The following is a 115,343-nucleotide window of genomic DNA, read 5'->3' on the forward strand; positions in this document are numbered from 1 at the left end:
GGGGACACCCCATCCAGGAATGCAAGCGTATCCACATTTCCGTTGGTTATGTCCGAATCATAGATGGTATCAATCCCATAACCTCTTCCAAACCGGTAAGTATCATTTCCGCTCCCTCCATAAAGCTTATCATTCCCGGTTCCTCCGTCCAGAACATCATTTCCCTTTCCATATCCATTTTCTCCATAAAGGATATCATCTCCGGTCCCACCTTCCAGATAGTCATCTCCCTCTCCTCCTGCTAAGGTATCCGTTCCATCTCCTCCATACAGCCGGTTGTCTCCTCCACCAGAGGAGATACTATCATTTCCTTCATATCCCCAAATTGCTTCACTTTGATTTGTTCCTATAAGGGTATCATTTCCGCCTGTTCCAAGTATCTCAACCTTACCAGCACATTCCAGGATACGTAGGTAATCCTCCCCTTTCGTTTCAAATGTTTTATAAAATGTACTATAATCAGCTATATCAATAAGCTTCAATTGATTTAAGCTATTAACAACTTCTCTTAATTTTTTCTTACCAGATTCCTCGTCATAAGAAATCTGTACAAGAATCTCAGATGCTATATTGGAAAGATCTAACTTTACAGCATTGGATTTTTCATCCCAGACCAACGTCATCTTACTAAACAACTCTTTCATTTCAGTTTGTGCCAACAACTGAGAGTATATGAAGTTTGAAAGCTTGTCAAACGCTTCCAATAATAGAGGCGCTGCTTGTCCATGTGGATTAGGATCTTTCTCATTCCAACACCAAACACCTAAATATTTTTCTCCAAAGAGCACTTCAAGCGCTTCTAACTTTCTGGCATCCCCAATTGCATTTCCATATATTTGACTTGTCGCACGGCTGTTTGGATCAATATTTTCCACACCCGTCCATGCATAGATTATATTAGTTATCAATTGCTTCTTCTTACCTGGATCTGTTTCCCCTATAAACTGCTCTACAAGAGCCTGTAAATGCTTGCTGCTGTCATGCAGCATTGCCTGATGAAGACTGTATGCATTACCAAAACCCATTAGATCAGGTAACTTGGCGATTTCCGTAGTCTCCTCCAACTTATCTCTTGCGGCTGTGAACATAGCATCCACTTTAAACCACACATCCTCAATTGCAGCAGTTGTCCCATCTGACTTTGTATAAGTACTAATCTGCCTGTGTTCATTTCCTTGGGCATCCACCATCGTAGATGTAGCGTATTTTGTTGAAATGGAAGAGATCTGAGCATCCGAAAGCGTCATAAGCTCTCCCTTATCTGTCACACCGTTTCCGTTGCTATCCTTCCAAATACGCAATTCACCAAAAGCAGCATCCTTTATGTCAATCACTCCATCCTTATTGCTATCCAGCTCTGCAAGGGCATCAAACCCGTTAGCCGCCTTTGTACCATTTGTCAGTAAGGTACTGTCGCCAAAAAGTTCTTTCCCACCGTCAATAACACTGTCTCCGTTAATATCACGTACCAGCAGACCATCATCTTTACCTACCCATGATGTCTTTTCAGAAAAGCCGTTATCATTCTGATCAAAATGAATACCATCTTTGAGTAATGTCGTTTCAACACCGTCACCATCAAGATCCAAGACAATTGGAGATTTTGTGACTTCAGCTGTGTAGAATATAGCTCTTATTTCAGTCAAGAGCTCATTAAAGGCTTTCTCACTGCCACTGTTTAGAATTCCTCCGGCTATATTGCTTCCCAATTCCCCATCCATACCAAGCTTAATACCGGTATCGTTTATACTGTGGTATAAGCTTTGTACCTCTGATATGGAGGAATTATACTGGCTTAACAGGCCTTGGTATTCTGCCTTTTCACCTGCCAGCTCCGTGTTCCCAACCTCCATATTAAAAAGCCATGCGTAGTCAGATGCAAACTGGTTATAGGCATCTAATGCTTTTTGGTATTCCAATTGTCCGCTTCTTACCGTACTGCTTGCCAGAGCATCAACTTCTGCCTTACTATAATTGATTTCTTCTCCTGATAATACAGAATCTAAAATATCATCATATACTTTTAACTGTGCAACATATTGGTCCACAATTTTTAATCCTGTTGTAAGTAACTGGCTCCCAATGTTTAACTCCATAGACACAATGCCGCAAATAGAGCCTGAACCTGTACCAATAATCGTAGATGCTATATTAAAAATTTCAGGTGCTATCTGAGCTATTTTTTGCCGGTATTCATAACTGTCTCTATTCAATCCCTTTGCCGAATCCATGATTTCCTTTATATCAGCCACATCGGAAAATAAGCTTTTCATCAGACCGGTGACACTGCTTACTTTATCGTATAGCTGCAGGCTTTTGGCATATGGATTATTTTTTAATTCATACTCATACTTGCTTATCAATATGTCCGGAGGCAGGCTCTCCAAATCCTTGCAATTCTTTGCAAAAGCGGCAAATTGGCCGCTGCCCGCCTGCTCTGCCTGTTCTGAGAATACACTCGCAATAAGATATTTTTTTGGATCCGGTACCATCCCCGAGAGCTCTCCCTGTATCAGATCATCCAGGAACTTCATATAGTCATCAAAGACAATTTGCTCCGGGTTAGTGCTGTTGTTTACATTTTCATTTTCCATTCAATCTTCTCTCCTCTATTATACTAATTTAGAAAACATAAAAATAATAATGCTGTACTATCCCTTTCAAAATTAAGAATCAGGCACCAATGGTTATATTTCTTATAAATGCGGCCAAAAAAAATTGCATTCCAAAAACAGCTTTCGCTCTTTTCAAAAATGCAACTCAACCATCCTAAGCAAGAGATTCGTATTTTACCTTTTTCCTGCCCTTAGACTTGTAGCTTTGTGCCCTCATTTTTCAATGAGTTTACCTCTGTATTTTCCTTTTTTTTCATACCGCTTTCTATATACTACATTTTTTGGTTTTATCTGTCAATATTATTTTCCCAATTTTTACACTAATCGATATAATCCAACATTACCCGGATAAATTTTGATTACATAAAAATACAAGCCTGTTAAAAAACAACAGGCTTGTTCAGAATCTTCTAATCCAAATCAAAATATGGTTTCGTAATCAGAGTCAATTTCGTGACACTGTTTTGCTCGATTACATTATTGTCTTCATCCTTTCCGATGGAAGTCAAATCCATTTCAATCAGCAGCTTTCCTTCCCCATTAAAATACTTTAAGGGAACATCAATGGCAAATTCATTGTCTGAATTTAATTTCGTACCTTTTCCGGGTACTACCATACAAATTCCATCGGTATCAACGTTCTTTGTAGGAAGGACGCTTGTGGAGCTGCTGTTTGCCTGGGGATTCAACTGTACACGAATTGTTCTCGTGCTGTCAGCCGGATCTGGTAAAACGGCATAATAGGAAACATAGTAATCCCTGTCACTGGTATTGACCACACTCTCTTCTTCCACCCGGAACTTAACTGTCTTCACCTGGCTGGTGTCCGTTGTTGTAATGGTATCCGTATCCGAATTAATAAACAGGTACTGTTCATCGGAATCTACCGTATAGACATCATCATTGGTAACTACAAGCTTAGGTTTTGCCGTTCCCGCACGATAAGAACTGATCATGGTGTTGATGAATAATTTAATTTCATCATCGGTCAGATTAACCGTATGTCCCAAGCCGGTATAGGTTATATTTCCTTTATTATAGATGTAATAGTTATTTCGTGAATCATTTTCTCTGGAGGAGTAAAAGCCGTTATTGTTTCCCCCGTTCAATTTGCTTTTGCTGTCTGAGAGATTGTACCATACTACCATGTCATCCTCTTCTAAGTCCAACTGATAATATTGGGTGTGAGTAGTAGAAATTGATATGGTATCATTGATCTTAAAGGGATATTGAGTAATCTGCCCTCTATTGGCAATGGATATCCTGGTAGTTTCCATGAAGGAAAGATTTCCCCAGCTTTTACTGCTTGTAGTATCGTTCCGGTCATAATTATAACCGTTACCGCTCCTCCAATACAGCTTATTACTGTTATCCGTATAGAATTTCCAGTATTTATCTGTTCCGCTTGCTAAATTTGCTCCGCTGTCGTATATTCTAATTGGATTTGATATGAGATTATTGGTTGTATCATTGTAATAAATCGGCTGGCTGTTCCCACTGATTCCCGTTGTAAAGTGAAAGCGGTCCTGGGACATAATCTTTCTTAGCATATCATTATATAGGCGCTCTTGTCCTGCATCTTTATCCCAGATGACATCGTGGCTGAAAATTACACTCTTTCCCTGTTTAATGAAATCCTGTATATTCTGGTTCGCATATTTATTGTGGGTATAGCTGCAGCAGTCCCTAAAGCCCAGAATCAGCATGTCATAATCTGTCAGGAAATCATACTTTCCTGACACCGCATCTCCGGTGCAATTCCTATACAATCTCAAAAATGTCGAGTTACTCATAAATGTTATATCCACTTTGTATTCCGCAACAGAATTCAAATATTTTTGAAATCTCGTATCAGTCTGCATATTAAGGTTGGTCGACTGGTCTCCGGTTCCGGCGTCAATAACCACTTGCAATACCTTCAGCTTTACTTTGTTTGCTTCACTGGTTTGCTTGATTACTGTATAATTAATCTCGCTGGCCCGTATGGAATTATTACCAACCGCATTTACTTCCAGCTTCCAGGGAATAATCCCCTGATAGGAAGCATCCAAATGCCTGATTACCGTATACCAGGTATCCGGCTTTAAGGAATTGACATTAACATTCCTGTTCCCTTCATCCTTGACTGTCAGGCTGCTGATTACCTCCTGTTTGGCATCGGTAGGTGTGTCAAGGGAACCGTTGTATTTTCCGTCACCGTTATTATCGATATACAGCTTTACTGCATATTTATCCGCCGAGCCCTTTATTTTAAACTTATATTTTAATGTATTGCTGCTGTTATACTGCACTGTAGATATACTTCCGTCTGCCTTGGTTGTATAATTATAGGCTACCGGATACATGGAAGAATCACTTTTATCGGCAAACTCCAGGCTGCAGGAACAATCCGTTAATTTTCTTTCCAGAATGTAACTGTTGAAGTTATCTTCATAAAATATTCTGTCTTTATACTGGGCCCTGTAATCTCTCTGGGCCTGGATCTTGTTCTGGTCCGTATATACTCTTAGTCCCGGCTGTTCAATGACATCGGCGAGATTATATACATAAGAAGCTTTGTCCACATATGCCGATACTTTGCTTCTCGTAGTGTCCGTATAAAAACCACTGGTAAGCATAACCGGTTTACCGGATTGCATAAAACTTTTTAACTGGTCTAATTTCCTCTTCGTCAGGTCATTGCCGGAATAACGGATACTGCTGTCCGCATTTACCATGTCTCCTATCGATAAATAAATCTTGCCTTTTAGATTTTGGTCATTGTATTTTGTAATATCCTTATATCCAGTATTCAAGCCAAGGATAATCATATCATATTTTGAATTGATGTCTTCAATCTTACCGATATAATCATAGGTTGTCATCGTAGTAACATGAATGTCCTCTGTCCCGCCCATAAAATACGGGAAGAATTTACGGTATCTGGCTTCCCATCCGGCAGAGCCATAGACAAAGCTATCATAAGGCTCTATCTCTAATATATTTAATTCTTTCTTGTCCGCCCAGTCAAATTTCTGATGCAGCAGGAAAAAGATTGCTTCTGCCGGTGTAAGAGACGCCCTTCTTGCACTGTTCGGATCAGCATTTTCTTTCTCATATTTATCCCAGTATTCATAAAAGTCAAAAGCATCTTTCGTTACCGTTATCTCATTGATGTTCTTTGAATTGAGATTTTCCAGTAAGCTCATATCTCCATTATAAGTATAAACACCCTCGCCGACAGTGGTATTACTTGCTGTCATATAGGGATTCTTTAATACCAGATCGCCGTACTTTGTCTTTGCCCCATTATCCGGGAAGGTATTTTGATCCCACTTGGTAATTATCTCATTCCCGTTCTTTCCAACGTAATAACCTGTAACTTTTCCACTTACCGTCGTAGTTTTTATTTTACCCGTAGTCACCAGGAGACGGTCAAAATTAGCCGGTCCCATCTGGAGCAGCATAATACAGAGCTTATGGGCATTATTATCAGATTCCCCCGAAAGATAAACCGTGGTCAGGTCCAACACGACCGATGCTCTGTTTTTGGATACCATCCGGTTAAAAATAGCCATCACAGCATCCCAGGTCAAATCATTATCTCCCTTAAAATCAGCCGGAGGATTGTTAAGAGTTATTCCTTCTTTGTTAAACTTATTCCATATACTGACCATTCCATCATTAATATCATGGTTTTTACCGTTAATATATATGATGTCCGCCTTATTGATTAATTCAAGGTTTGCCGAATTAGCCAAATCCGTCGGGTCAACGGTTATTACTACCGTTTTATAATTGCCAAGTTTATCTGCCGGAACCCTGATAGCTTCTTTTAAAAATGTATTTTTATGTACAAACAGCATTTTAGTTCTGGAATAACGCTTGACACTTAGCCAGACTTTATCGGCCGTATGATCCGTTGGAGCACTATAATTATTATCCGCTACCCAAACATACTGTCCCTGTCCCTCGCCCACATAAGTATAGGTATAATTGGAACCATTCTTTTCCTGCTTAATCGTTCCGGTTCCGTCTGATACCTTCTGGAAATAGCCTCTTATATCATCCGGACTGTCCCAGTTCCCCGCACCGGAAGCCAGTTCCTCTGCATCAATCTCAAACTCATATTTATACTCAGTGGCAGCGGTACAATCAGCAAACTGTCTGGATTTATAAGTATATGCCAGGCTGTCGATTGAAAGCTTATCCATATCCACCGGCTCACACCCGGGAATCCAATATCCGATTTCTGAAAAGCTTTTATTGGGAACTATCTCTAAAATAAATAAAGGATTATTTTCGGTCCCAAGCTCACTTACTCCATCCTTGGCAGGGGGTGGGATAGTTTCTCCGGCATTTGCAGTTTCCGCTGATACCAGCCCATAAACTCCGGCGAGAACACAGCCGATTACCAGAAATACTAATGCAGCAATGAATATTGGGTTACCTTTTAAAAATGATTTTCTTTTCACAGCTTCTCCTCCATTGCACTTTCCTGCCTATGTGCAGGATATCGGACCGGTTCAGGGAATATTAACGATTCTGTTTCTTAACTTCATATCTTCCGCCAGCTTATATTCTCTGCCGTTATATTTCATCCTAAGACTGACCGTAAGGGTCGTACCGGATGCACCGGTTCTGTCATCAATAAGCTTCCCCGATACCTCAAACCCCTCCACATATTCTCCCATCAGGTTATCCTCAGTCACTGTCCCGCTTTGTACAGCCGCCATCACAGAAGTCTTCCCTCCGGCTGTAGTGTGGTAGAGATACATGTTATGGTCACTGCCGTTAAACCATATGATTTCCATTGCATCCGTTGTAGTTGCTGCATTCCCGTCACTATGGTAAATGGTAAGTGCAGCGTTTCCACTGTCATATTCTATGTTATTTCCCTCCAGAACATATTCCCGTATCTGGTTCATTATCGTCTGTGCTTCCGTCTGCAGGGATATTTCACTTTGGGCTGCCTGATATCCGCGGCTTCCGGCTGACATAAATAAAATAATTGCGGCAATTATAATCGAAGAGATTGCCATGCCTATAATTAGCTCAATAAGAGAGATTCCCCGGTTGTTTGACTTTTTCATATGTCCATCACCTGCCTGTTTTCATGTAAAAGCGCATCCCTATTTCACAAAATGTTTCCCGGATGCCTGGATTAACCGGATGGTATACCGGATAGTTCCGTCCTGGTCCTTTATAAGTATATTTTTATAATAATCCGTTCCGTTGCTGCTTAATTCTCCTGTGCTTTTTTCAAAGCTGACTTTCATATAATTTCCGGAAGTAAAATCGCCTACTTCCTGCTCTGCCGCTGGATCTGCACTGGTCTGATAGAAAATGCCAAGCTGCCTGTTTCCAATCAAAACACCGGAATTATCAAGGAGGCCGGCCGATGGACCGGAAGTACTTTCTTTCATGTAATAGGAATCCCCATGGAGGTAAATATACAAATAAGACTTTTCTGCCTTACTCATATCCTCTATCCGGATTTTGTCCAGGGCAGCATTTAACTCATAGGCACATCTTTTTGCATTTCCATATTTGATATAGTTTAAACCGCCAAAAGTCATCACAGTAAGGACGGAGAGGATTGCTATTACAATAATGATTTCGATTAATGTGATGCCCCGGTTGCGCTTCATTTCCGTACTCCTTCCCGAACTAAGTGCCGTACTCCTATTTAATTCTTCTTCCAATTTTCATAGGTAATATATTCTGATATCTTTATCTGGTCGATACTTCTCCCATTGTCATAGCTGTTACCAGCATAATCGGTAAAGTAATGGGTAAATTGCATGGATGCATTATTAAGCCACCCTCCGGGAGCTTCCTCCTTTTCCTTTTCAAGAGCAAAGGAAAGGATATTCTGGACCATATCCGGCCCGGACGTGATTTGAATCCCGCTGTTTTGCAAAAGAATCTTTCCGCCGGATATTATCATTCCTTCATAATTTGTTCTTACCGTTAAATTGCCGGTGGTAATAATAATTCCATTGCCAATCTCACCGCCGGTGGCTCTCCTGATATCGTCAGTGGTAATATCGCTGTCATTACGGATAATGTAAACTGAATACTCCGCAAAGCCCTCTCCCCCTATATCAATGGATATCTTCTTATAATAATTACCATTGTCCTTTACAAATCCATTGGATAAGGCTGTAATATCATCCGAAGTCTCCTTCTCAATAACAGACTGGCTGCCATCCTGGCTGATAATGGTTTTAAATAAAGGACTGGTAGTTTTATCCAGCCTGAAATCTCCGGTATTTCCTCCGGAAGAAGCAGCTACCAGACATAGCTGTCTGGATTTATACTCCCTGGCTGTCCGGACTGCATCACTTAATAGAGAAGCATCCGGAGAATCGGGATTGGAAAGGACTCCTCCGGTTAATGCCAGATTTCCGTCGCCGGCTGTCATAAGGCCATTGGCCGCCAGAAGAAGTGCTCCGCTTAATTTGATACCATTTCCATAGAGAAAAGTCTTTGAGTTAATATCCAGTTTTGCTTTATTATCTGAATTATTATAATATTCCTTGAAATACCGGTTAGCAGCGGCCTGGTCTTTAAATTCCAGGTAGTAATAAACCATAGGGACAGTCCCTCCCATGAGATAATGGTACTCCACGTACTGCCTGCTTGTCAGCAAATCCGCTAATGCTCCGGCAGGAACGAATACTTTCTTTTGCCCTTCCGGCAATTTACTAAGCTCTGATCCCATCACCGGATTATGTCCCCACCAGATATATTCATCCGGAACCAGATACGCCAGCTGGTTACTCTTTACGGAAATGGACTCCCCGGTCATAATATCATCTGCCACGGTAGTCCCTGCCTGATTCTTTCTGGACACAAATGCTCTTCCGGCAACCGTAAGGCTTGTCAGCCCGGACATATCCAGCGAAGAATGCGTTCCGTTAATTAAAACCGCACTGCTGTAATTAGAGTTTACAATGCTATGTATTTCACTGTCTTCCACTCTCTGATTGGTCTTATTATAATTGTAGCCATAGTAACTGCCGCCTATGGTCACATCACTTTTTTGTGCACCAAGCATAAGATCGTCTGCCACCTTACAATTACCGTAAATATTGAGGTAGGAAGCTTCACTACTGCCCTCATTACCGGTGGTAGCAATATTCTCTGCCCACACATTCATTTTCCTGCCGGCAGCCTTATCTCCGATAAATAGCTTTGCAAAATTATCGACTACGATATCCCCTCTGGTAATCAGGGTATCTCCGTTGATTTTCAGATTATATCCATTAGAAGCATTCTGGTTTGGAACTGTAACATTCGTGGCACTTACCTTCAATCCTTCCTCACCTGCATACAAATTGCCTTCTATGCTTATTCCCATTCCGCCGTCCACCAGTAATTGCCGGTCTGCTATCAGGGCATATTTTGTAAATTCCGGATAGATATTGGCTGAACTAAAATTCAGATTAGGGGCTGTCAGACAGATGTCAGTTGTAATTTGGGTTTCATAGCCCTGACTGTTTTCAAACTTTACTTTAACCGCCTGCAATACGACAGAATTTATCTGATCCGGATTAACAGTATCCAGATTAATCTTCAATATATTCGTGGAAGTCTCCGTATTCCCATAGAGGATATTGTCATCCGGGTTTCTGGAGGAATTAAGAAAGCTCTTTAGCACCTCCGGCTTATAGTAATAAGTTGTCCCTGCCGCCGGATCATAGGTCTGCCCGCAAAGTGCCGCTACCAGCTTACCGATATAATGGCTGTCAAATTCATTCTTGACGGAACTATCCGTATCCTGTGTAATGTCCGAATAATGAAGCAGAACATAATCATAAGCCTGATACATGCTGTTGGATGAAAGCTCTTCCAGTCCGGCACGCAGTTCATCCATTACCGCTTCCGTTTCATAGAAATTTTCTTTCGCCTGATAATCGATATGCTTCATCTGAATATTGGTCATAGTAAGAGACAGAACCAGTGAACCCAGTATTGCAATAAAGCAGATTGCAATAATAACAAGTAATAACGCAGAACCTCTGTTATTTTTCCTTATTGTTCTCATAATCTGCTCCTCTCTGCCCTCCGGCTGCTTATCGTTTCATAACACCATTTATTCTCCCTTGGTAGAATTCATGGATGCATATAAAAAATCAGGGTTCAAAAGTTTTCCCGCCTTGTAAACGTCAACCTTTATGTCCATCATCCGAAGGACGGCCTTATTTGAAATATAGCTTCCCTCTTTTACATCGCTGCCGTCATTACTTTTGGAAACTTTACCGGCATTGGAATATACCTTATCCACTTTCAAATAGGACGTACCGACAGGGTTGATGCTGGCATCAAAAGCCGGTGCAAGATCACTCGCCTCATCCGCAGCCTGGCACAGCAGGTAAAGATTGATATTTCTTCTAAAGGATGCCGCAACTGCCGGGTCAATATCCAGTGAGATCTGCTCTATTCCTTTATTTCTTTGAAAGAATACATAGATATTTTTCATATCCTCCAGTGAAACCGTCTCCTGATATAAAGGGGGATCCATTTCCAGAGCACTGCTCTGATCCTGCGGACATCCCTCTATTCCCGGAGAATAGTATTTGTAATAAATCTTCACCCTTGTCTGGCTGGTGCTGATTACAGAAGGTCTGACCTCGTAAGGCTCTATCTCAATAAAGATATTCCTGCATAATGCAGCCTGAATTGCTGTCTCACCAACGGGAACCTTATGGCTCCAGCCGCTTACCCCCGCATGGGCGGCATTTTCCTGCTCACAATAGCTTCTGTTTAAATCACTCATAGAAATAACAGCCCGGGGTTCCTGGGCAGTTTCCACTCCTATAATATTCTGCGGGGTCTGTATTGCCTTTATCTGATACAGGGGCTTATTTACATTCGTATCATAATAGGTCTTCCCGGAAGTGATGTTCGTATCAATGGTTATAAGGGCATCATAAGCCCTGCCGTCATCCTGGATATTCTCAATAGCATAGTACAGCAAACCATTATCGGAATTCTTAAAAATACCATTCGCAATATCGTAGCTCCCGCCTGTCAATGCAGTACCGTTTGAAGCCACTTCTTTAATGCGGCTTTGATCTCTTCCAATCTTATCAACAGGTACCAAATCAAATTCTGCCAAAAATTCTGCATTCCCTGCGTGAAAGCTTCTGGCAATATCCTCGATTGATTTATCTTTACAATTTTCAATGATGCTCTGGGATAAGGCTACCGCATCCTGGGATGTCTTCGCTTTTGTATTATACGCAGAGGAGGATACGAAGTAACTAAGAAGGGGAACTGTTATAATAGCAAGTATTACAATGCTGACAAGAAGCTCAACCAAAGAAAATCCATTATTATTTTCCTTCTTTCTCTGTTGTTTCAATACAGCTCCTCCTTTCCCTCTTTGCTGGTTCACCTTATAGTAAATGTACTACTTCAAGGTTCCAAAAATATTATCCCGTCCCGTCTTTATATCGTCCATATTAGGGGGCTCATAGGTTTTTTGAACACCGGAACCGGCTAACATATACATATTAATTGTCATGCTTCCCGTCAGATTACCCGTGGCAGTGTCATAAGTCGTACTTAATTCTCCAATGGTCATTCTGTCAGAATTCTTATTGATATAATCAATGGCTTTTTTTAAGCCTTCATAGGTTGTTTTAAAAGAGATGGACACCGTCGACTTCATACCGGTAAATTTATTGGCCTGTACGGCATTTCCGGTATCCGTTCCGCTGGTGTCAGCAGCATTATCTGTAGTTTGTGAATCTGATGCTGTCCCTTCACCCGAAGCAGTATTCGGGTAAAATATCTGGTGTTCGGTAAAAGTAGAGGAAGATATCTCCATTCCTGCTTCAAACTCCATCCCATCCAGCAGTAAAATAATATCTGCGGTGCTTAAATATACCGGAAACCTGGCTTTCATATCCTCCATTTCCGAACGAAGTTTTTCTGTCTCTGCCTTTTTATCCTCTGCCTGTGCCTGCATCTGTGTTAATTCCTGTACTTTTGATTTCAACGCTTCATTGGAAGTTCTGATTTCCTGTGCCGCACTTACGTTCCTTTGATAAATAAGAAAATAAGAAACTGCAAATAGGACCAGAGATACCACTATAAGAAGAAGTTTTTTATCTCTTTGCGTTAGCTTTAACTCTAATTTCATGTTACCTCCTTTTCTACTTCCCATTATCCGAATTTTCTTCCGGCACATTTGCTTCTTCCGTTTTGCTGCTGTATTGGCAGTTCACAGCGAAAGTAACCATTTTTATCCCGTTATCATCTTCCGATTCTGCTATAGAAGCAATGGAAATGTCACTTAAGTCCTCTATATGGCTTAACTGCAGATAGAGCTTTGCTGCACTTATCTTATTGTTTGTTGTAATATTCATACTAAGTCCGGTTTCACTTACCGCCAATGCTGACACCACCGCAGAGGAAGGAAGTTTCTCTTCCAGTTCGTTAATCAGCCCATTTAACTTCTCATTTTTGGAAGTCGTAAGAGCATACATATTCGCAATATTCTGATAATCATTCAGCGCTGCCGTGTATTCTGAAAAAACCGCTTCAACGGGAGTCAGAGTCTTTATCTGTGCTTCCAGTTCTCTTTTCTCCGATTTTGCCCCTTGCAGACTTATAGTGGAAACAGCTATTAATACAACTGAAATAGAAAGGGAGCCTATCACTGTCAGCAGCAGAATGCTTCGGCCGCTTTTTTTAGCTTCCTTTTCTATAATATCCTTGGATACAAAGCCGATAGGTTTCAGTACCGCACCGATTGCGGACATATAGGCCGTTTGATCAATATCATCCAGGTTCATGCCTTTATGAAATACAACCGCCAGGAACCTGTCTAAAATCTTGACCTCATAACCAATTTCATTCTGGAACAATTGGACAATGCCCTTTATTTTGCTTCCCTGACCTGTGATATGGATTTTGTCTATTCTTTTTTCGGGAAATTTGGAATTATAATAGTCCAATACCCTGGTAACGTTATTAACCAGATACCGCAAAGAATCCGTAATCACTCCTGCATTCCTGAAGAGACTGTCAGGGTTCTGATCAGCCAGGGCTTCATCCGTTGCAGCTGCTTCCTGAAAGGGGTCAAAGTGTGAGTTAATCAGCTCTTTCTCACATAAAAGCTTAAATATCTCCTCTTCTTTTTCCTGCCCGGCCGCCTTATTTTCCAAAGCAGCTTCAACAACAGCATTTGTACCATAGGGTATCGTCCTTTGCAGTAAGAGGGTCTCATGATCGATTACGTGAATCAGCGTACTCTGTTCATTGATTTGAATAATACAGCGGATGCCTTCATCCGACTGCCTCTTTAATAATTGAAAACCGCTGTTACCGATATAGTCAATGGCAAGAATGGTAAAATTCATCAGCTGCGCAAAGCTGTAGTAATTCTTAATCAGATTACCCGGTGCTGCCAGTAATAATAATTTCAGCTGCCTGGATTCTTTGGTAATGATCCGCTCCAGAATACTGTAAGAGATAATATACTCTGATACATCCACCGGAAAATATTCCTGTGCCCCTGCATCCACAACAGGCTGAATCAATCTGTCCTTTACCATAGGAATGACTATTTCGCGGTTGGCTATTCTGGTGGAAGATACCGTAAATACCACGTCGGTAAGCTTCATATCGGCTTCGTCCAGTTTTTTTCGAAGTACTGCTGCCAGCACCTGCTTATCCCTGATATAACCGTCCTCAATTGCATTATCCGGCGTGCGGAAAGTAATGCATTTGTATATATGCGGAGTCTTCTTCCCATAATCCATCTCGCAGATTCTTGTATTGATTACTCCAATATCGATACTTAATACTCTTTTGGTCATTTAGCCATTCTCCCTTTTTCAGTACAAAAATCATTTATTTTTTTATGGCAGAACATAGAACTTAACCGCAGCCCCACTCTTGGCTCCCATGCATATCGCAAGCCTGCTTGCGGTACTGCATAAATAAGGGGGTGTGAAAAATGCCCCATATTTTTCACACTTCTATACACTGCAATAAAAAAATACGGTCTTACTTTTATTTTAACATACAGACACGAAGATACCAATCAATAAAAGTTTCACCAAAAAGCATGCTGGCAAAGATGCCCATTGCCAGATAAGGCCCGAATGCCAGTAAGCGTTCTGCATGGCTTACCTTCATACGGATTAAATGCAGAATGGAGCCAAACAAACAGCCCCAAAGAAATGCCAGCAAATTCAGCTTCCAACCCAGAACCAGACCTGCTGCCGCCATTAATTTAATATCTCCGCCGCCGATTCCCCTGCCCTTTGTAAGAAAAAACAACAGCAGTAAAAAAGCACTGACGGAGCCAAAGCCCAAAACATAGTTAACCCAATTTGTCCAATCCAAGCCCATACGGATTAACCCTAAGACACCTATAAAAAGATTGATGCCAAAAGGTATCTCAAAAGTACGAAAATCAATGATACTCAATACCAGCAAAGCAGAGGTCATAAGGCAATAAATTATACTGACCGGATTGAAACCATTTACCAGGAAAATGATACAGTAAAGCAATGCATTCACAAACTCTACCAAGGGGTACTGCAGGGACAGCCTGGTCTTACATTTTCTGCACTTACCGCCTAAAAAGATATAACTGAACAAAGGAACCAAATCATACCATTTCAACTGGTACCCACAGCCCATGCAATGGGAACGGGTTGTAACGATATTCTCTTTTCTGGGTATCCGGTAGATGCAGACATTTAAAAAGCTGCCAATGAGGATACCGTATACAAAGATGATTATGTATAAGAATAGGGTCATGGTATGATTTGGTCCTTTCAAAAATAAATGTAAATTTCTATTTTGCTGTCATTGTCTTAAATACTATCGCCGGTGTAGTAGCACCATCATATGCCGTCAATTCAAGACTACCATCTGTTGCACTATAAACTACTCTAATACTAGCAATGTCTTTTCCTTTTTTGGATTCCATAGCAGCTTTAACTTCAGCAAGAGCATCATAACCTGATAAAGTTTTAAAATCAGCAATAACTGCTGCAGAAGCTGCCGTATCGGCTGTAAGATGCTCCGTTTTAGCATCAGCAGCTCCAACGAAACTAGTTATTCCATATTTCTTCGTATTGTCTAAGGCAGCGGCATTTTGAGCAAACGATGTCAATGATGCTGTACACAAAGCGCTAAGAATCTGCTCATCTTTTGCTTCCCTTGACTTCTCAATATAAGGTAATACCTGCGTTCCAACAATACCAACCAGAATCGCCATAATAGCAATTACAACAATTAACTCAACCAACGAAAAACCTTTGTTTTTCTTCCTTGTTTTTGCTTCCTGAACCGTAATCATCTCATTTACTTTTTCCATAATCGCTTTCTCCTTTTTACATTAAATTATTTATTAAAAATGACCGTTATTGGCAACAGCCATATTTAAACCTATCCTTCTCTAAGCATTTTCTATACTGCTGTACAAGCTCATCATCGGCGACATGATTGCCATAATAATCACACCAACAACCAGAGCCATTATTACAATAACCAAAGGCTCTAATACCGTAGTCAGCGCCTTCGTGGCAGCCTCCACCTCTTCATCGTAATAATCTGCCACACGGTCCAGCATGCTTTCCATGTTACCGGTTTCTTCTCCGATGCTTATCATGTGGTATACCATGGGTGGAAATAGTTTGGAATATTCCAGAGGTTTTGACAGCGGTACACCTCTGGCTACCTCCTCGCTGGCATTTATCAGGCATTTCTTTACGATAATATTATCCATGGTCCTGGCAGTAATCTGCAATGCGTCAATTAAGGGGATTCCTGCCGTTATCATAGTACTAAGAGTTCTTGTCAGCCTGGCAGAGGAGGACTTTATAATCAAACCGCCAAATAACGGAATCCTTAATGCTACTTTTCCCAAAGCTTCTGCGCCGGCAGGGTTTTTCTTTAACGCTATAAATCCGCCTGTTACCAATGCAACGATAAGTATCAGCAGCCACCATTTTCTGACCATAAAATTACTGATATTGACTACAAACTGGGTAATAGCAGGTAACTGGGTGTCCATGTCATTGAACATGGCAATGAAGTTCGGCACTACTACCGTCATCATAACCACGATTGCTCCGATTGCAACAATACAGATAACCATGGGGTAAATCATAGCCTGCTTTATTAACCCCTTTAATTTGGAATCCTTTTCAAAGTGAATGGCCATACGCTCAAAGGTAATCTCAAGACTTCCGGAAGCTTCTCCCGCTTCTACCATATTTATCAGAATGGGTGGGAAAATCTTTGGCTGCATTCCCATTGAAGCTGCCAGGGTCTCCCCTTTTTCCACGGAGGCTTGTATTTCCCGGATTGCATTTTTCATGCGCTTCTTTTCCGTCTGGTCACCAAGCATTTGCAGTGCACTGATTATGGTAACACCTGCCGATAAAACACTGCCAAACTGTCTGCAGAACACGCTCAAATCTCTCGGCTTTATTCCTCCGCCGATATCGAAGTTCAAATCCTTTGTTAGGAGGTTCTGTTCCTTCACAGACAGTGGTATCAGCCCGTCTGCTTTTAAAGCAGACTTTACTTTTTCTTCACTGTCCCCTTCCATGGAACCCCGTTTTTCTTTTCCTCTTTGATCTATAATTACATAACTAAAACTTGCCAATTGCGTCCCTCCCCTCTGCTGTTAGAATAATTTACGGTCCAATGCGCCAGGATCCTGGGCAAAGTGTATTGCTTTATCCGCATTAATCTTTCCCTTTAGGTATAAGTCATAAATCGCATCATCCATGGTCTGCATACCGGCCTTTTTGCTGGTCTGAATGATGGAAGGAATCTGGTGGGTCTTTGCCTCACGAATCAAGTTCCTGATTGCCGGTGTTGCATGCATAACTTCATAGGCCGCCACTCTTCCTTTACCGTCAGCAGTGGGAATCAGCTGCTGGGATATGACCGACTCCAAAACGGAAGCCAGCTGTATACGTATCTGCTGCTGTTGATGGGGAGGAAAGACATCAATCACACGGTCAATCGTTGAGGCCGCACCAATGGTATGAAGTGTGGACAGCACCAGGTGACCGGTTTCCGCTGCCGTTATGGCTGTGGATATGGTATCCAGATCTCTCATCTCTCCTACTAAAATCACATCAGGGTCTTCTCTTAGGGCCGCCCTTAAAGCATTGGCATAGGAATTCGTATCCAGCCCGATTTCCCTTTGGTTTACAACCGCTTTTTTATGATTATGAAGATATTCGATAGGGTCTTCCAGTGTGATAACATGGGTATTGTAGGTTTCGTTAATAATATCGATTAAGGATGCCAAAGTGGTGGATTTACCGCTTCCTGTCGGCCCGGTAACCAATACCAGACCTCTTTTCTTTCTGGTAAGTTCTATGACAGATTCCGGTACTCCCAAATCCCTTGCCTGCGGTATAACAGTTCCAACCAGACGCATAACGATTGCATAGGAGCCTCTTTGTTTAAATACGTTAACACGGTACCGTCCCAGTCCCGGGATAGAATAGGAGAAATCCACCTCCCCTTTTTCCTCAAGGACACTTTGAAAATGTTCCGGCAAGACTGAGAGCACCAGTGACATGGTATCATCCGGCATCAATTTATTAAAATCCAGGTCGGTTAATTCTCCGTTAATTCTTACCTTCGGTGCGATTCCGACTGTTATATGTAAATCCGATGCCCCTTTTTCCTTCGCTATGGTCAATAAATCTTTTATCGTAATCATCCTTTAGCACCCTATCCCAAACTCTATTATCTTTATCTGCGTGTATCCCTTTAAGCCTTTAATTTCTCTATTCAAAAGATATCTTCTTCATTTCTTCTATATTTGTAGTTCCATCCAGAACATATTTGGTGGCACTCATACGCAGAGTATGCATTCCTTCCCTTAAGGCAATCTGCTTAATCTCTTCCGCACCTGCCTTTTTGCTGATGGCTTCCTTTAGTTCCTGGGAAACAGGCATAATCTCATATACGCCAATACGCCCATAAAATCCGGTATTATTACAATGATTACAGCCTTCCGGATTCGCCTCATAAATATACTGTTCCTTCTCACGGGGGACTCCAAGTAAATCCCGCTCCAACGTAGTGGTAGACCGCTTTGTCTTGCATTTCGGACAAAGTTTTCTTACCAGACGCTGTGCAATAACACCTACGGTGGAATCGGCAATCAGGTAAGATTCTACCCCCATGTCCACCAAACGGGTTATGGTACTGGCTGCACTGTTGGTATGAAGAGTACTGACTACCAAATGCCCTGTTATAGATGCCTTTACCGCAATCTCCGCCGTTTCGCTGTCACGTATCTCTCCGATCATGATGATATCCGGATCCTGCCTTAATATGGAACGTAAGGCTGCGGCAAAGGTCAGCTCTGCCTTTGGATTAACCTGAACCTGATTTACTCCGTTAATATTAGCCTCTACCGGGTCCTCTACTGTGACAATATTGACTCCTTCTACATTCAACTCACTAAGAGCTGTGTACAGTGTTGTTGATTTACCGCTTCCCGTAGGTCCGGTAACTAAAATCATTCCATGGGGATTTTCAAGTATCCTCTCGAATCTCTTTAACTCTTCATCCGAAAAGCCCAATTCTTTCTTATCCTTTGTCAGTCCCTCTTTGGAAGTCAGACGCATAACGACCTTTTCGCCAAATACCGTCGGAAGGACAGAAACACGGATATCATATTCTTTCCGATCCACAATATGAGTAATACGGCCATCCTGGGGTTTTCTTTTTTCCGAAATATCCATTCCGCCGATTATCTTAATTCTGGCAATAATGGCAGACAGCAGTTCTGCCTCATAACGCATAGCTTCTTTTAAGACACCGTCAACCCTATAGCGTATTCTAACCTGTTTACTCAATGCTTCTATATGTATATCACTGGCTCTCTGCCTTACAGCCTGTTCAATAATCTTCGTTACTAACTGTACAATGGGTGCATTGTTTACTTCATCATTTTGAGCATTTTCTTCTTTCTCTCTGGAGGCATATTGTTCCTGGCGTTCTCTGGTATATCTCTCTGCTACCTTCATGGCTTCCACATTACCATAATAGCGGTCGATCGTTGCTGCGATATCCTTATGAGTGGTTACCACCGGTTCAATCTGATAATTGGTAACGATGGAGATGTCATCAATTGCAATGATATCCAGAGGGTCCGACATGGCAACCCGCAAGATACCAGGGTTGTTTTTGCCAAAGGCAAAGGGAATCAGGGTATATTTTCTTAATACCGATTCATCCACAAGGGCAATAATCTCCTCCGGAATAGTAATCTCTGAAAGAGTGACCAGATCCAGATTCATCTGCCGGTGAAGAGCATTGGCAATTTGCTCTTCTGTGGTAATCCCCATATCAATCAAAGTCATGCCCAGTTTTTGCTGCTTCTCTTTTTGTTTTATCAGTGCTTCTGAAAGCTGGCGTTCTGTAAGGACTCCTGCATCCACCAGAAGGTCTCCTAACCGCTTCTTTTTTCTTCCAACTGCCTGTGATATATTATTCAACAAATCCTTTTCCACCTTCATGAATTCATTTATATAAATAAGCCGCCTATCTAATAAAAATATTAAGAATGCTTAACATCAGCCGTAAAGATATCCTTTTTATGACTTATTACTGTCTGCTGATTTTTCATGACAAATTCTATGGCTTTCTCTTATTATAGCATAGTCTAGGACTTTAGTCCTGTCCCATTATACCCATTATAAGTAAATGTTGTCAATAGAAATCAACAAAAATCCGCCCAGTTTTTTACATTTATTCCCTAATTTTATTCTGGAGCAAGTTTTCCGCCAATATCTTCCTTTATCGCAATAGAAATTCCCAGAAATAGGCTTATTAATACTATGATTTCCTTTATTAATTTACAATAAAAGGCAGGGAATCCCTGCCTTTTATCGCCGTAAATAACATTATTTCATCTTAGAGTAATGTTTTCTGTAATTAAAAATCCTAATTCCTGATAAAACGAACAGGATACCTGTAATATAAACCGGCAGGCGACTTTCTTCCCCTGTTTTTGGAATAGCTTTTTTATCAGCTGTGTCAGTATTTGTATTTGTCTCTTTGGGAATCTCCGGCGTTCCATTTCCCTTTGGCAGCTTATTACCAGTTATTTCTGTAAGCTCCGGATCAGCCGGTGTTTCCGTAGATGTTATCTCTGCCAAACTGTCGGCAGGCGTTGGTGTTACCGCGGTTGCAGGACTTGGCGTTGCTTTGGGCACTGGGTTTGTTTCCAGGGGCACAGCACTTGTAGGCGTTGGTGCTGCTGACGGGGTTACTGTAGGTGCTACCGTTGCTGTCGGACTTGGCGTTGTTGTTGCTGCAGCACTCGGCGTTGCCGATGCTGCAGGACTTGGCGTTGTTGTTGCTGCAGCACTCGGCGTTGCCGATGCTGCAGGGCTCGGTGTTGTTGTCGCTGCAGCACTCGGCGTTGCCGATGCTGCAGGACTTGGCGTTGTCGTTGCTGCAGGACTTGGTGTTGTTGTTGCAGCAGCACTCGGCGTTGCCGATGCTGCAGGGCTCGGCGTTGTCGTTGCTGACGGTTTTGATGCTTCCTGATTATAGATAAAGTTATGTAATTCGAAGCCCCCAATCTGATGCAGAGTATCTGCATAGAGCTGCCCGTTGATACTTCCACCCTGTGTTGTTACTTCTGCCTTTGGTGCAAAAACAGAGCCTATGATTCCATATCCGGCATTATTGATTTGGGTTGCTTCCGGAAATATCCACACAATTCTGGTTGAAAGATGCTTCATTGTAGAATCCTGCGGAGCTCCTGTATTAACCACTGAACCATTATAAATCAAAGCTCCGGTGGAAAAGTTGACTGCCTTGGCATCCGAATAGATAACAATTGTCTCATCCGAAGCTATCACCGGAAGAGATACATCTCTCACTGCAAAGGTTGATTTTCCGGTGTTTTTACTCACAATAACATGATTGTCTAATCCTGACTTGTAAAAATCCATATTACTGTAGGCGTCATTATAGTAAACTGTGGTCTCTCCGTTATTCAGCAAATAATATTTCTGAAAACCATCCATAATACTCTGTGCTTCCCCGGCCAGCCTGTCTATGTTACTTAATACTTCACTTTGGTCTTCAAGTTTTATTTCTCCGCTTAAGGAAATTTTACTAAGGTCACTGTGCCCGGGATTATTCCAGGTTACAAGGTCCCCGCCTTCAATTATTGTAATTTTAGCCGGATTCAGTATTACTTTGCCGCCGACTAATACGGACGGAATGGCAAGAGAGGCCGAATCTGTTTTATTTAATATATTTCCCATTAAAACAGTGGCGTAACCGGAATAACTGGCCGCATAGGAAAAGCCGTTATCAATACCGGTTTCCGAATTGCCTCTGACAGCAATTCTACCTTCCACATCCGCACTTGTTGCCGAATGGTTCCCCAGTATGACTGCATTATAATCCGCAAAACCCCCATAATTAATAACACTTCCTGCCTGCACACTGGTACTGTGTGCCGCATCATTTAGCAATGAAAAAAGAACTGCCAGTATCAGGATAATTATTCTACTTTTTCTCTCCATGCGCTTAGTTTTGTATGAGTCCACCAAAACTGATGTCCATACTTTCCTTTCTGGGACTTTAGTCCCATTTCATCTTTTAGTAGTATATATGACCAGGTATCCAGTAACAATAGTAATTCTTGTTTTTATTTGTACCAGCTTGCATTATTCAATTTTTGGAAATAAAGCCTTGTGTTATTTTAAGGATTTACGGTAATGTTTCCGCCTAACCGCCATAAGGATATACCGTAATTTTCCTCTTTGCCAATAACCTCTGACCAATATTTTATTGTCTCCTTGTCCGCATACCATACCTCATGTTTTTTCCCTTTACCGTCCCTATATCGAAATACCGCGCATTTACTTTCTTCATCTCTTTGTATTTTTGCCTGGTATTGCTCTCTTTTGAAAGCAGCTTCCTCTTCCGTTATTGGTGTGACCACATTGTCTTCTCCAAAGTCAAAACCTCCTGTTGCTATGGCAAAATTCACATTTGTGAATACCTTCATCTTCTGTATCATCTCTTCTAAAAAGGATTTATCTGCCTTAGGTCCCGGCTCCGTTCCATAGCCGAACAAATTATAGCACATCATTACATACTCCGGCCCCCTGGGAAATGATACCTTCTCTGTCGGAACATTCGACTCCAGCACGATTCTCACCGGAAGTCCCTTTTGTGAAGCTTTCCGGTACAGCTCACCTGCAAATTCGGAAAAATACTTCCAAAGGGTTATATCATTACGGATAGCTTCATAATCAATTTCTATTCCGTCATAACCGCCTTTTAACACCATGGAAACAATATCCTCTGCATGGTTCTCTCTGCTTTCTTTTGTCCCTAACAGCCGGTACAAAAGCTCTGTATTCTTTAATTTGGAAGAGCCGTCATTCATTCTGATATCATTAACGAAGGTAAGATAGCTTTTAAAACGGGTATCCCCATAAGCCTGCCTGACCTTATTGTAAGTATCACCCACTTCTTTCGGAAGAAAAAGAGAATTATCTTCTTTAAAATAAGCGGCAAAATAGCAAAGTGTCCCGATATGCTTTTCCATCCGGGATAACTCACCTAATATATCCGTGTCCCAATAAACAATCCATGCAGATATATTACGTTCATCCTGCCCTTTTTCATTGACAATCTGATTATTGGTATTCTCTGCATTTTGCCCCTTCTCCTTTTGCTGTTTGTTCTCTATGGCAGTACAGGCTGCTATCGACACCGCCAGCATAATAAGGATGAAAAGGAATCCTTTCTTTTTCATTTCTCTTACCCCGGAAATTTAATTATAATAAAACAGGCTTTTTTATTTTGTTATAGTGTTTTAATAAACCAGTTTATAAGATTGTTCCACTTATTTTTAATCGTATACTGTACCTTTTCCATACCCTTTAAACGGTTATCATAGAAAGCCGTACTTTTGTTTTGGCTGTCCCAAATCACAAAATCCCGGAATACACCATCATATACATCATCTGCAATATTACGCTGGCTGTAACCGTATTCTCCCCAGGCTGATTCCAGATAGACATATCCTGGCCTGGTATTTTCGACGGTTATCTTATCTGCTGCAATTTTGCCGTCTATCTTAACGGTAAGATTATTTCCTTCCAGTGTAACATCAATCTTTCTGTTCCCGGCTTCATTAATCGGAATATCAGAAAGATACGGCTTCGCTCCCTCGCTGACAGACCTTGCCTTACCGGTACCGGGCTTTTTCTGTTCTTCCATATATGTTTTTGAACGAAAGGAACTGCTGCCGTCCCTGTATATTTCATATTCCTCCCACAAGGCTTCCTGTTTGTTCTCTTCCAGAGATTGAACTGCCTTACCGTCAAATTCATCCAGATTAAGCTTATAAAGTTCTTTCCCATCTTCCTCTATTACAAAATAGTTATTCTGTAATCTGACCGCTGTATATCTGGTAAGCTTCTCATCCCCTCTTAGATAAACCGCCTGGGAACCTAATTTATTTCCTGTCACCAAAAGGGAAATATCAAGATTATCATAATTTCCGCTGTCTTTTAAGCGAAGCAATCCGCTGCCCTGTGACTCTGAAGTCAAAATGATGTCCGAGTCTTTATACTCTGCGGCTCCCTTTACGGTCTCCCAGCTTATCTTTCTCTTAACATCTCCATCCACAAATTTTATGTCTGCCTTGGAATCATCTTTTATTCTCATAAGCAGATGGTTGGGATACCAATAGGGTTGGGGCTGCATTCTTGTCAGGTCATAAAGACTGCTTTCAGCTGTGTTATAAGAGTAACCTTCCCGGTTAAAATTCATAGAAAACAGCCCGGTTATCCATTCTTTGTTTACCTCACTCACTTTGTCGTTGTTGCCAAAGCTTCCCGTATTAGAATGCATCAGTACATACACATCCGGTACTTTTCCCAGCTCCTTTGTATAGACTTCCTGCATCAAACGGTAATCTTCACTGATCCGGTCTTTCATCTCCTCATAGCTTTCTTTCGGTATGCCGTAAGCATCCCGGATATAGTCCATCAGGTATTGATTATAATTCCGGTCCAGATATTTTCGCAGCTTTACATATTCCAGAGAATTTAATTCACCAAGGAAATTTTGATAGCGGTCGAACACATTGATGTAAGAAAGCCTGTATCCATTGGTCCCAAGCTCCCAGTAGCCGCTTTTCTTTAGATTTAACAAATCCTTTGGAGTAAGGAACTTGGAATCCCTGCTGCCTAATCTGTCCGCATAACTTAACATGGTTCCTTTAAAGTTATATTTCTCCATGATTTTCTGTGCAAAGATAGCCGTATCCCTGCGTCCGTCTTCAAATATCAAAAAAAGTGCCTTTTTAGGCAGTGCTTTACCATTCTTATAATAATCCAGTATGTCACTTTGTGTGATGGTTACATACCCGTTATCATATAAGGCCTTTAGCTGCTCTTTCAGTCTCCTGACGCCAATCATACCGGAGGTACCTTCCCGGTCCACTGCAATATAAGATATGGCAGTAAAGCCGTCTTTTGTACCATTTCCCATTTCTGCCTTTGATTCCTCATAAGGCTCATAGCTTTTCATAACAAATAAAGCCCTTATGATAACCACTGCCAGTATCATTAGCAAGGCTGCTTCAAGGATACTCCTGATTATTTTCTTTTTATTCTTACTAAGGTGTTTTCCCTTCATAGTAATTTACCGCCGTTGGTGCCTCTTCCTCCTTTCCTCTTTCTTTTTCTGCGCCTTTACATCGCTTGGTGTCATACGTGTTCCCCATGTGGATTTCCAGAAGGTGAACCATGCGACTGGCATCTGCCACAAAAGAACCGCTTCGTAATACAAGCAAAACAGCATTCCGAATAACCAGGTAGTACTCTTTCGTAACAGCAGCTGTGCCGCACTCATTAAAAATGCCATTAAAAGAATACCAATGAGAAAGGTCTTCGGAAATACCTGGTGAATCAAAGGAACGTAAAACATATTGTAAACAACGACCACCGGAGCCAGAATCGGAACCAGCAAGCCAATATAGAACGTCAGGGCAGCAAGTGGCTCTTTTCTCCACATGAATTTACCCGCCAGCAAAGATTCCCGCAGCCAGGAACGTTTCCAGCGCATCTGCTGCTTTAAGAAGACCTTGTACTGATTTGGTACTATGGTTGAGCAAACTGCAGAATCCTGATAACCCGTCCGGTATTCGCTTAATACGAAATTCGTCATGGCCCTGTCATCACCAAAGGTTGCTTTTTGCCCTAAAAAACTCTGGTTCAGCCAGTCATCCTTATGCTTTAATATAATTTCCTTCCGGTAACAGGCCAATGGCCCTGAAAGACAGGTTACCGTATCAAAATAGCTTTCAGCCGCCTTCATAATACGAAAGGCTATATAATACCTGACAGACTGCATCTTTGTCAGACTGTTGGTATATGTATTGGCTACGTCTGTTCTTCCTGCCACGCCTCCCATTTTGGGGTCCTTAAAGGGTGCCACCAGATGCCTGATGGCAAAAGGGTCTAAAAAGCTGTCGGAATCCACAAAAACAACAAGCTCATGTCTGGCTTCCATGGCTCCCCTGGCCAATGCCTCCCTTTTACCGGCATTTTTCTCCTGCACAAAATATTTAATGCGGCTGCTGATTTCAAACTTTCCATCTTCCTCTTTAAGCTTGTCTATAATCTCTTTAATTTTTTCAACGGATTTATCCGAAGAACAGTCATCAATCACAATTACTTCCAGCTTGTCAATTGGATAGTCCTGATTAATACAGCTAAGTATTGTCCTCTGAATCCATTCTTCTTCATTAAAGCAGGGTATCAGTATGCTTACTCCAGGCGTATAACCGGTATCAAGGGGCACTTCCCGGTACAAAAATCCGAAGAAATATTTACTAAGTAAAAAGGCAGCCGCTATGATACTGTATAAATAGAGCCATTTGTTAAATTTAAAGTATATGATGCTTTCTGCCCTCATCAAAATAATAAAAGAAACAATGACAAACATTAGTAAACTGGATATGGTCAGAGCATACCGGTTCTTTCTTCTTCCGGAATAGGCAGATAAGCCTTCCTCAAAAACCATGCCGCATAGAAGGCTGCCTTCCGTCTTCTGCACTCTGGCAACCTTCACAGGCATTTTTACTTTCATTTCCATGCCTTCCGGCATCGTGCCCGGAAGAATTTGAAACTTAATTTGTATCTTATCTGCCGCTTCCAAAGAAACCATGAGATTCTTGTCCTTTATTTGCAAAAGGATACCTGTCATGGAAATATCAATTCCCCTGCATAGGAATTTTTCTTTTTTTCTTTTCCTTTCACAGAGGATTTCAACCTCATAATCTACCTGGTACCTGACTCCCTCCTGCCTTTCCCTGATAAAGTCATTTACATTACCCGCACCTCTCCTATCCCTGTTGGTGCGGGTTCTAGTTTTATCAGGTACACTGGGCAATAGTCTTCTGTCTTCCTTCTCCTGTAAAAGGATATTCCTTCTGTCTTTTTTTATAAGTGTTTGCATAGCATCATATCCTTATCTTTTAGCAAGCCGTACCTATTTACCTGATAGATACCGGCTTAATCTGGCGAAACTGTAGCCCTGCTGCAAAAGCTTTGGTATAACAATATCCAGTGCTTCTGCCGTAATGTCGTTTTTATTGTTTGGAGTGCTGCTGTCATCGGACATATGCAGTACAATAACACTGCCGTTATTAAGCCCGCGCACAGAGCCATCCTCCAGCTTTATTCCGTTTAGTATTCTATCTGCTAATTCCTGTGCATCCTTAGCTGCATAATCATGAGGATCAAAATCACCGCTGACAATGTGGGAAAATCCCATATCCAGAATGGCTTCCATCCCAAGTTTACTCATAGCCAGAGTAGGCGGCCGAAAAATTGTTGTCAGAGCAGGTTTTCCTCCAACCTCCACATCACCAATAACAGACAGCAGTTTATTATAAGAAAGCTGTAAATCCGCTTTTCTTTTAGCTGCCTCTCTTTTTGTGATGGAAGTATACTCTCCCTTAACGTCATCTTCCGCCTGCAAAGTCTTCGAATCAGCGAAAGGAAGATGTTCATCCGTATGACTCCCCACATCATGGCCTCCTTCTGCAATTGCCCGCAGGAGGTTCGGATTGGAAGTAAGATAATTCGTCCGGATAAAAAAGTTCGCCTTCACATGATATTTTTGAAGCACATATAATAGCTGGTTTACCGGTTTATCAGAACCCCAGTCATCAAAGGTAAGAAATAAGACTTTATCTTCCGTAAAGGTTCCTTCCTTATTCAGCTGTGTTAATTCATCCTCTGTAAATCCAGGCAATGCAGCAGACACAATATCCGGATTTCCGATATATCTTTTCTTTAATGCATCAAACAGCTCCTCTCCGCTTAAGTCAGAAAGATGCCCTGGATATATCTTGTCCTTTACAGAAGTTAATATACTGCCGGAAACAGCAGGATAAGCATAAGCCGCTTTGCATGCAAGCAGTTCTTTTAAAGGCTTTACCTCATAGGCAGAAGCATATTTGCCATTATCGCTATAGGCAATGGTGTCAACTCTTTTCTTGGTAAAATCCACCAGGAGTTTTCCAATTAAGGACGTATCTTTATAATAATCAAGGCGGAAGAAAACAATCTCTCCCCTTTTCGCACTGATATTTCCTTCATTGTAAACATAGTTTGCCACATCTTTAAAAGTCCCATTCTTCCCAACGAAAGAACTGACAAAATTTAAGTCCTGCCATACAACACGGCATCCTGTACTGGATATGGCCTCTAACATTTCCTTTGGCATATCAATGACATAGGCACAGCGCACCAGAGCCGGTTTCTGTCCGCAAATTTCTGCAACAGCCTTTTGTACTGCCAGAATGCTTTTGCACACCGTATCAAAATCCTTTTCCCTGGAGGGATTCAGACAGATTTCAATTTCATGTCCGCCATCGGAAATCTTTTTGATGACTGAAGCATATTTCCCGGTTTCTTCTTCCGTTACGAAGAAGGTTCCTTTTGCGCCCAGTTTCTTAAGCTTGTCTAATACATCCTCCACTGTTTTTGTGTTGCTGATGCCGGTAAAGGTATAGCTTAACATCTTGTCCGTGGTAAATACCGTACTGGTTTCCACCGCCAGTTTTCCTTTATTCCTCTCACGAAGCTGCTTAACGATGTTCTTCTCCTGCTCATTTTCTGTGCTGCTTTCAGAGGGATTTTTCCCATTTCCGGTACTTGGGGTATTATTTGTTGGTTTTGAAGTATCACTGTTCTCTGCAGTCATTACCGAATGGCTGGCAAGCAGCGCTTTCACACTGACGAATTGGAATTTCTGCCCTACAGCCAGCTCATAGGTATCCGTAACAGCTTTTAAAATATCGCTGTAATAATCCAGCCGGAAGAATATAACATCCCCGCTGCTAAAACCGTTTTTATAATAGCTCTTAATTTCCTGTAAGGTCATATTGTTGTCAGTTATAGGATTTTTACTGTATGATACCAGCTTATAGCCCAATGCAGAAACAGCCTCTCTTACCGTATCATTATATTTTCCGTAAGCGGGCATAAAAACATCGGCAGCAATGCCGTAATTTTCTTTGAGTAATTTATCCCATTTATATATCTCGAAGCATATTTCGTTAAAATCACCGGAAGTAATGTCCTTACCGGTCAATCCTCCGTTTCCGATTTGATGCCCCTGTTCTATGATTGTCCTGATACTATCCCTGTTGTTTAAAAGGTCATCCCCGTTCACAAAAAAAGTAGCCTTTAAGTTATTCTTTTTCAAAAAATCCAGTATTTCTCTAAGCTTTTCCTTGTCTCCAATCCCACCAAAGGAAAAAGAGAGCAGATTCTTATCTGTTGTAATTCTTGTATAAACTTCCGCCAGTTTTCCATTGTTCTTTTCACGGTAATCAGTAAAGTCCTTTTGAAAATCCTCATCCTGGTAATTTTCTATATCTGCTGTAAAAACTGCCTGTACCTTAACCTCATCAAGAGCTTTTAAAAGCCAGCCGACTACTTGTACTAACCGTTCTTCTTCCGGCAGGCTACTGTTCTCCGGCTCTGTTATATCCGTATCTGCCTGTTTATCCGGCGCGGGTTTTTCATCCTTTGTATATTCATCTTTTTCCAAAGGGCCATCCAGCTTAACGGTCAATATCGTTCCGCCGTCCAAAGCTTTTACATATGCAAGAACCTGTTCATAATTTTTAAAGCTTTGATAGCTTAAATAGCGGCTGCCATTAACAGCTGCCTTATACCCGGAAGCCTCTGCTGCCTCCAGCAGCTTTTCCGTATATTCTGTTGAATTGCACATTAAAAGCTCCGGTGCCCTTCCGGTTATGCTTTCTAAAATATTATTCGTCCTGCAAAAATCCGTTACAAGCTCTTTCTGTTCTTCCTTCTCCAGATTCTTGGTTCCTGTCAGAGTATTGCTTTCCACTCTGTGTCCGTCTTTTACCATTTCTTTCACAACAAAAGAATCCTCTGCAGCCTGTATACCCGGGAGGAAGAACGTACTCTTAATACCATGCTGCTTTAAAAGCTTTAGTATTTCTTTATTCGTTTCTGTACTGCTCATTCCTTTAAAGTTCAGGGCAACTACATTATCTGTGGTCTGTACATCTGTAATAATATCTGCCTTCCCGGTACCACTCTTTAATTTATCCATTGCTTCTTCTATGTCTTTTTCAGCATTATATTTTTGACTGACAGCCAGGCTTTCTCCTATACCCTTTTGTTTTAAAAACAGAATTCCGGCTGCTATAGCAATGGCGCATAGAATAATGATGGCAAAAGCTATTTGTTTTTTTAAGTTTGTCTTCATAATCCGACTCCCGTTAATTTATAAACTCCAGTAAGTATAGCCCCTATCTGACAGCTCCTGTTTATTGTATAAGCCCTTTACATCAATAATTACCTTTTTATCATTCGATGCTTTTTTAAACATAGCATCCAGGCCATCAATGGTTAGATTTCTGTATTCGTCATGGGCGACCGCAAAAATCAGGCAGTCAGCTTCCCTGACTTTATCCATATCAACCAATTCAATATGATACTCCGTTGATACCTCCTGCCCATCTGCAAGAGGATCATTAACTGAAACATCAGCCTGATATTCCAAAAGCCGGTTGATAATGTCCATTACTTTTGTATTGCGTATATCAGGACAATTTTCTTTAAAGGTAATTCCCATTACACAAATTTTAACATTTTTAATCAGCTTATCAGCCTGAATCAGCTTTTTTACAGCCACATCTGCTATGAAGCTTCCCATACCGTCATTAATTTTCCTGCCTGCTGCAATAATCTGCGAATGATAGCCAAGGCGTTCCGCTCTGCTGATAAAGTAGTATGGGTCTACTCCGATACAATGCCCTCCCACAAGACCGGGAGCGAACTTAAGTGCATTCCACTTAGTTGACATGGCATCCAGAACTTCCCCGGTGTGTATCCCCATCCTCTCAAAAGCCATTGCAATCTCATTCATAAAGGCAATGTTGATGTCCCTTTGGGCATTTTCAACCAGCTTTGCGGCTTCTGCCACTTTGATACTGCTTGTCTTAAATACCCCTGCATCGATAATCATCTCATATACCCTGCCGACAATCTCCGTCGTTTCTTCATCCATACCGGATACTATTTTGACGATATTCCTAAGCCTGTGCTCCTTGTCCCCCGGATTAATACGTTCCGGTGAATATCCGACTTTAAAATCTTTTCCGCAAAAAAGTCCTGAAAATCTTTCCAGGACGGGAACACATATTTCTTCTGTTACTCCGGGATAGACGGTAGATTCAAAAACTACAATTCTTCCCTTTAAAAGATTTCTTCCAATTATCTCACACGCACTTATGACAGGTGTCAAATCCGGTATCTTATCATCATTAACCGGCGTTGGTACGGAAACTATTATAAAATCTGCTTCTTTTAACTTCTCTTCCTTCGAGGTAAAATCAACCGGGCAATTCTTAAGTTCTTCCTCCCCAACTTCTCCCGTTGGATCCTCCCCTCTAAGATAGGATTCTATTTTTTTATGGTTGATATCATATCCGATTGTATGAATTTTTTTAGAAAAGGCTACTGCAATAGGCATTCCAACATAACCAAGCCCGACAACAGCAACCTCAATTGATAAATCGTTTATTTTCTCCATCAGATTATTCATTTTTCATCTTCCTCTGCATATTAAATGAACCGCATGGTTTAATAGGACTTTGTACCTAGTTGACACTATACCCTACAATTCGACTTTTGTCAACACAATTTGTAAATATAAGTATATTATTTACATCTCATTCTTTATTAAAGGACATTGCAAAACAGCTTACCAAAAAGCTCTTGCAATGTCCTTTAAATAATCTCTGCTATAGCATCAGGTATCCCGTATCTCTTTCTCAAAATCTTCCCGCAGTTTTTTTAACGCTTTCTTTTCAATCCTCGAAACTGTTCGTATCGCCTATTGTAAGCGGTTTATTCTAAGAAATTGCTTCCAACTGACGGAAGCGGAAATGGATCGTAATTTTTTTGTCCTCTGTTAACTCAACCCGCTCAATCAGGCCGGTAAGCAGTTCCCGGTCCGTCCAGGCACCAGTGATAAAGCTGTCAACCAATGCCCTCGCCAGTTCTCTCTGCTTTTGGGGTTCCCAGTCTAACCTCTCTGCTTCGGACAGCTTTTGTTCCAATGCCTCACGTTCCTGTTTGACTTTTTGGTAGATACGCTCAAAGTCCTGTTCCTCCAGCATCCCTGAAAGGCGGTCCATGTACATCCGGTCAAGATGCACTGTCAGGCTTTCTATTCTGGATATTAACACCGCTGTTTTATGTTCGCGGCTTTCAGTGTTCGCGGCTTCTTCCACTGCCTTTTCAGCCATCGGAATCAGCTCCCTGGCCTGCACATATTTCTCACAGACTTCCCGCACCTTTTCGATAACCGCCTCTGTGACAGTCTGCACTTTGATGGAGTGGCAGGTACAGACCCCTGCTTTGGTAAAACGCTGATAGGTGCGGCAGACAAAGTAGAGGCAGTCTTCCCCTCTGGCATTTTTACGGTTGATGACTGCCAGCGGATAACCGCATTCCTGGCAGAAAATTAAGCCTTTCAGCAGGAAATCATATGTCCGTGAGCGGGTATTTTTGCGGCTGCCAAGCAGTATCTGCACCTGATCGAAGGTTTCCCGGTCAATCAGAGGTTCATGGGTGCCTTCCACGACAATCCAGTCTTTTCGGGGCTGCCGCACGCACTTCTTTGATTTGTAACTGATTTTTTTTGAGCGGCCCTGCACCATATTGCCGATATACGTTTCATTCTGAAGCATATCGGAGATTCGCTCACTGGACCACATACCCGAATACGGGCCCGACTTTCCCGTCGTCAATCCCGCATAAACAGCAGGCGCCGGTACCTTTTCTGCATTAAGCCTGATGGCAATCTGGCGGCAGGACAGCCCTTCCAGTGCCATGCTAAAGATTCTGTGCACCACAGGGGCCGCATTCTGGTCGACGACAATTTTATTCTTCTCCGTCTGCGACATCCTATAGCCATAGAGCGGTTTTCCTCCGATAAAAAGTCCCTTTCGCTGCTTATCATGCTTGACACACTTAATTTTTTTTGAGATATCTTTGGCATACATGTCATTCATGATAGCCCGGAACGGTGTAATATCGTTTGCGGTGCTCTCAATTCCAGTATCGATACCATCCAACAGAGAAATATAGCGAACCCTGTTCTCTGGAAAATACCGTTCCATATAGTGCCCTGTCAGAATGTAATCGCGGCCGAGACGGGACAGATCCTTAGTAATCACCATATTGACCTTTTTGTTCTCAATATCCGCAATCATGCGCTGAAAGGACGGCCTATCAAAGGTGGTTCCGCTCCACCCGTCATCAATGTAAGTATCAAACACGCATAGTTTATGTTCTTTCGCAAAGGCAGTGAGCATGGACAGCTGATTGGTTACACTTTCTGATTGTCCTTCGTTTTCATCTTCCTTTGACAGTCTGATGTAGAGAGCCGCATAATAATCCAATGGGTTGCTTATTTCCAGGTACATATCACACCTCCGAAAACAAGCGGCCATTTATCATGGACATTATAAATGGGACGCTTTCGGAAAAACAAATCTGAACCCGCTGCTTTTGAGTTCCCGTTTGAGAAAAAAGCGAAACGATTGGAATAACAGATACCGAAAGTCACCACCCTCGTCAGAAAAGCAGTAATCCACCGAAACTTTACGTTTGTTCACTTCAAACACCTCCTTATGGCTATGTTTAATAGATATGCAGTGCCAAAAGTATTTCTGCATGTCCGAAATGAAAAAGTAAAGTTTCATCTTTTCTACGGTATCTTCCTGTAGGATTTTGTTCCCGCCCCAGCGCCCTCGTTCAGCAGGGCAAGCAGAAGCTTGTTGTTTTCCTTCACACCGATGTTCCACCAGCTGATAAGCACTTTGTTGCCGTAGTAGAAGCGCCAGTTCTCACCATCCTTCACCCAGCCGGTTTGGAGTGTGCCGTCGCTTTCAAAGCAATACTTCACGCCATTAACCGTCTGCCAGCCGGTGAGGGCCTTGCCGTCCTTGTAGCAGAGGTACTGCCCGGCATCGTTCAATGCCCATCCCTTAGCAGTGTCCGGGGTAATCGCCAGCTTGACGTAGCGGTGCAGCATGGCTGAAACCTCCCCACGGGTAGCGCTGGATTTCGGATTGAACTTGTTTCCTCTGCCTCCCGTCATAATGCCTGCCTGCTGCATGGCTTTGACCGCCGTTTTGCAGGAATTGCCGATGTTTAAATCGTCTGCATAGGCAGACGCTTCCCGGGCCACGGGCAGGGTGCATCCGGTAACCCCGGCGAAGTTTGCCATAATCACCGCGACTTCCTCACGAGTGACGGCACCATCAGGTGCAAACCGGCTATTGCCGCCATCCTGCACAATGCCTTTTCTATATGCCCATTCAATATAAGGAGAGTAATATTTATCTGCAGCCACATCAGTAAAGCTGCTAGTCTTATAGCCGCTCACATCCCCACCGGCCAGTCTGCCAAGAGCTGTTACCAGCATTCCGCGGGTCATGGCTGCATCGGGAGAGAACGTCGTATCCGAGGTTCCGCTAATCAGTCCCCTGCCTGCCACGTAATCAATGGACTCTTTTGCCCAATGGGTGGAAATGTCCGTGAACTTTGCGCTAAGCGCCTTATAGCCTACTCCATAAACCTGGATTTGATTGGTGGTGAAAATCACACAACCGCTATTTCCATCATAGACCGAGTTTGCAATACGGCTGATCTTTCTATCTTTCCCCATGGCTGCACCATAGAAGCAGCCGCTGTATTCACCTTTTCCGGGAGTGGCAGCGATACCAATAATTACCGAGCCATTCCCCAAAGAGGTGATGCCCACCGGTTTCCCTTTTCTGGTGGAAGTGATTTTGATGTCAAAAGCGCTGCGCAGTCCGCCTGCTGTTACCGGACTGGCAGAGATGGTGATATCACTGTCGCTCTGCCCCTGGATTTTCTTTAAAGCCGTCAGGTCGAATTTAACGGTAACCGGAAGACCGGAAACTTCAAACATTCTGGCTTCCTTTACCAGCCGATTCAGTGCGGCGCGCTCTGTAACAAGAGTGAATCCTGCCGCACCGGGGGCCGTCACGGAAATCTCCACTCCGATACCGTTTGTGACGGTTCCCTTTATTTTGGCCTCTAACTGTGCTTTCTCAATGGCTGTCTGTACCATGTCGTCGGTAATCACCATGACTGTGCGCCCTCCTGATATTCTTGCTTTGGCGCTCACACTGGCAATCGTAGGCTGGTCGAGTTTCTTTGCAAGGGCTATAATAGCGGAGGAATCGCCGTCATTGGAGCCATCATCCCTGCTGCTGATAAATACGGCGCTGATGGTGTGGTTTGCGCTCACAGCGCTGAAGGTATAGCTGCTGGTTATGCCCTTATCCACGCCGTCCACCGTTACGGAAGAAATCTGGTAGCCACTGTCTGGTGTAATAGTGAAAGTCTGGCTTTCGCCCTTGGCAACCTGTACTGCACCGGACGGCGAAATGGAACCGTTGGCCTCCGCCTTGGCCCCGATAGTAAAGATCTCTTCCCCCGTCACCGTCAGCGTACCGTTTTGATAAACAAGCGTGTAATTCGCGCCAACTGTATCATTCAAAACGGCATTTGCTGCGATTTTAACCGGGGATGTACCCGCCGCCGAGGTAGACGCGGCATCATACTCCGCTATGGCTTCGTCAGCAAGTGCATTGTCCTTGCTATCCGTCCCAATAAAGCCGGTATAGCTCACAGTAGCAGCGGGAAGCGGCTCACCCGCCTTTACGACCTTGTCGTCGGCCCTTACAATGACTTGCTTTTTCTCAATGGTATAAGTACCCAGCGAAAGTCCGCTGACCGCCTTGTAGTTTATTCCCTCCGCAATGTCAACGGTTACAGCATATTCTCCTGCATTTACAGGCGCGCTTATGCCACCTGAATATTTGACTGTGATATTGCCAAGTCCGGTCACACCGTCCTTCTTGATGATCGAAACCATCCGCTCCGAGCCGTTATAGACCACAGGGGTCAGGTCAAATTCCAAATTGTCCTTTGCAGGCATTTTTTTGCCAATCGTAAAGTTTACGTTCTTTATGCCCTTGAAGTTGCCCCGGCCGGTGAGCGTTACTAAAGCAGTTCCGGCATTGATGTTGCTGCTGCAGGACATGGTATAATCCACACCCTCCGCCAGTGTTTCACCGTCAAAGGTGACAAACAGCTGCGGTATAATCTCGCTGCCGGTGTAGGTGTAGGAGCCATTTACCGTCGCAGTAGCTTTGGAAATATCCCGCTCGGTCAGGTACAGCCCGCCGCCGGACTGGGTGCCTTCCACTTTTTGGAGGAGAGGAAGCTTATTGTCTGTAATCGTCCATATGGATGCGGCATCCCAGCTTGAGAGATCCCAATTGCTTGCGTCTGTCCAGAAAGCTGCGGTGTTTGCCTGTGCGATAGTTAAATCTTCGCCGTCAAGACCTGTTAGGGTTTTGGCACTGCCGCCGCTCATACCGGAGAAAGCATAGTTATTTAAAAGGGTGCTGCCGTTGTTATTCCCCACTACACGTCCAACGTTGCTGACACCACTGACGCTGGGATTCAGCCCTACGCTGTTTTTCACCGTGCTGCCGCCGTCAGCACTTCCCGCCACGCCGCCGACATAACTTGCACCGCTGACAGTATCCGTAGCGTAGCAGTTTTGTACTGTACTGCTGCCATCAACACTTCCCGCCACACCACCGACATAGTTGCCTGTGCCGCTGACGGCACCTGAGGCATAGCAGTTTTGCACTGTGCTGCTGCCGGTGGCACTTCCCGCCACGCCGCCAACATAGCTTGCACCGCTGACAGTACCGGTGGCATAACAGTTCTGCACCATGCCATTGCCGTCAACAATGCCTGCCACACCGCCGATATCGTTGCCTGTGCCGCTGACCGCGCCGGCAATACTCGCCCCTACAATACCAAGATTTTGCACTGTACCGCCCTTTACACAGCCAAACAGTCCAGTACAGGTTCCTGTTCCTTTTATATATAACCCGGTGATAACCTTGCCGTCACCTTCAAAAATCCCCTTGAAAGCATTGGTGAAGTCAGCCCCAATGGGTATCCATCCTTCGCCGCTCTGGTAAGCAGACAGGTCGATATTGGCAGTGAGCTTATAATATTTTCCTGCTTCCGCATAAGGGGCCGTCCCTGTGTTCACCAGCTCCGCCAGCTTTGCAAGCTGCGCGTCGGTGGTGATTTCATAGGGGCTGCCGCTTGTGCCGCCGCCCGCAAAACATTGCCCACTGATATGATAAGGCAGCGTCTCGTCCTGTCCAGGCAGGACAGTGTTCCCGGTGCTGTCCATGAGGATGGGCCGCTTGCCTTCCGTGTAACTCCACGGGCTGGTTTCCAAAGCTTCGGGAAAGCCCGCCGGTGTTTTCAGAACATCGGCATCCTTGGATTCACCATCCATGCCATTTGCATCATCAATAACGGCCCTGGGAACATTATCCACCATAACCGTTATGCCGCCAAAGGCCATATTATCGGAGGAAATGCCATTTGCCGTAACAACACCCGCTATTCGTCCGACACTGCCGTCACCGCTGACGCTGGGATTGAGAGCAGCGCAGTTTTTTACCGTACCGGCAGGATTAACAACGCCCACCACGCCGCCGACTCTAATGCCTCCGGTAACCGCCCCCGCGGCATAGCAGCTTTCCACTGCACCACCGTTATATACATAGCCTGCCACACCGCCGATTTCGTCACTTGTACCGCTGACCGCTCCGGTGCTATAGCAGTTTTGCACCTTCGCGCCAGGTCCGTCAACGGCGCCCGCCACGCCGCCGATACAGCGGGCAGCGTCTACTGCAGCTGTGGTATAACAGTTTTCCACAATGCCCGCTCCATATACATATCCTGCCATACCGCCCACACATTGCCGGCCGGTAACCGAACCGACAGCATAGCAGTTTTGCACTCTGCTGTTAGATTTAACAACACCTGCCACGCCGCCGACATCGTCATTGCCGGTAACCGAGCCGGTAACATAGCAATTTTGCACCCTGCTGTTATTATATATATATCCCGCCACACCGCCGACATTGTCAAAACCGGTGATATCTGCACCCACCACACCAAGGTTTTGCACGCTGCCGCCGTACAGGGAGCCAAACAGGCCCGTGCTGTCGTAGTGGTCCCCGGCTGTCGTCTTGATATACAGACCGGTAATTTTATGGCCGTTGCCGTTAAAATTCCCCTCGAAGGTATTAAAATCACCATATCCAATGGGCACCCAGCCCCTGCCGCCGTTAAATGCAGTATTGGCAGCGTTATAACCGGACAAATCAATATCCGCGGTAAGGTTATAATATATTCCCGCACCGCCATAAGTCGGATTGGCCGCCAGATCGTTCACCAGTTCCGCCAGCTTCGCCAGTTGGGCGGCAGTCGAAATCTGATAAGGGTTTTCCTGGGTGCCCTCCCCCCGGAAATTGAGATTGCCGCCGTCCACAATATGGACGGGCATTTCCACCGGTATGCCAAAAAGACCGGGCAGACTGTCTGCTGCAATTGTCCAGACAGAGGTGTCCCAATCCCCGGTAAATCCGGACGAGGCCGTCCAAAAATTTTCCGCTTTGATTTCTACCGGGTTCTTGTCCAAGCCATCCTTGCCGGTTGTGCTGCTGGCGGTGGTCTGCGCTACACCGCTTACCGACACCGTCATGCCGCCAAATGCTGCATTACCGGAAAATGTGCCGCTGCCTTGAAACCCTATTACACGCCCAATGGTTGTGTCGGATGCTGCCGTTACGCTGTGGTTCAGTCCGGCGCAGTTTTTCACTGTGCCCCCGTCAACACAGCCCGCCACACCGCCGGCATAACCTGATCCGCCAACAATACCGGTGGCATAGCAATTTTGCACCGTACTGTTTCCATAGGCCGCACCCGCTATACCGCCGGCATAGCTTTCACCGTTGACAGTACTGGTGGTATAGCAGTTTTGCACCGTACTGCTGCCGTAAGCAGCGCCTGCCATACCTCCGGCATAGCCTTCACCGCTGACAATACCGGTGACGTAGCAGTTTTGCACCGTACTGCCGGCATCAATTGAGCCCGCCACACCTCCGGTATAACCGCCTCCGGTAATATTCACATCCGCAATACCAAGGTTTTGCACTGTACCACCATCCACATAGCCAAACAGTCCGGTGCCGCCGTAATGGTTACCGGCTGTCGTTTCGATATACAGTCCGGTAATTTTATATCCGCCGCCGTCAAAGATTTCCCGGAAAGGCCTGTCATAATTATATCCTATGGGCGTCCAGCCCTTACCGTCGTTCCAGTTCCTGCCGTAGGCCGAAAGGTCAATATCATTCTGAAGTATCAGTGTTACTTTGCCGCTTTCATCGTTAAACAAAAAGCTTTTCAGCCGTCCGAGATTAACCAGTACGGCAATTTCGGCAAGCTGGTCCGCAGTGGTAATTTCAAGCGAGTCATCACCTGTTCCGCCGACTGCCATGCTAAACAGGGTCATATGGGCTGCCGTCACCGGGATATACACCGTGATGTGCGGTGCTTTTACGCCGTCCCCAAGGGCATACCCTTCTCCCGGCTGCGCAGTAAACACATACAGCCCCTTGACAGGAGATTCCATGTCATAGTCGTGGTCGGCCTCCCATGTTATGGGGATTTGAGCGGCTTCGCCCTCCACTGTACCGGCAAGCGTTGCGGGAAAAATCGGCTCGGTGGTGTTCTGCCAGCGAATGTTGTCGGCCAGTTCATCAAAGGAGGTAATGTTCCCTTTCATTTCACCCACCGTCACGATGATGGATGGCGGCTCGGCATCGACCGTAAATCCCGCGATTTCGGCGGTGAATATGTAAATTCCTGCTTTTTCACCGTCATAATTCGGTGAATCAGCCCATGTCACAGGCACGGTTATTTCCACCGCCCCGACAGCGGGTTCTTCCTGAAGCTTATTTTCATCAGGCACAGAATCTGGCTGCCCATCCTCTAAGAGCAGTTCTTCCTTATCCCCCTGCTGTTCCGGTTCACCTGGTTCTCCTATTGGTTCTTCCTTTTCATAATTATCAGTATCCGTCACAAGGTGCACCATAGCCGTCAGTTTTTTCGGTAAATTCAAATCCTCTAAGTCCGTACCAAGAGGTACCGTTCTCTTTGCCTCCTCCAGTCCCCCAAATGAGATAATCTTAGCACTTGTACCGGGAAGGATGTCCTCCGCTGCTGCCGAAGTGGGCATGAGTCCCAGCACCATGACAGCAGACAGCACTATTGCGAAAAATCGCTGGTATGGTTTGTGTTGATTCATATACGTCTTCTCCTTAATTCAAGTCAATTGCTATGGCAGACCAACAGCAAATCTATATTCCAGGATTTGCCAACCGGTGCAGCACAGTTCATTGACAATAAGTTCTATAAAGTGCATATTTATAATATTGGAAAATACACACTATTATAGAATACTGTCGAATTACAGAAAAATCAATAGTTAATAGGGGGGATATTGGTGATTTTACACAGAATTAAAATATTCCAATGCTATAAGGTCCTAATTAGTACTCTCTTCAATAAGAACCCAGTAATAAAGCCGCTATATATAAGTATCCCCTAATATTTCATCCTTTCTGCCATGGATAAAATATTGGGGGAATAAGTGCAAACCTGTTATATTTTTACTTTCCTTACCATCAGTAATATATTCAGCCGCGATACGCCGCCTTTATTTCTGACTTGAATGTATCCCAACCCACCCTGTCGATGGCTACACGGAAGCGCTCACTGGGTTTAGCATATTTATCGAAAAACACCAAAGCCGCATCAGCCACCCGGAAAAGAGTTTCCTTGTCGTGGATAATGGGCAGAACCTGCTCTCCTCTGGCAATCAGATTACCGAAAGTACCGCCGAAAGAAAGAAGATAGCCCGGTTCACTCTTCCACGCATGAAAGGGACAGGACTTGGCACACCGTCCGCAGTTGTTGCATTTGCCTTTGTCAAGCAGAATCTCATTGTCTGTTTGAGTGATGGCTCCCTCTCTGCAGGCTTTGGTGCACACGCCGCAGAGTGTGCAGGCATCTGGGATCCATTCAACCGTATAGCCGCCTTTGACACCAAGATCATTCTCCTCGGCTTTAAGGCAGTTGTTCATACAGCCGGTAATCCCAAATTTGAACTTATGAGGCAGTTCCCGCCCAAAATACCGGTCAGAAATCTCTGCTGCCAGGGCATAGGTGTCAATGCAGCCCGAAGGACAGATTTTGCTGCCCTGACAGGCCGTGACCGTGCGCACCCGGGGCCCGCACACGCTGGTGTTTACGCCTCCCGATTCCAGTTCCGCCTTGACTGCTTCCACATCTTCCAGCCTGATGAAGGGAATCTCCACTCCCTGTCTGGAAGTAAGATGCACATACCCGTCACCATACTTTTTACTTATTTCGGAAATTGTTAAAAGCTGTTCGGCGTTTAAGTTTCCGCCTACCACTTTTAACCGCAGGGAAAAACGGTTCTTCTGTACCTGACGCATAAATCCCCCATCTTTCAGCGCTTTATAATCAACAGCCATATAAAATCACCTCTTTCTTATGCTGTAATAATTGCTTAAGCCAAACCCTTTTATAAATCTTCCATAGCCTCTGCCTCACGCTTCTTCTCCCAAATCATCACCTTATGGTATTTTCCAAAATCCCGGGGTGCATCCACTTCGATGCCGCTTGCGTCCAGCAGGGGATATCGGGATTCACGCGGGCCAAATCCGATAAATATGCCATCACGAATGTTGGCAAAATCTGAATCAGACACCAAATCAAAATCAAAAGGATAGTTAAAACCTTCACCACGCAGAGGCAGTGTATCACCCTTTGCATATGCGGCCGGTGAAGGACTGTGCCGTAAAATAGTATGGATATCCGGATGATAGTAAAATTGGTCAAACAGATTGATTTGCAGCTTACCGGAACCATCGCTTAAGAAAACACTGTCCTGCTTTTGCTCATCAGTGGTCTCAATGACACCGCAAGCTGCCGTGGCGTGGCTTACCCGGTCAATTAAAATCAACTCGCCCAGAGTCTTATGCAGACGGAATTCATCCAGTATCGCCGGTTCAGAAAGCACGATCTCGCATCGGACTATTTCATTTTTTACAATTGAATCGGCAGGAAGGAGCGTTCCATCGTTTACATCCACCTTGTGACTAATACCCGTAACAATGGCGGGGAGAAGCTTTGTCCCCAGCTTGATCCAGTATTCCTTTCCCGGAACCAGCCTTTGATCATCCATCCAAAGCAGCGTTGCCGAAAAAGCTTTCGCGATTTTTAGTTCAGTGTTCCGGGTCAGTACACAACCGCGGGAAACATCCACTTCGCGGTCCAGCTGAATGGTTGCAGGCTGCCCCAATACCGCACTCTCTGCTTCTTTGTCCCCAATGTGAATCGACTTGACCAGTGCAATTTCACCGCTGGGCAGGGCGGTCACCATATCGCAGACAGCAACTTTTCCAGCCTCAATCTGTCCCTGAAAGCCGCGAAAACTGTGGTCGGGGCGGCAAACTCTCTGTACCGGCATATAGAAGCCGGTTTCAGGTACATTCCCCGAAACATCCACCGTTTCCAGATGCGCTAAAAGAGTATCCCCTTGATACCATGGCATTTTATCGGAATACCAAGTGACATTATCGCCCTCGGTGGCTGAAACAGGGATTATAACAGCGTCTTGCAGTCCCAGTTCTGCCTTTAGCATCCCGATGTCTCCGGAAATCTTGGCAAAACGTTTTTGATCATATCCAATTAAGTCCATTTTATTTACTGCAAATACAAAATAGCGGATACCCATCAGGGCGCAAATCCGGGCATGGCGGCGGGTTTGCACCAGCACGCCCAAAGAGGCGTCCACTAAAATCACCGCCAGATCGGCAAAGGATGCCCCAACTGCCATGTTCCTGGTATATTCTTCATGACCGGGGGTATCTGCTACAATAAAACTGCGCCGGTCTGTGGTAAAGTAGCGGTAAGCCACATCAATTGTGATTCCCTGCTCACGCTCAGCCATCAGGCCGTCTAACAACAGGGAATAGTCTATTGCCCCACCCCGGCTGCCCACTTGACTGTCCAGAATCAATGCCTGCTCCTGGTCGGCATACAGAAGCTTGGAATCGTATAAAATATGGCCAATCAAGGTGGATTTTCCGTCATCCACGCTGCCGCAGGTGATAAATTTTAATAGTCCGTTTTCTGCATTGCTCATTAAAAATATCCCTCCCGTTTGCGTCGTTCCATACTTCCTGCCGCTTCATTGTCAATTACCCGGCTGGTGCGCTCCGAGGTCACAGCAGCCAGTGTCTCGTTAATCACCTCATCCAGTGTGTCAGCCTCCGATTCTACTCCACCGGTGAGAGGATAGCAGCCCAGGGTGCGGAAACGGACCTTTTTCATCTCCGGTATCTCTCCTGGCTGCAGGCGCATCCGGTCATCATCCACCATAATAATATTGCCGTCCCGGTATACCACAGGGCGTTCGGCAGCAAAATACAGCGGCACTATGTCTATATTTTCACGGCGGATATATTGCCAAATATCTTTTTCCGTCCAGTTGGAAATAGGAAATACCCGCATACTCTCACCTTTGTTGATTCGGGTGTTATAAAGTTTCCACATTTCAGGCCGTTGATTTTTGGGATCCCATGCGTGATGTTCATTGCGGAAAGAAAAAATCCTCTCTTTGGCACGGGATTTCTCTTCATCACGCCGTCCGCCGCCAAAGGCCGCCGTAAATTGATATTTGGTCAGCGCGTCTTTGAGTGCCTGTGTCTTCATGATATCGGTATAGGCCGCACCATTATCAAAGGGGTTAATCCCCGAAGCGATAGCATCTTCATTGCGGTGGACCAGCATATTAATGCCCAGTTCTTTTGCCCGTCTGTCCCGGAACTCAATCATCTCGTGAAACTTCCAGCTTGTGTCGATATGCAGAAAAGGAAACGGCGGTTTTTCGGGATAAAAAGCTTTCATGGCCAGATGGAGCATGACTGATGAATCCTTACCGATGGAATATAACATGACCGGACGCTCGCACTCGGCGGCTACCTCCCGGAAAATGTAGATGGCCTCAGCCTCCAGTTTATCTAAATGTGTCAGCGACATATGATTCACTCCTAATATTTATTTGGATCACGGCTGTCTACCGTAAGTATTTGGGTATCTCCGTCCGGCTTTGTGATTATCCAATGAAGCAGGGTGTTTTCCCGACCGACAGTTAGTTTTCCGCCCAGGCCTCCCATATCCTCACCAAGGAACATGGCAATTGCCTGCACCGGACATTCTTTTACGCAGGAGGCGCAGCCCCAACAGCGCTCTATACGGGAAATACAGGCTTTCCCTTTATCATCCAGCTGTATTAGTGTACCCGGACAGCTTTTGGCACACTGACCGCAGCCGATACAAACATCTTGGGAAATCTCAATGCTCATACTTTTCTCCCTCCTGCACCAGCGGCCGGAAAATCATATTCAGTTTTCCGTTTTCCAGCCGGGAATTTACATATAGCTCCCATTCGGCACTGCTCTCCTGGTAATCAATATGCTCAGCGAAGCTGTGCCAACGGGTTTCCTTACGGGCGGCCAGATGGGCAATAACCGATCGGCAGAGCGTAAGACGTTCCCGCAGTTCCAATATGTAGACTAGTTCCTGCATCCCGGAAGCAAACAGAAAGTCGGATTGCCGCTCCAGCTTACGGATCTTATCATCGGCAATGCTAAGGGATTCCTCTGAAAAGCGGTAATGGGAGCCGATTCCGCCTGCATCCTTATCCATGACAGCCTGCATGGTTTCTTCCAGTTCATCTGTGCTGTGCTGGACCTCAGAAGAATCTAAAAAGCCCTCCAGCCAGCGCTTCTTTTCTTCGGCCTCGCTCATATTCAGCATAACTGTTTTATCATTCATATATCTGACCGCCGCTTTGGCTGCGATTTCACCTTCCGCAAAGGCGCCTGTTACATATTTCTGCGGGCAGCCGCCGGCAACATCTCCTGCCGCAAACAGACCCCTGATTGTGGTTTCCCGGTTCACATCCACCCAATAGCCGCTGGCGGTGTGTCCGCCGACAATATATGGCTCGGTGCCCTCAATTTCCACATTTTGCACCCGCGGTGTCTGCCCCCTTTCCAACCACTTAAGGGTTTGGCTGGGAGCCATATTAAGATAGGCTTTTTGTAAATCCTCATCCTGCTCTTTGGTAATGCCGACCGTCCGCAGATAGCAGGGACCGCGCCCCTCCAAGTTTTCCATCACTGTGCCATGCACCCGCTGGGAGGTGGTAATGCCATATTTCTGCTCATACACCTCGCCCAGCCCATTGATTTGCTTTGCACCTACTCCCTGGGCCAGCGTACCTGTTGGGGCAATAGTATCCTTGCACCTTAGAGCAATAAAACGCATTTCAAAAGTGGTCATTTCCGCTCCTGCACGAATACCCATGGCATACCCTGCACCTGTGTTAAAGGGAGGATACCACATCTTATGGCGGGAAAATCCGGGGTGATTGGGTTTATATAATCCTGCCGCACCACCGGTAGCGCAGAGTATAGCCTTGGCTGAAATCACATACAAAACAGGTTCATCCACGCCAATGGCATAAGCACCCTGAATTCGGCCGTCTTTGACGATATATTCGAACACATTTATCCTGTTCAGCACGGTAATTTGCGGCTGATCGGCCACGGCACCGGCTAAGATCGGCTTGATATTCTCTCCGTTGATTTTTATATTGCGGCTGCCCCGGGTAACATACTGCCCCTGTTCATCTTTCAGAATGGTCAGTCCCAAACGCTCCAGTTTGGCAACCGTGCGGTTCAGTCCCTCTGCCATGGTCCGCAGCAAATCATCCCGAACGATTCCCTCCGCATCCTTTCTGGCATAATCCACATAGTCCTTAGGAGTCTTTCCGGGAACTATATAGGCGTTAATGGCATTGACTCCGGCGGCAAGGCAGCCGCTGCGTTTAATATTTGCTTTTTCTGCGATCAGCACCTCCCTGCCGGATACCTCGGCAAAGGTCAAGGCTGCGTAACATCCCGCCGTACCTCCGCCAATAATCAGAAAATCCGTGCTGAGTGCTTTGATTTGCAGTTTCACACAATCACCTACTTTGTATATTGATTTAATATGATATCAATTATTGTATATAGGAAATCCGAAAAAATCCAGAACTGATTGCGCAAACGTTACACAAGAAAACTCCCAAAATTAAAGCTCAAAACAACGCAAACGTTTTACAATTTTTCACTTGAAATTTTTGCGGTAATATCATATCATATTAAACATATATATTTTATATAATTTTCTACGAGGAGGATCCGGTGTGACATTAAAAGAAGTAGCGGCACAAGCCGGAGTATCTGTTTCTACTGTATCACGGATTATCAACTCCCCGGATGACAGTTTTGCCCGCAAGGAAGTACGCGACCGGGTTTGGTCCATTATCAAAGAAACAGGCTATACTCCCAATCTAAGTGCCAGAGAACTAAAGCGCGGAAAAATGAAGGAGCAGGAAACACCCGATGGTGCATTAGCCTGTATTTTGGGCAGAACTAAGACATTAGAGGACGATCCCTTTTTCGCACAACTTGCAAGAGTCATCGAGCAGCAGGCAATGGAACAAGGTTATCCCGTGCGGCTTTCCTATTCGGTTTTTGACATGAAGCCAAACTCCATACCGGAAAAGGCGGAATCTTTCAACGCGGATGGTGCCATTATTCTTGGGCGGGTTAGCAGAAATTATATGGACTTTTTGGAAAAGCAATATAAAAATCTTATCTATGTGGGCCGTAATATCATTTCCGCCGACTGCGATCAGGTTATCTGCAATGGATATGAGGCAACACAAATCGCGATAAAACATCTAATCGCCTGCGGCCACCGGCGGATCGGCTATATCGGTGAGATTTCAAGCGAGGTGCGGTACCAGGCGTACCTTGATACGCTTCGTGAGCATGGGCTGGATTACTCCGCAAACCTTGTCAGCAATTGCCCCCAAAACGGAGCCGGCGGATATCAGGGGGCTGATTATCTGCTTAGCACAGCAAGTCCCCTTCCAACCGCCGTTTTCTGTGCAACCGACATTACCGCAATCGCTGCTCTGCGCCGCTTTACGGAGTCAAAAATCAAGGTACCGGAACAGCTTTCCGTCATCAGCATGGACAATATCGAACTATCCGGATATGTTTCGCCTATGCTGACCACCGTAGGAATGCCAATCGTTGAAATGGGAAATATTGCAGTACAAACCCTTATCGCCAGAATCCAGAAGCGGCACAAACTGCCCATGAAAATCTTCCTGCCAAACAAACTGGCGATTAGGGAGAGTGTTACAAACTTAAATGCAGGAGCATACATATAAGAAACAGGTTCATTGTTCCGCTTGGAGCAAATGAACCTGTTTTTTCTATGTTCCCATTAAATTGTAAAAGCATCATTGGCCTTAAATGCCATATTTTCCACTAAACGAACCTGATAGTCGTTATAGAGATACAACCGGTAAATCAAAATACTGACCTCTTCGCCCACGGTAATCACATCATCTTCCAGGGAACGATAGGAGATAAATTTCAAGCCGCCCACGGTAAGCCGTAGTTCCAGCATGTTGCCGCGAAAGAAAATGGCTTCCACTGTCCCCCGTTCTGAGGCATGGGGATAAATCTCCTGCTCCTTCTTGGTAACACGCACGAATTCAGGCCGAATTATGGCTTTTAAATAGCCTTCACTGGTTTCAAAGCCATGCAGTTGACCATAATTTTCAATTACAATAGATTCACCAATGAATTTGGCAGCAAAGGGAGTGGCAGGATTCTTATAAATGTCTATGGGAGTTCCGATCTGCTCAATACGGCCGCTGTTGGTGATGATGATTTCATCTGCTACCTCCACTGCTTCCTCCTGATCATGGGTAACAAAGATGCTGGTGATACCCACCTTGTTAATGGTCTCTCTTAACCAGGTACGCAGCTCTTTGCGAATCTTGGCATCAATGGCAGCAAAGGGTTCGTCAAGCAGCAGCAGATGAGGATTTGGCGCCAGGGCACGGGCAAAGGCCACCCGCTGCTTTTGCCCGCCGGAAAGCTGATGGGGGCGGCGCTTTTCCAGCCCCTCCAAGCCGATCAGCTTAATCAATTCGTTTACCCGCTGTTTGATGTAGGCTTTGTCTTTCTTTTGCACCTCAAGCCCAAAGGCAATATTATCAAACACCGTCATGTAGCGAAAAAGGGCATAATTCTGAAATACAAAACCAATTCCCCGGCTGCTGGCAGGCAGGGAATTCACCCGCTGTCCGTCAATAATGATGTCACCGCCATCCGGCGTTTCTAACCCGGCAATCATGCGTAATATAGTGGTTTTACCGCTTCCTGAAGGGCCAAGTAACCCAATCAGTTTTCCTTTTTCAATAGAAAAGCTGACATTATCTGCTGCCTGAAAGCTTCCGAATCTTTTGTTGATATTTTGGAGTTCTACATACATATCCTTTTACCTCTCTTCTCTCTTGACGCGGTATTCCACGATGTTACGCAAAATTAGTATTATTACTGCAATCAACACCAAAATGGAGGAAACGGAAAAAGCAGCTGTCAGCTTGAATTCGTTGAACAGGATTTCCACATGAAGCGGAAGGGTGTTGGTTTTTCCCCGCAAATGTCCGGATACTACCGACACTGCGCCGAATTCGCCCAAGCTGCGGGCAGTGCAGAGAATCACTCCATATAACAGTCCCCATTTGATGTGGGGAAGGGTGACTTTGAAAAAGATGCGAAAGCCTCCTGCCCCCATCAGGGCAGCAGCTTCTTCCTCGTCACTTCCCTGTGCCTGCATCAAAGGAATCAGCTCACGGGAAACAAAGGGGAATGTAACAAAAATTGTAGCCAGTACAATACCTGGCACCGCAAACACAATTTTAATATCCCAGGCTTCCAAAAGCGGGTAAGCCCACCCGATTCGTCCGAACACAAGAATAAATACCAACCCGGCAATGATAGGTGAAATGGAAAAAGGAATGTCAATCAATGTGGTAAGTGCCTGTTTACCCCGAAAACGAAACTTAGCGATGGTCCAGGCGGCGAAAACTCCAAATATGGTATTGACAATGACCGTAATCCCAGTTGCCAGCAGGGTCAAGTGCAGCGCTTTTACCGCATACTCATCGGTTATGGCTTTCGAAAAGGTTTCGAAGCCCTGCCGTAAGGCATAGACCAGCACTGTGGCAAGAGGTAAAACAAGCATGATAATCAAAAATGCCCCGCCAAGCAGGATGAGTATCACTTTGACAATTTTCTCTTTCAATTCTTTTACCCCCTTGCGATTTTATTGATTCTGGCCTGAAGCAAATTGATTCCAAACAGCAGAATGAAAGCAAAAATAACCATTACCAGCGCAATAGAGGTGGCGGCGGCGTAGTTGAACTGCTCCAGTTTATTCATAATAATCAGCGGCGTAATCTGCGTCTTATAAGGGATGTTCCCCGCAATAAACACCACGCTGCCGTATTCACCGATACAGCGGGCAAATGCCAGTCCAAACCCGGTAAGCGCAGCGGGCAGGATTTCCGGAAACACTACTTTAAAAAAGATACGGGAACGGCTGGCCCCCAAGGCCAGTGCCGCTTCCTCATACTGTGGATCCAGCTTTTCCAGCACCGGCTGGATGGACCGCACCACAAAGGGGATACCGATAAAAATCATGGCAATCACGATACCAACGGTAGTGTAGGAAATTTTGATACCGATTTTATCAAACCATCCTCCTATCCACCCCTTACCGGAGTACAAGGTGGTCAGCGAGATACCGGCAACCGCGGTGGGCAAGGCGAAGGGCAGCTCTATCAAACCATCCAAGATCCTCCGGAAAGGAAATTGATAGCGGGTCAGTATCCAGGCGAGGAGAATTCCAAAAACTACGTTCACCGTAGTGGCAATGGCCGCACAGGAAAGGCTCACTTTATATGTAGCCACCGTCTGCTCGTCGGTAACGACCCGCCAAAAATCGTTAAAAGTGGTACCTGAAAGAGTCAGAAGAACCGAAAACAGAGGTAACAGCACAATCAGGCTAAGCATGGTGATGGTGATTCCCATAGAGAGCCCAAAGCCCGGTATTACGTTGTTCTTTCTCATGCCAGAATTTTTTTTCAGATGAAACACGTATTAATCCCCCTAATCGGTAATTATGTAACGAGTATTATTTCTTATAAATCTCATCGAAGATGGCCCCGTCTGCAAAGAACTTCTCGGTTGCTTTTGCCCATCCTCCGAAATCATCGTCAATATTGACCAGCTCAATGTCCAAATTAAAAGTGCTGCTGAATTCCTTCAAAATATCGGGGTTAGAGGGACGGTAGAAGTTCTGACCTTCCAGCCGCTGTGCCTCATCCGAATAAAGATATTCAAGATATGCCTTGGAGACTTCTTCCGTACCATGCTTTTTAACATTCGTATCTACCACTGCTACTGACGGTTGTGCGAGAATGCTTAAGGATGGTGTGACAACCTCGAAATCATCCGGGTGCTCTTTTAAGGATAGGAAGGCTTCATTCTCCCAGGCCAGCAGTACATCCCCCTGCCCATTTTCCACAAAAGTGGTAGTAGCACCTCTCGCACCGGAATCCAGCACAGACACGTTGGCATATAAAGCTTTCAAGAAATCCTTATCCTTTGCTTCATCCCCGCCGAACTTTTTATTGGCAAAAGCCCAGGCTGCAAGGAAATTCCACCGCGCACCGCCGGAACTCTTAGGATCGGGAGTGATGACTTCCACACCGGATTTCACAATATCGTCCCAATCCTTCAGATTTTTGGGATTGCCCTTGCGTACTAAAAAGACAATCGTAGAGGTATAGGGAGCACTGTTCTTTGGAAACTCATTTACCCAGCCGTCCTCAATCAGACCGGCCTTACGTAATTCGTCCACATCGCCCTCCAGCGCCAGTGTCACCACATCCGCCTCGTTACCCTCCAGCACTGAACGGGCCTGCTTGCCGGAACCTCCATGAGACTGGGTAATCTCTACCTTTTGCCCCTTTTCCTTCTCCCAGTATGTCTGGAAAAGCTTGTTGTACTGTTCGTAAAGTTCGCGTGTAGGATCGTAGGAAACATTGGTGATGGCCACTGATTTGGCAGAATCCTTGTTAGCGGCCAAAGAGGAATCTTTGCTGGCGCAGCCGGTAAAAGCGCCTGTAATTAAACCTAAGGTGATTGCCAGTGCCAGTGCTTTTCTTGATAAAATAGATGTGCGTTTCATAAAAACATACCTCGTTTCATAATTTTATTATGTTTCGTTTCAAACATGGTTCGGATAACTGTCTCTTTACCTTTCATCTGTAAAGGCTAAAGGGTGCAACATCGAAAATACACCGGAATAAGTATGCCTCGGTTCAACATAAGAATCACTCCATTTTCAATTCATATAAAATCTATAAGTTTAGTATGTTATTATATTACCCTAATAATTTTAAGGTTGCAACGAGAAATTAAGCAATCGTTTGCGTAGCACATTACTGCCAGAAAGGACAAAAAAATCCGCCCTGTCCATTCTTCTTAGGACTTGACGGATACAACTACAACACAAAATCATTTACATTAACCACGCTCCGATACATAGGACCTTGATATCCCAATCTTATTGGCTATCTCCCTCTGTGTTACTTCTTCCTGAGCATTAAGGCCATACCGCATTTCTATTATCTGCTTTTCTCTCTTATTAAGAACTTTATTGACCAGCTCATAGAGTTTCTTTACATTTCCCTGCAGTTCAATATCGTCTATGATATCAGTTTCTGAACTTTCTATGATATCCAATAGATTAATCTCATGCCCCTCTTTGTCAGAACCAATAGGCTCATACAGGTAAACTTCTTTTGCCTGTCTCTTACCGCTCCTTAACATCATAAGCAGTTCATTATCTATACATCTTGAGGCATAGGTCGCAAGCCGTATCCCTTTGTTTGGATCAAAGGTGTCGATTGCTTTTATCAATCCAATCGTGCCAATGGATATTAAGTCATCTATTTCTCTATCCGCTGTATTGTACTTTTTAACAATGTGTGCTACCAGGCGGAGATTACGTTCAATTAGAATATCCCTTGCTTCTTTACTGCCTTCCATACAACGGCAAAGGATATCCGTTTCTTCCTTGGCGCTTAACGGCTTTGGAAAAGATTTCACTGTAAAAGCACCTCAACAATAGGGGTTTATTATTAATTTATGCCCGGTGCAGCTATTAAGTGCCTTTCCTAAATAAAAGATTTCCGGTAATTTTGAATTCTTTCATTTTTCTATTGTCCTAAACTTATCCTTCTTGACTGAAAACTTGTAAATTAATATAATAGAATAAAAGCTTTTACAATAAATTGTCCCCAAGACAAAGAAAGAGGTCCTATGTCCGTCAAGCAAAAGCTTCAATATTTTTGGGATTACTACCGTGTTACTGCCCTTGTTATCATATGCCTTGCCTTTGTTACCGTAACAGCTTATAAAACTATTTCCTCCAATTTACATAAATACAATCTCTATTGCATCCTGCTAAACGATGTAAACAACACCTCTCTTGCAGATTACATAGGCACAGACTTTCCTGCTTATCTTCACAAGCCTGATTATAAAATAAACATAGATAATGGCTACCCCTTTTCTTATCTGAAAGAATATGATATTAACTGGCCGGATGAAAGCTCCACTGCAAAATTCATGTCACTTACGAGCACCGGTAAAGCAGATGTCGCCATATCGGATTATAATTCCCTGCTCTGGGCGGTACATGAAGATTATGCCTACTCTCTTGATGAAGTCCTTCCAGCCGGCCTCCTTCTAAAGCTTAAGCCATATTATGTATATGCTGACTTTAAGGATTCAGATGGAAATGACGGTAAAATATACGGCCTTGATATCTCCGGCACAGAAGCTTTTAAAAGCCATAAAAGTAACTACAGCGACGGAGTTGTGTTTCTTCCGAAACTGACTGCAAAGGCTTCGGAGCAGAAGAAAAAAGATAGAGTTGTTTCCTTTATTGAATATCTTTTTCATGACTGATATTTTCTTTTGATGGTAATATGGGTAAAGTATCAGCCTGCCTTGCGACAGGCTGAATTATTATGACAATCTCATTTTAAAGTCTTCATAACCGAATTCTTTGATTACCTGTGTTCCTTTTTCCTGACTCCAAAGAGCTATGGAGGGGAGTCCCATACCGTTAAAGGTATTGTTCTTTACCATGGTATAGTGCCCCATATCACAGAATACTAAGGTGTCTCCTGGCTTTAAAGGCTCCTTGAAGGAATAGTCCCCAATAATATCACCGGAAAGACATGTAGGTCCTCCCAGGCGGTATGTATAGGCATACTCTCCCGGTTTACCCGCACCGATCACCTCCGGTCTGTAAGGCATCTCCAGAACATCCGGCATATGGCAGGCGGCAGAGGTATCAAGGATTGCCAAATCCATTCCATTATGAAGGGTATCCAGTACTCTTGCCACCAGAAAGCCTGTGTTAAGTGCCACTGCTTCCCCGGGTTCCAAATATACTTGTACCTTATATTTGTCCTTGATGAAAAGTATACATTCAATCAAAGTATCAAGGTCATAATCATTTCGGGTGATATGGTGTCCTCCGCCGAAGTTCACCCATTTCATACCGGCAATATACTGTCCGAATTTCTCATCAACTACCTTAAGGGTACGCCATAAAACATCGGAGTTTTGCTCACACATGGTGTGAAAATGCAGGCCGTCAATACCCTCTAATTCGGATGTCCTAAACTGGCTTAAGGTCACTCCCATACGGGAGCCGGTAAAACAGGGATTGTACATATCTGTTTCAATCTCTGAATATTCCGGATTAATGCGGATACCACAGGAAATATGCCTGCTGCTTTTTCTTAGCATATCCTTGTACTTTCCCCATTGGGAAAAGGAGTTAAAGACAACATGGTCACACAGAGACAGGATTTCCTCCATCTCCTCTTCTTTATAGGCAGGAGAGAAAATGTGCACTTCTCCCTCCATCTCCTCCCTGCCAAGCCTTGCTTCATAAAGGGAGCTGGCAGTGGTGCCCTGTAAGTATTTCCCAATAAGAGGATACACAGAGAACATGGAAAAAGCCTTCTGGGCAAGTAATATCTTACAGCCTGTTTTATCTATAACATACTTTAAGGTTTCAAGGTTTTTCTTTAGAAGAGACTCATCCATGATGTAAACCGGTGTCTTTAAGCTCTCCGGATCAAAGTTTAATACACCCTTCATTGGCTTCTCCTCCACTAGTCTACTAGCTTCGGTGCAAAGGATTCTTTCCAGGGCAGTCCGCAGCGGTTTAATTCTTCCATAAATGGATCAGGATCAAATTCTTCAACATTATATACACCTGGCTTCTTCCAGAGTCCCTTTAATACCATCATGGCACCAATCATAGCAGGCACGCCGGTAGTATAGGAAATTGCCTGTGAGCCTACTTCCCTGTAACATTCCTCATGGTCGCAGACATTGTACAGATAATAGCTCTTTTCCTTGCCATCCTTTATCCCCTGGAAGATACAGCCTATGTTGGTTTTTCCTTTGGTTCTGGGTCCTAAGGAAGCAGGGTCAGGAAGAACGGCTTTTAAAAACTGCAGCGGTACAATCTGCTTTCCTTCAAATTCAATGGGTTCGATGGAGGTCATACCCACGTTCTCAAGCACTCTTAAGTGTGTAAGGTATCTTTCAGAGAAGGTCATAAAGAAACGTATTTTCTTAATTCCCTTAATGTTAAGGGCAAGGGATTCCATTTCCTCATGATGTAACAGATACATATCCTTCTCTCCGATTTCCGGGAAATCATATACTCTCTTAATGGATATGGGCTCTGTCTCAATAAATTTACCGTTTTCAAAAAAGCTTCCGTTTGCCGTTACTTCACGGATATTAATTTCCGGATTAAAGTTGGTTGCAAAGGGATATCCGTGATCTCCTGCGTTGGCATCCAGGATATCAATCTGATGGATTTCATCAAATTCATGCTTCATGGCATAGGCTGAAAAAACCCCTGTTACACCGGGATCAAAGCCGCTGCCAAGAACTGCCGTAATTCCGGCCTTCTCAAACTTCTCCCTGTATGCCCACTGCCACTTATACTCAAACTTAGCGGTATCAAGAGGTTCGTAGTTGGCAGTATCCAGATAATCAGTTCCCGTTGCAAGGCAGGCATCCATAATAGTAAGGTCCTGATAAGGCAGTGCAACATTTATTACAATATCCGGTTTAAAGCCGTTGATTAATTCTATTAATTCTTCGGTATTATCAGCATCCACTCTGGCAGTGCTGATTTTGGTAAGGACATCCTTTCCATAAAGGGGATTGCTTCCCTGTTCTTTCTCTATCTTTTCCTTGTAGGCATCACATTTGGAAACCGTTCTGCTTGCTATCAGAATTTCTGTGAATACCTCTGGATTCTGGCAGCACTTGTGAATTACTACTCCGGCTACTCCTCCGGCACCTATAATTAATGCTTTTGACATAGTAAGACCTCCTTTGTGTTTTTTGTTTACTTTATATTTATTTTCTACTATCCAATCTCAAAATGAAGCCATAGAAATTATACTTCTTCTTCCAGCTGCTCTTTTACATAATTGGGAATGGCAAAGGAGCCTAAATGCAGCTCTGTATTATAATATCTGGTTTTAAGCCCCAGCTTATTCCAATCCTCTGCCTTTAAATCCTTAATGGGATCATATTTTTTGGAGGCAAAGCCGAACAGCCAGTGTCCTGAAGGATAAGTCGGTATATGGGCCTGGTAAACCTTTGCAATGGGAAAGGTATCCTGGATACGCTTATGGGCTCTTCTCATAGAAGCAGCATAAGAGGAATAATACATACTCTCATGCTGGTTCACCAGTATTCCGTCTTCCTTTAACGCCCTATAGCAGTTACCGTAGAATTCCTTTGTAAATAAACCTTCACCCGGGCCAAAAGGATCTGTGGAATCAACTATAATCAGGTCATATTCCCCTTCTTTTCCTCTGACATAGCGCAGCCCGTCTTCAAAATACAGATGGACCTTGGGATCAGTAAGTCCACAGGCCGTACGGGGCAGAAATTCCTTGCATACCCTTACTACCTCTTCGTCTATCTCCACCATATCAATATGCTCTATAGCCGGATAACGTAAAAGTTCTCTGACAGTTCCTCCGTCACCGGCACCGATTACCAGTACCTTGCGGATAGAAGGGTTTACTGCCATGGGCACATGGGTTATCATATCATGATAAATAAATTCATCCTTTTCCGTCACCATGAGGTAACCGTCAAGAGTAAGGATTCTTCCGAATTCTCCTGATTCAAAAATATCAATTCTCTGGAAGTCGCTCTGAAGACTTACAAGCTGTTTATCAATCTTAATGGAGAAACGTGCTTCCTCCGTATGGTTTTCCGTATACCACAGCTCCATTCTAACTCCTTTCGTGAATATGCATGGGATTAGTTTAAAAAATGTCTTTTATTTTTCAAACTAATCCCGCGCATATCGCAAGTTTACTTGCGATACTGCTTAAATAGAAATTTGAAAAATGTATCACATTTTTCAAACCCTCTCCACAATATTGATATTATTAACTGCCATATCTTCGGTACCAGTTAAAAGGCAGCCCTTCTCCTTGGCATATAGTATATAATTAACGATATCCTCTGTAATCCTCTCACCCGGTGCCAGAATAGGAATTCCCGGGGGATAGCACATAACAAATTCTCCGCATATCTGTCCTACGGACTTCTTTATGAGTAAAGACTTCTTATCACTGTAGAAAGCCTGTTGGGGAGCAATAACAACCTCCGGGTTGATGTATTCATGGTCAAACATACCGGACTTGTCATTCTTACCGTAGAGCCTCTTAATCTCTGAAAGGGAGGCAATTAAACGTTCAATTTCCATGGCACGGTCTCCGGCGGAAATAATCGCAAGGAAATTGCTGATATCGCCGAATTCAATCTGGATGCCATATTCATCCCTTAAAAGGTCATATACCTCAATTCCGGCCAGCCCCACATTTCTGGTATGGACAGAAAGCTTGGTAGGGTCAAAATCAAAGATGCAGTCGTAATCAATCAGTTCATTTCCAAAGGCGTAATATCCACCCAGCTTATTGATTTCCTGTCTGGCATATTCCGCATATTCCACTGTCTTTGCAAATATCTCTTTTCCGTTAAGGCTTAGATTCTTTCTGGCAACATCAAGGGACACCAGCAAAAGATAGGAGCCGCTGGTGGTCTGTGTCAGATTGAGTACCTGCCTCACATGCTGGGGATTTATTCCTTCCCCGCACAGTAAAAAAGAGCTTTGTGTTAAGGAGCCGCCAGTCTTATGCATGCTGACTGCCGCCATATCCGCACCGGCTGCCATGGCAGATACCGGCATATTTTCTCCAAAGTAAAAATGGGTTCCGTGAGCTTCGTCCACCAGTACCTTTACATTATGCTCATGGGCAAAGGATACAATTCCCCTAAGGTCAGAGCATATACCATAGTAGGTGGGATTATTCACAAGAATGGCCTTAGCCTCCGGGTTCTCAAGGATTGCCTTCTTTACTTCCTCAAGGGACATGCCAAGAGGTATCCCAAGTTCTTTATTAACTCCGGGATTAACATATACGGGTACAGCTCCGCAGACTACCAGTGCGTTGATGGCACTGCGGTGGACATTCCTTGGCATAATGACCTTATCCCCTGTCTTACAGACGGACATAATCATCCCCTGCACGGCTGCCGTAGTTCCGTTTACAATAAAAAAGGCGGCCTCTGCCCCAAAAGCATCGGCTGCAATCTGCTCTGCTTCGCGGATTACTGAAGTAGGATGGCAAAGGTTGTCCAAAGGCTTCATGGAATTTACATCCACCTTCATACAATTCTCACCTAAGAATTCGGTGAGCTCTTTGTTACCTCTTCCGCCTTTATGTCCGGGAACATCAAAGGGTACTACCCTGTTCCCTTTATGCCTTTTCAAAGCCTCAAAAATAGGGGCCTTTTGCTGAAGGAGTAAATTCATTTTTCCCGCCTCCTCCAGTTAGTATATATTCATGCCGCTGAATATCTCGATCATCTCTTTACGCAGGTTACTGGTAATCTCAAGCCTTTGCTTGGGCGGCAACTCATACACATCCAGATTAAACAGATAATTCTGCAGCTCTATTTCTTTAATGAGCATCTTGGTGTGAAAGATATTTGACTGGTATACATTCACATCAATCGCATCGTATTTGGTCAGCGTTACATCATCAATATAATCCTGTATGGAAGTTATATCGTGGTCGATATAATATTTTTTGCCCTCAACATCTCTTGTGAAGCCTCTGACTCTGTAATCAATGGTTATAATGTCCGAATCAAAACTCCCAATCAGATAATCCAGTGCATTAAGCGGTGATATTTCGCCGCAGGTAGACACGTCAATATCTACACGAAAAGTGGATATGGAGTTATCAGGATGATACTCCGGAAAAGTGTGCACTGTAACATGACTTTTATCCAGGTGCGCATGTACTGTATCTCTTAAATGGTCGGTGTATTTCCCCTGATTGCAGGATTCATCAATATGCTCCGAGGAAAGGTCACCTTCTGCAATTAAAATATTAACAGAAGCTCCCTGGGGATCATAATCCTGTTTTGAGATATTCAGTATATGTGCTCCAATCATCTGTGTTACATCACATAAGATTTTTGTTAATCTTTCGGAATTATACTGTTCATCAATGTAAGCAATATAATCCTTTTGCTCTCTCTCACTTTTTGCATAGCAAACATCATAGATGTTGAAGCTAAGTGTTTTTGTGAGGTTGTTAAAGCCATACAAAGCCAGCTTTTTCTCCAACCCTAACATCACAACCTTTCTATCACATAATCGGTTTACATTGTAGCATGTTTACGCTTAAAAATCAATGTGATTTTCGATAAGGCTTTCTAAAAAGCCTGTAAAAATAAAAATATAAAAAACAGCAGTATCCGGGAGCCTTTCTAAGCCGGCTCCGGATACTGCATATCTTAATAATCATGTATTTTATTCACTTCTTAAGGCTTCAATGGGGTTTAACTTTGCTGCCTTATTTGCCGGCAAATATCCGAACAGGATGCCGATACCGGCGGATATTCCAAAGGATACCAGCACAACGGACAGACTCGGTGCTGCATTAAAGCCAATGAGCTTGCCAATTTGTATACTTGCAAAAGCCCCCAGGAGAATTCCGGCTATTCCTCCGATTCCGCTGGTCATTCCAGCTTCCATGACAAATTGCCGCATAATGTCTTTTTTCTTGGCTCCAAGGGATTTCCTGATACCGATTTCCCTGGTTCTTTCAGTTACCGATACCAGCATGATGTTCATAATTCCGATTCCGGCTACCAAAAGGGATATTCCGGCAATTCCCGCAAGAAGGGCGGTCATCATTCCAATCTGCATATTTATTTCCTTTAGCATATCAATGAGATTGGTTGCAGAATAGAATTTCTTGTCATGATAAATCTTATAAAGATAATCATTAAGGTCGGAAGTTACCTTTTCTACCGAGCCGGTATCTTTTGCCATAAAAAAATAGCTTGTGATGCTTCCGATATTCGCCTGTCTTGCTGCCGTTGTATAGGGTATGTAAATACAATTATCATCGGACCATTCCACGTTGTTGGCGGTTTCTTTCAGAATTCCTTTTATGGTATATGCTTCCCCGTCGATTTTAAGAATATCTCCTACTTTCGCCTTTTGATGAAACACCCTTAAATCAACATAGCTTCCGATGACACAAGTCTTCTCAAGATTGGATACATCCATATAACTGATAAAGCTTCCCTTTTCTACCTTTTTTTCATTCAGGGCAGCATATTTTTCATCCACACCGGTAACAGTGATTCCCTCTAGCTTATCGGCCGTTCCCTTTACGGTAGTCTGAAAAGCAACATTGGGAATTACTGCTTTCACGGTATCCTTATGCTTTTTGGCATAAGCATACATATCCTTTTCCGTAATTATAATATCCCCGTTTCGTCCCATTAGGGTTACCGTAACGTTATTTACTCCCATGGAGCCGAAAGAGGATATCATCTCTTGTGTCATGCCCTGCATAAGACTTACCATGATAATAACGGAGGCAACACCAATAATCATACCTAACATCGTAAGGAAAGACCGCATTTTATGGCTTATAATGCTGCTCCAGGAGAGTTTAAATACCTGTATCGGGTTCATGCTCTTCCTCCCCTTCCTTTATAGTGGCTTTGTAGTTTTCAACCTTTCCATCAAAAGTAATCTTACCATCCATAATCCGGACTACTCTTTTTGCCTCGGCTGCAATAGAATTGTCATGGGTAATCAGTATAATGGTATTTCCTTCCCTGTTCAGCTCCTTTAATAAATCCAATACCTCTCTGCTGGTACGGGAGTCCAGTGCTCCGGTAGGTTCATCCGCCAGGATGAGGGAGGGCCTTCCTGCCAATGCTCTTGCAATGGATACTCTCTGCTGCTGCCCGCCTGATAACTGATTAGGCTGGTTTCTCCACTTGTCACCGATTCCTACCTTCTCTAAAACCTCCAGTGCCCTTTTCTTTCGTTTTCCCTCACTCATTCCGGCATATAAAAGGGGGAGGGAAACATTCTCTAACAGATTCTGCTTAGGTAACAGGTTATACTGCTGGAATACGAAACCAATCATTTTATTCCGTATTTCAGCCAGATAATCCCCTTTCATTTTACTTACATCCTGACCGTTTAAGATATATTTTCCGCTGGTAGGAGTATCTAATGCTCCGATAATATTCATCAGGGTTGATTTACCGCTTCCGGATTTCCCGACAATTGCTACGAATTCTCCCTGATGGATTTTCAGAGTGATGCCATCATTGGCCCTGACCTGGGTGTCGCCCATTTCATATACCTTCTGTATATCAATCATTTCAATTAAAGGCGCTGCGTCCATGTCTCCTCCTATTCTGTCACGGTTTCTGTGTCACTGCTGTAGTAGTAGCCCATACCGCCCGCACCAGTCCCGCTGGTATCTACATAAGGGATATAGACTTCATCACCTTCTTTCAGGCCGGACTTAATTTCCACATTCGTTCCGTCGCTGATTCCGACCTCTACCTTTACCTCACGAAAACCTTCCGGTACACCGTCTGCACTAACGGCCTTGCTCTTCCCTTCCTGCGCTTCTTTCTGAGCAGATTTTACATATACCACATTATCACGCATAACCGCTCCGGCAGGTATTGTAAGAACATTATCAGCCTTTGCTGTTATAATCTTTCCTGTAATATTCATTCCGGGAAGAAGATTTCCGATTTTATCAATACGGATGGTAACCGGGTAGGTGCTTACTCCATTGGTAGTGGTGCTGTTTAAACCGATTTTCTCCACCTTGCCTTCTATTTCTTCTCCAGGAAGGGCATCTGCTGTAATTTTTACCGTTTGGCCAACTGAAATATTCCTGATTTGCAGTTCATCCACATTCATCCGAAAGGTCATAGCCGATAAATCATAAACAATCGCAAGGGCTCCTTTTGCACTGTCTGTTGATGGATCTATGGTATCACCCTTTTTCTTATTTTTAAGAATTACCTGTCCGGAGATAGGGGATTTGATACTGTAATTATCCAGCTGGTTTTTCTGATTCTTAAGCGCCAGCTCTGCTTCTTTTAAAGTCAGCTTACTGTCTTCTATTGCATTGTCGGCATCCTTGGAAGAAAAGGTGTAAATTACACTTCCCTTTTTCATGTATTTGCCTTCCTTCAGATTTAAGGTGCTTATTTTTCCTGATCCTTCTGCCGTTATAGTCTGCTCTATACCGGCACGGAAAGTACCGCTTCCGGCACATTGCTCCTTTCCGATACTTGCCAGGGCAGTGTCTCCAACCGTTAATCCTCCAGGGTTCTTAACCTTAACAGTTACCTTCTTAACAGAAATGCTTCCGGGAAGAGTTTCTTCCATATCGTTTACTGCCGTAACTGTTCCATTCAGCACTTCCATTGTAGTAGCCATAGAAATACTTGCTTTTTTCCCAATCAATCCGTCATTTACCAGGGAAGAAAGAAACGGTACATCCAGGTACATATAGTCCCCGTCGTAAATATCTGCAATATTGGTACCAGTCTGTATACTATCCCCTGTCTTTACATACAATTTTTTTACATAGCCGGATATCTTGGCAGTTCCCTCTAATTCTCCCAGCTTCGTTAAGGTATCATTATAGGTCTTTTCTGCCTTTTGAAGGGATAAGGAAGCATTTTCAATACTGTTTTCCACATCTTTGGTGCTTATCTGATACAGAATATCTCCCTTTTTGACCATATCGCCTTCCTCAAAAGGAGCATCCAGCACTTCTCCCTTTACCAGTGCATTTACTTCATACTTATCCAAAGGTTCTATGGTACCCTTGCCGCTTAACATACTCTCTATATTTCCCGCCGCCACCGCAGAGGTCTGTACCTCCGTCTGTACCTGATGGCCTGATGGCTTAAAATATCCAATAGCCTTTGATATTATTAAAACAATAACAATAAGGATAATGCCGTATTTAATAATTTTCTTCCATCTTATATTTTTAAAATTTATCTTCCGCTTTTGCTTCTCACTGTTTGCTTCCTTTTTTGCCATACTAAACCTCCATGCTGAATATGTAGTTGAAAAATGTCCGCCTCCCGGCAATCGTTATTTCTTAGTTGCAACAATAACCCTGATTACGCCGCCTTCTTGGTTTATCTTATCAATAAAGGCTTCCATGTGATATTCTTGCTGGTTAGTGGTAATATCGGAAAGCTTAGCGGAATAATACTTATTGTTGCTGTAGACATATACAGCAACTTTGTCTGAAATCGGATAAGATGCCTCACCGGCCCGAACCTGGTTCTTTTCAATGGAACCAACCAAAATCCGGTACAATTCCTTAAATGCTTTTATTTCACCGTTGTTAATTAAGAATCCTTTTGCCCCTGTGGCTACGCTAAAGCTGACTCCCTGGGCAGTATAAGAATATTGGGTACCGTAAAGATCATAAGTATAATTGCCAATCTTTTGGGTGTATTCTCCAAGCCCCGGTATGAAATCTGTCTGGTCTGTCATCACAGAAGTTAACAGGATACCATACTGGAAGAGGTCACCAGTTGCATCGGACAATATTAAATCTGTAATCTCATTATTCTTATTAACGCCGCAGTATAAAACGTTTATACTGCCGAGTTCCATATCTGCCAGCCTTTTTACACTTACTCTGATATAGCCGCCCTTTGTCACGTCAATAATTCTGGCATTGGCCGCTATTGCCATACCCGAAACACGGGTGGCATCACTGTTTACCTGTCCTCTGATAACTGGTGAGGGAGCTTTGGACACTACTGCCTCGCCTGATGTATACTTTATCTCTACCACATCGCCTTCCATCAGATTTGTAAGCTTTGTATCATATTCCTGCTCATTCCCGCTGGTATCTACAACACGGACATAGTTATTCAGATCGGATTTTCCTGCAGCATCCTTTGAAACATGTTTCCCTACTTTTAATATGTATCCGGCCATTACAGGCTGGAGGGTTTCAGACGGTATAATGCCTGCCACTGTTCCGTCATCTCCCATAAGCAGTACAACTCGCATGCCTTCCTTAATGCTTCCCTGGGCAGATAAGTCATACCCTACAGCCTGGCTGCCTATCTGATAAGTGTTTCCTGCCACAACAATTTCCGTGGGGGCTACTTTATTGGGTTTTACCCCTTCATAAACTCCATAGACCTTAGTGTCATAAATCCATATGGTTTTTAATTCTTTGGAATAATAAACCACATCATAATCTGTTATCTTGCCGATATCACTTAACTCACCGTTTTTATATACTTTTCCGCCCCTTACCTCCTGCGGCAGGCTTTCTGAAAAATTACTCTTTGCTATAAAGGGACCCTTTTTGTATTTATTTAAAATACCTAAATAATCCATATTTCCCTTTTCATCATATGCCCAGATTGTCTTTGCTTCCTTGGAATAATATAAGACATCATTGCTGGTAATATCAGACACTTTTGCCGGTTTGTCATTTTTATAAATACTGGCAGATGCCGTACTAAACGGCAGTTTCTCCTTCCAGCTGCTTCCCAAAAGAAAAGGACCTTTTTTGGTATTATCAAGAAGCGTCTTATAGTCGATATCACCGTTTGAATCAAAATCCCATACCGTCTTTAAGAGTGTAGAGTAATAGAGAATATCTCCTGTTTTAAGATCTGCTTTATCACAGAGTACCTTATTCTTATATAGTTTTGTCTTATTTACCTTAAAGGGTAATAAGCTCTCCCACTTTGAATTCACAAAAATAGGTCCCTTTAATGATTCATTAACCTTCTTATCATAATCAATCTCTCCCCTTGAATTCAATGCAAATCCGAATACTTCCCCATATAAAGTACCCTCTTTACTTTTTGCCTTTAAGATATTGTAGAATAAGTTCTTACAGTCTACTCTTTTCAGAGCGCCGCTCCGCTTTAAACCAATGTTATTGTTTAAATCCTTATCCAGATAAAGACTGTATTTTGCATCGGCAATATTCCCTTCAAAATCTGCATTACTGTACCCGAGCAGCAAAACGGCACCATTGATAGCCTCTTCCAGCGTTACGGGCTGCTTGGGCTTAAATTTGCCTCCCAGATAGCCGCTCATCCATCCCTTGCTGACAGCAAGCTTAATATAGCCGGAATACTTACTGTTCGGAGATACATCCGTAAAGATTCTTGAACTGGCACCACTGCTGACCTTTCCGGCATAACTGGATGCCTGGACCAACATTTTAGCAAATTCTTCACGGGTTACCTTTTTCTTCTCTCCCTGATCCCCCGCTGCGGTTTCACTTATTATCCCCAACATTTCCATAACCTTGACGGAAATATCAATATTTCCTGATTCATACTGAAAGCCTGCTGCAGTTTCCGCTTTCTTATCGGTATCTGCGGCAGCCTGAACCTCCCCTTTTGTTACTGTTGTTACCGCCATCACCGACATTACAGCTGCCATGATGAAACAAAGCATCTTCTTTTTCACTCTCATGTCTCCTTGCATCATATTTATAGTAATTTTCTTTGATACCTATGTAAAACATGAATATTTTACCATATCATATGAATTTAATCATTAATAAAATCTTACTTATAGATTATAATTCTCTAAAGAAACTCCAAAGAATGGGTAAAATCATTCATTTGCTCATGAAAATTATAAATCATGGAAGCTATATATGCCATAGATTTATATTACAAATGGAATCTTTTACCTTACAATTTTGTCACATTGGCCACTCCACTTTTTCTGAATGTCCTTGAAATCAACAAAAGCGCTCCAAATCTATAGTTTGCTTTATTAAGAAATCTAAAAAGCCACTTCATATAAAGTGGCTTTTATCACAAAAATATAATTTATGTTCTCCCTGCTACCTTAAATCAACCTTGTGCCCCTCCATACCGGCGGTATATTCAAACTCCAGATCCTTTACCCCATCTCCTGTAAACACCGTAAGAGTATTATCATCACACAGCTCATCGATAATAGGAATGAACTGCTCCCTGGTTCCAAAGGATATATTTTTAATCCGTTTCACCCCGTTTGCATGAACAAAATTCTTTGGCTTGGGGTCAATATTAAAATAGGTCATAAAAAACGGAATCTGCATTTCATCGGGAAACAGACAGGTAAAGCGGAGTTTTCTCCCCTTTGTGTCATTCCTTCTGGAATTCATCTGAAAATATCCCTGATTATTCCGTTTAAGCACAGCCGATTCTTCGTTAAGGTCTTTTCTGTAGTTCTCAAGCGCCACTGCACAGGGTCCCCCTTTATGGGTATCCCAATAGTCCAGCCGGTCTGCAAATCTGCCCTTTCCAAAACAACGCAAAAGGCTTTTGAAGAACTTAGGCATTCCGCTGGAAGCAAGGAGTTCCAGATAGGGGCCTTCCGAGAAATAGATAATCGCATTGTAAGGATTTTTCTTTGAACCCATTTCCACCTCAAAACCCCGGTCTTTAAATTCCCTTACCGCCTCTTCCAAGTCGCTTACTTTATATATAATATGGCTGACCTTCAATGTCCGTGCTCCTCCTTTACGACGATTTTCCCTTGTTCTACTCTGCAAAACCCAGATGTACAAACTTCATCATTCCCATCCAGTCTGAAACCCTGGCCATGAAACGAATCCCCGAACTCCACTGGGGATTGAACGGAATGCCCTTGAAATACTTCTCACAGGAAACCAGATGAATAAGAGGAGACCAGTTTTCAAGTTCCTTCGCATTGTTCACGCAAAAATACATTATGGCACCTTTATTTCCGGTCTTTTGAACCATACGGTTGGATTTCTTTACCGTCTGCCTGGATTCGGCGTCAAAATACAGTTCTCCCCCCGGAAAACGTTTGGCCATGGAACAGAATATTTCCTGCAGCTGCTCTTCTTTAAAATAATAAAATACACCACCGGAAATAAAGAAGATACCATCCTGCGGATTAAAACTTACCTGGTCAAACCAGGAAGTATCAAACAGGGATTTTGCAATACTGACATTTCGCTCTGAGTCCGGTATAAAGCTCTGACGGAAAGCAATGGAGTCGGGCAGATCCAGATTGTACCACCTGATGGTTCCATTATCCACCCGGGAAAATGAAGTATCCAAGCCTGCGCCAATATTTACTATCGTAGCCCGGGGATGCTTTTTGATAAACTGCCGGATGGCATCTTCCATTTTTCGGGCACGGACCACATAACAAATTCCTCCGAATTCACCAAAGGTCTTTGCAATGCTGCTAAAATCGTAGTCACAGTTCTTGATAATATCAATTGCCTGCCGGTCGTAAAGAATATCAGGGTTCTTCTCACTGGCTACAGCACGCCCCCAAAGAGGCAGAAGCATGGTACTTTGTACCGTCTGCTTCTGCAGTGTTATTTTTTGTTCCATATAGACTCCTTTCTTATAACCAAACAATATATGACATCACATTGTTAGTTATGACTAACCTACATGTATTATACCAATTGATTTCCAAAATGGAAAGCATTAATATAATAAATAAAAGAGTGTCTCATAACTGGGTAAACTGACTTTTGGGACACCCCTCCGGATTCTTTATGTATATAGTTTTCTTTTCTTAGGCAAAAGCCCGATAAGAAGAATTACAGGAAATACAATGGCTGCAAGAATTCCTGATTTTAAATTATTATCAAAGTATGAGGACACACTTCCGACCAGTGTCGGTCCGGCAGAACATCCTAAATCTCCCGCAAGGGCAAGAAACGCAAACATTGCGGTGCCTCCCCCTCTGATGGTCAGCGCGGCCATACTAAAGGTACCGGGCCATAGAATCCCGACGGACAAGCCGCACAGCCCACAGCCGATTAACCCCAGAACCGGAACAGGCGATAAGGAAATCACCAGATAGGATGCCATGCAAAGCAGGCTGCTATAAAACATAAACCTTTTAAGATTAATCTTTTCTCCGTATTTTCCGTAAAATACTCTGGAGGTTCCCATCATTATGGCAAACAGCATTGGCCCTGTCAAATCTCCCATGGTCTTGCTTATGCCAAGCCCCCGCTCTGCAAAAGCAGAAGCCCACTGGCTTACAGACTGTTCACTTGCACCGGCACATACCATAAATAGCAGCAGGAGCCAAAAGGTCTTATTCCTTATCAGCTCTCTAAAACTTAATCCTCCATTTTCCTCGGATATCAAAGGTGCAATGGGGACCTTTATAAACATAATTCCATTGAATACAGGAATCAGTGCCCACAATAAGGCAAGAACCTTCCAGTGCTCTATGCCGATAAAGCAGAAAAACAAGGTTGAGAACAGCACCACTCCAACCTGTCCCCAACAGTAAAAGGAATGAAGGATGCTCATAGCCTTCTCCTTATTGTCAGTAGGACATGCCACAACAATGGGGCTTATCAGAACTTCCAGAAGACCACCGCCTGCCGCATATATCATAACCGCCGTCACAAGCCCTGTAAAGGGATCAGAAAACACTTCCGGCAGTACCGTCAGTGAAATAAGTCCTGCTGCGGATAAAACATGCGCTGCTACAGCAGATACACGGTATCCTATCTTGTCAATAAATCCGACAGATAACAGATCTACCAGCAATTGCAGTCCGAAATTAAGAGTAACAATCAATGTAATCTGGCTTAATGAGATCGAATAGCTTGTCTGTAATGTAATAAAAAGCAGCGGTACAAAATTGTTTACGATAGCCTGTACGATATAACCGATAAAACAGGCGCGTATGGTTCTGGTATAGTTTTGGTTCATTATGTCTCCCCTTGCAAGTCTCTTTATTCTTTTCTTCTTAGTATATCATTTTCCTCCAGCCCTTCTCCCAGATCCACATAAATGACCTGCTTTGGATGGGGACAGCTCTCCATTTCATTTCCTTCTTCATCACGAATGCCTTTTACAGTAAGCATCAGATTCCTGCCGTCCGGCTTCATAACTTCAATTTCATCACCTGCGCAGAATTTATTTCTCTGCTCCAGACGGTAATAACCTTCCTTATTTTTCTCTCCTATGATTCCTAAATAGGTATATTCTTTAATGTAAGTGTTGTTATCATATATTTGGGCATCAGCGTCCGGCTTACCGAAGAAAAACCCGGTAGTAAACTGACGGTAAGTACATTTGGAGATTTCTTCTCTGTAATAAGGTATATTCTTTTCGTAAAGAGCCGGATTTTCAAAGAAATCATCAATTGCCTTCCGGTAGGTTCTGGCTACGGAAGCAACATAAAGAGCTGTCTTCATCCTGCCTTCCACCTTAAAACTGTTAATTCCGGCATCAACTAACATAGGGATATATTCTATCATGCACAAATCTTTGGAATTAAAGATATACGTACCTCTTTCATTCTCCTCCACCGGCAGGTATTCCCCCGGCCTGGTTTCCTCCACCAGATAGTATTTCCAGCGGCAGGGATGCGTACAGGCTCCCCGGTTGGCATCCCGTCCGGTAAAGTAATTGCTAAGCAGGCATCTGCCCGAATGCGCCATACACATAGCACCGTGAACAAAGGTTTCTATCTCAAGGTCTTCCGGTATATTATCACGGATTCCCTTAATTTCTTCTAATGACAGCTCCCTGGCAGATACCACGCGCTTTGCTCCCAGGCGGTGCCAGAAGCGGTATGTTGCATAATTAACATTATTAGCCTGGGTGCTGATATGAAGCTCAATTTCAGGTGCCGTTTCCTTTGCAATCTCAAATACGCCCGGATCTGATATAATAATGGCATCCGGCTTCATTTCCCGCAATTCTTTAAAATATTTTTCTATGCCGCCTAAGTCCTCATTATGGGCAGTGATATTGGCAGTCACATATACCTTCTTACCATGGGCATGGGCAAAGGCTATGCCTTCTTTCATGCTTTCGGCAGAAAAGTTCTTAGCCTTGGCGCGAAGTCCGTACATCTCTCCGCCGATATAGACTGCATCTGCCCCGTAAAGTACTGCTATCTTTAATACCTCCAAATTGCTTGCAGGAATTAATAATTCCGGTTTTTTGTATCCTAAATCCTCCATTAACATATGTTTACCTTAACCTTTCTATCTGCAGGGCTTATCTCTTTCTGCTTAACGTAACTCCGTCACCAACCGGCAGAACTGTCGTGCTAAGTTCTTCCGAATGGGTCAGAGTATACAGGTATTCTCTCATTCTCGTATGAATTGTTCTGTCTCTTCTGGTTATGCCATATCTGGACTGGGCAACGGTACCATCCTGTAACACATTATCCGTTACCAGTATACCGTCTTCTGCCAACAGCTTTAAAACTTCCGGAAAATAATTCATATACTGGGCTTTGGCAGCATCCATGAAGATAAAATCATAACGCCCGCTCTCTTTTTCTGCCAATTCTTTCAGCAAGGCAAGGGCATCTCCTTCCAGCAGACGTATCTTATCTGCCTTATCTGTGCTTTTTAAATTCACTCTGGCTTTTACCAGACGCATTTCAACTTTCTCAATGGTAGTGATATCGCAATCCTTCGGCATACACTCACTCATAAAAAGGGCAGAGAAACCAACTGCCGTACCGACTTCCAGAATATGAGCCGGCTTCTTCATAGCTATTAAAAAGCTTAACAGGGATTGTGTTTCCTTTTTTATAATAGGCACTTCTTCTCTTATTGCTTCTTTTTCCAAGATGCTAAGAAAAGAAGGCAATTCCTGGCTTAAGGAATTAATATATGCGGTAATACGTTCATCAACTATCATGAATACTCCAATCCTTTATCTGTCAAAAGGCTGTTCTTCATCAATGATATGGAATCATAAATAAAGACAGCCTCTTATAATCATTTTTTTGTACCGTTTGTACTGTTTGTGTTTTCTTCCTTGCCTTTACTTTCTTTTCCATCCGCATTTTCTGCATCCTCTTCGGAGCTTGGTACCGTCAGGACATTAAAGATTTCGTCATAGGTCATGGAAGTGTTTAATTCATAGGTTCCTGGCATAAGGTTATATTTTTTAAGCTTTGCTTTTAGGAAAAAGGAATACTTGTTAACGATGATACCGTTTACCTCCAGTTTGCTGGCGATATTCATTGTAGATTCCCCTTTTTTAACCTGTATGGCAGCATCATGACCGGGTGCTTCCGAAGCCGTTACCTTTCCGAAGACCTGATATCCGAAATCATGTGCCATACCGCTTATTTTAACCAAGAGGATAATCACGATGGTATAAAATAATATGTTTAAAAGAATCTTCAATATGGTACTTATTACCTTCAAAGCCACTTGCGAAGAGGTTGATCTTGCCGCCATACAAACTGTCTCCTTTTTATGACCGTATTCCCATGCATATCGCAAGCTTGCTTGCGATACTGCTTAGATAAAAAGTGAAAAATGCCTTTTATCTCTCACATTAATTAACTTCCATAATAATGGGAAGTATCATAGGATTACGTTTCGTCTTCTTCCATAAGTAATCACTTAAGGAATCTTTGATTTCATTCTTCATCTTGCCCCAGTCTGTTGTATTCTTGCTAAGACACTTTTCCAAAGCATCACTGACAACATTCCTGGCTTCATCCATAAGGTTTTCTGATTCTCTGACATAGACAAAACCTCTGGATACAATGTCGGGACCTGAAAGCACCTGATTGGTATATTTCTCAAGGGTCACAACAACAATCAACAATCCGTTTTCGGACAGATGCTGTCTGTCGCGCAAAACAATATTTCCAACATCTCCAACACCCAAACCGTCTACGAAGATTCCCTGTGCCTGCACCTTTCCTGTAACTCCTGCATGCTCCTCGGATACTTCCAATACATCACCGGAAGATATAACAAAGACATTATCCTTGGGAACTCCCATAGTCTGGGCCAATTCTTTATGCTTAATCAAATGCCTGTATTCGCCGTGGATAGGTATTGCATATTTGGGCTTGGTAAGCGCATAAATAAGCTTAATTTCCTCCTGGCAGGCATGACCGGATACATGGGTATCCTGAAAGATTACCTTGGCACCTTTCATCGATAAATCATTAATTACTTTAAACACGGACTTTTCATTTCCGGGAATAGGCGTAGAACTAAATATTACTGTATCTCCTGGCTTAATTGATACTTTTTTATGAATAGACGCTGCCATTCTCGGAAGTGCCGCCATAACTTCTCCCTGGCTTCCGGTTGTGATTAACACAATCTTCTCGTCCGGGTAGCTCTTCATTTGCTCAATATCTATCATGATATTGTTTGGCATCGTAATATAGCCAAGTTCCGAAGCAGTTGCAATAATATTTACCATGCTTCTGCCCTCAATCACTACCTTCCTTTCGTATTTTTCCGCAGAATTTATAATCTGCTGGATGCGGTCTACGTTGGAAGCAAAGGTTGCTACAATAATACGGTTTTTACTGTTTTCTGCAAAGATATTGTCAAAGGTTTTACCTACTGTCCGCTCAGACATGGTATAACCCGGTCTTTCTACATTAGTACTTTCACACATAAGTGCTAATACACCCTTTTTGCCAAGCTCTGCAAACCGGGGTAAATCAATGGTACTGCCAAATACCGGTGTATAATCCACCTTAAAGTCGCCGGTATGCACAATAATTCCGGCCGGTGTAAAGATAGCAAGGGATGCTGCATCCGCAATGCTGTGGTTTGTACGGATAAATTCTATACGGAAACACCCCAGATTAATGGACTGCCCATATTTTATAACTTTTCTCTTGGTTGATTTTAACAGGTTATGCTCTTTTAACTTATTCTCAATAATACCGATAGTAAGTTTTGTTGCGTAAATAGGTACGTTAATATCTTTTAATACATAAGGTAATGACCCGATATGATCCTCGTGTCCGTGGGTTATTACAAAACCCTTAACCTTACTTATGTTTTCCTTCAGATAAGTGACATCTGGTATTACTAAATCAATTCCAAGCATATCATCTTCAGGAAAAGAGAGACCGCAGTCTACTACAATAATACTGTCCTCGTACTCAAAGGCAGTAATATTCATACCTATCTGTTCCAATCCGCCTAAAGGGATAATCTTAACTCCCTTTTTATTTGTGTTTTCTTCTTTCAAACAATGCACCTCCAATGGTTAATTATGTAATAAAGTCCATCATATTTAAAGTGCACAGAGTATTTAATTAGATATGAATTATCAGGATTATTCTTTTTTTCTTTCGGCTGCACAGTCCTTGCAATAGCCATACATCTTAACCTCATGATCCACTACTTCAAAGCCCATGGATTTTTGTATTTGGTTTTCAAGGTTGTCAAGCAAATCTCCCTGAAAAGTCAATACATTCCCACAGCTTAAACAAATCAGGTGATGATGATGATGGGCTTTCTTTTCCTCGTCCATATTTCCAATTTCATAACGGACATAACCATCTCCTAAATTCAGCTTATCAATAAGGTTTAATTCAGCCAACAATTGAATTGTTCTGTATACGGTAGCCAATCCAATATCCGGATTTTTCTCTTTTACGATTTCGTAGATTTCTTCAGCAGTTAAATGCTTATCCGGCCTCATTTCCAAGGCTTCCAATATATCAACCCGCTGCGTGGTAACCTTAAGGCCCTTTTCTTTTAACAGCATTTTAAACCGATCTTTTTTATCAGGCATTTCCAATCACCTTTCCGCTTCCATAGATAAGTAATAATATCGCTGAAAACCAATCCTCTAACTAAAAACCTGCACCTCTATATCTTTCTCATTACATTCTTTTTATATTTCATTAATTTTTATAACTTTTGTCACATTTCAATGTGACTGCACATATTAATATGATACTTTTCATCTTATGACTCAAATTCAACGTCTTCTAACAGTTCTTCAAAGATATCTGCTATCAGATTCAATTCCTCTTCCTCTTCTACTATCGTATACAGAGAGGACTCCTCTCCGTCTGCGGACATATCTTTCAGTATATACGCCACACCGTCGTCACCCTCACCCTGTGAGTCTGTAACCAGTAAATAGGTATACCCATTTAATTTTGTCTGCTCAATTACATAAAAGGTAACTTCTTCATTATCGTCTGTAATAAAGGTCACCAAATTCTTATGTTCTTCCATCTCAACCTCTTTCGTGAATATCAAACTTTGATTTGGTATTCCTGAATACGCAACCTTTTCAATAATTTACACTAGCTCCCATGGCATAAATCGTCTGCTTGCAGATGATTTACTGCCTCAAATCAGGATGTGAATTATGCTTTTCAGTAATTCACACTGGCTCCCATGGCATAAATCGTCTGCTTGCAGATGATTTACTGCCTCAAATCAGGATGTGAATTATGCTTTTCAATCATTCACACTGGCTCCGACAGATTGAACTTGGCTTTGTTACTTAGATAATCCAAATATCCCTGAAGTATCAAAATCGCAGCCAGCTTATCAACTACCGCTTTTCTATCTTCTCTTTTTACATTACCAAGTATTAAAGTCTGGCTGGCGGCAACTGTAGTAAGCCTTTCGTCCCAGAGTACCACAGGAAGCCCGGTTCTTCGCTCCAGCATCTCTTTGAATTCTTCTGACTTTATAGCACGCTCACCAATTGTATTATTCATATTCTTAGGATATCCCAAGACAATACGATCAACCTTGTATTCCTTAATCAATTCTTCTATTCTGGCTAAGGTCTGTCTTAATTTATTTTCCTGCTTGCGGTTAATTGTTTCAATACCTTGTGCTGTTATTAACAGCTCATCACTAATTGCAACTCCTACTGTTACAGAGCCATAATCCAATCCCATAATTCTCATATTGTGAAAATTCTATTATACATAAGCCTGTATAATAATCCTTCCTGCTTATTGTCCGCGATGCACAAAAAAACATACGGTCTGCCACGATTTATTTCAGATTACGGTCAATGTAATCATTGAGTAACTGTTCCAGAATTTCATCACGTTCTACTTTCATAATCAAACTTCTGGCACCCTTATGATTCGTTATGTAGGTCGGGTCCCCGGACATAATATATCCTACTATTTGATTTACCGGATTATAGCCTTTCTCCGTCATGGCTGTATATACGGTAGAAATAATCTCTCGTACGGATATCTCATTCTCTTTCTGAACCTTAAAAAACTGTGTATTGTTCATCTCCTGCATAACTTCACGTCCTTTGCTGATACTGTTTCGCACAATGTATTTACTTATATATTAATATAAAATGGCGCAAATTTCAATCCATACTTTCACAAATCATAATTTCTTTGTTAAGAACTTCCTTTACTGTCACCAAAAGTATGCTGTTTATCAGGCTTTCCTCTGATTTTACTGCCAGCTTTAAATATCTTTCGTTATGGCCTACCTGGTATTTTATACCATCAATAACAACCTCTTCTTCCACCAAAAGCTTTTCCTTATTCCCGATAAATAGCTTCTGGTATTCCTCTGCCATTTTTTCTCCCAGGGATATCAGGGCATTGCTGCGTTCTGCCTTTTTATCCTCCCTTACCTGCTCTGCCATAAGAGCTGCTTTTGTGCCCTTTCTGGGTGAGAATTTAAAAATATGCATTTTTGAAAACGCAACCTTTTGTAAGAATTCTGTTGTGTCTTTGAATTCTTCCTCGGTTTCTCCCGGGAAACCAACAATAACATCTGTTGTAATAGCAGGATTCTTAAAATACTTTCTAATCAGACAACACTTTTCATAGTATTCTCCGCTTGTATATTTCCGGTTCATTCTCTCAAGAGTGCTGTCACAGCCGCTTTGCAGGGACAGATGAAAATGAGGGCAGAAGGTTCTTAAATCTGCCAGTTCCTTGACAAAACTTTCTGTTACAATCCTTGGTTCAAGAGAACCCAACCTGATTCTTTCAAGTCCTTTCAAGGAATCAAGCTCTTTTATCAAGTCAAGAAGATGGTAATTGTCACTGATATTAATGTTATCAAAATCTATCCCGTAAGAAGAAAGATGAATTCCGGTCAACACGATTTCTTTGTAGCCTTTTTCCACCAGATTCTTTGCTTCCTTCATGATTGACTCTGTTCCCCGGCTTCTTACTCTTCCTCTGGCATAGGGTATGATACAATAGGAGCAGAATTGGTTGCAGCCATCCTGGATTTTTATATAAGCTCTGGTTTTTTCGGATATATCAAGTATTTCAAGTTCCTCATACTCTAAAGGCTTTGAAACATCGATGATACTATCTATAGTATTGTCATCTATATAGGCTTTTAATATCTTTATGATATCTTTTTTTCTGTTATTTCCTACCACTATGTCAATGGCTTCATCTTCTTTTAGCTGCTCTCCTGCTGCCTGGGCATAACAGCCTACTGCGATAACAATAGCATTATCATTTATTTTTCTGGCTTTGTGCAGCATCTGGCGGGATTTACGGTCTGCTATATTGGTTACAGTACAGGTATTTACCACATAAACATCTGCCCGTTCGTGAAATTCAACCACTTGAAAGCCATCTTCTTCAAATAATTTTTTTATTCCTTCCGTTTCATAGGAATTCACCTTACAGCCCAAGGTAAGAAATGCTGCTGTTTTGGCGTTATCATCCCTGTTTTTTTGAATCTCCATTTATATCCTTTCCTGACTTTCGATTCAGCAGGCATATAACTGCAATCTTTGCTGCTTTCGTGCAAAGTGTCCTCGTCCATGCTTTTTTTTATTTACTTTGTATATTGACTTTTAAAAACCTAAATTGTAGTATATATGTGTAGTAAAGATATGAAAATTATCCTAGCAAAATCCATAATAAAGGAGGAGTTATAATGAAAACAGTTAAAATCTCTCTTAATTCAATTGATAAGGTTAAATCCTTTGTAAATGATGTAACAAAGTTTGATTCTGATTTTGATTTAGTGTCCGGCAGATACGTAATTGATGCGAAATCCATCATGGGTATTTTCAGTTTGGACTTATCCAAACCAATTGACTTAAATATTCACAATGAAGAAAGCGTTGATAAGATTCTTAGCATTTTAAGCCCTTACATCGTTGAATAATGAAGTTAAGAGTTACTTAATGAGGATACAGCATTTGTATCCTCTTTTTTATCTTATAGAAAATTACGCTCTATAAGATAAAAAGCCCTCCGGGCAGGATGCACATGATGCGCCAGGGAAGTTGTCACTGCGTGACGGCGTATCAGCGCCAGAGTCTGGCTTGCCAGACTCTTTTTTGTCATCCAATACCTTTCTACCGGTACTTTACTTAACCATGATCACTTCATCAGTCTCAAGAGCTGTTTTTACCAATTCTTCTATTTTTTCTTCCAATAATTTCTCCGAATGACGGATTACCTTTGTACTTGGCTTTGTCACAGGGTGCTTTGCCACAAATATGGTACAGCAGTCCTCATAGGGCAGAATTGATGTCTCATAGGTATTAATCTTTTCAGAAATATTTACAATATCCTGCTTATCAAAGGCAATTAAAGGACGGTATACCGGCATAGTGCAGACCTCATTGGTGGCTGAAAGGCTATGAAGGGTCTGACTGGCAACCTGCCCGATACTTTCCCCTGTTATCAGCCCAAGGCAGCCTGATTCCTCCGCTATGGTCTGTGCGATCCTCATCATATAACGCCTCATAATAATCGTCAGCTCTTCATGAGGGCATTTCTCATAGATATAGAGCTGAATATCCGTAAAGTTTATAACATGAAGCTTTATAGGCCCTGTATAGCGTGATATAAGCTTTGCCAGATCCACTACCTTCTCTTTGGCACGCTCACTGGTATAAGGCGGCGCATGAAAATATACTGCATCAATGGAAACGCCTCTCTTAGCAACCATATATCCTGCAACGGGACTGTCAATTCCTCCCGAAAGCAAAAGCATTGCTTTTCCGCTTGTTCCAACGGGCATACCGCCAGGACCCGGAATGACTTCCGAATACACATAAGAGCGTGTTCTGACCTCAACCATAATCCGAACCAAAGGATTGTGCACGTCCACCTTAAGTTCAGGAAAACGGTCCAAAAGGTAACCGCCCATATCCATACACATTTCAGGAGTAGTAAGCGGGTAATTCTTATCCGCTCTTTTTGCTTCCATTTTGAAAGTAAAATTCCGGTCGGGATATCTTTCTTCAACATAATTACCCACAGCAGTTTTTAACTCTTCCCAGTCAATTGTATCTATTATCATAACCGGACATATCCAGGCTATTCCAAATACCCTTTTAAGGGCTTCTACGGTCTCTTCGTAGTCATAATCCTCGGGGCATTCTATATAGATTCTCCCCTGTTCCTTGGTAACCAGATAATTTCCAAGCTCTTTTAGAGCATTTTTTATCTGATCCCGCAAGGCATTTTCAAACAGATATCTGTTGTTGCCCTTAATCCCTATTTCTGCATATTTTATCAAAAAAGCTTTGTACATGCCATCCTCTTTCCTGAATACTCAATCTTTGATTGGGTATTCATTATATCCATGTTTGGAGATATCCATATCTCTAACTTTTCTTTTCAAAGTTATCTTCTGCTGTATTTACGCAAAACCGGAACCAGTTCTTTTAAGACATCAATTGTTCTGTCAATTTCTTCTCTGGCTGTAAATCCCGAAAAACTAAACCGAAGGGTGGAATCCAAAAGGTCCTTTCTGATTCCCACTGCCTTTAGGGTTCCGCTAAGGCCCGGATGATTGGAAGCACAGGCCGAACCTGCCGAAACATATATTCCTTTATCCTCCAGTGCATGAAGCAGCACCTCGCTCTTGAGTCCTTCAAAGCTAATGCTGACAATATGAGGAGCCGTACTCTTTATATCTTCTCCGATGCAATTTGCATAAGTTCCTTCTATTTCTCCCACCCGGGAAACAAAATGCTCTTTTAACTCATAGAGCCTTTGTATTCTTTCTTCCTGTTCCAAAAAGCATTCTTTGACTGCCTGTCCAAGTCCTGCAATTCCGGGTACATTTTCCGTACCGGAACGCATACCTTTTTGCTGCCCTCCCCCAAAGAGTATGGGCTTTATCTTAACCTTGCTGTTTACATATAGAAATCCAATGCCTTTTGGTCCGTGTATTTTATGCCCGCTGGCAGACATAAGGTCTATCCCTTCTCTTGCCGGGTAAATTTTATATTTTCCAAAAGCCTGTATGGCATCTGCATGTATATAAACAGATGGATTTTTTTCTTTGATTTTGCGGCTAAGTTCACTGATAGGCAAAACAGAGCCAACTTCATTATTGACATACATAAGGGAAACCAGTATGGTATCCTCACATACCGCCTCTAACAGCTCCTCTTCCTTTACCCTTCCCATGGAATCTACCGGTATATAGCTTACTCTGTAACCATTTTCCTCCAGAAAAAACAGGGGATTATGTACCGAAGGATGCTCTATCATGGTTGTGATAATGTGGTTTCCTCTTCTTTTTAAAGCCAGAGCCGTTCCAATAACAGCCAGATTGTTGCTCTCTGTTCCGCCGGAGGTAAAGATAATCTCTCTCCGGTCTGCTTTTAAGTTCTTTGCTATGATTTCTGCTGCTTCCTTTACATACTTTTCAGCCTTAACCCCCATGCCATGCATGGAAGAAGGGTTCCCATACTCAAATTCCAGAGTATCTGACATAATCTTTCTTACCGAATCGTAAGGTCTTGTAGTTGCCGCATTATCCAAATAAATTTCCATGTTAATCTCTTTCGTCACTTTCCATTTTCATCATTAAGAGAGAAAGTGCTGTAAGTCCAGCCGTCTCCGTTCTTAAAATCCTTTTTCCTAAAGTAATGGGGATAAAGCCGTTAAGCCCTGCCTCCTCTACCTCTTTTTCCTCAAATCCCCCTTCGGGACCTATAAAAACACCAACGTTATCTGTCTGCTTTATCTTATCAAGTGTTTCCCTTGTAAAGGGCATTCCTTTTTCATTCTCATAGGGCATCAGTTTCATATCCAGGTCTTTTGCATAGTCCAGAGCTTTCCTAAAGCTATAAACTCCCGTAATCCTTGGTATAATGCCTCTTCCTGACTGCTTTGCGGCGCTCACCGATATTGCCTGCCAACGTTCCAGCTTCTTTTGCTCTTTCTTGGAATCTTCTAATTTCACAACAGTCCTGCCCGTCATTACCGGAATAATCTCATATACTCCAAGCTCTACCGCCTTCTGTATAATCAATTCCATTTTATCTTTTTTGGGCAGCCCTTGAAAGAGGTAAATCTTACCTCCCAGTTCGGTATCCGTATTCTTCTCTTCTTCTACAGAGAATACCACTCTATTGCTTTGTATGTCAAGAATACTGCAATAATAATCCTTGCCTTCTCCATTACAAAGAACAGCCTTTTCGCCTGTTTTCATTCGAAGGACATTCTTTATATGGTTGACATCCTCTCCTGTAAGAGTGATATTCCCATCCTGTATTTGATTATTTTCCACGTAAAAACGGTGCATATTCTATCATAACCCTTCTGCAAAAGGGTGTTTTGCTATAATGGATACCCAGTCACCCATTTCCTCCACAGCCAGAACCTCAAACCCATTTGCCTTTACAGCAGTAAGTACCTGCTCTTTCTTCATGTTAATAATACCGGAACTGATAAAAAGTCCGCCGTATTTTAAATGCATACCGATTTTCCCGGACAGCGGAATAATAATGTCTGCTAAAATATTTGCTACAACGATATCATACTTTTCAAATCCTACTGTTTCTTTTAAATTATCATCGGATATAATATCTCCGCTTAAAAAAGCCACCTTTTCCTCTGATATCTTATTAACAGCTCTATTCTCTATGGAAGTCTCTACCGCATGAGGGTCAATATCCGTACCAAGAACCTTCTTAGCCCCAAGCCTTGATGCAATAATGGAGAGTATACCGCTGCCGCTGCCTACATCCAATACCTCCATACCAGGCGTCAGGTACTTTTTCAGTGCCAGAATACAGAGCTTGGTCGTCTCATGGGAACCAGTCCCAAAAGCAGTACCCGGATCCAGTTCTATTACGATATCTCCGTCTTTTTTATCGTTAAGTTCTTCCCAAGTGGGCTTTATCACGATATTATCATCCAAACGAAAAGGCTTAAAATAGGTCTTCCAGTTATTAATCCAGTCCGTATCCTCTGTTTCGGATATTTCTATTTCTCCGGAACCCGTATCAACAAATTGGGACAGCTCACTAAGGCCTTCCTTTACAGAACGGATAACCTCTTTCGCATTATCCCCTTCTTCCAGATAAAAACTGATAAAAGCTTCTTTGTTATCTGTGTCAAGTTCCGGCAGGATATCTATAAACAATTCCTTGCGTTCTCTTTCGGTGATCGGTACATTGTCTTTGATTTCAAGGCCCTCGATTCCTAAGTCCATTAACATGTCACTTACCAGCTCAACTGCCTCCGTTACGGTCTTAAGAGTTAGCTTTACCCACTTCATACCTTTTCTCCTGACTGCTTAAATGCTTTTGTTTCCAAAACTTTATTTATCTTTTCCAAAAAGCTTTCTCTTGCCTTTTTCTTTATCTTTCTCTGCTTCATGGCTTTCCGGTTCGGCTTTGCCTTCCATTGATTCCTCAAATTTTTGCAGGATGTCTTTTTGTTCTGCTGTAAGCTTTGCGGGAACCTGTACTACAAGAGTTACATAATGGTCGCCTCTGACCTGCTTATTACGCAGAGTGGGTATTCCCTTTCCGCGAAGCCTTACCTTCGTATCTGTTTGTGTTCCCGGTTTTACATTATACAGTACATCACCGTCAACCGTACTAATCTTTACATCACCGCCCAAAGCAGCCCTGGCAAAGGATATCGGTGCTGTTGAGAAAATGTCATACTCCTGCCTTTGGAAGATCGGATGACGTGATACGGTAACTTCCACTAACAAATCACCGCGTTCTCCGCCGTTTGTTCCAGGTTCACCCTTTTCTCTGATACGGATACTCTGCCCGTTATCAATACCGGCAGGAATGGATACCTGAATCTTCTTCTTTCTGGTCACATATCCTGATCCGTAGCATACACTGCACTTATCCTTAATCACCTTTCCGCTTCCGTTACAGTCAGGACAGGTCTGCACATTCCGTACCATACCAAAGAGTGACTGCTGTGTATATACTACCTGTCCCTTTCCGCCGCACTTCTTACAGGTCTCAGTGCTGGTTCCCGGTTTTGCTCCCGATCCATGGCAAGTGGTACATTCTTCTTTTAAATTCAGATCCAGCTCTTTATCCGTACCGGTTACCGCTTCTTCAAAGGTAATCCTTACAGCCGCACGGACATTAGGCCCTTTCATCGGTCCGCTGCTGGTTCTTCTGCTTCTGCCGCCGCCGAATAAATCTCCGAAGATATCTCCAAAGATATCTCCCATATCCATATTGGTAAAATCAAATCCGCCTGCTCCACCGGCACCGCCATCAAAGGCAGAGTGTCCGAACTGGTCATACTGCCTTCTTTTTTCCGCATCACTTAAAACAGCATAGGCTTCCGAAGCTTCTTTAAATTTAATCTCTGCTTCTTTATCTCCCGGATTAGCATCGGGATGATATTTTTTCGCAAGCTGTCTATAAGCCTTCTTTATTTCATCGTCCGCTGCGGTCTTTGAAATCCCCAACACTTCGTAATAATCACGTTTATCTGCCATACTATTATCCATCCTCCTAAACCCATGTAGCTGTGTGATCCAGCTTCGCCGGACACACTCTCTATATCGAGAAATAGGCAGTCCTTCGACTGCCTATTTTAATTATCTGCATTTTCGCCTGATTCGACAAGTCAAATCATATTTTAATGAATTATCCCGGAATCGTCAAGCAAAAACTTACACTTCTTTGTAATCGCCGTCAACTACATCGTCTCCGTAAGTGCTTCCTGCTTCTGCACTTCCTGTACCGCCCTGTGCTCCTGACATATCAGGTGCCGGACCGCCCTGGGACTGTTCATACAGTTTAGCAAATAAAGCCTGGGCGCTTTCCATTAATTTTTCCTTGGCAGCTTTGATATCGGCAACTTCACCTTCAGACATTACTTCCGGATTGGATTTCTGGATTAAATCCTTTAAGTGGTTTAAGTCAGCCTCAACCTTGGTCTTATCTTCCGCATTAATCTTATCGCCAACTTCATTTATTGCCTTTTCTGTCTGGAATACCATGGAATCCGCATCATTTCTTACTTCTACAGCTTCCTTACGCTTCTTATCCTGTGCTTCGTATTCAGCAGCTTCTTTTACTGCCTTGTCGATATCAGAATCGGAAAGGTTCGATCCGCCTGTAATGGTGATGTGCTGTTCTCTTCCTGTTCCCAGATCCTTTGCAGATACATTCAGGATACCGTTGGCATCAATATCAAAGGTAACTTCAATCTGAGGAACACCTCTTCTTGCCGGTGGAATTCCATCCAGACGGAATTGTCCAAGGCTCTTGTTGTCTTTGGCAAACTGTCTTTCACCCTGTACAACATTGATATCAACTGCACTCTGGTTATCGGAGGCTGTTGAGAATGTCTGGCTCTTCTTGGTAGGGATGGTTGTATTTCTCTCAATTAATCTGGTAGCTACACCGCCCATTGTCTCAATACTTAAGGACAGAGGAGTTACATCCAGAAGAAGAATATCTCCTGCACCGGCATCTCCGGCTAATTTACCGCCCTGAATGGAAGCACCGATAGCAACACATTCATCCGGATTTAATGTCTTGGAAGGTTCCTGACCGGTTAACTGTCTAACCTTATCCTGAACCGCAGGCGTACGGGTAGAACCGCCTACTAAGAGTACTTTCTTAAGCTCGGAAGCTGTAAGTCCGGCATCTCTTAATGCATTCTGAACAGGAACGGTAGTTCTTTCAATTAAATCATGTGTCAGCTCATCAAATTTTGCTCTGGTTAAGTTCATGTCAAAGTGCTTAGGACCTTCTGCTGTTGCGGTAATAAAGGGCAGATTTATGTTTGTTGTAGTAGCAGAGGATAATTCCTTCTTAGCCTTTTCAGCAGCTTCTTTTAATCTCTGAAGTGCCATCTTATCCAGACCTAAATCTACCCCTTCTGCTTTCTTGAATTCTTCAATCATATATCTGGTGACTCTTTCATCGAAGTCATCACCGCCCAATCTGTTATCACCGGAAGTAGCCAATACTTCGATAACACCGTCACCGATTTCAATGATGGATACATCGAAGGTACCGCCTCCTAAGTCATATACCATAATTTTCTGCTCATGTTCGTTATCGAGGCCATATGCCAAAGCTGCTGCTGTGGGCTCGTTGATAATTCTCTTAACATCAAGTCCCGCAATCTTACCGGCATCCTTTGTTGCCTGTCTTTGTGCGTCGTTAAAATAAGCAGGAACAGTAATAACAGCTTCTGTTACTTTCTCGCCTAAATAACTTTCTGCATCTGCTTTTAATTTCTGAAGAATCATCGCAGATATTTCCTGTGGTGTATACTTCTTATCATCAATGGTAACCTTGTAATCTGTTCCCATATGTCTCTTGATAGAAGAAATTGTTTTATCTGAATTCGTAACAGCCTGACGCTTAGCAGGCTCACCAACTAATCTTTCTCCTGTTTTTGTGAAAGCAACTACAGAGGGAGTTGTTCTTACTCCTTCGGTATTCGCGATAACGACGGGTTTACCGCCTTCCATTACTGCAACACATGAGTTTGTAGTACCTAAATCGATTCCTATTATTTTACCCATGATTTGTTCCTCCTTCTATAATATAGGTTATTTGTTTCTATTATGTTTGTTAATCTTTCTATTTATGAAAGTGAATCAATGGTGATTCGCTTAAATAAGTCTGTTTGTTTTAGTTCACAACTTTAACCATGCTGTGTCTGATAACGGCATCCCTGTAGGTATATCCCTTCTGGAATTCTTCTGCTACCAGGTTCTCTCCCTGCTCAGGGTCTTCCGCATGCATTACTGCATTGTGGAAATTCGGGTCGAACGGCTTTCCGACTGCGTCAATGGGTTTTAATCCTGCATCGGAGAGAGCTGCAAACATCTGCTTGTAAATCTTTTCAATTCCCTGTGCAAATGCGCCTTCCCTTTCTTCCTCTGATATGGCACCCAGGCCCCGTTCAAAATTATCAATAACCGGAAGAATCTTTTCAATAATATCTCTTGCACCAATTTCAAACATCTGGGTTTTTTCTCTTTCGGAACGTTTTCTGAAATTATCAAATTCCGCCATAGTGCGTATCAGCCTGTCATTTAGTTCGTCGATTTTTAAATCCTTTTTATCTTTTTTTTCTTTTTTCTCTTTTTTAAAAAAAGACTTTCCGGATTTCTGACCTTCCTTAGAAGACTCTTCGGAATCTTCTTCCATGTCTTCCTCTGAATTCTCTTCTGTCATTTCTATATCAGATTCTTCGAAAGCAGTGCCGGCTTCTGTACCATTTGCCTCTTTCGTTTCCTCAGTATCCACCTTATTTTCTGTATTTATGTCCTTTTCCTCCATGGTTTCATCCATTGAATTCTTTTTATCTTCCACTTACTTAAACCACCTTTCCTTCTCTTAGGTCTTTTTCTTAAATATATCATCCAATTGCCCCATTAGGGTATGCAATATATTTACGACTCTTTCATAGTCCATGCGTTTCGGTCCTATAATACCAATCTTTCCATAAACGCCCTCTTCTATCTCATAGGTAGCGGTAACAACGGAACAGTCCTTCATTGCATGAACAGATGTCTCACTTCCGATGTAGACCTGTATCTCACCGGATTCCATAGGATCTAATTTATTGTTTATAATTTCAGATAACTGTTCTTTTTCTTCCAGTGTATCAATCAGTTCCATTACCTTATCTACATTATTTAGTTCCGGGTACTTTAAAATATTGGTAGCACCGCTGGTATATATCTCAACTTCCTCTTCTTCACTGATGGCCTCTGCCACCACATCCAATATATGGCTTATCAGTTTGCTATAGTCCCCTGCCTGCTCCTTCATCTTTTGTATAAGAGACATGTTAATTTCTGCAAGATCCAGTCCCTGAAGGAAAGTGTTAAATACAATATTCAATTTTAATATAATTTCTTTATCCAGACATTCAGTTACTTCAATAATCTTATTTTTGACAACATTACCCTCAATAAGGATAACAGCCAAAATATGTGAGGTATCCACCTCGGTGAGCTGGATGAATTTTACCTTCTTGCTGCGATACTGGGGTTTTGTCACCAATGTGGTATAGTTTGTATTGTCTGCCAAAAGTCTTGCCACCTGTTTTAACAATTGATCCAGCTTACCAGCCTTCTCTAATATCAGCTCCTTCATATCCTCTACTTCGTGAGTCTTTTCCACCAGCAGTGTATCCACATATAAGCGATAGCCTTTATCCGAAGGAATACGTCCTGCTGAGGTATGCGGTTGAATGATATACCCTAATTCCTCCAAGTCTGCCATCTCGTTACGTATGGTAGCTGAGCTGAGATTCAAATCGGTGTATTTCGATATTGTTCTTGACCCCACCGGTTCTCCTGTTTCCAGATAATTGCGGATAATAGCCTGTAATATCTTCAATTTTCTTTCGTCCAGTCCCATTGAATCCCTCCTGCTCTTTTGATTGTTAGCACTCGCTTGGGTAGAGTGCTAATATCTTTATACATAAAATAGCACTTAACATTTATTTTGTCAAGTGCTATTTTCAAATTTTTCATGGGATTTTATTCGTATTTTTACAGTATATTTTCAATAATTTGCTTCGCGTATTTACTCTTTATCCTCATCAATTAAAAACCTTGCCATAACCGTATTGCTTAAATCAATTCCTCTGTTTGTCAGGTAAACCCTGTCACCGTTCTCCTTTAACAATTCTTCTTTTATAGAACGGTCCAGTTCTTTCTTATATATACTATCAAGATCCACATGAAATTTTTTCCGGAAGTCTGCTTTGCTGATTCCTTTCATAAGACGAAGTCCAAGAAACATATATTCCTCCATCTGCTGCTTTACGCTAAGCTTTTCCTGCTCTTTATCCGTTAAGGAATGGTTTCCTGCATTTTTTATATATTCCTCCAGCTTGTCTTCCTTGCGAAACCTGGTGTTTTCTATCAAAGAGGAAGCTCCTAAACCCAATCCGAGATAATTTTCCCTTATCCAGTAGGAATTATTGTGACGGCACTCTCTTCCTTCCTTTGCATAATTGGAAATCTCATAATGCAGATACCCTCTTTTCCTAAGATACTGCTCTGTTTCCCAATACATCTGCCTATCCAGCTCTTCTTCAAATGGAAGGGAACCATACCTGTTGTAAAAAGGGGTTCCTTCTTCCAGTATCAGACTATAGGCGGAAATGTGCTCCGGTTCTAAATCCGCTACCTTTTTTAAGGTAGACATCCAGTTCTTAAGACTCTGCCCCGGCAGGGAGGACATCAAATCCACGTTAATGTTATCAATTCCAAGCTCCCTGGCAAGATGATAATTTTCGGCAAATGTTTCATAGGTATGAATTCTTCCAAGCAGCTTTAGCTCCTCATTATCTGCTGACTGAAGCCCCATACTGATGCGGTTGATTCCTGCCCTCTTTATAGTAAGAAGCTTCTCCCTGCCGGCTGTACCCGGGTTGGCTTCAATGGTTATCTCTGCAGATTCATCAAAAGAAAAGGTATTTCTTACTGCTTCCATTATCCTGGCAATGCTTTCCGTACACAGGCTTGTGGGAGTACCTCCTCCTATAAATACAGTCTTAACAAGATAGCTGCAAGCCCATTCTTTATAGCTGTCAATTTCTTTTATTAGGGCATTCACATATCTGTCTTTTGTAGCCGTATCGGCAGCAGCAGAGAGAAAATCGCAATAAAGGCATTTTCTTTCGCAAAAGGGGATATGCAGGTACAGACCTAAATTTTTCTTATCATTCAATGTTCATACCTCCTTACTTTTCTCTGCTGTCAGCCATATCATTTATTATACCCTTTAACTGCAGTTCAATGACAAATACACCCTCCTCCAGCCATGCGCTGATAGAAGCTTTTTGTTTTTCTGCCAAAAGCTTTGCAATGGTAAGGCCCAGGCCGGAACTTCCCCTGCTTCTGGTGGCATCTCCGGTATAAAACCGGTTAAAAATCAAATCCAAATCTTCTTCCTTCATGTCCTTCTGATCATTTCGAAACTGAATGCAGCAAGCGCTGTCTTTGCTTTCCTGCCGTATTTCAAAAAAGCTATTGCTGAACTTTAAGGCATTTTGTATCAGATTCGTAAGTATTCTGTTAAACTGTACCTTGTCGGCAGCAACAAAGAATTCTTTTTCCTCCAGTTCAACCGTTACCTGAATTCCCTTCTCCTCGAATTCCCGGTAAAAAGCCAGCACGGTCTCGCGGATAGCTGCCTGAACTAAAACCACTGTCAATGTAATGGGATAGCTTTCCCCTTCCATTCTGGAAAGATCATAAAAGTTCTCAATCAGGCTCTTAAGCCCTCTTGCTCTTTTCCCGATAATCTCAAGATACTCTGCCTTTTCAGCCTCTGAAACATCCTTATCCTGCAGCAAATCAAGGTACCCAAGTATTGAGGTCAAGGGGGTTCTTAAATCATGGGAGATATTCTCAATCTCGCTGCGTATTCCTTTTTCCCTTCGCTGCAGATGTATTCTTTCCTGCTGTCTTGATTGGTAAATACAGTTTATGCGGATTAGAAGCTTCTCAATGTAACGGCTTGTATCGGGGCTTTTTAGCTGCCTGTTTTCTTCCGGCTGCTCCTCGATTTCATCCATCTGTATGATAATGGACTTAAGCGCCCGTATCAATGTGAACAAAGTTACAGCCGGTATGATACCAATGATACATAATCCTATTCCCAAATAAATCATATCTGCCGCACCTTCCTTCTTTCTTCCGCTTTCCCGGGTTCCTGCTTACCCTTACTATTTGATTTCCCTCTTATTAAATATCAGGTACCCGGCCAGAACAACCAATACCATCTGAATAATGCCTGCCATCCAGTAATAATATACCGTTCTTTCATTCCACTTAAGAATAATTTCCAGCTTATCAAAATCAAATTCCATGTTATTAATCAGATTCCAGGGTAAAATCTCAGCCAGTTTATGAAAAACTTCAAACTTCATCCCCAGCATATTAGATACCAGAGGGAGCGCCAGCAATAATCCCAAGGTTGCCGCAATTGCATTTCCCATACTGTCAAACAAGAAAATAAAGCAATTGCTGGCACCTACTGCAAATATGAAAAGCGGAAAACAAAACAGGGTTGTTTTTAGAAGCAGTGCAATACTTTCGGCTCCTGAATTTTCCAGCAGCAGACAGGCACTTGCTACATGGATACCTGTAATTGCGGCAAAGGCAATAACAGCATAAATCATCTCTGTTATAAGCTTTCCAAAATATATAGTTCCCCGTGAGATGCCATAGGAAATGCTGTTCTTCATGGTACGGTTGCCATACTCGTTGCCAAATATCATGGATGCTATCGCAATACACAACAGGTATACGACTGCAAAACTTGCATACAGGTTCGAAATAGAGAATTTGGTAGTTGCATAGGGGAATTTCGCATCCGCGTGTTTTACCACTGCCAAGACCACATTGGAACTTACCATTAACAAAGAACACATACCTATAAAGAGATAGGTGCTCATTCTATGAGCGATGCGGTAAAACTCACTTTTCATATATTGTTTCATCAACATTACCTCCTACCAGCTGCATGAAATAATTCTCAAGACTCATCTCCTTCAGACCAATCGAGCTTAATCCGATACCATTTTGCACAGCCATCTGGCTGACTATCTCCGGCTGATTAAGATATTCATAAATATGAATGCTGTAATCCGAGGTCACCTTATATGCATGGCAGCCTAACTTTATTTCTAAGAGTGCAGCCAAGCGTTCTGCCTTATCCACCTTAACCTCCAGATATTTGCTGCATTCTGCGGACAGCTCTTCCTCTGACAGCTGCTTTATTAGTTTCCCCTGGTCAAGAAAGCCGTAAAAAGTTACAAGATTTGATAATTCGGATAGTATATGGCTTGAAATCAGCATGGTAATCTTCTTTTCCTGGTTCAATTTAAGCAAGAGATTTCGTATTTCCACAATTCCGAAGGGATCCAGTCCGTTGATAGGTTCATCTAACAGCAAAATCTCCGGTTTGTTCATCAATGCCAGGGCTAGCCCAAGCCTTTGCTTCATACCCAGGGAAAATTGTGAGAACTTCTTATTCCCTGTATCCAGCAGACTAACCTCCTTAAGTGCTTCCTGCACGCACCGCTTTCCAGGTATTCCTCTTTGTATCCGATAGTATTCCAGATTCTGCTCCGCCGTCATATCGGAATAAAAGCCAGGCTCTTCAATGATAGCCCCGATTCTTTTTCTTCCTTTGCTTAATCCTTCATAAGAACTTTCTCCAAACAGAGCGATATTTCCTTCTGTCTGAAATGCCTGACCGGTCAATATTCTTAGCAAAGTCGTCTTGCCCGCACCGTTTTTTCCTACTAACCCGTAGATATTCCCCCTTTTTAATTTAAAGTTGATATCATCTAAGGCCTTTGTATCCTTATACTGCTTCGACAGTTTTCTGGCTTCTGCAATAACTTCTGCCATTATTTATCCCCTTTCCTTTTCAATTATTATAAAAACAGTATAGCAAAGAGGATTAAAGATGTACTTAACCAAAGTTAAAGAAAGTATAAAGATGAAGAAATTCTTTATTTGTTATCAATCTTAAATCCAATACCCCAGACAGTCTTAATATAGCTGTCATCATCAAATTCCTTTATCTTTTTGCGGATATTACTGATATGTACATTGATGGTATTATCCTCACCGTAATAGCCGGCATTCCATACTTCACTGTATAATTGTTCCTTGGAATAAACAAGGTCCGGGTGTTTCAACAAAAAATATAAAATATCAAACTCGTAGGCAGTAAGAACAACCGGATTCCCCTTAACCAGAACCTCCCTTGACGAAGGCTTTAGAATCAGTTGTTTCAGTATATAATCTGTTCCCGCCGCATTAGGAGGTGACAGCCTGCTCCTTCGAAGAAGTGCCTCCACCCTTGCCAGAACCTCTTCCCGCTCAAAAGGCTTTGTCATATAATCATCTGCTCCGGCCTTTAATATTCTCACCTTATCCTCCAACGAGCTTCTGGCGGATATTACAAGAACCGGTACAGTGGAATGTTCACGTATATGGGCAATTAGCTCTTCTCCCGTAATACCGGGTATCATCAGGTCCAATATAATCAGATCAAAGGTATCCATAGACAGTAACAGTTTGGCTTCCGTTCCGGAAAAAGCACCGAACGCCGTATATTTTTCCTTTTCCAGATACCTCCTTATTATCAGGTTGATATCCTCATCATCTTCTACCACCAATATTTTAACTTCCAAGACTTTTCCTCCTTCCTAACCGATGCTTTTCTCTTATTGCCGCATTCCTGATAAAGCCTTATGAAAAAAACTCTTCTGCTTAAAGTTAACAGCAAAAGAGTTTTATTTTCCACACTACCCCGTGCATTTCGCAAGTTTACTTGCGAAACTGCCTAAATCAATAGTGAAAAATGTTTTTTATTTTTCACATTAATCCTCATCCAGCTTTAATACACTCATAAAGGCCTTCTGCGGTATCTCTACGTTACCAATCTGACGCATACGCTTCTTGCCTTCCTTTTGCTTTTCTAACAGTTTCTTCTTACGGGTAATATCACCGCCATAACACTTGGCAAGCACGTCTTTTCTCATGGCTTTCACAGTTTCTCTGGCAATTATCTTGCTGCCGATTGCTGCCTGAATGGGGATTTCAAACAGCTGCCTTGGGATTTCCTCCTTCAGTTTTTCACACATTTTCCTTCCGCGTTCATAAGCAGATTCTCCATGTACAATAAAGGAAAGGGCATCCACTTCTTCTTTATTAATGAGGATGTCTAACTTCACAAGCTCTGACTGTACATATCCTTTCATTTCATAATCAAAGGAAGCATAGCCTTTGGATCTGGACTTTAAGGCATCAAAAAAGTCATAAATGATTTCATTTAAGGGCAGTTCATATTTTAGCAGTGCTCTGGTAGTCTCCATATATTCCATACCAAGATATACGCCTCTTCTTTCCTGACAGAGAGTCATGATAGAGCCGACAAATTCTGTTGTCACCATGATTTCTGCGCTTACAATTGGCTCCTCCATAAACAGTATTTCGGAAGGGTCCGGCAAATTGGAGGGATTGGTAATCTCTAATACCTGTCCGTCAGTTTTATGAACCTTATATACTACACCCGGAGCAGTCGTAACAATGTCCAGGTTGTATTCCCTTTCCAGTCTTTCCTGGATAATCTCAAGGTGCAAAAGTCCAAGAAAGCCGCAGCGGAATCCAAAGCCTAAGGCCGCAGAGGTCTCCGGTTCAAACTGAAGAGCCGCATCATTTAACTGTAATTTTTCCAGAGCATCTCTTAAATCAGGATATTTGGCACCATCTGCCGGATACATACCGCAGTAAACCATGGAATTTACCTTTTTATAGCCGGGGAGAGCTTCTTTGCAGGGGTTGTCCGCATCCGTTACCGTATCTCCGACTCTGGTATCCCGTACGTTTTTTAAACTGGCAGTAATATATCCTACCATACCGGCTGTAAGTTCTTCACAGGGGATAAACTGGCCTGCGCCAAAGGTACCGATTTCCACTACGTCTGCACTGGCTCCGGTTGCCATCATTTTGATGTTGGTTCCCCTGGTTACCTTTCCTTCCGTAATGCGGCAGAATATGATGACTCCCTTGTAGGAATCGTATTTGGAATCAAATATCAGCGCCCTTAAAGGAGCATTCACATCACCCTTTGGCGGAGATATCTTCGCTACAATCTGTTCTAACACTTCTTCAATATTTATTCCCATCTTTGCTGAAATCAAAGGAGCATCTCCGGCTTCCAGACCGATTACATCTTCAATCTCTGCTTTTACCCTCTCCGGCTCCGCACTGGGAAGGTCAATCTTGTTAATTACCGGCATGATATCCAGATTATGGTCCAGTGCCAGATATACATTGGCAAGGGTCTGGGCTTCAATTCCCTGGGCAGCATCCACGACCAGTATTGCGCCTTCACAGGCAGCCAGGCTTCTGGATACCTCATAGTTAAAATCTACATGTCCCGGCGTATCGATAAGGTTAAAGATATATTCTTCTCCATTCTTCGCCTTGTATACCGTTCTTACCGCCTGGGCTTTTATCGTAATGCCTCTTTCCCTCTCAAGTTCCATATTGTCCAGAACCTGGGCCTGCATTTCCCTGCTGGTAAGTAACCCTGTCTTTTCTATAATACGATCCGCAAGGGTTGATTTGCCGTGATCTATATGAGCAATGATGCAAAAATTGCGAATATTGCTTTGTTCAATCATTTATGTTCCTCCTGCAAAAATGAGATAATCACGAGTATTATAGCATATCATGCAGACAGTGACAAGCAGATTGCAGACTTAAAGCAAGGCAATCTTTCAGTTAATTTTCTCCCGATAGTACCTGATGCAATACTTCAGCCAGATATTTCATGGAATTTTTTTCTTCCGCTACGGTATTATTAATGGTGCCGACTTCCGCAAGAATCGATTTCTTACGTAAATGCAAATTGAACCGGAAGCCTTTCAAATAATTCTTATACATGTACCCCGGAAATAATTCCCGTCCTTTTAGCTGGAGCTGAAGGCTAAAGGCCAGATTTGCCTGAAGGTTAGGATTATAGAGATAGCCGATATCTTCCCCCTTGGAATTTCTGCTAAGTCCATTAAAAAGCATCACATTGGCAACCTTTTCACCATTTATAGTCACAACCCTCTTATTGCCGCCGTCTCTGTGCAAATCTATTATGACTTCTATGGTCGGGTTTTTCTTAAGTATTTTTGATACACCATCCGCCGCATAATTATAGGCCAGATTGCGGTCTAAATACCCTCCCATCATGTCATATTTTGTTTTGTCATGGACAACATTATATCCGTAATCTTTCTCCAATATATTGACCAATACATTCCCTACTCCAACGACAGTCTCATCCTCTGCTCCTTCTCTGCTGTCAGAAAAAGCTTCCTGGGAATGAGTATGATAAATTAATATCTGCGGCTTGTCTGTTTTGGCCTTTAATGTCATATCCATACTTAACATCTTTTCCGCATCAAATATAGCGTCATTTACAGAAGTAGTGCCGTCTATTATGTAAAAATTATTATATAGGAAATGTTTGTTTTCAAGCTGAGCTAACGTATAGTGCTCACCGTTTGCAGAGCTGACAGCCTGCTTGGAGTAATCCTCTACATTACTGGTTCCTTCGTCCTCCATATAGAATTCACCGTTTATAATGTCAATAGGCAGCATGGGGTTACTTATTCCCTGTGATTCTGCTGCAACTGCCTCTTCCTCATAATTATTTTCATTTTTTACATCGGTTCCCGTACTGCCTGCCGCCTTTGCCCCTTGCAGAATTAAGCTTAGATATTCTTTGGGTCCCATAAGAATATTATCATTTGAGGTATAAAGCATCGGATTATTTTCTATGTACTGTCTTTCTGTAACCGTATCTGCCCTGGCTACATATTCATTGATAGGGAAACTATGTATGATGCCGTTAAAAGCATACCCTTTTGCGTCTCCATTGGTATCTTCCACGTAGTGTAACAGCGGACTATGTGTTTCTAAAACATAATTTGAAAGAACCGTTATGAATTTTTCTTTTAGAGACTCACTTGATTTCGCCAGGCCGTTATTGCCAAGTACATTAATTCCCTTGATCAGCACTGTAAAGCTTAGTATTAATATTATTGTCCATAGTGTCATAAAGAAAAGCCGTTCAGCCTTATAGCGATATCTTTTCATAGCATACTCCTCATTCAGTATTAAGCATTGTAAAATAACACCTTATTTATCATATGCTTCATTCTTTTATCTGATAACATTTCCAGGTGCTTTTTAAGAAAAATTTAAGACATGCTATTTTTTTTCTGGCTTAAGTACCATTCCTGATAAAAACTTAGGAAGAAACTACCGTCAAAGGGCCCGTTTCTTCCTAATATAATAGTCATATTTTTATGCAAAGCACTGGTTAAGCGCTTCCGATACGGTATAGCTGATTTGTTTCACTGCTTCATCAATGTTTTTTGGTGTCACAAACATATTACGCATGCTCTGCTCTCCAACCTCTCTTGTAAACTGATTTATTTCCTGCTCCGCAAAACCCTGTCCCTGCATAAAATGTTCCATAGAATCCATTACAATAGTGGCAGCATCTACGACGGTTGGGATACCGAGTGCGATTACATCCACTCCAAGACTTTCCTTATTAAGGGCCCTTCGGTTATTTCCCACTCCTGACCCGGGACTGATTCCGGTATCCGTTATCTGTATTGTCTTATTCACCCTGCTTACACTTCTTGCAGCCAGTGCATCTATTACCACAATCAGCTTTGGCATAGTCTCTTTTATAATGCCTCTTAATATTTCACTGGTTTCCATTCCTGTCTGTGCCATGACTCCCGGAGCTATGGCGCTGATATTTCCCATTTTATTTTTTTCAAGGAATTCCTGCCCGTATTCTTTCTTAAGATGCCTTGTCACCAGAAGATTGTCTACCACCTGGGGACCTAACGCATCAGGAGTAACCTCTCTGTTTCCAAGCCCTGCTATCAGTATTTCCTTACCGCTCACCTCACCGGCCAGCTGCCTGATATACTTGGCAATTTCCTTTGAAATCGGTTCCTGAAAGCTTTCATCCTTCTCATCAAGCTTTACCGCCTCGATTGTTATATAGGTTCCGATTGGCTTTCCCATGGCTTTAGAGCCTCTTTCATCCTTAATGGTAACGGTTGTAACCTTTATGTCTTTTTTCTTGTTGTATTCTTCCTTTAGTATAACGCCCTGTATTTCAACATCGTCCTCCGGAAATGTTTCCCTGACTTCCAAAGCCAGGTCGGTCCTTGGCATATTTAATTTACCCATCGGATATGATTCCTCCTTTTATGTTCTTTCTATTTTATTTTTTGCATATTTTTTAAATTTATGTATTGACATAGGATATGCTTTATACTACTATATAATAGTATGTTTACATTAGAACGTCCGTGTCCGGATTTAATGAAACAAAGATCAAAATTTAAATATAGTTGTGGAGGTGTACGATTTGGCTAACATTAAATCTGCTAAGAAACGTATTTTAGTGAATGAAACAAAAGCATTAAGAAATAAGGCTATTAAGTCTAAAGTTAAGACTTCTATAAAGAAAGTAGATGCTGCCGTGGCTGCCGGTGACAAAGAACTTGCTAAGACAAGCTTACTTGCTGCTATTTCTGATATTAGCAAAGCAACATCCAAAGGTGTTTATCACAAAAATACTGCTGCAAGAAAAGTTTCCCGTTTAAGCAAAGCTGTTAACACCCTTGCTTAAGAATAAAAGAATCTGAAACAACCCATTCAGATTTAGAATAGAAAGAGAAAGAGCCGGCTGCCCAGGCAGCCGGCTCTTTCTCTTTCTATTGTTATTCATTTACTTTAAAAACTGCAACTGCTTTATTGAGGCTTTCCGCAATCATCGCCTGGCTATTAGCCATCTTTGACATATCCTCAATGGATCTTGAGGTTGTTTCCATTCCTTTTAATATTCCTTCCGAACTCTGCGCTGTTCCTTCCATATTTCCGGCGATACTTTGTACTACGCTGCTGATTTCTTCTGTTGATGCATTGAGTTCTTCTGACATAGATGCAGTATCCTGTGAAATTCCATTCATGTAAATAGCATCCTGCTCATAATTTTCACCGGTATCAATCAGCGTATCATAATCCGCACGTACTCTGTTGTCTACGAACTGCAATACTTCTCTTGAATTTTCTGCCAAATCATTTACAGAGTGAATAACTTTCCCTACAAGCTCTGCAATATTCTTAACGTAATCCGATGACTGTTCTGCCAGGCTTCTGATTTCATCGGCAACTACTGCAAAACCTCTGCCGTGCTCACCTGCTCTCGCTGCCTCAATTGCAGCGTTTAATGACAACAGGTTTGTCTGTTCAGCAATAGAAGCAATGGAACTTGCAATAATAGATATTTCCTCTACTACCTTAACCTTTTCGATAGACTGCTGTATCATTTCTGCTTTTTCATTATAAAGCTTATCTGCCAGTTCTTTGGACTTTATACCATTTTCCTTGATTCTTACGGCACGGTCCTTAATCTCTATCGAATGCATATTACTGTCGGAGGAATTGGATGCAAGCTGAGTTACACCGGAATTAACCTGTTCTATTGTCGCTGTCAGCTCTTCTGTAGCTGCATTAACGTCCAAAATTCCGTTTACAATATTCCCGGTATTCTCATTGATGGCTGCAAAAGTTGTTGAAACTTCTTCAATGGCAGCAGAAAGCTCTTGGCTGGAGGCGGCCACTTCCATGGTTCTGTCCATAATGTTTGCTACGGTATTCCTCATTCTCTCCTGTGCCTTACTCATGGACTGAAGCAATTTACCAAATTCATCATTGCTTCTGTAGCGTACCTTATAGGTTAAATCTCCGCTTTCTAAAGCCTGAGCAAACAATAAGCCCATTTTCAAATTCTTTGTTATGTATAAAGATAATAAAAGTCCAAGACTTACGGCAATAAGACCGCCAACTGCAGAAAATACAATTGTGAGAAGGCTCACCGTAAAAACACTGCTCTGATTTTGCTTGTTCCTGGTATCAGCCATTTCCTGATTGTCTTTTACCAGCTGGTCTAACTGCTTCTGCATTGTAGCTCTGCTGTTTTCGTTGTCATCCAACAAGCCTATTGCCATAGCATTATTTCCCTGAGATACATATTTTAATATTTCATCTCTGGAAGCCGCATATTTGGAAAGTTCTTCTTTATAGTTGTCCCATAGTTTCTTATTGTCTGATTTTAAGAGCTCCTTTTCATAATTATCCATAAGAAGTGTGTTCTCTTTTTTCAGGTTGTCAATTAACGGAATTATCTTATCTGTTGTCTGCATACTCTGAGAATACACTACCTCTAATAAGTAAGCTTTGATCTCCAGGTTATCTTCCGTTATCTGATGCAGTATATCAATGCTTTTCAGATTATAGCCATACATATCTTCACCATTTTTGGCAACATTTTTTACACTTAATGATGCAATAATTCCAGTAGAAATAACAAATACTAGAATAATCAGAAAACTTGCTATAAGTTTTACTCTGATAGAAAGGTTTTTAAATAACTTCATAAACAAATTTTGTATATAGAAAAAATTTCTATATATTTCTCCTTCTGCATTAATTTATTGTCCTTTTTTCATATTACTTTATTCATCAGATAATATCAAGCTTAATTAATAACAATTTAACTGTCAATAATTAAATATGCTATATTTCAAATATTTATTTTAATCCCTTAAAACTTAATAAAATGCTGTTATAAGGGCAAATATCTTAATTAATAAACCAAAATAAAATTATTAAATTTTAATAAACTGTATTGCATTAAATCAAATTTTGTGCCATAATACAATTACGATATTGATTATCATTATTAAATAAAATAATTTTATAAAAAGGAGTGACTGAATATGTTTAAACAAGTAGAATTAAAATATGACTTTAACGCTTTGGAACCCCATATTGATGAGCTTACTATGGTGACTCACTATACAAAGCACCATGCCGCTTATACAAACAACTTAAATGCTGCCTTGGAGAAATCTCCTGAACTGGCAGACAAATCAATTGAAGATATCTTTACTTCTCTTGCAGATATTGCAGATGAAGCACAAAAAAATGCCATTCGCAATAATGGCGGAGGCTTTTATAACCACAATCTTTACTTTTCCACACTCTCTCCTAATGCCGGAGGTGAACCGGATGGTAAACTCTCTGAACAGATCAAGAAAGATTTTGGCAGCTTCGATGCATTGAAAGAACGGCTTTCCCAGGCAGCTGCCACAAGGTTTGGCTCCGGCTGGGCATGGCTGTCAGTGAATAAAGACGGTGCCCTACAGGTAAGCTCAAGTCCCAATCAGGATAATCCTATTATGGAAACCAAGGGTGAATGGGTACCTATTCTTGGAATTGACGTGTGGGAACATGCTTATTATCTGAAATACAAGAATTTAAGAGCTGACTATATCAAATCCTTCTTTGAAGTCCTTGACTGGAAGGAAGTTGCATCCAATTATAAAAATGCCAGAAACAGATAAAATAAAAAACAGGTGAGGCACTCTATATTTATCAATACAGATGCTTCACCTGTTTTTATTGTTTATTCCCCTTTAATATCTCATGAAGCAGTCTTTCCTGCCCGGATAAATCAGTATAACCTATATAACTCTCTTTCGAAATAATGAGATTTCAAGATTTTCCGCCACATGTTTCTGATAATGCCGGAACAAAACAATAGCAGTTATAGCAATACAGCCCGCTGCCACTGCTTTGCTGTCACAAAGCAATAAAGCTGATACTCCAAAGCACACAAAAGTAATAATACTTTTACAGGAGTCCGGGCTTATGCAGATAACGCAGGAAAACAGTATATAAAAGAGTACCAGCAGTGATAACGGTGTAATAATAGGATATAAACCCATCAACACACCAAAGGACACTGCTATTGCCTTTCCTCCCCTTCCATGCCTGTACAGTGGATATGCATGCCCCAAGACCGGCGCTGCCATTACAACAGCAAACATATTATTATTGACATCCAAAAATCCTGCCCCTATAAATACGGGAAGAAAGCCTTTTAGCAGTTCTAAGATAAGAACTTTTGTTCCAACCTTTTTATTTCCATATCTAAAAGCATTATGGGTTCCTGGATTTTTATCATCGCTAAGCTTTGTGATATCTATATCATAGAATATTTTCGGTAAGATATAGGCAAATAAGATACTTCCGCAGCAGTAACCTGCCGCTATGAATAGCAAATACCTCATATAAGCTCCTTCCGGATCAGCACCCTGATTCTATCAATTACGTTATGAATTCACTGACATCTGCTCTAATAAATTACTGATCTCTGCGGCCGCTTCCCTCTTGGCATATTGCCTTTGGGCAGCAAGCATCTGTTCACGCAGCTGCTTATCGTTCACAAACTGCCTCCCGCATTCAATCTGCTCTGAAATTTTCCCCGGTGCCGCCGATATTCCTCTCGGAACAAAAAACTTCAGATTATCTATCTCACAGCCAGGTATCGGAGCCGTATGAATCAATGGTCTGTTCTTTATAATAACCTCTGTGGAAGAGAGCCCGCCCGGTTTCGTATATACTACATCGCAGGCCTCCATATATAAGGATACCTTTCTGGTAAATCCTATAATATGTATGTTTCTATTATCCTTAAAATCACGTTTCAGAGTCTTTTTTAGAAAATCATTGGTGCCGCAGATAACCATTATATGCTCACCGCTGTTACAGCCTTTCGCCAGTTGTCTGGTAAATCTTCTGATCTTTCCAAATCCCATGCTTCCGCCCATTATCAGATACACAGGTTTATCCTCGGGAAGTTTTAATATCTTTCTGGCTTTCTTTTTTCCAATATTATTATAAAATTCCTCTCTTACCGGAATTCCGAATGGATATATCTTATCTTTTGGGATACCTTTTGAAGTAAAATTCTCTGTAAGCTCCTCATGCGGAATAACAAAAGCATCACATAAAGTCTCTTCCCAGAAAGGACTCCAGGTATAGTCAGTCTGTACAGATACTATGCTTTGTTTTAACATACCTTTTCTCTTCATATAAGTTAAGGTTTCTCCGGCGTAAAGGTGAGTCGTAACCAAAATATCAAAATCCGGGTGCTCTTCCAAATATTTATATAAATATTTGGCCATACCTGCATTGGAATAATAAACGGGAGATTTTCTGTCCGGTGAGGACAATATAGCCCCTGCCTTATAGAAAAGATGAAATATATGGGGTGCATACTTTGTAGATAATATATAGGATCTGCTTACTCTCCTGTCATGCCTTTCACCTGCCAGCTTCATAAATCCAAGTACCACAGCATCATGACCATGTTTTGTCAAATACTCTTCAATCGCCTTGGCTGCTGTGTTGTGCCCTTCACCTGTATTACAGGTTAAAATCAGTACCTTCATGGAAACACCTCACGCTATCTTTATTTTGTCTGAAATGAACGGCCTCCGGCATCTGGTTACAGGTGCATAAGCCTCGTAGATATTGTATCAAAGTTTACATAAAAAATAAAGCTAAATAATGGAAATTCTTCTATTTACAAATATATTCAGGAGTGCTACAATTAACTTAGTTTGCTGTAGTTCTTTTCCTCTGCCTAACGGAGGGAAATATGCCACGTACTATAAAAATCTTATTATCCATTCTTTTATGCATAGCTCTTATATTTCTGCCGGGTAAACAGTTTCATGCTGACACCTTCGGCTCCATACCCTTTGTAATACTATCAGACTATAGTGAAATCCTTAATATCGGCGATGAATTCCAATTATATGCCGTCACCTCTAACGGGAACTTCCCAACCTTTAAAAGCAGTAATTCCAAGGTCGCTTCCGTGAATACTTATGGAAGCATAACAGCTAAGAGTACCGGAACTGCCCTCATAACAGCCAAAATAAATAAAGCAGAAGCTTCCTGTAAGATTACCGTACAGAAAACATCCGTGGATATACGTTCCTCAAAAACTTCTATTGAAGCCGGCGAAACACTATCCCTTTCTGCCAAAACCTCAAATGGCTCCCCGGTTGTCTGGAAGAGTACATTAAAAAGCATTGCCGCAATCGATGAAAACGGCCTGGTCACCGGTATAAAACCCGGTAAAGCCGTCATCACTGCCACTGCAGACAAAAGTACCGCTTCCATAACCATCACTGTAAAGTCCCCTGTTATCACACTTAACCGGACAACCCTTTCGCTTTACCGCGGCCAGACCTTTTCCTTGTCTGCAGCGGTTTCTTCCAAACTAATGCCAAGTTGGAAGACAAACAAAAAAAGTGTTGCCACCGTAGAGGAAAATGGCCTGGTTACTGCCAGAAAGCATGGTACTGCGGTTATTAGCGCTACTGTAAGCGGTGTAACAAAAACCTGTACCGTTACTGTAAAACAGCCGGAAATCACTTTTGATTCCTACGATATTACTATCAAAAAGGGGGAAAAGAAAAAGATTACTGCAACGGTATCCTCCGGGAATGTTCCCATCTGGTCCTCCAGTAATCTTAATATTGCTTCCGTTGATAGTTCCGGTACTGTCATAGGTGTTGAAAAGGGGAAAGCCTACATCTATGCGGCAGAAGATGGAATTAAAATACGCTGCACTGTAAAAGTAACCCAATAATAAAACTTAAATACAGGAAGAGGAAGGATTACAGCAAACAAAAACAGGCCGGCAATTACTTAAAAACTGCTGCCTGCTAATCCTTCAGGTGCAAAGAATCCATCTGTTCCAACAGCTCCACGAACTTGTCACTGCTTCCGCCTGCATCAGGATGATATTCCTTAGCAAGCTCACGAAAACGCTTCTTGATTGTCCTGGCATCAGCATCAAAGGATAAGCCCATCTTTGCAAGGACATCCGGGTTGTAAAGGCTGCCGTCAAGTATACCTGTTTCCTGGAATATTTTATAATAAACTGCATAATAATACTGGCCTATCACTTGTTTTAAATTCTCTCTGTCCATCGCCAGTAAGTCTTTCATATTATACCTTGCCTTCCGGCATTTGTCCTGAAGACCGAAGAATTCATCCCAAACCAGTGCTTTGGGTAAACTCTTATGTATTTCCCATCCTTTATAGTCCCTGTTTCCTTCATATTGATGGAATCTAAGCTTTAATTCCATCTTTTTAAGATTCCGTATCTTACGTTTTATATCCCCTTCGCTACAATAACAATCAGACACTTTTTATCCTTCTTTCCAAAGATTATAAGTGCTACATAAATGCACCTTATCAGGTTTACCTTTTATATTAGGAAATATTATAGCATAAAAATTATTATTTTCATAGAACTGTTAATCTGATCTGCTGACAAGCGGGAAGCCAAGTCCTTTGCTCTTTTAATAATCCCCGCTTTCCCGTCTTGCCATTCACAAATATGACTACTTCCTAAAGAACTGCATTACCTTATCGCTTAGTTCCGGTAAAAACTCATGCCCATAATCAGGATAAACAATATGTTCTTTCTCCGAGTTGATTTTATTATAAACAGCAAACTGGGTGGACGGAGGGCAGATAGTATCCATTAATCCAGTTGCAAATAATACCTTTCCTCTGATTCTTTCTGCCAGGTTCTGTATATCAATATATCCAAGCTTTGTAAATATCTCCTCTTCTCTTTGATGAGTAGGATCAAACAGCCTGAAATACTGCCTTAATTCCGCATAAGCATCCTTTGCCAAATCCATATCCCATACCCTCTTATAATCACTTAAAAAAGGATAAGTCGGAGCAAGTTTACTGATTCTTGGTTCCAAGGATGCGCAGGCAAGGGTAAGCGCCCCGCCCTGGGAGCCGCCCATAGCATATACATTGTCTGTGTCAATGTCCGGCATATTAAGGGCAATATCCGCTAATTCTGCCGTATCCAGAAAGATATGCCTGAAAAGTAAATTATCCGCTTCATCATCAAGGCCCCTGATAATATGTCCATCCAGGGTATTCCCCTTAACACCGCCTGCATCCTCTGATTGTCCGCCCTGACCACGGCAGTCCATTGCAAAGACGGAGTATCCAAGTGCTGCATATGCAAGCTTGTCACTCCAATCACCGGCATTGGAGCTGTAACCATGAAAAATCAGTACGGCCGGATGCTTACCGGAAGCATTCTTAGGGCGCAGGTGCTTTACATGAATTCTTGCACCTCTGACACCGGTAAAGTACATATCAAAGCATTCCGCATAAGGTACCTGAAAGTTAGATATCAGCAGTTCTACATTAGGGTCAACTGATTTCATTTCTGCAATAGCCCGCTCCCAGTACTGTGTAAAATCTTTTGGACGGGGATTTATCCCCTGATATTTTCTTAATTCTTCTAATGGCATGTCTATCATCGGCATGGCATAAAACCTCACTTTCTAAAATAAGCTGAATAGTAATTCTTATATAATTCTAATTGAAATCATGAAAAGTTTCAAAGTTTTTTTTAATATTCACAATTTTTCTGAAAAGTTTTCCTTTCAATCAATATTTAATATATCCCCTCTTACCGGCATATACTATTACAAACCATTTCGGGATACATCTATGAACATCACTCTTGGTATGAAAGCCCCTGATTTTACTTCAATGACAACCTTTGGACAAATTAATCTGTCTGACTATAATGGACACTGGGTTATTCTCTTTTCCCACCCGGGAGATTTTACTCCTGTATGCACAACCGAATTTGTTGCCTTTGCACAGGCCAATGACCAGTTTGAAGCATTGAATGCCAAACTAATCGGACTTAGCATAGACAGCAATACTTCCCATCTGGCATGGGTAAACCAGATATACCAGCTGACAGGAATTCAAATTCCTTTTCCTGTTATTGCAGACCGTATGGCCGATATTGCAAATCTATACGGCATGATATCCCCCAGCGTCAATAAACAGGAAACGGTACGGAATGTATTTTTCATTGATCCTGCACAGATCGTTCGTGCTATTTTGGTCTACCCATTAACAAACGGCAGAAATATTTACGAAATCCTTCGATTGTTAACCGCTATTCAAACGACTGACAAATGTAATGTCATAACTCCCGCAAACTGGGAACCCGGTAATCCTGTTATGGTTCCTCCGCCCGGTACTTATAACCAGCTACAGGAACGTGCCAATCCCCCCGGAGAACCAGGGCTTAATTGTATGGACTGGTTCTGGTGCTATAAAGAGGATATTTGCAAATAAGAATTTTTAATTTTAAGGGGGATGTTACAGGATGATTGACACCTGACTGCCAATCATTCTGTAACATCCCCCGATCATTGTTCTCGCAGGAGAACAGCCTGTTAATAACATCACCGTAATAATGATTACCGCTAAAAAATACTTTCTCCTTTTTACCGTTGTTTTTCTAAAAATAATAAATCTTTGCACTGTGAAACTTATAATAAATAAAAGCACTTCTGTTATCAGTTTTGCCATTGCCCGGTTTAGATTGAGTAAATTATTCAGGGCATATAAAATACATGTATTTAATGCCAGTATTCCGCCGGCAAGCATGGCATAATGAATGATGGATTTCATCCGGTTTTCTTTACACCGGAATACAAAGGTGCTGTTTAGAAAATAATTAAAAGCAGCACTGACAAAACGGGCAGCGATATTGCCCCAGATTAGGGCTATCCCATCTGCCGCCCCCATCTTGCCAAACATCCATACCAGTGGAAAAAATATCAAGTAGTCCAGCAAAAAGCTTAAAAAGGAAGCTCCTGAAAAAGCCAGAAGATTGCCATAGATCCGGATGGAATCCCATATCACCCGGAAATGCGAGCATGAATTTTTGCTATCATGATAAATTGTGGCAATGGGTACTTCTGATATTTTGAGATCTCTTCTTACACAGTAGAGCAGGACATTCATTTCATATTCAAAGCGTTCCCCTTTTACATTTAGTAATTGATGTATCATTTTATAAGAAAACGCCCTAAGTCCAGTCTGAGTATCGGATATCCATTTGCCGTTAAATAAACGAAAAACATATTTTGTAATGGTATTGCCAATCAGCGAAGGAAAGGGAACCTTCCCGGTGAAACTGCGGACGCCTAAAACCAAGTCAGAACTGCTGTTATGCAGTTCATAAAGAATACGAACGGCATCTACCGGCCGGTGCTGTCCATCTGCATCTAATATAACAACATTATCCTCCTCATCAAAATTATCGAATATATATTTTAATGCGGTTTTTATTGCTGCTCCTTTTCCCCGATTGACGCCATGTGTCAGAACCACTGCATATTCATCTAATTTATGAAAGATATCAAGTGCGCTTTGGTCACTTCCGTCATTGACTACCACTATATGATTTAATTTCTTTTTATACAGTTCCTCTACAAGATGAATTAATTTCATATCCGGATTATAAGCCGGAATTATTATAATGTCCATAATTGCTACTCCTTCCAGAGTTATTTCTATTACACTCTAAAGTTCACTATAGAAGTATGGACAATCTTCTGAAACAAATTCATAATAAGAAGATTCTATGCTTATAAATGTGACGGAAACTCATAAAAGTTTGTACCGGCTTACTCTATCAATGACCAGGTTTGGGTTATAGAGAATTCGTTCACAGTCTTTTCATAAGGGCCAGCAGGTAATCCTGCCGACCCTCCCCTTTTTACATACCAATTTATTTAAAGATGCAATATTTTTAAATTTATCACCTAATGAATTGAATCCCATGAGATTGAAGTATATAATAACAAAGAAAAGATTTACGCGCCCGATGAAGAAATGGAGAGAAAAATGCCACCAATCAGTGTATTAATAAAGCCATCCTCCGGCAATTGTAATCTTAGATGCAACTATTGCTTTTACTATGATACCATCTCAAAACGTTCCCAGCCCAACTACGGCTTTATGAGCGAGGCCGTGCTGGAGCAAGTCCTTCAAAAAGTACTGGCTTATGCAGAGGGCGAATGTACGATAGCTTACCAGGGCGGCGAACCTACCTTGATCGGTCTTGACTTTTTTAAAAAATCCATTGAATTACAACATAAATATAATATAAATCATGTTAAAATATATAACGCGATTCAGACAAATGGATATTATTCGGATAAGGAATGGGCAAGGTTCTATGCAGAGAACAATTTTCTTGTAGGCGTGTCCCTGGATGGGGGACCGAAAACACATGACCTTTATAGATTGAATGCCAAAGGCGAAGGAAGCTTTTATCGTGTGATGGATACCATTTCACTGTTCAAAAAATACAATGTACAGTTCAATATTCTATCTGTCGTTAACAGTAAAACAGCCTCTCAAATCGAACGTAATTATGAGTTCTATAAAAAGCATAATCTAAAATATCTGCAATTCATAGCCTGCCTGGATCCAATTGGGGAGGAGCCAGGTCAAAGGGATTATTCTCTTTTGCCCGAAGCATACGGAGAATTCTTAATTAAATTGTTTCATTTATGGTATCAGGATTTATTGCAGGATACCCAGCCCTATATCCGTCAATTTGAAAATTATATTTCAATTTTATTAGGTTATGCTCCGGAATCCTGCGACATGAAAGGAATCTGCGGCAAACAATATGTCGTTGAGGCGGACGGTTCCGTATATCCCTGTGATTTTTATGTAATGGATGAATACCTGCTCGGTAACTTTTGTAACAGCACTGTGGAGCAGATTGACGACTCCAGAAGCAGGATTGGGTTCATAGAAAAGTCACTGCACCATGATGCAGCATGCGATGAATGCAAGTTCTATGCCATCTGCCGCGGCGGCTGTACAAGAAACCGGCAGTTAGCAGAACCATATCATCAACACTTTTGTAAATCTTATCAGATGTTTTTTGAAGCGTGCCTGCCGCAAATGCTTGAAATAGCAGATATCCTATATAATAGGATATAGATTAATCCATTAATTATAGTTTAATAATATCGAACTGCGCGTTTATAAAAATTATTTTCTGTAGCAGTTAAAAGTCTACTTAACCTCTACTCCCAAAAGGCGCGCTAAAACTGCCGCTTGATAGATATCCACAATTGCTCCTACAAGTTCTTTATTACTATCGGAAAGTATAATTCCTTCTATCCTGCTTTCTCTAAAATCGATATTTTTTAAAGGAGTTTTAAAAAAATCACAATTATTTAATGTGACATCATGAAATTCCAAATCTTTTAAAATGCATTCCGCCAGACAGGCATTGCTATAGTCTGATGAAGATAGAATGGTTTTCTGTATTTTAGAATGTTCAAAATTAGAGTAAGTAAAGTTAGAATCCGAAAAAAGCACATGCTTTATCGTTGAATTTTGGAACCTAGTTCCTACCCCTTTACACAAGGTGAATTCCACTTGGTTAAAATAGCAGTTCTCAAAGGTACAGTTGGAAATATCACAATTCTTAAAATATATATTCGTAAATCCTGACTTATTAAAGTTGCAATTTAATAACCTGCAATTATTAAATTCAACATTATTATAATCTATTCCTGACAAGTCTTCACCGGTAAGATAATCTGATGAAAACAACAATCTTTCTGCTGCCTGCTCCTGCGCCTGTAATTCTATAATCTGATTTAGCATCGGACCCACTTCTCTTAACTCTGTTACCTGTGGTGCATTAATCTTCATTTATACCATCCTCATATGCTTTTTATGTGATTTATCAAAAATATTGTAACCATTTGAATTTTAATTTACAAGACGAACTTAGAAATTAATGCAAGTATTTTCAGCTTGGCAGGTTTTCATGGATTACTCAATAACTCATCCAAATACATTCAGTCCTTGGCAGACTGCCTCCGGGTATCTTAAAAGTGTTCTTATCTGTCACCTTACTTCTTCATTTTGGGTATAAAAAACTACCAACTGATAGTTGGTAGCCGTATTTATAAACTGCGGTTTATTTTTCATATATCGGATCATGATTGATGGTGCTCACTTCATCGGTTTTCTTGTATCCAAGTGAATCCCAAAATGTTTCGTTGCTATCCGAAGTAAGGTATATATTCCTGACACCATTTGAATAAAGATTCTTTTCAGCATGTGAAATTAACCTTGCACCTAATCCAGATTTTCTAAAAACAGGGTCAATATAAATTTCTCTGATAAACCCCCATCCTTCTCGTTCACACCAGTTACTTTGTGGAGTGTCAATCTGAAAGAAAATAAATCCAACCGGTTCCTCATTAAGAAATAACAAATCCAGTGTACTTGTTCCCGATATTGAAAACTCCCCAATTTCGGTACATGCCTTACATATCTCTTTTTCCGTTATCTCAATTTTAAAATCATTTCTAAAGTATTTCGTAAACATTTTTATAAAATATTGCATATACCCATTATTAAATGAACGAATTTCGATATTTTCCAAATTCAGCTTTTACCTCCCAAAGTACTTCTTTCTGTGATGTATATTACACCATTTTCTATCAACTATCAATATTCAGCTTTGATTTATTCAAATCTTAATTAAACCTAACAGTAATCTATTCTCATTTTTGCTAACTTTAAAATGTTATTTTCATTATTTCCCACTTGATTACTTGTATTTTTTTCCAATTGTTTTATAATGAAACTACAAAAGGGAGGAAAAAATATGAAAAAACTCAAGAAAATATTATCTCAATTAATGCTAATTGTATGTTTAAGTACTTTTATAACACCTAATGTTGCAGTAATTACTAACTTGCCCGTTGTCGCAACAGCGCAAGCTGCTTATAACAAAGAAACAATTAACGATGTACAAGAAGCTTTAAACAACGAAGGATATAATTGCGGTACTCCAGATGGTGTTGTTGGTAAAAATACCAAAACTGCAATTAAAAAATACCAAAAAGATAACAAGCTTAAAATTACAGGAACTATTAATAACACTCTTTTGAAATCATTAGGTGTTACTGTTACCAAAAGCGCATCTTCCAGTACCGCCAAAACTGAAGCAACCGTTTATATAACAAGAACTGGTTCTAAATACCATAGGGCCGGATGCCGCTATTTAAGGCAATCCCAAATTGCTATCTCTTTATCAGATGCTAAGAGAAATTATGAACCATGCTCTGTTTGTAATCCATAGATTCCATGTTCTTCCTGAAGAATCTTCTTTGGAATAATCTCTTTGTAGAAATAGATTAACCCCGGAGGTAACTTGAACTGTACCCCGTCTACTCTAAGGGGAGCATATCCATAACCCTCCGGGATTTTTCTGTTATAGAAATTAAGTATGTTTATACTATTCGTTTCAAATTCTAAACATCGTACTCAAATCCATGCCCATCACATGATGGGCATGTCCTATTTCCTGTCCCATTACAAACATTACATACATCATAGCCATAATCTTTGCTCTCACCACAAAATTCACAAGTTACCTGACCGCTACCTCCGCAGTAAGTACAAGTATGATGTGGAAAATCCTCTGCCATAATAGTTCCTCCCTGTTTAATCTTCTGCATCTTCAATATAAGCGCTACCATGACATTCGGGACATACAACCTTTCCGCTTCTGCCACAATAAAAACAAGGCTCATACATATAAGGCTCTTCACATGGTAAAAGTCTTGTTTCATCATTTCCTGTTCCATTGCAATATGTACAATCAACTTCTCCAGTACCATTACATGTTCTGCAATATACTCTCATTATTATAGGCCTCCGCTTATATATTAATAATTGACAAATAAATTATACTTATTAGTGTTATGATATGCAAGATAAAACCTCCAGCACTTTTTAACTCTTTCTGCCGGCGATGGCCTTTTGTTACAATCCATGAAAAAAGCACCCGTTTCCGAGTGCTGTTGACTTCTTTATAACCGATCTAACCCTTGATTTTACCGTCTTTCCTAAGATGGAGCATAGGGGACTTGAACCCCTGACCCCCACACTGCCAGTGTGGTGCGCTCCCAACTGCGCTAATGCCCCGAACTATTTTTACTATATCATGAATTTGTCTTATTTTCAAGTTATTTTTAATAATTCCCGCATTTGTTCAAAAGTCTTCTATTGACAACCTTCTCTTGCTGCTTCATACTGAAAATAGATTATCTGCGGAGGGAATATATGAAAAAACTATTGTCTTTTTTGTTGGTATTTTCAATAATAATTACACTGGTAACACCGGCTCATTCTGTAAACGCTGCCGCTCCTGCCCTTAGTAAAGAGAAACTGACTTTGAGTGTAGGAAAAAGCTATACTCTTAAGCTTCTAAACATTTCCGGTACTGTTATCTGGAGCAGTGATAACAAAAAAGTTGCAAGTATTACTGCAAAAGGAAAAATTAAGGCACTGTCCGTGGGACATTGCACAATTATAGCTGAAAACAAGGGAAAGAAATATAAATGCAGCCTCAATGTAACAGCTAAAACCGCAGAGGTTATTCTGCCTGCCTTACTCTTTGACAAAACTTCTCCCATAGATTATTCTAAGCAGTTTAAACTGGACATTCCGCAGTATATAAGCGTTAAGCCCTATGATGATGCATATGTTAAAGTTATCATGTATGATAAGGAACGGCTGAAGTTCTTAAAGAAATACAATGCTTCCTTTAATGACTGCCTGAAGAAAATCCTAAGTTCGGACGGCTTTGAAATATTTACTGATATGAAAGCAGATAAGCTTTTTAAAAGTGTAAAAATCTATACAGACAAAGAAAGTTATCAGGCTTCGATGGCTGATTTATCTACAGTTTATACCGTTTCTGTCATCAGTGACACCATCCAGGGTTTAAATCTCATTGATGCAGCAGACAGAAAATGCAGCATCCGGATCATTGACACAAAAACAGGCAAGCTGTTATATCCCGCAAAACCGTAAGGTTATATCGCTTTGCTTATAACTTGAATTACAAGGCATAGTATTCCAATTAACAATACCGCTCCTATCAGTAGTCCGGAAGGAAAGGAACTATAACTGTAAAATATAAAGATTGTACCGACCAAGACAATTCCTGTGCCATTGATGCGTGACTGCAAAGGAATATTTTTAACACCTTCGTATTTTCTAAGTAGTGGGACCCGTCCTTTTACAATCATATATAAGCCAAAGAAAATGAGTAAAATTTCACCGATATAAGCAATCATACCAGCCCTCCTCTTTTCACTTTTTTGCAATCATTCAGCACTATAGATCTTTACATCTGCTCTGTCAAGCGTCAGCGTATCCCAGCCGGAATCCGCCATAATCTTCAAATTTAGGGTATATACCTTATTTAGATTATACCACCGCTCACCTTTCGGCTCTTCCGTGATGTAATGAACAGCATAACTTCCAGTAAAATCTTCCTTGGAGGAACCACCTCTAAGTGGTACTTCTCCGTCTATATCACAGTCTATCTTTCCAATCTTTTTGACTTCCGCTGTCAGATTCCCGTTTGCATCCCTTGCATTTTTGTATTCCAAAGAAAATGAGTCATAATACTTATTCCCCATTTTTATTTCTGTATAGGTTGCTCTCCAGTTTTCATTTTCTCCATAGAATATAAATGTATTCTTATTATTTATTTCTCTATAATACAATACCGAAAGAATAATAGCTGCTGTAAAAGCTATTACAAAGAGTATCTTCCATTTCATATTTATACCCATTGCATATCGCAGGCTTGCCCGCTGTCTGCAATCTGCCACAAATAAAAATGAGTGAAAGAATCCATTATGGCAGCCTTTCATTTTCTGAATTTTCTTTCACTCTTTGCCTTCCTTATGTAAAACACTGTCTCAAAGTATGATTTTGATTTGACTCTATACAATCATATCTTAAAATTTAACCTTTTGTGCCTTTTTTCATTCCGCGCTTTCTCTCCCATAATTATACAACGGTTTTACATAAAAAACAATGCCATCAATAGTACCATAACTTGCATATATTAGAGTAAAATCCCGGAGGTGTGCTATGCCTGGCGGTTGGAATTATCAAGCCTATCTGACACCCTATGATACCTATCTCTTTTATCATACCATGGATATTAACGAGGATTATTTTTATATTCCTCTCGCTGTTGCTACCCAGGTGGTAAACGGTACAAATTACCGTTTCATTACTATTGCAGAACCAAAGGATACTACTCATACTCCCTATTATGCCCTTGTAGAAATCTACAAGCCTCTGGAGGGTGATGCACAAATCACAAATATCACGGCAATAGACTAAAAATACAGGTGAAAGGAACTCCTGCACAGAGAGTCCTTTCGCCTGATTTTTTCACCTGTAACAGCACAGAATTATAATTGCTTGCTATACTGCCCAGATAGAAAGTGAAAAACAATTTTTATTTTTCACACTACTCCCCATGCCTTTTCCAAAGTTGCATTTGAAAAATGCAACGCATTTTTCAAACTACTCTCCGTCAGCATAAGCTTCTAACTGCCTGCTGTGCTTTTCAAAGAAATCTTCTTTAGGTTCTAAGAATTTCAGCTTGTGGTTTTCTTTGTCTGAAACCAGTTCATTTAAAGTGCTGAATGCATAATCCCAGCTCCAAATTTTTTCATCCACCTCAAGATATTCTCTGATTTTTTCACAACCTGCCGGAGCTATGGGGTGCAAAAGCAGAACTCCAACACGCACTCCATAGAGAGAATCGCTAAGAACCTGCCTTCTTAAGGCATCATCGTCAGTTGTTTCCGCTGTTCTCATGTTATTTACCCAGTATTTGTTCATAAAGCGGATATAAGAATCCAGCACATAAGTAAGGCTGTGGAATTCATGGTTATACATATGCCTTTCATAGGTAAGAATTGCTTCCTCGGATTCTTTTCGTACTGCTTCACTGATTTCATTTTCAAGAAGCCTTGAATCATAGTATTTTTGTGCAGTGTAGAAGCAAGAGCGCGCCAGTCGGTTAAATACATTGGTCAGAAGATTTCCTTCCTTTAGTACCGGGTCCACTCCTTCCCTTTCCTCTTCGGGCAAATATACCTGTGGTTTAAAACTTACACTCTTGGAGGCTAATCCTAAGCTTAGGAAATGGATACGGAGCTGCTCCGGTGTATAAAAATCCAGTAAATCTCTTGCCATAGGAGGCTTTATGGCACTGCTGCTGCCAGCCTTTTTATCCATGAATAGAATATGCCTGTTGGCAATCAGCTGTGGTGCTATGAATTTACCGGCATCGCTCTTCTCACCGTATGGAAGCTTTAAGGCTGAAAATAAAGCCATTTCTGCATTTCCGTAGAAATAAATATTGTCCTCCCCGATAAACTGGTATACCTTTGCCTCTTCTGATTCCCACCAGTTTTTCCATTCCTCCCGGTCTTTTCCCTGCATTTCCAGATAAGTTCTTGTAAAGGAAATGGGTGCCCATAAAGATTCCGGCCATACCCAGAAGGTCAAATCTTTCATATCTTCCTTATCCGGTACCGGAACGCCCCATTTGATATTGCCGGATAGGCGGAAAGGTACTAACGTCTTGCCGGTGCGAAAGCGTATTCCCTTTTCATTTAATACTTCTCTTGCCCTATCCCTGTCCGCCAAGTTCTTCATCACGTAGGTTACGGAAGCCTTATTCTCCTCTTTTAAAAGCTCATGTTCAGGAAGAAGCCTGTTTAACTCCTCTTCTTGTGTTCCCGTTCTCTCAAGCTCACTCTTTTTTACATAGATACAAGGCGGTTTTAAGAATTCTTCAATAGTTTTTAGGATATATTTTCTGGTATTTCCCGATCTTTCCTTCGCCACATACCGGGTCAGCCACTGGGTATATTCCTCCAGCTTAAAGTACCAGTTGGCAACTTCCCTTACTTCGGGTGTTTTACCGGATAAGGTACTCTTCGGGTTCAAAAGTTCACTGGGCATATACTGATGTCCCAGGGAGCATTCATCCGCATAGGCTTTTTCAGACGTACAGCCCTCAATGGGACAGTTTCCTACCACCTGTCTTCCGTTTAAAAATACTCCAAAATCCGGATCAAAGAATTGAGGGGTTGCTAACTTTTCCAAGAATCCATTCCTGTAAAGCGTATCAAATATTTCCTTTGATACCTCTTCATGAATTTCCCCTGCTCTGTCAAGGGCAGAAGCGGCATAAAGGTTCAAGCTGATTTCATAAGCTGCCAGGGTATCCTTCTGGTGATTATGGTTTTTCCTTACATAATCTTTGATTGTTTCATTACAATCCTCACCCTTTTCTTCTTTAAGCTTACGGTAGCTTTCCAATATGGGGGAACCATAGCAGTCTGTGCCGGATACAAATATGACATTTTCCTCACCGATTCTGTCTCTTAAAAATCTTGCAAAGGTATCTGCATGAACAAATACCCCTCCAATATGTCCAAAATGCAGTTCTTTATTTCCATAAGGCATTCCGGCAGTTATCACGGCTTTTTTGGGAAATTCCGGCCTGCTCTTGTCTTTTTCCATCATAATACGTTCTCCTTTTCATTTACCTGACATTCTTCTAAAAATAGGTATAAAAAAACACCTCCTGTAATTTTGATCACAGGGGCGAATCTATCGCGGTACCACCCTATTTTATTAATATGTCACCATATTAACCTCTTTAAGTACGAACATACTCTAGTCCTGTAACGTGGACCCACGTCATAGCATCACGGTCTTAAACAGGCCGATCCATATGCAGCTCCGAGGCTTGTTTCGTCTGTCTTTTGCTGCTCCTTCCCACCATCTGGAGCTCTCTGTAAACTTCCGATAGAGTACTTCCCTCTTCATAGCCTTTTCTTTTTATCTTAGTATATTCAGAAACTTACTCTTTGTCAAGGACTTATATAAATGTCGATTTATCCTATTATTTGTCCGTAAGACCTGCCTCCAATTGGCGAACTTTTTTTTAAAACTTCCATATATTGAAAATATCTAAAACAAATATACATCCCTGGGAGGCTCTTTCATGAATTCTATGACTTATGATTTTGCCGTTATCGGCGGGGATTTAAGGCAGGTTTATATGGCAGAGGATTTGTCATCCCGTGGTTTTTCGGTGCTTTTATATGGGCTCGAAAACCTGTGCAGCAAAGCCAATATGGAACATGCCAAATCTCTGGCCCAAGCAATAGATTCCAGTAAGGTTATTCTTACACCCATCCCTTTTACAAAGAACGGCATTCATATATTATCCGTGGATGCCAAAGCGGATTTGACTCCGGAGATTCTCTGTACCCATCTAAAGAAAGGGCATATGCTCTATGGAGGATGTTTTACAAAAAACATCCGGGAATTCTGTGAAGCAAGTGATATTTATTACAATGATTTTATGGAAGAGGAAGAAATCACGCTGTTTAATACCATTGCAACAGCAGAGGG

Annotated in this window: 92 protein-coding genes, 1 tRNA gene, 1 pseudogene, 1 riboswitch and 1 other annotated feature (1 of these 96 running past the window's edge); of the genes and pseudogenes, 12 read left to right on the forward strand and 82 right to left on the reverse strand. The window is 42.0% G+C overall.

Annotated elements, in window-relative coordinates:
• From BUF11_RS21810 to BUF11_RS21935, 26 genes and pseudogenes are all read right to left on the reverse strand, one after another.
• Positions 1-2,594: pseudogene (locus tag BUF11_RS21810) on the reverse strand (hypothetical protein); the annotation flags it as partial.
• 157 nt (positions 2,595-2,751) lie between these two features.
• Positions 2,752-2,859, reverse strand: a riboswitch (cyclic di-GMP riboswitch).
• 166 nt (positions 2,860-3,025) lie between these two features.
• Complete coding sequence (locus BUF11_RS21815; protein ID WP_073591006.1) at positions 3,026-7,069, reverse strand: DUF5057 domain-containing protein; 4,044 nt, start codon at positions 7,067-7,069, stop codon at positions 3,026-3,028.
• 51 nt (positions 7,070-7,120) lie between these two features.
• Positions 7,121-7,687: a prepilin-type N-terminal cleavage/methylation domain-containing protein gene (locus BUF11_RS21820; protein ID WP_073591007.1), complete on the reverse strand. Its 567-nt coding sequence runs from the start codon at positions 7,685-7,687 to the stop codon at positions 7,121-7,123.
• Between the two features lie 39 nt (positions 7,688-7,726).
• Positions 7,727-8,245, reverse strand: a complete 519-nt coding sequence (locus BUF11_RS21825) for a prepilin-type N-terminal cleavage/methylation domain-containing protein (protein ID WP_073591008.1) — start codon at positions 8,243-8,245, stop codon at positions 7,727-7,729.
• Between the two features lie 38 nt (positions 8,246-8,283).
• Positions 8,284-10,647, reverse strand: a complete 2,364-nt coding sequence (locus tag BUF11_RS21830; RefSeq protein WP_073591009.1) for a hypothetical protein — start codon at positions 10,645-10,647, stop codon at positions 8,284-8,286.
• A 48-nt stretch (positions 10,648-10,695) separates the two neighbouring features.
• The gene (locus BUF11_RS21835; protein WP_073591010.1) at positions 10,696-11,967 is read right to left on the reverse strand and encodes a type IV pilus modification PilV family protein; all 1,272 of its coding nucleotides are present in this window, start codon (positions 11,965-11,967) and stop codon (positions 10,696-10,698) included.
• A gap of 48 nt (positions 11,968-12,015) precedes the next feature.
• Positions 12,016-12,750 (reverse strand): hypothetical protein, encoded by a 735-nt coding sequence (locus BUF11_RS21840; RefSeq protein ID WP_073591011.1) that lies wholly within the window; start codon positions 12,748-12,750, stop codon positions 12,016-12,018.
• 13 nt (positions 12,751-12,763) lie between these two features.
• A complete protein-coding gene (gene pilM / locus BUF11_RS21845) occupies positions 12,764-14,431 on the reverse strand; it encodes a pilus assembly protein PilM (RefSeq protein ID WP_073591012.1) in 1,668 nt (555 codons plus the stop codon).
• 196 nt (positions 14,432-14,627) lie between these two features.
• Positions 14,628-15,383: a prepilin peptidase gene (locus BUF11_RS21850; RefSeq protein WP_073591013.1), complete on the reverse strand. Its 756-nt coding sequence runs from the start codon at positions 15,381-15,383 to the stop codon at positions 14,628-14,630.
• A 37-nt stretch (positions 15,384-15,420) separates the two neighbouring features.
• On the reverse strand, positions 15,421-15,945 hold the full coding sequence (locus BUF11_RS21855; RefSeq protein ID WP_073591014.1) for a type II secretion system protein: 525 nt from the start codon (positions 15,943-15,945) through the stop codon (positions 15,421-15,423).
• An 81-nt stretch (positions 15,946-16,026) separates the two neighbouring features.
• A complete protein-coding gene (locus BUF11_RS21860; RefSeq protein WP_073591015.1) occupies positions 16,027-17,241 on the reverse strand; it encodes a type II secretion system F family protein in 1,215 nt (404 codons plus the stop codon).
• 21 nt (positions 17,242-17,262) lie between these two features.
• Positions 17,263-18,318: a type IV pilus twitching motility protein PilT gene (locus tag BUF11_RS21865; protein WP_175562126.1), complete on the reverse strand. Its 1,056-nt coding sequence runs from the start codon at positions 18,316-18,318 to the stop codon at positions 17,263-17,265.
• 67 nt (positions 18,319-18,385) lie between these two features.
• Positions 18,386-20,110, reverse strand: coding sequence for a GspE/PulE family protein (locus tag BUF11_RS21870; protein ID WP_242952440.1), 1,725 nt, complete (start codon positions 20,108-20,110; stop codon positions 18,386-18,388).
• Positions 20,111-20,515: 405 nt separating this feature from the next.
• A complete protein-coding gene (locus BUF11_RS21875; RefSeq protein WP_073591017.1) occupies positions 20,516-22,156 on the reverse strand; it encodes a collagen-binding domain-containing protein in 1,641 nt (546 codons plus the stop codon).
• A 179-nt stretch (positions 22,157-22,335) separates the two neighbouring features.
• Positions 22,336-23,400, reverse strand: a complete 1,065-nt coding sequence (locus tag BUF11_RS21880; RefSeq protein WP_073591018.1) for a glycoside hydrolase family 18 protein — start codon at positions 23,398-23,400, stop codon at positions 22,336-22,338.
• 50 nt (positions 23,401-23,450) lie between these two features.
• Positions 23,451-25,292, reverse strand: coding sequence for a glycoside hydrolase (locus BUF11_RS21885; protein ID WP_073591019.1), 1,842 nt, complete (start codon positions 25,290-25,292; stop codon positions 23,451-23,453).
• Positions 25,293-25,298: 6 nt separating this feature from the next.
• Positions 25,299-27,116, reverse strand: a complete 1,818-nt coding sequence (locus BUF11_RS21890) for a glycosyltransferase (RefSeq protein ID WP_073591020.1) — start codon at positions 27,114-27,116, stop codon at positions 25,299-25,301.
• Positions 27,117-27,149: 33 nt separating this feature from the next.
• The gene (locus BUF11_RS21895; protein ID WP_073591021.1) at positions 27,150-30,416 is read right to left on the reverse strand and encodes a polysaccharide deacetylase family protein; all 3,267 of its coding nucleotides are present in this window, start codon (positions 30,414-30,416) and stop codon (positions 27,150-27,152) included.
• Positions 30,417-30,434: 18 nt separating this feature from the next.
• Entirely contained in the window at positions 30,435-31,757 is a 1,323-nt protein-coding gene (locus BUF11_RS21900; protein ID WP_073591022.1) for a nucleotide sugar dehydrogenase, read from the reverse strand.
• Positions 31,758-32,067: 310 nt separating this feature from the next.
• Positions 32,068-33,645, reverse strand: coding sequence for a recombinase family protein (locus BUF11_RS21905; RefSeq protein WP_073591023.1), 1,578 nt, complete (start codon positions 33,643-33,645; stop codon positions 32,068-32,070).
• A gap of 284 nt (positions 33,646-33,929) precedes the next feature.
• Positions 33,930-40,448: a GLUG motif-containing protein gene (locus BUF11_RS21910; protein ID WP_073591024.1), complete on the reverse strand. Its 6,519-nt coding sequence runs from the start codon at positions 40,446-40,448 to the stop codon at positions 33,930-33,932.
• 391 nt (positions 40,449-40,839) lie between these two features.
• Positions 40,840-41,700 (reverse strand): 4Fe-4S binding protein, encoded by an 861-nt coding sequence (locus tag BUF11_RS21915; RefSeq protein ID WP_073591025.1) that lies wholly within the window; start codon positions 41,698-41,700, stop codon positions 40,840-40,842.
• A gap of 50 nt (positions 41,701-41,750) precedes the next feature.
• Positions 41,751-43,376, reverse strand: a complete 1,626-nt coding sequence (locus tag BUF11_RS21920) for a sulfate adenylyltransferase subunit 1 (protein WP_073591026.1) — start codon at positions 43,374-43,376, stop codon at positions 41,751-41,753.
• On the reverse strand, positions 43,376-44,272 hold the full coding sequence (gene cysD, locus BUF11_RS21925; RefSeq protein ID WP_073591027.1) for a sulfate adenylyltransferase subunit CysD: 897 nt from the start codon (positions 44,270-44,272) through the stop codon (positions 43,376-43,378). The genes BUF11_RS21920 and cysD overlap by 1 nt, the downstream gene beginning before the upstream one ends.
• A gap of 11 nt (positions 44,273-44,283) precedes the next feature.
• The gene (locus tag BUF11_RS21930) at positions 44,284-44,598 is read right to left on the reverse strand and encodes a 4Fe-4S dicluster domain-containing protein (RefSeq protein ID WP_073591028.1); all 315 of its coding nucleotides are present in this window, start codon (positions 44,596-44,598) and stop codon (positions 44,284-44,286) included.
• Positions 44,588-46,255, reverse strand: a complete 1,668-nt coding sequence (locus BUF11_RS21935) for an adenylyl-sulfate reductase subunit alpha (protein WP_073591095.1) — start codon at positions 46,253-46,255, stop codon at positions 44,588-44,590. The genes BUF11_RS21930 and BUF11_RS21935 overlap by 11 nt, the downstream gene beginning before the upstream one ends.
• 232 nt (positions 46,256-46,487) lie before the next feature.
• Here BUF11_RS21935 and BUF11_RS21940 point away from each other — a divergent pair, with 232 nt between their 5' ends.
• On the forward strand, positions 46,488-47,525 hold the full coding sequence (locus tag BUF11_RS21940; protein ID WP_073591029.1) for a LacI family DNA-binding transcriptional regulator: 1,038 nt from the start codon (positions 46,488-46,490) through the stop codon (positions 47,523-47,525).
• Between the two features lie 56 nt (positions 47,526-47,581).
• Here the strand turns inward: BUF11_RS21940 and BUF11_RS21945 are convergent, their stop codons facing one another.
• The 5 genes from BUF11_RS21945 to sigK all read right to left on the reverse strand — a co-directional run bounded on the left by BUF11_RS21945 (position 47,582) and on the right by sigK (position 52,329).
• Positions 47,582-48,640, reverse strand: coding sequence for a sulfate/molybdate ABC transporter ATP-binding protein (locus BUF11_RS21945; RefSeq protein WP_073591030.1), 1,059 nt, complete (start codon positions 48,638-48,640; stop codon positions 47,582-47,584).
• Positions 48,641-48,646: 6 nt separating this feature from the next.
• Entirely contained in the window at positions 48,647-49,456 is an 810-nt protein-coding gene (cysW, locus tag BUF11_RS21950; protein ID WP_073591031.1) for a sulfate ABC transporter permease subunit CysW, read from the reverse strand.
• A gap of 5 nt (positions 49,457-49,461) precedes the next feature.
• Positions 49,462-50,283, reverse strand: coding sequence for a sulfate ABC transporter permease subunit CysT (cysT, locus tag BUF11_RS21955; protein WP_073591096.1), 822 nt, complete (start codon positions 50,281-50,283; stop codon positions 49,462-49,464).
• Positions 50,284-50,347: 64 nt separating this feature from the next.
• Positions 50,348-51,406, reverse strand: coding sequence for a sulfate ABC transporter substrate-binding protein (locus BUF11_RS21960; protein WP_073591032.1), 1,059 nt, complete (start codon positions 51,404-51,406; stop codon positions 50,348-50,350).
• Positions 51,407-51,744: 338 nt separating this feature from the next.
• Positions 51,745-52,329 carry an RNA polymerase sporulation sigma factor SigK gene (gene sigK, locus BUF11_RS21965; protein WP_073591033.1) on the reverse strand — a complete coding sequence of 195 codons (585 nt, stop codon included), beginning with the start codon at positions 52,327-52,329 and terminating at the stop codon, positions 51,745-51,747.
• 213 nt (positions 52,330-52,542) lie between these two features.
• Here sigK and BUF11_RS21970 point away from each other — a divergent pair, with 213 nt between their 5' ends.
• Positions 52,543-53,193, forward strand: a complete 651-nt coding sequence (locus BUF11_RS21970; RefSeq protein ID WP_073591034.1) for a hypothetical protein — start codon at positions 52,543-52,545, stop codon at positions 53,191-53,193.
• 60 nt (positions 53,194-53,253) lie between these two features.
• Here BUF11_RS21970 and nspC read toward each other — a convergent pair whose 3' ends face one another.
• The 21 genes from nspC to mtaB form a co-directional block, all read right to left on the reverse strand.
• Complete coding sequence (gene nspC / locus BUF11_RS21975; protein WP_073591035.1) at positions 53,254-54,402, reverse strand: carboxynorspermidine decarboxylase; 1,149 nt, start codon at positions 54,400-54,402, stop codon at positions 53,254-53,256.
• A 14-nt stretch (positions 54,403-54,416) separates the two neighbouring features.
• The gene (locus tag BUF11_RS21980) at positions 54,417-55,649 is read right to left on the reverse strand and encodes a saccharopine dehydrogenase family protein (protein WP_073591036.1); all 1,233 of its coding nucleotides are present in this window, start codon (positions 55,647-55,649) and stop codon (positions 54,417-54,419) included.
• Positions 55,650-55,726: 77 nt separating this feature from the next.
• On the reverse strand, positions 55,727-56,578 hold the full coding sequence (gene speE, locus BUF11_RS21985; RefSeq protein ID WP_073591037.1) for a polyamine aminopropyltransferase: 852 nt from the start codon (positions 56,576-56,578) through the stop codon (positions 55,727-55,729).
• Positions 56,579-56,710: 132 nt separating this feature from the next.
• The gene (locus BUF11_RS21990; protein WP_084558820.1) at positions 56,711-58,168 is read right to left on the reverse strand and encodes an aminotransferase class I/II-fold pyridoxal phosphate-dependent enzyme; all 1,458 of its coding nucleotides are present in this window, start codon (positions 58,166-58,168) and stop codon (positions 56,711-56,713) included.
• 18 nt (positions 58,169-58,186) lie between these two features.
• Positions 58,187-58,990: an adenosylmethionine decarboxylase gene (speD, locus tag BUF11_RS21995; RefSeq protein ID WP_334293034.1), complete on the reverse strand. Its 804-nt coding sequence runs from the start codon at positions 58,988-58,990 to the stop codon at positions 58,187-58,189.
• A gap of 186 nt (positions 58,991-59,176) precedes the next feature.
• Entirely contained in the window at positions 59,177-60,355 is a 1,179-nt protein-coding gene (locus tag BUF11_RS22000; protein WP_073591040.1) for an ABC transporter permease, read from the reverse strand.
• On the reverse strand, positions 60,333-61,082 hold the full coding sequence (locus tag BUF11_RS22005) for an ABC transporter ATP-binding protein (RefSeq protein WP_073591041.1): 750 nt from the start codon (positions 61,080-61,082) through the stop codon (positions 60,333-60,335). Before BUF11_RS22005 ends, BUF11_RS22000 begins: the two co-directional genes overlap by 23 nt.
• A gap of 8 nt (positions 61,083-61,090) precedes the next feature.
• Positions 61,091-62,755, reverse strand: coding sequence for an efflux RND transporter periplasmic adaptor subunit (locus BUF11_RS22010; protein ID WP_073591042.1), 1,665 nt, complete (start codon positions 62,753-62,755; stop codon positions 61,091-61,093).
• A gap of 54 nt (positions 62,756-62,809) precedes the next feature.
• Positions 62,810-65,176: an S-layer homology domain-containing protein gene (locus BUF11_RS22015; RefSeq protein ID WP_073591043.1), complete on the reverse strand. Its 2,367-nt coding sequence runs from the start codon at positions 65,174-65,176 to the stop codon at positions 62,810-62,812.
• 385 nt (positions 65,177-65,561) lie between these two features.
• Positions 65,562-66,209 (reverse strand): VOC family protein, encoded by a 648-nt coding sequence (locus BUF11_RS22020; RefSeq protein WP_073591044.1) that lies wholly within the window; start codon positions 66,207-66,209, stop codon positions 65,562-65,564.
• Between the two features lie 37 nt (positions 66,210-66,246).
• On the reverse strand, positions 66,247-67,074 hold the full coding sequence (locus BUF11_RS22025; RefSeq protein WP_073591045.1) for a class I SAM-dependent methyltransferase: 828 nt from the start codon (positions 67,072-67,074) through the stop codon (positions 66,247-66,249).
• 168 nt (positions 67,075-67,242) lie between these two features.
• On the reverse strand, positions 67,243-68,424 hold the full coding sequence (locus tag BUF11_RS22030; RefSeq protein WP_073591046.1) for an MFS transporter: 1,182 nt from the start codon (positions 68,422-68,424) through the stop codon (positions 67,243-67,245).
• Positions 68,425-68,447: 23 nt separating this feature from the next.
• Positions 68,448-69,692 carry a peptidase U32 family protein gene (locus tag BUF11_RS22035; RefSeq protein ID WP_330393925.1) on the reverse strand — a complete coding sequence of 415 codons (1,245 nt, stop codon included), beginning with the start codon at positions 69,690-69,692 and terminating at the stop codon, positions 68,448-68,450.
• 31 nt (positions 69,693-69,723) lie between these two features.
• Positions 69,724-70,377, reverse strand: coding sequence for an O-methyltransferase (locus BUF11_RS22040; protein ID WP_073591047.1), 654 nt, complete (start codon positions 70,375-70,377; stop codon positions 69,724-69,726).
• 80 nt (positions 70,378-70,457) lie between these two features.
• Positions 70,458-70,925 carry an endolytic transglycosylase MltG gene (locus BUF11_RS22045; RefSeq protein WP_073591048.1) on the reverse strand — a complete coding sequence of 156 codons (468 nt, stop codon included), beginning with the start codon at positions 70,923-70,925 and terminating at the stop codon, positions 70,458-70,460.
• Positions 70,926-71,025: 100 nt separating this feature from the next.
• On the reverse strand, positions 71,026-72,699 hold the full coding sequence (locus BUF11_RS22050; RefSeq protein ID WP_073591049.1) for a ribonuclease J: 1,674 nt from the start codon (positions 72,697-72,699) through the stop codon (positions 71,026-71,028).
• Between the two features lie 87 nt (positions 72,700-72,786).
• Positions 72,787-73,248, reverse strand: a complete 462-nt coding sequence (locus BUF11_RS22055; RefSeq protein WP_073591050.1) for a Fur family transcriptional regulator — start codon at positions 73,246-73,248, stop codon at positions 72,787-72,789.
• A 176-nt stretch (positions 73,249-73,424) separates the two neighbouring features.
• Positions 73,425-73,700 carry a DUF1292 domain-containing protein gene (locus tag BUF11_RS22060; protein WP_073591051.1) on the reverse strand — a complete coding sequence of 92 codons (276 nt, stop codon included), beginning with the start codon at positions 73,698-73,700 and terminating at the stop codon, positions 73,425-73,427.
• Positions 73,701-73,936: 236 nt separating this feature from the next.
• Entirely contained in the window at positions 73,937-74,389 is a 453-nt protein-coding gene (gene ruvX, locus BUF11_RS22065) for a Holliday junction resolvase RuvX (protein ID WP_073591052.1), read from the reverse strand.
• Positions 74,390-74,480: 91 nt separating this feature from the next.
• On the reverse strand, positions 74,481-74,741 hold the full coding sequence (locus BUF11_RS22070) for an IreB family regulatory phosphoprotein (RefSeq protein ID WP_073272757.1): 261 nt from the start codon (positions 74,739-74,741) through the stop codon (positions 74,481-74,483).
• Between the two features lie 73 nt (positions 74,742-74,814).
• Positions 74,815-76,170 (reverse strand): tRNA (N(6)-L-threonylcarbamoyladenosine(37)-C(2))-methylthiotransferase MtaB, encoded by a 1,356-nt coding sequence (gene mtaB, locus BUF11_RS22075; protein WP_073591053.1) that lies wholly within the window; start codon positions 76,168-76,170, stop codon positions 74,815-74,817.
• A 194-nt stretch (positions 76,171-76,364) separates the two neighbouring features.
• Here mtaB and BUF11_RS22080 point away from each other — a divergent pair, with 194 nt between their 5' ends.
• Positions 76,365-76,598 (forward strand): HPr family phosphocarrier protein, encoded by a 234-nt coding sequence (locus tag BUF11_RS22080; RefSeq protein ID WP_073591054.1) that lies wholly within the window; start codon positions 76,365-76,367, stop codon positions 76,596-76,598.
• Positions 76,599-76,651: 53 nt separating this feature from the next.
• On the opposite strand, the gene BUF11_RS25000 is transcribed toward BUF11_RS22080, so the two are convergent.
• The 17 genes from BUF11_RS25000 to gpr all read right to left on the reverse strand — a co-directional run bounded on the left by BUF11_RS25000 (position 76,652) and on the right by gpr (position 95,453).
• Complete coding sequence (locus tag BUF11_RS25000; RefSeq protein ID WP_278277171.1) at positions 76,652-76,780, reverse strand: hypothetical protein; 129 nt, start codon at positions 76,778-76,780, stop codon at positions 76,652-76,654.
• A 22-nt stretch (positions 76,781-76,802) separates the two neighbouring features.
• Positions 76,803-77,978: a tRNA uracil 4-sulfurtransferase ThiI gene (gene thiI, locus BUF11_RS22085; RefSeq protein WP_073591055.1), complete on the reverse strand. Its 1,176-nt coding sequence runs from the start codon at positions 77,976-77,978 to the stop codon at positions 76,803-76,805.
• 92 nt (positions 77,979-78,070) lie between these two features.
• A complete protein-coding gene (locus BUF11_RS22090) occupies positions 78,071-79,231 on the reverse strand; it encodes a cysteine desulfurase family protein (RefSeq protein WP_073591056.1) in 1,161 nt (386 codons plus the stop codon).
• A gap of 1 nt (position 79,232) precedes the next feature.
• Positions 79,233-79,985 carry a 16S rRNA (uracil(1498)-N(3))-methyltransferase gene (locus tag BUF11_RS22095; RefSeq protein WP_073591057.1) on the reverse strand — a complete coding sequence of 251 codons (753 nt, stop codon included), beginning with the start codon at positions 79,983-79,985 and terminating at the stop codon, positions 79,233-79,235.
• 6 nt (positions 79,986-79,991) lie between these two features.
• Complete coding sequence (gene prmA / locus BUF11_RS22100) at positions 79,992-80,963, reverse strand: 50S ribosomal protein L11 methyltransferase (RefSeq protein ID WP_073591058.1); 972 nt, start codon at positions 80,961-80,963, stop codon at positions 79,992-79,994.
• 42 nt (positions 80,964-81,005) lie between these two features.
• On the reverse strand, positions 81,006-82,163 hold the full coding sequence (gene dnaJ, locus BUF11_RS22105) for a molecular chaperone DnaJ (RefSeq protein ID WP_073591059.1): 1,158 nt from the start codon (positions 82,161-82,163) through the stop codon (positions 81,006-81,008).
• A 177-nt stretch (positions 82,164-82,340) separates the two neighbouring features.
• The gene (dnaK, locus tag BUF11_RS22110; RefSeq protein WP_073591060.1) at positions 82,341-84,212 is read right to left on the reverse strand and encodes a molecular chaperone DnaK; all 1,872 of its coding nucleotides are present in this window, start codon (positions 84,210-84,212) and stop codon (positions 82,341-82,343) included.
• Positions 84,213-84,321: 109 nt separating this feature from the next.
• A complete protein-coding gene (grpE, locus tag BUF11_RS22115) occupies positions 84,322-84,987 on the reverse strand; it encodes a nucleotide exchange factor GrpE (RefSeq protein ID WP_073591098.1) in 666 nt (221 codons plus the stop codon).
• 45 nt (positions 84,988-85,032) lie between these two features.
• Positions 85,033-86,064, reverse strand: a complete 1,032-nt coding sequence (gene hrcA / locus BUF11_RS22120; RefSeq protein WP_073591061.1) for a heat-inducible transcriptional repressor HrcA — start codon at positions 86,062-86,064, stop codon at positions 85,033-85,035.
• Between the two features lie 168 nt (positions 86,065-86,232).
• Complete coding sequence (gene hemW / locus BUF11_RS22125) at positions 86,233-87,384, reverse strand: radical SAM family heme chaperone HemW (protein ID WP_073591062.1); 1,152 nt, start codon at positions 87,382-87,384, stop codon at positions 86,233-86,235.
• A 13-nt stretch (positions 87,385-87,397) separates the two neighbouring features.
• Positions 87,398-88,330 carry a sensor histidine kinase gene (locus BUF11_RS22130; protein WP_073591063.1) on the reverse strand — a complete coding sequence of 311 codons (933 nt, stop codon included), beginning with the start codon at positions 88,328-88,330 and terminating at the stop codon, positions 87,398-87,400.
• A 54-nt stretch (positions 88,331-88,384) separates the two neighbouring features.
• Positions 88,385-89,161, reverse strand: a complete 777-nt coding sequence (locus BUF11_RS22135; RefSeq protein WP_073591064.1) for an ABC transporter permease — start codon at positions 89,159-89,161, stop codon at positions 88,385-88,387.
• Positions 89,139-90,077 carry an ABC transporter ATP-binding protein gene (locus tag BUF11_RS22140; protein WP_073591065.1) on the reverse strand — a complete coding sequence of 313 codons (939 nt, stop codon included), beginning with the start codon at positions 90,075-90,077 and terminating at the stop codon, positions 89,139-89,141. The genes BUF11_RS22135 and BUF11_RS22140 overlap by 23 nt, the downstream gene beginning before the upstream one ends.
• A 104-nt stretch (positions 90,078-90,181) precedes the next feature.
• Positions 90,182-90,868 carry a response regulator transcription factor gene (locus tag BUF11_RS22145; protein WP_073591066.1) on the reverse strand — a complete coding sequence of 229 codons (687 nt, stop codon included), beginning with the start codon at positions 90,866-90,868 and terminating at the stop codon, positions 90,182-90,184.
• A gap of 189 nt (positions 90,869-91,057) precedes the next feature.
• Positions 91,058-92,866 (reverse strand): translation elongation factor 4, encoded by a 1,809-nt coding sequence (gene lepA / locus BUF11_RS22150; protein ID WP_073591067.1) that lies wholly within the window; start codon positions 92,864-92,866, stop codon positions 91,058-91,060.
• Between the two features lie 100 nt (positions 92,867-92,966).
• Complete coding sequence (locus BUF11_RS22155) at positions 92,967-94,334, reverse strand: stage II sporulation protein P (RefSeq protein WP_073591068.1); 1,368 nt, start codon at positions 94,332-94,334, stop codon at positions 92,967-92,969.
• Positions 94,335-94,544: 210 nt separating this feature from the next.
• Positions 94,545-95,453: a GPR endopeptidase gene (gene gpr, locus BUF11_RS22160; protein WP_073591069.1), complete on the reverse strand. Its 909-nt coding sequence runs from the start codon at positions 95,451-95,453 to the stop codon at positions 94,545-94,547.
• 181 nt (positions 95,454-95,634) lie between these two features.
• On the opposite strand from gpr, the gene rpsT reads away from it, so the two are divergent.
• Positions 95,635-95,898, forward strand: coding sequence for a 30S ribosomal protein S20 (gene rpsT, locus BUF11_RS22165; protein ID WP_073591070.1), 264 nt, complete (start codon positions 95,635-95,637; stop codon positions 95,896-95,898).
• Positions 95,899-95,989: 91 nt separating this feature from the next.
• Here rpsT and BUF11_RS22170 read toward each other — a convergent pair whose 3' ends face one another.
• Positions 95,990-97,708 (reverse strand): methyl-accepting chemotaxis protein, encoded by a 1,719-nt coding sequence (locus BUF11_RS22170; protein ID WP_073591099.1) that lies wholly within the window; start codon positions 97,706-97,708, stop codon positions 95,990-95,992.
• A gap of 342 nt (positions 97,709-98,050) precedes the next feature.
• On the opposite strand from BUF11_RS22170, the gene BUF11_RS22175 reads away from it, so the two are divergent.
• Positions 98,051-98,677 (forward strand): superoxide dismutase, encoded by a 627-nt coding sequence (locus BUF11_RS22175; protein WP_073591071.1) that lies wholly within the window; start codon positions 98,051-98,053, stop codon positions 98,675-98,677.
• A 120-nt stretch (positions 98,678-98,797) separates the two neighbouring features.
• Here BUF11_RS22175 and BUF11_RS22180 read toward each other — a convergent pair whose 3' ends face one another.
• Positions 98,798-99,406 (reverse strand): glycerol-3-phosphate acyltransferase, encoded by a 609-nt coding sequence (locus tag BUF11_RS22180; RefSeq protein WP_073591072.1) that lies wholly within the window; start codon positions 99,404-99,406, stop codon positions 98,798-98,800.
• A 42-nt stretch (positions 99,407-99,448) separates the two neighbouring features.
• Positions 99,449-100,570 carry an MGDG synthase family glycosyltransferase gene (locus BUF11_RS22185; RefSeq protein WP_073591073.1) on the reverse strand — a complete coding sequence of 374 codons (1,122 nt, stop codon included), beginning with the start codon at positions 100,568-100,570 and terminating at the stop codon, positions 99,449-99,451.
• 209 nt (positions 100,571-100,779) lie between these two features.
• On the opposite strand from BUF11_RS22185, the gene BUF11_RS22190 reads away from it, so the two are divergent.
• A complete protein-coding gene (locus BUF11_RS22190; RefSeq protein WP_073591074.1) occupies positions 100,780-101,781 on the forward strand; it encodes an Ig-like domain-containing protein in 1,002 nt (333 codons plus the stop codon).
• A 76-nt stretch (positions 101,782-101,857) separates the two neighbouring features.
• Here the strand turns inward: BUF11_RS22190 and BUF11_RS22195 are convergent, their stop codons facing one another.
• Entirely contained in the window at positions 101,858-102,343 is a 486-nt protein-coding gene (locus BUF11_RS22195) for a DnaJ domain-containing protein (protein ID WP_073591075.1), read from the reverse strand.
• 198 nt (positions 102,344-102,541) lie between these two features.
• Positions 102,542-103,498: an alpha/beta fold hydrolase gene (locus BUF11_RS22200; protein ID WP_073591076.1), complete on the reverse strand. Its 957-nt coding sequence runs from the start codon at positions 103,496-103,498 to the stop codon at positions 102,542-102,544.
• 187 nt (positions 103,499-103,685) lie between these two features.
• Between BUF11_RS22200 and BUF11_RS22205 the strand changes: the two genes are divergently transcribed.
• Positions 103,686-104,330, forward strand: coding sequence for a peroxiredoxin (locus BUF11_RS22205; RefSeq protein WP_073591077.1), 645 nt, complete (start codon positions 103,686-103,688; stop codon positions 104,328-104,330).
• A 24-nt stretch (positions 104,331-104,354) separates the two neighbouring features.
• Here BUF11_RS22205 and BUF11_RS22210 read toward each other — a convergent pair whose 3' ends face one another.
• The gene (locus tag BUF11_RS22210) at positions 104,355-105,530 is read right to left on the reverse strand and encodes a bifunctional glycosyltransferase family 2/GtrA family protein (RefSeq protein WP_073591078.1); all 1,176 of its coding nucleotides are present in this window, start codon (positions 105,528-105,530) and stop codon (positions 104,355-104,357) included.
• A 360-nt stretch (positions 105,531-105,890) separates the two neighbouring features.
• Between BUF11_RS22210 and BUF11_RS22215 the strand changes: the two genes are divergently transcribed.
• Positions 105,891-107,003 (forward strand): anaerobic sulfatase maturase, encoded by a 1,113-nt coding sequence (locus tag BUF11_RS22215; protein WP_073591079.1) that lies wholly within the window; start codon positions 105,891-105,893, stop codon positions 107,001-107,003.
• 75 nt (positions 107,004-107,078) lie between these two features.
• Here the strand turns inward: BUF11_RS22215 and BUF11_RS22220 are convergent, their stop codons facing one another.
• A complete protein-coding gene (locus tag BUF11_RS22220; RefSeq protein WP_073591080.1) occupies positions 107,079-107,726 on the reverse strand; it encodes a pentapeptide repeat-containing protein in 648 nt (215 codons plus the stop codon).
• 271 nt (positions 107,727-107,997) lie between these two features.
• The gene (locus BUF11_RS22225) at positions 107,998-108,468 is read right to left on the reverse strand and encodes a GNAT family N-acetyltransferase (RefSeq protein ID WP_073591081.1); all 471 of its coding nucleotides are present in this window, start codon (positions 108,466-108,468) and stop codon (positions 107,998-108,000) included.
• Positions 108,469-108,693: 225 nt separating this feature from the next.
• Here BUF11_RS22225 and BUF11_RS22230 point away from each other — a divergent pair, with 225 nt between their 5' ends.
• Positions 108,694-109,170: a peptidoglycan-binding domain-containing protein gene (locus BUF11_RS22230; RefSeq protein ID WP_073591082.1), complete on the forward strand. Its 477-nt coding sequence runs from the start codon at positions 108,694-108,696 to the stop codon at positions 109,168-109,170.
• Positions 109,171-109,342: 172 nt separating this feature from the next.
• Here the strand turns inward: BUF11_RS22230 and BUF11_RS22235 are convergent, their stop codons facing one another.
• Together BUF11_RS22235 and BUF11_RS22240 are read right to left on the reverse strand one after the other, a co-directional pair.
• On the reverse strand, positions 109,343-109,711 hold the full coding sequence (locus BUF11_RS22235) for a hypothetical protein (RefSeq protein ID WP_073591083.1): 369 nt from the start codon (positions 109,709-109,711) through the stop codon (positions 109,343-109,345).
• 234 nt (positions 109,712-109,945) lie between these two features.
• Positions 109,946-110,018 (reverse strand) — tRNA-Ala (locus BUF11_RS22240).
• Positions 110,019-110,156: 138 nt separating this feature from the next.
• Between BUF11_RS22240 and BUF11_RS22245 the strand changes: the two genes are divergently transcribed.
• The gene (locus BUF11_RS22245) at positions 110,157-110,909 is read left to right on the forward strand and encodes an Ig-like domain-containing protein (protein ID WP_073591084.1); all 753 of its coding nucleotides are present in this window, start codon (positions 110,157-110,159) and stop codon (positions 110,907-110,909) included.
• Between the two features lie 2 nt (positions 110,910-110,911).
• Here the strand turns inward: BUF11_RS22245 and BUF11_RS22250 are convergent, their stop codons facing one another.
• Complete coding sequence (locus BUF11_RS22250) at positions 110,912-111,175, reverse strand: hypothetical protein (protein ID WP_073591085.1); 264 nt, start codon at positions 111,173-111,175, stop codon at positions 110,912-110,914.
• Positions 111,176-111,205: 30 nt separating this feature from the next.
• On the reverse strand, positions 111,206-111,667 hold the full coding sequence (locus BUF11_RS22255; protein ID WP_139243485.1) for a hypothetical protein: 462 nt from the start codon (positions 111,665-111,667) through the stop codon (positions 111,206-111,208).
• A 316-nt stretch (positions 111,668-111,983) separates the two neighbouring features.
• Between BUF11_RS22255 and BUF11_RS22260 the strand changes: the two genes are divergently transcribed.
• Entirely contained in the window at positions 111,984-112,241 is a 258-nt protein-coding gene (locus BUF11_RS22260) for a hypothetical protein (protein WP_073591087.1), read from the forward strand.
• Between the two features lie 186 nt (positions 112,242-112,427).
• On the opposite strand, the gene BUF11_RS22265 is transcribed toward BUF11_RS22260, so the two are convergent.
• Positions 112,428-114,446: a class I tRNA ligase family protein gene (locus tag BUF11_RS22265; RefSeq protein WP_073591088.1), complete on the reverse strand. Its 2,019-nt coding sequence runs from the start codon at positions 114,444-114,446 to the stop codon at positions 112,428-112,430.
• 74 nt (positions 114,447-114,520) lie between these two features.
• Positions 114,521-114,761: a binding site (T-box leader), on the reverse strand.
• Between the two features lie 169 nt (positions 114,762-114,930).
• Here BUF11_RS22265 and dpsA point away from each other — a divergent pair.
• Positions 114,931-115,343: the 5' end (the start) of a dipicolinate synthase subunit DpsA gene (gene dpsA / locus BUF11_RS22270; protein WP_084558825.1), read on the forward strand. Its footprint extends 466 nt past the window's final position; only the first 413 of its 879 coding nucleotides appear in the window; the start codon lies at positions 114,931-114,933; its stop codon lies beyond the right edge, outside the window.

Origin of the sequence: Anaerocolumna xylanovorans DSM 12503, assembly GCF_900143645.1 — a bacterium.
GTDB classification, from domain to species: Bacteria; Bacillota; Clostridia; order Lachnospirales; family Lachnospiraceae; genus Anaerocolumna; species Anaerocolumna xylanovorans.

Bases quoted from the DNA above. Each gene is read 5' to 3' on its own strand.
- BUF11_RS21820 (WP_073591007.1), bottom strand. From the start codon at position 7,687: ATGAAAAAGTCAAACAACCGGGGAATCTCTCTTATTGAGCTAATTATA.
- BUF11_RS21825 (WP_073591008.1), bottom strand. From the start codon at position 8,245: ATGAAGCGCAACCGGGGCATCACATTAATCGAAATCATTATTGTAATA.
- BUF11_RS21830 (WP_073591009.1), bottom strand. From the start codon at position 10,647: ATGAGAACAATAAGGAAAAATAACAGAGGTTCTGCGTTATTACTTGTT.
- BUF11_RS21840 (WP_073591011.1), bottom strand. From the start codon at position 12,750: ATGAAATTAGAGTTAAAGCTAACGCAAAGAGATAAAAAACTTCTTCTT.
- pilM (WP_073591012.1), bottom strand. From the start codon at position 14,431: ATGACCAAAAGAGTATTAAGTATCGATATTGGAGTAATCAATACAAGA.
- BUF11_RS21850 (WP_073591013.1), bottom strand. From the start codon at position 15,383: ATGACCCTATTCTTATACATAATCATCTTTGTATACGGTATCCTCATT.
- BUF11_RS21855 (WP_073591014.1), bottom strand. From the start codon at position 15,945: ATGGAAAAAGTAAATGAGATGATTACGGTTCAGGAAGCAAAAACAAGG.
- BUF11_RS21865 (WP_175562126.1), bottom strand. From the start codon at position 18,318: ATGATTACGATAAAAGATTTATTGACCATAGCGAAGGAAAAAGGGGCA.
- BUF11_RS21875 (WP_073591017.1), bottom strand. From the start codon at position 22,156: ATGGAGAGAAAAAGTAGAATAATTATCCTGATACTGGCAGTTCTTTTT.
- BUF11_RS21880 (WP_073591018.1), bottom strand. From the start codon at position 23,400: ATGAAAAAGAAAGGATTCCTTTTCATCCTTATTATGCTGGCGGTGTCG.
- BUF11_RS21885 (WP_073591019.1), bottom strand. From the start codon at position 25,292: ATGAAGGGAAAACACCTTAGTAAGAATAAAAAGAAAATAATCAGGAGT.
- BUF11_RS21890 (WP_073591020.1), bottom strand. From the start codon at position 27,116: ATGCAAACACTTATAAAAAAAGACAGAAGGAATATCCTTTTACAGGAG.
- BUF11_RS21895 (WP_073591021.1), bottom strand. From the start codon at position 30,416: ATGAAGACAAACTTAAAAAAACAAATAGCTTTTGCCATCATTATTCTA.
- BUF11_RS21900 (WP_073591022.1), bottom strand. From the start codon at position 31,757: ATGAATAATCTGATGGAGAAAATAAACGATTTATCAATTGAGGTTGCT.
- BUF11_RS21905 (WP_073591023.1), bottom strand. From the start codon at position 33,645: ATGTACCTGGAAATAAGCAACCCATTGGATTATTATGCGGCTCTCTAC.
- BUF11_RS21910 (WP_073591024.1), bottom strand. From the start codon at position 40,448: ATGAATCAACACAAACCATACCAGCGATTTTTCGCAATAGTGCTGTCT.
- BUF11_RS21915 (WP_073591025.1), bottom strand. From the start codon at position 41,700: ATGGCTGTTGATTATAAAGCGCTGAAAGATGGGGGATTTATGCGTCAG.
- BUF11_RS21920 (WP_073591026.1), bottom strand. From the start codon at position 43,376: ATGAGCAATGCAGAAAACGGACTATTAAAATTTATCACCTGCGGCAGC.
- cysD (WP_073591027.1), bottom strand. From the start codon at position 44,272: ATGTCGCTGACACATTTAGATAAACTGGAGGCTGAGGCCATCTACATT.
- BUF11_RS21930 (WP_073591028.1), bottom strand. From the start codon at position 44,598: ATGAGCATTGAGATTTCCCAAGATGTTTGTATCGGCTGCGGTCAGTGT.
- BUF11_RS21945 (WP_073591030.1), bottom strand. From the start codon at position 48,640: ATGTATGTAGAACTCCAAAATATCAACAAAAGATTCGGAAGCTTTCAG.
- cysT (WP_073591096.1), bottom strand. From the start codon at position 50,283: ATGAGAAAGAACAACGTAATACCGGGCTTTGGGCTCTCTATGGGAATC.
- BUF11_RS21960 (WP_073591032.1), bottom strand. From the start codon at position 51,406: ATGAAACGCACATCTATTTTATCAAGAAAAGCACTGGCACTGGCAATC.
- BUF11_RS21970 (WP_073591034.1), top strand. From the start codon at position 52,543: ATGTCCGTCAAGCAAAAGCTTCAATATTTTTGGGATTACTACCGTGTT.
- nspC (WP_073591035.1), bottom strand. From the start codon at position 54,402: ATGAAGGGTGTATTAAACTTTGATCCGGAGAGCTTAAAGACACCGGTT.
- BUF11_RS21980 (WP_073591036.1), bottom strand. From the start codon at position 55,649: ATGTCAAAAGCATTAATTATAGGTGCCGGAGGAGTAGCCGGAGTAGTA.
- speE (WP_073591037.1), bottom strand. From the start codon at position 56,578: ATGGAGCTGTGGTATACGGAAAACCATACGGAGGAAGCACGTTTCTCC.
- BUF11_RS21990 (WP_084558820.1), bottom strand. From the start codon at position 58,168: ATGAATTTACTCCTTCAGCAAAAGGCCCCTATTTTTGAGGCTTTGAAA.
- BUF11_RS22000 (WP_073591040.1), bottom strand. From the start codon at position 60,355: ATGAACCCGATACAGGTATTTAAACTCTCCTGGAGCAGCATTATAAGC.
- BUF11_RS22005 (WP_073591041.1), bottom strand. From the start codon at position 61,082: ATGGACGCAGCGCCTTTAATTGAAATGATTGATATACAGAAGGTATAT.
- BUF11_RS22010 (WP_073591042.1), bottom strand. From the start codon at position 62,755: ATGGCAAAAAAGGAAGCAAACAGTGAGAAGCAAAAGCGGAAGATAAAT.
- BUF11_RS22025 (WP_073591045.1), bottom strand. From the start codon at position 67,074: ATGGAACAAAAAATAACACTGCAGAAGCAGACGGTACAAAGTACCATG.
- BUF11_RS22030 (WP_073591046.1), bottom strand. From the start codon at position 68,424: ATGAACCAAAACTATACCAGAACCATACGCGCCTGTTTTATCGGTTAT.
- BUF11_RS22035 (WP_330393925.1), bottom strand. From the start codon at position 69,692: ATGTTAATGGAGGATTTAGGATACAAAAAACCGGAATTATTAATTCCT.
- BUF11_RS22040 (WP_073591047.1), bottom strand. From the start codon at position 70,377: ATGATAGTTGATGAACGTATTACCGCATATATTAATTCCTTAAGCCAG.
- BUF11_RS22045 (WP_073591048.1), bottom strand. From the start codon at position 70,925: ATGGCGGCAAGATCAACCTCTTCGCAAGTGGCTTTGAAGGTAATAAGT.
- BUF11_RS22055 (WP_073591050.1), bottom strand. From the start codon at position 73,248: ATGCCTGATAAAAAAGATCGGTTTAAAATGCTGTTAAAAGAAAAGGGC.
- BUF11_RS22060 (WP_073591051.1), bottom strand. From the start codon at position 73,700: ATGGAAGAACATAAGAATTTGGTGACCTTTATTACAGACGATAATGAA.
- ruvX (WP_073591052.1), bottom strand. From the start codon at position 74,389: ATGAGAATTATGGGATTGGATTATGGCTCTGTAACAGTAGGAGTTGCA.
- BUF11_RS22070 (WP_073272757.1), bottom strand. From the start codon at position 74,741: ATGCAGGAGATGAACAATACACAGTTTTTTAAGGTTCAGAAAGAGAAT.
- mtaB (WP_073591053.1), bottom strand. From the start codon at position 76,170: ATGGAGATTCAAAAAAACAGGGATGATAACGCCAAAACAGCAGCATTT.
- BUF11_RS22080 (WP_073591054.1), top strand. From the start codon at position 76,365: ATGAAAACAGTTAAAATCTCTCTTAATTCAATTGATAAGGTTAAATCC.
- BUF11_RS25000 (WP_278277171.1), bottom strand. From the start codon at position 76,780: ATGACAAAAAAGAGTCTGGCAAGCCAGACTCTGGCGCTGATACGCCGT.
- thiI (WP_073591055.1), bottom strand. From the start codon at position 77,978: ATGTACAAAGCTTTTTTGATAAAATATGCAGAAATAGGGATTAAGGGC.
- BUF11_RS22090 (WP_073591056.1), bottom strand. From the start codon at position 79,231: ATGGAAATTTATTTGGATAATGCGGCAACTACAAGACCTTACGATTCG.
- BUF11_RS22095 (WP_073591057.1), bottom strand. From the start codon at position 79,985: ATGCACCGTTTTTACGTGGAAAATAATCAAATACAGGATGGGAATATC.
- prmA (WP_073591058.1), bottom strand. From the start codon at position 80,963: ATGAAGTGGGTAAAGCTAACTCTTAAGACCGTAACGGAGGCAGTTGAG.
- dnaJ (WP_073591059.1), bottom strand. From the start codon at position 82,163: ATGGCAGATAAACGTGATTATTACGAAGTGTTGGGGATTTCAAAGACC.
- dnaK (WP_073591060.1), bottom strand. From the start codon at position 84,212: ATGGGTAAAATAATAGGAATCGATTTAGGTACTACAAACTCATGTGTT.
- grpE (WP_073591098.1), bottom strand. From the start codon at position 84,987: ATGGATGAAACCATGGAGGAAAAGGACATAAATACAGAAAATAAGGTG.
- hrcA (WP_073591061.1), bottom strand. From the start codon at position 86,064: ATGGGACTGGACGAAAGAAAATTGAAGATATTACAGGCTATTATCCGC.
- BUF11_RS22130 (WP_073591063.1), bottom strand. From the start codon at position 88,330: ATGATTTATTTGGGAATAGGATTATGTATCATTGGTATCATACCGGCT.
- BUF11_RS22135 (WP_073591064.1), bottom strand. From the start codon at position 89,161: ATGAAACAATATATGAAAAGTGAGTTTTACCGCATCGCTCATAGAATG.
- BUF11_RS22140 (WP_073591065.1), bottom strand. From the start codon at position 90,077: ATGGCAGAAGTTATTGCAGAAGCCAGAAAACTGTCGAAGCAGTATAAG.
- lepA (WP_073591067.1), bottom strand. From the start codon at position 92,866: ATGATTGAACAAAGCAATATTCGCAATTTTTGCATCATTGCTCATATA.
- BUF11_RS22155 (WP_073591068.1), bottom strand. From the start codon at position 94,334: ATGAAAAGATATCGCTATAAGGCTGAACGGCTTTTCTTTATGACACTA.
- gpr (WP_073591069.1), bottom strand. From the start codon at position 95,453: ATGGGTAAATTAAATATGCCAAGGACCGACCTGGCTTTGGAAGTCAGG.
- BUF11_RS22170 (WP_073591099.1), bottom strand. From the start codon at position 97,708: ATGAAGTTATTTAAAAACCTTTCTATCAGAGTAAAACTTATAGCAAGT.
- BUF11_RS22175 (WP_073591071.1), top strand. From the start codon at position 98,051: ATGTTTAAACAAGTAGAATTAAAATATGACTTTAACGCTTTGGAACCC.
- BUF11_RS22180 (WP_073591072.1), bottom strand. From the start codon at position 99,406: ATGAGGTATTTGCTATTCATAGCGGCAGGTTACTGCTGCGGAAGTATC.
- BUF11_RS22185 (WP_073591073.1), bottom strand. From the start codon at position 100,570: ATGAAGGTACTGATTTTAACCTGTAATACAGGTGAAGGGCACAACACA.
- BUF11_RS22190 (WP_073591074.1), top strand. From the start codon at position 100,780: ATGCCACGTACTATAAAAATCTTATTATCCATTCTTTTATGCATAGCT.
- BUF11_RS22200 (WP_073591076.1), bottom strand. From the start codon at position 103,498: ATGCCGATGATAGACATGCCATTAGAAGAATTAAGAAAATATCAGGGG.
- BUF11_RS22205 (WP_073591077.1), top strand. From the start codon at position 103,686: ATGAACATCACTCTTGGTATGAAAGCCCCTGATTTTACTTCAATGACA.
- BUF11_RS22210 (WP_073591078.1), bottom strand. From the start codon at position 105,530: ATGGACATTATAATAATTCCGGCTTATAATCCGGATATGAAATTAATT.
- BUF11_RS22215 (WP_073591079.1), top strand. From the start codon at position 105,891: ATGCCACCAATCAGTGTATTAATAAAGCCATCCTCCGGCAATTGTAAT.
- BUF11_RS22220 (WP_073591080.1), bottom strand. From the start codon at position 107,726: ATGAAGATTAATGCACCACAGGTAACAGAGTTAAGAGAAGTGGGTCCG.
- BUF11_RS22230 (WP_073591082.1), top strand. From the start codon at position 108,694: ATGAAAAAACTCAAGAAAATATTATCTCAATTAATGCTAATTGTATGT.
- BUF11_RS22235 (WP_073591083.1), bottom strand. From the start codon at position 109,711: ATGGTACTGGAGAAGTTGATTGTACATATTGCAATGGAACAGGAAATG.
- BUF11_RS22245 (WP_073591084.1), top strand. From the start codon at position 110,157: ATGAAAAAACTATTGTCTTTTTTGTTGGTATTTTCAATAATAATTACA.
- BUF11_RS22250 (WP_073591085.1), bottom strand. From the start codon at position 111,175: ATGATTGCTTATATCGGTGAAATTTTACTCATTTTCTTTGGCTTATAT.
- BUF11_RS22255 (WP_139243485.1), bottom strand. From the start codon at position 111,667: ATGAAATGGAAGATACTCTTTGTAATAGCTTTTACAGCAGCTATTATT.
- BUF11_RS22260 (WP_073591087.1), top strand. From the start codon at position 111,984: ATGCCTGGCGGTTGGAATTATCAAGCCTATCTGACACCCTATGATACC.
- BUF11_RS22265 (WP_073591088.1), bottom strand. From the start codon at position 114,446: ATGATGGAAAAAGACAAGAGCAGGCCGGAATTTCCCAAAAAAGCCGTG.